Annotated in this window: 118 protein-coding genes, 1 tRNA gene and 1 pseudogene (2 of these 120 cut by a window edge); 61 read left to right on the forward strand and 59 right to left on the reverse strand. The window is 68.8% G+C overall.

The annotated features are described in order from the left end of the window. Positions 1-628 carry the 5' portion of an AI-2E family transporter gene (locus B3D50_RS13790; RefSeq protein ID WP_286952041.1) on the reverse strand. The gene continues 542 nt to the left of window position 1, outside the view, so the window shows 628 of its 1,170 coding nt (coding positions 1-628); the start codon lies at positions 626-628; its stop codon lies off the left edge, out of view. Between the two features lie 116 nt (positions 629-744). Here B3D50_RS13790 and B3D50_RS13795 point away from each other — a divergent pair, with 116 nt between their 5' ends. Then, positions 745-2,259 (forward strand): helicase HerA-like domain-containing protein, encoded by a 1,515-nt coding sequence (locus tag B3D50_RS13795; protein WP_286952043.1) that lies wholly within the window; start codon positions 745-747, stop codon positions 2,257-2,259. A gap of 4 nt (positions 2,260-2,263) precedes the next feature. Here the strand turns inward: B3D50_RS13795 and B3D50_RS13800 are convergent, their stop codons facing one another. Next, entirely contained in the window at positions 2,264-3,994 is a 1,731-nt protein-coding gene (locus tag B3D50_RS13800; RefSeq protein ID WP_286952045.1) for an amidohydrolase, read from the reverse strand. 162 nt (positions 3,995-4,156) lie between these two features. Here B3D50_RS13800 and B3D50_RS13805 point away from each other — a divergent pair, with 162 nt between their 5' ends. Continuing rightward, the gene (locus B3D50_RS13805) at positions 4,157-4,516 is read left to right on the forward strand and encodes a DUF3060 domain-containing protein (RefSeq protein WP_286952047.1); all 360 of its coding nucleotides are present in this window, start codon (positions 4,157-4,159) and stop codon (positions 4,514-4,516) included. A 17-nt stretch (positions 4,517-4,533) separates the two neighbouring features. On the opposite strand, the gene B3D50_RS13810 is transcribed toward B3D50_RS13805, so the two are convergent. Beyond that, positions 4,534-5,676 (reverse strand): MltA domain-containing protein, encoded by a 1,143-nt coding sequence (locus B3D50_RS13810; RefSeq protein WP_286952049.1) that lies wholly within the window; start codon positions 5,674-5,676, stop codon positions 4,534-4,536. Beyond that, positions 5,676-6,293: a TIM44-related membrane protein TimA gene (timA, locus tag B3D50_RS13815; protein ID WP_003166542.1), complete on the reverse strand. Its 618-nt coding sequence runs from the start codon at positions 6,291-6,293 to the stop codon at positions 5,676-5,678. Before timA ends, B3D50_RS13810 begins: the two co-directional genes overlap by 1 nt. 253 nt (positions 6,294-6,546) lie before the next feature. On the opposite strand from timA, the gene secB reads away from it, so the two are divergent. Both secB and B3D50_RS13825 read left to right on the forward strand, forming a co-directional pair. Further along, the gene (gene secB / locus B3D50_RS13820) at positions 6,547-7,074 is read left to right on the forward strand and encodes a protein-export chaperone SecB (protein WP_003166543.1); all 528 of its coding nucleotides are present in this window, start codon (positions 6,547-6,549) and stop codon (positions 7,072-7,074) included. A 106-nt stretch (positions 7,075-7,180) separates the two neighbouring features. Next, positions 7,181-7,522 carry a putative quinol monooxygenase gene (locus B3D50_RS13825; RefSeq protein WP_286952052.1) on the forward strand — a complete coding sequence of 114 codons (342 nt, stop codon included), beginning with the start codon at positions 7,181-7,183 and terminating at the stop codon, positions 7,520-7,522. On the opposite strand, the gene dnaQ is transcribed toward B3D50_RS13825, so the two are convergent. The 6 genes and pseudogenes from dnaQ to B3D50_RS13855 form a co-directional block, all read right to left on the reverse strand. Continuing rightward, positions 7,480-8,205, reverse strand: a complete 726-nt coding sequence (gene dnaQ, locus B3D50_RS13830; RefSeq protein WP_286952053.1) for a DNA polymerase III subunit epsilon — start codon at positions 8,203-8,205, stop codon at positions 7,480-7,482. The genes B3D50_RS13825 and dnaQ overlap by 43 nt on opposite strands. A 38-nt stretch (positions 8,206-8,243) precedes the next feature. Beyond that, positions 8,244-9,080, reverse strand: coding sequence for an aminoglycoside phosphotransferase family protein (locus B3D50_RS13835; protein ID WP_414632916.1), 837 nt, complete (start codon positions 9,078-9,080; stop codon positions 8,244-8,246). Further along, positions 9,060-9,647, reverse strand: a pseudogene (coaE, locus tag B3D50_RS13840) (dephospho-CoA kinase); the annotation flags it as partial. The gene B3D50_RS13835 and the pseudogene coaE, both read right to left, overlap by 21 nt. Continuing rightward, complete coding sequence (locus B3D50_RS13845) at positions 9,644-10,483, reverse strand: shikimate dehydrogenase family protein (RefSeq protein WP_286952055.1); 840 nt, start codon at positions 10,481-10,483, stop codon at positions 9,644-9,646. The gene B3D50_RS13845 and the pseudogene coaE, both read right to left, overlap by 4 nt. Then, positions 10,480-11,079, reverse strand: a complete 600-nt coding sequence (locus B3D50_RS13850) for a Maf family protein (RefSeq protein ID WP_286952057.1) — start codon at positions 11,077-11,079, stop codon at positions 10,480-10,482. Before B3D50_RS13850 ends, B3D50_RS13845 begins: the two co-directional genes overlap by 4 nt. Continuing rightward, positions 11,076-11,945 (reverse strand): pyruvate, water dikinase regulatory protein, encoded by an 870-nt coding sequence (locus tag B3D50_RS13855; protein ID WP_286952058.1) that lies wholly within the window; start codon positions 11,943-11,945, stop codon positions 11,076-11,078. Before B3D50_RS13855 ends, B3D50_RS13850 begins: the two co-directional genes overlap by 4 nt. A 484-nt stretch (positions 11,946-12,429) precedes the next feature. On the opposite strand from B3D50_RS13855, the gene hemE reads away from it, so the two are divergent. The 11 genes from hemE to B3D50_RS13910 all read left to right on the forward strand — a co-directional run bounded on the left by hemE (position 12,430) and on the right by B3D50_RS13910 (position 23,201). Continuing rightward, a complete protein-coding gene (gene hemE / locus B3D50_RS13860) occupies positions 12,430-13,464 on the forward strand; it encodes a uroporphyrinogen decarboxylase (protein ID WP_286952060.1) in 1,035 nt (344 codons plus the stop codon). Next, positions 13,461-14,540, forward strand: a complete 1,080-nt coding sequence (hemH, locus tag B3D50_RS13865; protein WP_286952062.1) for a ferrochelatase — start codon at positions 13,461-13,463, stop codon at positions 14,538-14,540. The genes hemE and hemH overlap by 4 nt, the downstream gene beginning before the upstream one ends. Positions 14,541-14,550: 10 nt before the next feature. Further along, a complete protein-coding gene (locus B3D50_RS13870) occupies positions 14,551-15,018 on the forward strand; it encodes a CopD family protein (protein WP_003166551.1) in 468 nt (155 codons plus the stop codon). Positions 15,019-15,270: 252 nt separating this feature from the next. After that, positions 15,271-16,767: a transcription termination factor Rho gene (gene rho / locus B3D50_RS13875; protein ID WP_312162479.1), complete on the forward strand. Its 1,497-nt coding sequence runs from the start codon at positions 15,271-15,273 to the stop codon at positions 16,765-16,767. Positions 16,768-16,840: 73 nt separating this feature from the next. Next, positions 16,841-17,080, forward strand: a complete 240-nt coding sequence (locus tag B3D50_RS13880) for a DUF6489 family protein (protein WP_003166554.1) — start codon at positions 16,841-16,843, stop codon at positions 17,078-17,080. A gap of 10 nt (positions 17,081-17,090) precedes the next feature. Then, a complete protein-coding gene (mnmE, locus tag B3D50_RS13885) occupies positions 17,091-18,404 on the forward strand; it encodes a tRNA uridine-5-carboxymethylaminomethyl(34) synthesis GTPase MnmE (protein ID WP_286952066.1) in 1,314 nt (437 codons plus the stop codon). A gap of 64 nt (positions 18,405-18,468) precedes the next feature. Further along, positions 18,469-20,382 (forward strand): tRNA uridine-5-carboxymethylaminomethyl(34) synthesis enzyme MnmG, encoded by a 1,914-nt coding sequence (gene mnmG / locus B3D50_RS13890; RefSeq protein ID WP_286952068.1) that lies wholly within the window; start codon positions 18,469-18,471, stop codon positions 20,380-20,382. Next, positions 20,382-21,002: a 16S rRNA (guanine(527)-N(7))-methyltransferase RsmG gene (rsmG, locus tag B3D50_RS13895; protein ID WP_286952070.1), complete on the forward strand. Its 621-nt coding sequence runs from the start codon at positions 20,382-20,384 to the stop codon at positions 21,000-21,002. Before mnmG ends, rsmG begins: the two co-directional genes overlap by 1 nt. 19 nt (positions 21,003-21,021) lie before the next feature. Further along, positions 21,022-21,828 (forward strand): ParA family protein, encoded by an 807-nt coding sequence (locus B3D50_RS13900; RefSeq protein ID WP_046652686.1) that lies wholly within the window; start codon positions 21,022-21,024, stop codon positions 21,826-21,828. A 30-nt stretch (positions 21,829-21,858) separates the two neighbouring features. After that, positions 21,859-22,746 (forward strand): ParB/RepB/Spo0J family partition protein, encoded by an 888-nt coding sequence (locus B3D50_RS13905; protein WP_286952072.1) that lies wholly within the window; start codon positions 21,859-21,861, stop codon positions 22,744-22,746. A gap of 266 nt (positions 22,747-23,012) precedes the next feature. Then, the gene (locus B3D50_RS13910; RefSeq protein ID WP_286952074.1) at positions 23,013-23,201 is read left to right on the forward strand and encodes a hypothetical protein; all 189 of its coding nucleotides are present in this window, start codon (positions 23,013-23,015) and stop codon (positions 23,199-23,201) included. A 28-nt stretch (positions 23,202-23,229) separates the two neighbouring features. Here the strand turns inward: B3D50_RS13910 and holA are convergent, their stop codons facing one another. From holA to B3D50_RS13930, 4 genes are all read right to left on the reverse strand, one after another. Then, on the reverse strand, positions 23,230-24,282 hold the full coding sequence (gene holA / locus B3D50_RS13915) for a DNA polymerase III subunit delta (protein ID WP_286952076.1): 1,053 nt from the start codon (positions 24,280-24,282) through the stop codon (positions 23,230-23,232). A 10-nt stretch (positions 24,283-24,292) separates the two neighbouring features. Then, entirely contained in the window at positions 24,293-24,778 is a 486-nt protein-coding gene (gene lptE / locus B3D50_RS13920; RefSeq protein WP_286952078.1) for an LPS assembly lipoprotein LptE, read from the reverse strand. Further along, positions 24,778-27,372 (reverse strand): leucine--tRNA ligase, encoded by a 2,595-nt coding sequence (gene leuS / locus B3D50_RS13925; protein ID WP_286952080.1) that lies wholly within the window; start codon positions 27,370-27,372, stop codon positions 24,778-24,780. The genes lptE and leuS overlap by 1 nt, the downstream gene beginning before the upstream one ends. 87 nt (positions 27,373-27,459) lie before the next feature. Continuing rightward, a complete protein-coding gene (locus tag B3D50_RS13930; protein WP_003166564.1) occupies positions 27,460-27,909 on the reverse strand; it encodes a DUF3576 domain-containing protein in 450 nt (149 codons plus the stop codon). A 348-nt stretch (positions 27,910-28,257) separates the two neighbouring features. On the opposite strand from B3D50_RS13930, the gene B3D50_RS13935 reads away from it, so the two are divergent. Then, positions 28,258-28,659, forward strand: coding sequence for an NtrZ family periplasmic regulatory protein (locus B3D50_RS13935; protein ID WP_046652691.1), 402 nt, complete (start codon positions 28,258-28,260; stop codon positions 28,657-28,659). A gap of 15 nt (positions 28,660-28,674) precedes the next feature. On the opposite strand, the gene B3D50_RS13940 is transcribed toward B3D50_RS13935, so the two are convergent. After that, positions 28,675-29,337, reverse strand: coding sequence for a thiamine phosphate synthase (locus B3D50_RS13940; RefSeq protein ID WP_286952315.1), 663 nt, complete (start codon positions 29,335-29,337; stop codon positions 28,675-28,677). On the opposite strand from B3D50_RS13940, the gene B3D50_RS13945 reads away from it, so the two are divergent. From B3D50_RS13945 to B3D50_RS13960, 4 genes are all read left to right on the forward strand, one after another. Further along, positions 29,336-30,046, forward strand: a complete 711-nt coding sequence (locus tag B3D50_RS13945) for a YggS family pyridoxal phosphate-dependent enzyme (protein ID WP_286952083.1) — start codon at positions 29,336-29,338, stop codon at positions 30,044-30,046. The genes B3D50_RS13940 and B3D50_RS13945 overlap by 2 nt on opposite strands. A gap of 62 nt (positions 30,047-30,108) precedes the next feature. Beyond that, the gene (locus B3D50_RS13950) at positions 30,109-30,795 is read left to right on the forward strand and encodes a response regulator transcription factor (protein WP_003166566.1); all 687 of its coding nucleotides are present in this window, start codon (positions 30,109-30,111) and stop codon (positions 30,793-30,795) included. A gap of 7 nt (positions 30,796-30,802) precedes the next feature. Further along, positions 30,803-31,744, forward strand: coding sequence for a transcriptional regulator GcvA (gcvA, locus tag B3D50_RS13955; RefSeq protein WP_286952085.1), 942 nt, complete (start codon positions 30,803-30,805; stop codon positions 31,742-31,744). A 95-nt stretch (positions 31,745-31,839) separates the two neighbouring features. Next, a complete protein-coding gene (locus tag B3D50_RS13960) occupies positions 31,840-31,962 on the forward strand; it encodes a hypothetical protein (protein ID WP_046652694.1) in 123 nt (40 codons plus the stop codon). Positions 31,963-31,969: 7 nt separating this feature from the next. On the opposite strand, the gene B3D50_RS13965 is transcribed toward B3D50_RS13960, so the two are convergent. Continuing rightward, complete coding sequence (locus B3D50_RS13965) at positions 31,970-32,878, reverse strand: hypothetical protein (protein ID WP_286952088.1); 909 nt, start codon at positions 32,876-32,878, stop codon at positions 31,970-31,972. Between the two features lie 88 nt (positions 32,879-32,966). On the opposite strand from B3D50_RS13965, the gene B3D50_RS13970 reads away from it, so the two are divergent. Further along, positions 32,967-34,373, forward strand: a complete 1,407-nt coding sequence (locus B3D50_RS13970; RefSeq protein WP_286952317.1) for an SLC13 family permease — start codon at positions 32,967-32,969, stop codon at positions 34,371-34,373. On the opposite strand, the gene B3D50_RS13975 is transcribed toward B3D50_RS13970, so the two are convergent. The 4 genes from B3D50_RS13975 to B3D50_RS13990 all read right to left on the reverse strand — a co-directional run bounded on the left by B3D50_RS13975 (position 34,370) and on the right by B3D50_RS13990 (position 39,264). Further along, the gene (locus B3D50_RS13975) at positions 34,370-34,834 is read right to left on the reverse strand and encodes a GNAT family N-acetyltransferase (RefSeq protein ID WP_286952090.1); all 465 of its coding nucleotides are present in this window, start codon (positions 34,832-34,834) and stop codon (positions 34,370-34,372) included. The genes B3D50_RS13970 and B3D50_RS13975 overlap by 4 nt on opposite strands. Continuing rightward, positions 34,831-35,628, reverse strand: a complete 798-nt coding sequence (xth, locus tag B3D50_RS13980; RefSeq protein WP_286952092.1) for an exodeoxyribonuclease III — start codon at positions 35,626-35,628, stop codon at positions 34,831-34,833. Before xth ends, B3D50_RS13975 begins: the two co-directional genes overlap by 4 nt. Positions 35,629-35,859: 231 nt before the next feature. Further along, positions 35,860-36,501, reverse strand: a complete 642-nt coding sequence (locus B3D50_RS13985) for a LolA family protein (RefSeq protein WP_003166570.1) — start codon at positions 36,499-36,501, stop codon at positions 35,860-35,862. 297 nt (positions 36,502-36,798) lie between these two features. Then, entirely contained in the window at positions 36,799-39,264 is a 2,466-nt protein-coding gene (locus B3D50_RS13990; protein ID WP_286952094.1) for an FtsK/SpoIIIE family DNA translocase, read from the reverse strand. Between the two features lie 175 nt (positions 39,265-39,439). Between B3D50_RS13990 and B3D50_RS13995 the strand changes: the two genes are divergently transcribed. Next, positions 39,440-40,693 carry a UbiH/UbiF/VisC/COQ6 family ubiquinone biosynthesis hydroxylase gene (locus B3D50_RS13995; RefSeq protein ID WP_286952096.1) on the forward strand — a complete coding sequence of 418 codons (1,254 nt, stop codon included), beginning with the start codon at positions 39,440-39,442 and terminating at the stop codon, positions 40,691-40,693. A gap of 15 nt (positions 40,694-40,708) precedes the next feature. Here the strand turns inward: B3D50_RS13995 and B3D50_RS14000 are convergent, their stop codons facing one another. The 8 genes from B3D50_RS14000 to B3D50_RS14035 form a co-directional block, all read right to left on the reverse strand. Next, positions 40,709-40,900, reverse strand: coding sequence for a hypothetical protein (locus B3D50_RS14000; protein WP_003166572.1), 192 nt, complete (start codon positions 40,898-40,900; stop codon positions 40,709-40,711). Further along, positions 40,897-41,097, reverse strand: coding sequence for a hypothetical protein (locus B3D50_RS14005; RefSeq protein WP_128719211.1), 201 nt, complete (start codon positions 41,095-41,097; stop codon positions 40,897-40,899). The genes B3D50_RS14000 and B3D50_RS14005 overlap by 4 nt, the downstream gene beginning before the upstream one ends. Beyond that, entirely contained in the window at positions 41,097-41,240 is a 144-nt protein-coding gene (locus B3D50_RS14010) for a hypothetical protein (protein WP_286952099.1), read from the reverse strand. Before B3D50_RS14010 ends, B3D50_RS14005 begins: the two co-directional genes overlap by 1 nt. 89 nt (positions 41,241-41,329) lie before the next feature. After that, the gene (locus tag B3D50_RS14015) at positions 41,330-41,524 is read right to left on the reverse strand and encodes a Trm112 family protein (RefSeq protein WP_003166576.1); all 195 of its coding nucleotides are present in this window, start codon (positions 41,522-41,524) and stop codon (positions 41,330-41,332) included. A gap of 147 nt (positions 41,525-41,671) precedes the next feature. Continuing rightward, positions 41,672-42,331: an LON peptidase substrate-binding domain-containing protein gene (locus B3D50_RS14020; protein ID WP_128114703.1), complete on the reverse strand. Its 660-nt coding sequence runs from the start codon at positions 42,329-42,331 to the stop codon at positions 41,672-41,674. A gap of 10 nt (positions 42,332-42,341) precedes the next feature. Next, the gene (gene trxA, locus B3D50_RS14025; protein ID WP_003166579.1) at positions 42,342-43,241 is read right to left on the reverse strand and encodes a thioredoxin; all 900 of its coding nucleotides are present in this window, start codon (positions 43,239-43,241) and stop codon (positions 42,342-42,344) included. Positions 43,242-43,506: 265 nt separating this feature from the next. Continuing rightward, complete coding sequence (locus tag B3D50_RS14030) at positions 43,507-45,273, reverse strand: hypothetical protein (protein ID WP_286952103.1); 1,767 nt, start codon at positions 45,271-45,273, stop codon at positions 43,507-43,509. A 235-nt stretch (positions 45,274-45,508) separates the two neighbouring features. Continuing rightward, complete coding sequence (locus B3D50_RS14035) at positions 45,509-46,156, reverse strand: hypothetical protein (RefSeq protein ID WP_286952104.1); 648 nt, start codon at positions 46,154-46,156, stop codon at positions 45,509-45,511. Positions 46,157-46,852: 696 nt separating this feature from the next. Here B3D50_RS14035 and B3D50_RS14040 point away from each other — a divergent pair. After that, positions 46,853-47,434, forward strand: coding sequence for a hypothetical protein (locus B3D50_RS14040; RefSeq protein ID WP_286952106.1), 582 nt, complete (start codon positions 46,853-46,855; stop codon positions 47,432-47,434). Positions 47,435-47,476: 42 nt separating this feature from the next. On the opposite strand, the gene B3D50_RS14045 is transcribed toward B3D50_RS14040, so the two are convergent. Beyond that, on the reverse strand, positions 47,477-48,022 hold the full coding sequence (locus B3D50_RS14045; RefSeq protein ID WP_286952108.1) for a prolyl-tRNA synthetase associated domain-containing protein: 546 nt from the start codon (positions 48,020-48,022) through the stop codon (positions 47,477-47,479). A gap of 91 nt (positions 48,023-48,113) precedes the next feature. Here B3D50_RS14045 and B3D50_RS14050 point away from each other — a divergent pair, with 91 nt between their 5' ends. Beyond that, complete coding sequence (locus tag B3D50_RS14050) at positions 48,114-48,854, forward strand: DUF6065 family protein (protein ID WP_286952109.1); 741 nt, start codon at positions 48,114-48,116, stop codon at positions 48,852-48,854. Between the two features lie 147 nt (positions 48,855-49,001). On the opposite strand, the gene B3D50_RS14055 is transcribed toward B3D50_RS14050, so the two are convergent. From B3D50_RS14055 to B3D50_RS14070, 4 genes are all read right to left on the reverse strand, one after another. Next, positions 49,002-49,553 carry a CC0125/CC1285 family lipoprotein gene (locus tag B3D50_RS14055; protein WP_269296438.1) on the reverse strand — a complete coding sequence of 184 codons (552 nt, stop codon included), beginning with the start codon at positions 49,551-49,553 and terminating at the stop codon, positions 49,002-49,004. Positions 49,554-49,641: 88 nt separating this feature from the next. Next, on the reverse strand, positions 49,642-50,274 hold the full coding sequence (locus tag B3D50_RS14060) for a LysE family translocator (protein WP_286952112.1): 633 nt from the start codon (positions 50,272-50,274) through the stop codon (positions 49,642-49,644). 75 nt (positions 50,275-50,349) lie between these two features. Then, positions 50,350-50,883 (reverse strand): hypothetical protein, encoded by a 534-nt coding sequence (locus B3D50_RS14065; protein ID WP_286952114.1) that lies wholly within the window; start codon positions 50,881-50,883, stop codon positions 50,350-50,352. Between the two features lie 96 nt (positions 50,884-50,979). Beyond that, positions 50,980-51,450 (reverse strand): translation initiation factor IF-2, encoded by a 471-nt coding sequence (locus B3D50_RS14070; RefSeq protein WP_286952116.1) that lies wholly within the window; start codon positions 51,448-51,450, stop codon positions 50,980-50,982. A gap of 117 nt (positions 51,451-51,567) precedes the next feature. Between B3D50_RS14070 and B3D50_RS14075 the strand changes: the two genes are divergently transcribed. Next, positions 51,568-52,896, forward strand: coding sequence for a PQQ-dependent sugar dehydrogenase (locus tag B3D50_RS14075; protein WP_286952118.1), 1,329 nt, complete (start codon positions 51,568-51,570; stop codon positions 52,894-52,896). Between the two features lie 18 nt (positions 52,897-52,914). Here the strand turns inward: B3D50_RS14075 and B3D50_RS14080 are convergent, their stop codons facing one another. Continuing rightward, positions 52,915-54,144: an argininosuccinate synthase gene (locus tag B3D50_RS14080; protein WP_286952120.1), complete on the reverse strand. Its 1,230-nt coding sequence runs from the start codon at positions 54,142-54,144 to the stop codon at positions 52,915-52,917. A gap of 192 nt (positions 54,145-54,336) precedes the next feature. Continuing rightward, entirely contained in the window at positions 54,337-55,536 is a 1,200-nt protein-coding gene (gene metK / locus B3D50_RS14085; protein ID WP_286952122.1) for a methionine adenosyltransferase, read from the reverse strand. A gap of 241 nt (positions 55,537-55,777) precedes the next feature. Between metK and B3D50_RS14090 the strand changes: the two genes are divergently transcribed. Together B3D50_RS14090 and B3D50_RS14095 are read left to right on the forward strand one after the other, a co-directional pair. After that, complete coding sequence (locus tag B3D50_RS14090; protein ID WP_286952123.1) at positions 55,778-57,040, forward strand: Glu/Leu/Phe/Val family dehydrogenase; 1,263 nt, start codon at positions 55,778-55,780, stop codon at positions 57,038-57,040. A 106-nt stretch (positions 57,041-57,146) separates the two neighbouring features. Next, a complete protein-coding gene (locus tag B3D50_RS14095; protein WP_286952124.1) occupies positions 57,147-57,371 on the forward strand; it encodes an oxidoreductase in 225 nt (74 codons plus the stop codon). A gap of 64 nt (positions 57,372-57,435) precedes the next feature. Here the strand turns inward: B3D50_RS14095 and B3D50_RS14100 are convergent. From B3D50_RS14100 to hemC, 3 genes are all read right to left on the reverse strand, one after another. Further along, positions 57,436-57,511, reverse strand: a tRNA-Thr gene (locus tag B3D50_RS14100). Positions 57,512-57,558: 47 nt separating this feature from the next. Then, entirely contained in the window at positions 57,559-58,266 is a 708-nt protein-coding gene (locus B3D50_RS14105) for a uroporphyrinogen-III synthase (RefSeq protein WP_286952126.1), read from the reverse strand. Between the two features lie 4 nt (positions 58,267-58,270). Then, complete coding sequence (gene hemC, locus B3D50_RS14110; protein ID WP_286952128.1) at positions 58,271-59,215, reverse strand: hydroxymethylbilane synthase; 945 nt, start codon at positions 59,213-59,215, stop codon at positions 58,271-58,273. A 53-nt stretch (positions 59,216-59,268) separates the two neighbouring features. Here hemC and tsaD point away from each other — a divergent pair, with 53 nt between their 5' ends. The 3 genes from tsaD to B3D50_RS14125 are packed head-to-tail and all read left to right on the forward strand — an operon-like array spanning position 59,269 to position 61,829. Beyond that, on the forward strand, positions 59,269-60,399 hold the full coding sequence (gene tsaD, locus B3D50_RS14115; protein ID WP_286952318.1) for a tRNA (adenosine(37)-N6)-threonylcarbamoyltransferase complex transferase subunit TsaD: 1,131 nt from the start codon (positions 59,269-59,271) through the stop codon (positions 60,397-60,399). Positions 60,400-60,441: 42 nt separating this feature from the next. After that, a complete protein-coding gene (locus B3D50_RS14120) occupies positions 60,442-61,440 on the forward strand; it encodes an NAD(P)H-dependent glycerol-3-phosphate dehydrogenase (RefSeq protein WP_269296427.1) in 999 nt (332 codons plus the stop codon). Beyond that, positions 61,440-61,829 (forward strand): Rieske (2Fe-2S) protein, encoded by a 390-nt coding sequence (locus B3D50_RS14125; protein ID WP_286952132.1) that lies wholly within the window; start codon positions 61,440-61,442, stop codon positions 61,827-61,829. Before B3D50_RS14120 ends, B3D50_RS14125 begins: the two co-directional genes overlap by 1 nt. Positions 61,830-61,851: 22 nt before the next feature. Here B3D50_RS14125 and B3D50_RS14130 read toward each other — a convergent pair whose 3' ends face one another. The 6 genes from B3D50_RS14130 to B3D50_RS14155 form a co-directional block, all read right to left on the reverse strand. After that, a complete protein-coding gene (locus tag B3D50_RS14130; RefSeq protein WP_286952134.1) occupies positions 61,852-62,010 on the reverse strand; it encodes a hypothetical protein in 159 nt (52 codons plus the stop codon). A gap of 72 nt (positions 62,011-62,082) precedes the next feature. Beyond that, on the reverse strand, positions 62,083-62,556 hold the full coding sequence (locus B3D50_RS14135) for a phasin family protein (protein WP_286952136.1): 474 nt from the start codon (positions 62,554-62,556) through the stop codon (positions 62,083-62,085). A gap of 20 nt (positions 62,557-62,576) precedes the next feature. Continuing rightward, positions 62,577-63,356, reverse strand: coding sequence for a creatininase family protein (locus tag B3D50_RS14140; RefSeq protein WP_087141914.1), 780 nt, complete (start codon positions 63,354-63,356; stop codon positions 62,577-62,579). An 86-nt stretch (positions 63,357-63,442) separates the two neighbouring features. Next, a complete protein-coding gene (locus B3D50_RS14145; RefSeq protein WP_286952138.1) occupies positions 63,443-64,042 on the reverse strand; it encodes a TetR/AcrR family transcriptional regulator in 600 nt (199 codons plus the stop codon). Next, positions 64,042-65,634: a DHA2 family efflux MFS transporter permease subunit gene (locus B3D50_RS14150; RefSeq protein ID WP_286952140.1), complete on the reverse strand. Its 1,593-nt coding sequence runs from the start codon at positions 65,632-65,634 to the stop codon at positions 64,042-64,044. Before B3D50_RS14150 ends, B3D50_RS14145 begins: the two co-directional genes overlap by 1 nt. Continuing rightward, positions 65,631-66,752: an HlyD family secretion protein gene (locus B3D50_RS14155; protein ID WP_286952142.1), complete on the reverse strand. Its 1,122-nt coding sequence runs from the start codon at positions 66,750-66,752 to the stop codon at positions 65,631-65,633. Before B3D50_RS14155 ends, B3D50_RS14150 begins: the two co-directional genes overlap by 4 nt. Before the next feature lie 137 nt (positions 66,753-66,889). On the opposite strand from B3D50_RS14155, the gene nth reads away from it, so the two are divergent. Then, complete coding sequence (nth, locus tag B3D50_RS14160; RefSeq protein ID WP_286952144.1) at positions 66,890-67,654, forward strand: endonuclease III; 765 nt, start codon at positions 66,890-66,892, stop codon at positions 67,652-67,654. A 2-nt stretch (positions 67,655-67,656) separates the two neighbouring features. Here nth and B3D50_RS14165 read toward each other — a convergent pair whose 3' ends face one another. Next, entirely contained in the window at positions 67,657-68,547 is an 891-nt protein-coding gene (locus B3D50_RS14165) for an ATP-grasp domain-containing protein (protein WP_286952146.1), read from the reverse strand. A 148-nt stretch (positions 68,548-68,695) separates the two neighbouring features. On the opposite strand from B3D50_RS14165, the gene B3D50_RS14170 reads away from it, so the two are divergent. The 5 genes from B3D50_RS14170 (at position 68,696) to B3D50_RS14190 (ending at position 71,544) form a co-directional block, all read left to right on the forward strand. Continuing rightward, positions 68,696-69,730 (forward strand): adenosine kinase, encoded by a 1,035-nt coding sequence (locus B3D50_RS14170; RefSeq protein ID WP_286952148.1) that lies wholly within the window; start codon positions 68,696-68,698, stop codon positions 69,728-69,730. 69 nt (positions 69,731-69,799) lie between these two features. Next, complete coding sequence (gene ccmC, locus B3D50_RS14175; protein WP_003166604.1) at positions 69,800-70,519, forward strand: heme ABC transporter permease CcmC; 720 nt, start codon at positions 69,800-69,802, stop codon at positions 70,517-70,519. 12 nt (positions 70,520-70,531) lie between these two features. Continuing rightward, the gene (gene ccmD, locus B3D50_RS14180; protein WP_269296416.1) at positions 70,532-70,684 is read left to right on the forward strand and encodes a heme exporter protein CcmD; all 153 of its coding nucleotides are present in this window, start codon (positions 70,532-70,534) and stop codon (positions 70,682-70,684) included. Further along, positions 70,681-71,244, forward strand: a complete 564-nt coding sequence (locus tag B3D50_RS14185) for a DsbE family thiol:disulfide interchange protein (RefSeq protein WP_286952151.1) — start codon at positions 70,681-70,683, stop codon at positions 71,242-71,244. The genes ccmD and B3D50_RS14185 overlap by 4 nt, the downstream gene beginning before the upstream one ends. Before the next feature lie 69 nt (positions 71,245-71,313). Beyond that, positions 71,314-71,544, forward strand: coding sequence for a hypothetical protein (locus tag B3D50_RS14190; protein WP_269296414.1), 231 nt, complete (start codon positions 71,314-71,316; stop codon positions 71,542-71,544). 51 nt (positions 71,545-71,595) lie between these two features. On the opposite strand, the gene B3D50_RS14195 is transcribed toward B3D50_RS14190, so the two are convergent. From B3D50_RS14195 to ftsY, 3 genes are all read right to left on the reverse strand, one after another. Then, the gene (locus B3D50_RS14195; RefSeq protein WP_286952153.1) at positions 71,596-72,258 is read right to left on the reverse strand and encodes a MarR family winged helix-turn-helix transcriptional regulator; all 663 of its coding nucleotides are present in this window, start codon (positions 72,256-72,258) and stop codon (positions 71,596-71,598) included. Positions 72,259-72,527: 269 nt separating this feature from the next. Continuing rightward, on the reverse strand, positions 72,528-73,172 hold the full coding sequence (locus B3D50_RS14200) for an inner membrane-spanning protein YciB (RefSeq protein ID WP_286952155.1): 645 nt from the start codon (positions 73,170-73,172) through the stop codon (positions 72,528-72,530). 5 nt (positions 73,173-73,177) lie between these two features. Next, positions 73,178-74,113 carry a signal recognition particle-docking protein FtsY gene (gene ftsY, locus B3D50_RS14205; RefSeq protein WP_286952157.1) on the reverse strand — a complete coding sequence of 312 codons (936 nt, stop codon included), beginning with the start codon at positions 74,111-74,113 and terminating at the stop codon, positions 73,178-73,180. 177 nt (positions 74,114-74,290) lie between these two features. On the opposite strand from ftsY, the gene B3D50_RS14210 reads away from it, so the two are divergent. The 3 genes from B3D50_RS14210 to B3D50_RS14220 all read left to right on the forward strand — a co-directional run bounded on the left by B3D50_RS14210 (position 74,291) and on the right by B3D50_RS14220 (position 77,401). After that, the gene (locus tag B3D50_RS14210; protein WP_286952159.1) at positions 74,291-76,339 is read left to right on the forward strand and encodes an NAD(+) synthase; all 2,049 of its coding nucleotides are present in this window, start codon (positions 74,291-74,293) and stop codon (positions 76,337-76,339) included. Between the two features lie 171 nt (positions 76,340-76,510). Then, positions 76,511-77,113 carry a DUF4168 domain-containing protein gene (locus B3D50_RS14215; protein WP_286952161.1) on the forward strand — a complete coding sequence of 201 codons (603 nt, stop codon included), beginning with the start codon at positions 76,511-76,513 and terminating at the stop codon, positions 77,111-77,113. A gap of 63 nt (positions 77,114-77,176) precedes the next feature. After that, a complete protein-coding gene (locus B3D50_RS14220; protein ID WP_003166615.1) occupies positions 77,177-77,401 on the forward strand; it encodes an alkylphosphonate utilization protein in 225 nt (74 codons plus the stop codon). A 49-nt stretch (positions 77,402-77,450) separates the two neighbouring features. Here the strand turns inward: B3D50_RS14220 and B3D50_RS14225 are convergent, their stop codons facing one another. The 3 genes from B3D50_RS14225 to B3D50_RS14235 all read right to left on the reverse strand — a co-directional run bounded on the left by B3D50_RS14225 (position 77,451) and on the right by B3D50_RS14235 (position 80,022). Beyond that, the gene (locus B3D50_RS14225) at positions 77,451-78,344 is read right to left on the reverse strand and encodes an alpha/beta fold hydrolase (protein WP_286952163.1); all 894 of its coding nucleotides are present in this window, start codon (positions 78,342-78,344) and stop codon (positions 77,451-77,453) included. A gap of 62 nt (positions 78,345-78,406) precedes the next feature. Then, positions 78,407-78,916 carry a D-glycero-alpha-D-manno-heptose-1,7-bisphosphate 7-phosphatase gene (locus B3D50_RS14230; protein WP_269296407.1) on the reverse strand — a complete coding sequence of 170 codons (510 nt, stop codon included), beginning with the start codon at positions 78,914-78,916 and terminating at the stop codon, positions 78,407-78,409. Then, complete coding sequence (locus tag B3D50_RS14235; protein WP_269296406.1) at positions 78,913-80,022, reverse strand: AGE family epimerase/isomerase; 1,110 nt, start codon at positions 80,020-80,022, stop codon at positions 78,913-78,915. The genes B3D50_RS14230 and B3D50_RS14235 overlap by 4 nt, the downstream gene beginning before the upstream one ends. A 200-nt stretch (positions 80,023-80,222) precedes the next feature. Here B3D50_RS14235 and B3D50_RS14240 point away from each other — a divergent pair, with 200 nt between their 5' ends. Next, positions 80,223-81,383: a DegT/DnrJ/EryC1/StrS family aminotransferase gene (locus tag B3D50_RS14240; protein ID WP_286952166.1), complete on the forward strand. Its 1,161-nt coding sequence runs from the start codon at positions 80,223-80,225 to the stop codon at positions 81,381-81,383. A gap of 5 nt (positions 81,384-81,388) precedes the next feature. Next, complete coding sequence (locus B3D50_RS14245; RefSeq protein WP_128114678.1) at positions 81,389-82,321, forward strand: Gfo/Idh/MocA family protein; 933 nt, start codon at positions 81,389-81,391, stop codon at positions 82,319-82,321. Positions 82,322-82,373: 52 nt separating this feature from the next. Here B3D50_RS14245 and B3D50_RS14250 read toward each other — a convergent pair whose 3' ends face one another. Both B3D50_RS14250 and B3D50_RS14255 read right to left on the reverse strand, forming a co-directional pair. Continuing rightward, on the reverse strand, positions 82,374-82,829 hold the full coding sequence (locus B3D50_RS14250; RefSeq protein ID WP_286952170.1) for a MaoC family dehydratase: 456 nt from the start codon (positions 82,827-82,829) through the stop codon (positions 82,374-82,376). 54 nt (positions 82,830-82,883) lie between these two features. Beyond that, entirely contained in the window at positions 82,884-83,858 is a 975-nt protein-coding gene (locus B3D50_RS14255; protein ID WP_286952172.1) for a threonine ammonia-lyase, read from the reverse strand. Between the two features lie 57 nt (positions 83,859-83,915). Here B3D50_RS14255 and glpK point away from each other — a divergent pair, with 57 nt between their 5' ends. The 4 genes from glpK (at position 83,916) to B3D50_RS14275 (ending at position 87,921) form a co-directional block, all read left to right on the forward strand. Continuing rightward, on the forward strand, positions 83,916-85,454 hold the full coding sequence (glpK, locus tag B3D50_RS14260; protein ID WP_286952173.1) for a glycerol kinase GlpK: 1,539 nt from the start codon (positions 83,916-83,918) through the stop codon (positions 85,452-85,454). After that, entirely contained in the window at positions 85,451-86,539 is a 1,089-nt protein-coding gene (locus tag B3D50_RS14265) for a phosphotransferase family protein (RefSeq protein WP_286952175.1), read from the forward strand. The genes glpK and B3D50_RS14265 overlap by 4 nt, the downstream gene beginning before the upstream one ends. A gap of 88 nt (positions 86,540-86,627) precedes the next feature. Beyond that, positions 86,628-87,104: an Rrf2 family transcriptional regulator gene (locus B3D50_RS14270; RefSeq protein WP_003166623.1), complete on the forward strand. Its 477-nt coding sequence runs from the start codon at positions 86,628-86,630 to the stop codon at positions 87,102-87,104. 10 nt (positions 87,105-87,114) lie between these two features. Further along, positions 87,115-87,921, forward strand: a complete 807-nt coding sequence (locus tag B3D50_RS14275; protein ID WP_286952176.1) for an SDR family NAD(P)-dependent oxidoreductase — start codon at positions 87,115-87,117, stop codon at positions 87,919-87,921. 5 nt (positions 87,922-87,926) lie between these two features. Here B3D50_RS14275 and B3D50_RS14280 read toward each other — a convergent pair whose 3' ends face one another. Beyond that, the gene (locus B3D50_RS14280; protein WP_286952178.1) at positions 87,927-88,625 is read right to left on the reverse strand and encodes a MarC family protein; all 699 of its coding nucleotides are present in this window, start codon (positions 88,623-88,625) and stop codon (positions 87,927-87,929) included. A 98-nt stretch (positions 88,626-88,723) separates the two neighbouring features. Between B3D50_RS14280 and pyrF the strand changes: the two genes are divergently transcribed. After that, positions 88,724-89,446 carry an orotidine-5'-phosphate decarboxylase gene (gene pyrF, locus B3D50_RS14285; protein ID WP_286952180.1) on the forward strand — a complete coding sequence of 241 codons (723 nt, stop codon included), beginning with the start codon at positions 88,724-88,726 and terminating at the stop codon, positions 89,444-89,446. A gap of 82 nt (positions 89,447-89,528) precedes the next feature. On the opposite strand, the gene B3D50_RS14290 is transcribed toward pyrF, so the two are convergent. After that, a complete protein-coding gene (locus tag B3D50_RS14290; RefSeq protein ID WP_286952182.1) occupies positions 89,529-90,347 on the reverse strand; it encodes a hypothetical protein in 819 nt (272 codons plus the stop codon). Positions 90,348-90,555: 208 nt separating this feature from the next. Beyond that, positions 90,556-90,810 (reverse strand): DUF1674 domain-containing protein, encoded by a 255-nt coding sequence (locus B3D50_RS14295; RefSeq protein WP_286952184.1) that lies wholly within the window; start codon positions 90,808-90,810, stop codon positions 90,556-90,558. Positions 90,811-90,907: 97 nt separating this feature from the next. Between B3D50_RS14295 and htpX the strand changes: the two genes are divergently transcribed. The 6 genes from htpX to infB all read left to right on the forward strand — a co-directional run bounded on the left by htpX (position 90,908) and on the right by infB (position 99,089). Then, positions 90,908-91,909 (forward strand): zinc metalloprotease HtpX, encoded by a 1,002-nt coding sequence (gene htpX / locus B3D50_RS14300; RefSeq protein WP_286952186.1) that lies wholly within the window; start codon positions 90,908-90,910, stop codon positions 91,907-91,909. A 173-nt stretch (positions 91,910-92,082) separates the two neighbouring features. After that, positions 92,083-92,814 (forward strand): tRNA (guanosine(46)-N7)-methyltransferase TrmB, encoded by a 732-nt coding sequence (gene trmB / locus B3D50_RS14305; RefSeq protein WP_286952187.1) that lies wholly within the window; start codon positions 92,083-92,085, stop codon positions 92,812-92,814. Between the two features lie 151 nt (positions 92,815-92,965). Beyond that, positions 92,966-93,562, forward strand: coding sequence for a ribosome maturation factor RimP (gene rimP / locus B3D50_RS14310; protein ID WP_286952189.1), 597 nt, complete (start codon positions 92,966-92,968; stop codon positions 93,560-93,562). After that, positions 93,562-95,298 (forward strand): transcription termination factor NusA, encoded by a 1,737-nt coding sequence (gene nusA, locus B3D50_RS14315; protein WP_046652764.1) that lies wholly within the window; start codon positions 93,562-93,564, stop codon positions 95,296-95,298. Before rimP ends, nusA begins: the two co-directional genes overlap by 1 nt. A gap of 18 nt (positions 95,299-95,316) precedes the next feature. Beyond that, positions 95,317-95,991 (forward strand): RNA-binding protein, encoded by a 675-nt coding sequence (locus B3D50_RS14320; RefSeq protein ID WP_046652765.1) that lies wholly within the window; start codon positions 95,317-95,319, stop codon positions 95,989-95,991. A 110-nt stretch (positions 95,992-96,101) separates the two neighbouring features. Then, positions 96,102-99,089 carry a translation initiation factor IF-2 gene (gene infB / locus B3D50_RS14325; RefSeq protein WP_286952193.1) on the forward strand — a complete coding sequence of 996 codons (2,988 nt, stop codon included), beginning with the start codon at positions 96,102-96,104 and terminating at the stop codon, positions 99,087-99,089. Between the two features lie 90 nt (positions 99,090-99,179). On the opposite strand, the gene B3D50_RS14330 is transcribed toward infB, so the two are convergent. Continuing rightward, positions 99,180-99,926, reverse strand: coding sequence for an SAM-dependent methyltransferase (locus tag B3D50_RS14330; RefSeq protein ID WP_138142163.1), 747 nt, complete (start codon positions 99,924-99,926; stop codon positions 99,180-99,182). A 141-nt stretch (positions 99,927-100,067) separates the two neighbouring features. On the opposite strand from B3D50_RS14330, the gene B3D50_RS14335 reads away from it, so the two are divergent. The 6 genes from B3D50_RS14335 (at position 100,068) to pnp (ending at position 105,654) form a co-directional block, all read left to right on the forward strand. After that, positions 100,068-100,598, forward strand: a complete 531-nt coding sequence (locus tag B3D50_RS14335) for a hypothetical protein (protein WP_269296389.1) — start codon at positions 100,068-100,070, stop codon at positions 100,596-100,598. Positions 100,599-100,609: 11 nt separating this feature from the next. Further along, on the forward strand, positions 100,610-101,314 hold the full coding sequence (locus tag B3D50_RS14340; RefSeq protein ID WP_286952196.1) for a DUF2459 domain-containing protein: 705 nt from the start codon (positions 100,610-100,612) through the stop codon (positions 101,312-101,314). Positions 101,315-101,380: 66 nt separating this feature from the next. Further along, complete coding sequence (gene rbfA, locus B3D50_RS14345; protein ID WP_286952198.1) at positions 101,381-101,872, forward strand: 30S ribosome-binding factor RbfA; 492 nt, start codon at positions 101,381-101,383, stop codon at positions 101,870-101,872. 4 nt (positions 101,873-101,876) lie between these two features. Beyond that, positions 101,877-102,809 carry a tRNA pseudouridine(55) synthase TruB gene (gene truB / locus B3D50_RS14350; protein ID WP_286952200.1) on the forward strand — a complete coding sequence of 311 codons (933 nt, stop codon included), beginning with the start codon at positions 101,877-101,879 and terminating at the stop codon, positions 102,807-102,809. Between the two features lie 90 nt (positions 102,810-102,899). After that, the gene (gene rpsO, locus B3D50_RS14355; protein WP_003166644.1) at positions 102,900-103,169 is read left to right on the forward strand and encodes a 30S ribosomal protein S15; all 270 of its coding nucleotides are present in this window, start codon (positions 102,900-102,902) and stop codon (positions 103,167-103,169) included. Positions 103,170-103,425: 256 nt separating this feature from the next. After that, positions 103,426-105,654 carry a polyribonucleotide nucleotidyltransferase gene (gene pnp, locus B3D50_RS14360; RefSeq protein WP_286952203.1) on the forward strand — a complete coding sequence of 743 codons (2,229 nt, stop codon included), beginning with the start codon at positions 103,426-103,428 and terminating at the stop codon, positions 105,652-105,654. Between the two features lie 138 nt (positions 105,655-105,792). On the opposite strand, the gene B3D50_RS14365 is transcribed toward pnp, so the two are convergent. Beyond that, positions 105,793-106,167, reverse strand: coding sequence for a hypothetical protein (locus tag B3D50_RS14365; RefSeq protein WP_269296384.1), 375 nt, complete (start codon positions 106,165-106,167; stop codon positions 105,793-105,795). A gap of 66 nt (positions 106,168-106,233) precedes the next feature. Then, complete coding sequence (gene rph, locus B3D50_RS14370) at positions 106,234-106,959, reverse strand: ribonuclease PH (RefSeq protein ID WP_040346471.1); 726 nt, start codon at positions 106,957-106,959, stop codon at positions 106,234-106,236. A 44-nt stretch (positions 106,960-107,003) separates the two neighbouring features. On the opposite strand from rph, the gene B3D50_RS14375 reads away from it, so the two are divergent. The 3 genes in view from B3D50_RS14375 to grpE are tightly spaced (each overlapping or abutting the next) and all read left to right on the forward strand, a layout consistent with a single transcriptional unit that may run on beyond the window. Continuing rightward, entirely contained in the window at positions 107,004-107,558 is a 555-nt protein-coding gene (locus B3D50_RS14375; protein WP_269296383.1) for a GNAT family N-acetyltransferase, read from the forward strand. Beyond that, on the forward strand, positions 107,555-108,649 hold the full coding sequence (gene hrcA / locus B3D50_RS14380) for a heat-inducible transcriptional repressor HrcA (protein ID WP_269296382.1): 1,095 nt from the start codon (positions 107,555-107,557) through the stop codon (positions 108,647-108,649). Before B3D50_RS14375 ends, hrcA begins: the two co-directional genes overlap by 4 nt. After that, a protein-coding gene (gene grpE / locus B3D50_RS14385; RefSeq protein WP_269296381.1) for a nucleotide exchange factor GrpE crosses the window boundary here: on the forward strand, positions 108,646-108,690 show its 5' portion. The gene runs 582 nt beyond the window's last position; the window shows 45 of its 627 coding nt (coding positions 1-45); the start codon lies at positions 108,646-108,648; its stop codon lies off the right edge, out of view. Before hrcA ends, grpE begins: the two co-directional genes overlap by 4 nt.

The following is a 108,690-nucleotide window of genomic DNA, read 5'->3' on the forward strand; positions in this document are numbered from 1 at the left end:
CAGTCACGGCCTGGACCCACAGATAGCCCTCGACCCCGCCGCGCACACGTTCAAACACCTCCAGCGCTTCCTGGCGCGGGCCGCGCTCGGGGAACATGCCGACCATCTTCTTGCGGAACCCCGCCTGCGAGGCCAGCAGGAAGCCCAGGTAGATCATGACGAAGAAGGCGCCGGTGGCCGCGCCCTGCACCTGGAAGGCCGTCGTGGTCAGCCAGCCGCGCATGTCGATGCCGGCGATCATGTCGTGCAGGGTCGGCGGATCGCTGATCCCGACCAGGGCCGAGACGTCGCGGCTGATCTGGTCGATGCGCGGGCCGATGCTGCCCGCCACGCCCGAGGCGTCGGTGAAGAAACCCGCCGCCCCGTCGACGATGATCCAGATCGAGGCCAGGAAGCCCAGCACCACCACGATCAGGGCCGCCGCCCCCGCGAAGCGCGACGGGATCGGCGTGCGTCGCTCGATGGCGCGCTTCACCCCGTCGATCATGATCATCAGGAAGACGGCCATGGCCAGAGGCGTCAGGATGTCCCTGAGCCAGTAGAGGGCCGCCCCCGCCGCCACGACGGCGATCAGCACCACCGCATTCGTGGCCGGGGAGGAATGACTGACGGTGATGGGAAGCTTCATGGCGGAAGTGTCGTCGTGGCCGGGAACGGCGTCAATCGCTGTAAACCGCGGCGGTTCCGCCTTGCGGCGACGGCGCGGTCGATTAAGCATGGCGGGGCACGCAGGAGACCCGCTTCATGACCGACGCCCCCGCCCTGTTTCTCGGCCAGTCCTTCGAGGGCGCGGCCGAGCGCCTATTGCTGAACCGGGCCAATCGCCACGGCGTCGTCGCCGGCGCCACCGGCACAGGCAAGACTGTCACCCTGCAGATCATGGCCCAGGGCTTTTCCGAAGCGGGCGTCCCGGTCTTCTGCGCCGATGTGAAGGGCGACCTGTCAGGCATCAGTCAGGGCGGCGGCGTCGAGAAGTTCGCCGAGCGTGCGGGCAAGATGGGTCTGACCTTGAACGGCAAGTCGGCCCCGGTCGTCTTCTGGGATCTGTACGGTCAGAAGGGCCACCCCATCCGCGCCACCGTGTCCGACGTCGGTCCTGTGCTGCTGGCCCGGATGCTGGAGCTGAACGACGTGCAGGAGGGGGTGCTGACCGTCGCCTTCCACGTCGCCGACAAGGAAGGTCTGCTGCTGCTGGACCTGGAGGATCTGCGCGCCCTGCTGGCCTATGTCGGCGAGAACGCCCAGACCATCGGCCGCGAGGTCGGCAACGTCTCGCCCACCTCCATCGCCGCCATCCAGCGCGCCCTGCTTCAGCTTGAACAGCAGGGCGGCAAGGCCTTCTTCGGCGAACCGGCCCTGCGTCTGGAAGACATGATGCGCACCGCCCTGGACGGCCGGGGGCAGGTGAACGTGCTGGACGCCACCCGGCTGATGAACAGCCCGCGCCTGTACGCCGCCTTCCTGCTGTGGCTGCTGTCCGAGCTGTTCGAGCAACTGCCCGAGATCGGCGACCCGGAGAAGCCGCGCCTGGTCTTCTTCTTCGACGAGGCTCACCTGCTGTTCAACGACGCGCCCAAGGGCCTGCTGGAAAAGGTCGAGCAGGTCGTTCGCCTGATCCGCTCCAAGGGCGTCGGCGTCTATTTCGTCACCCAGAACCCGGCCGACATTCCCGACAGCGTCCTGGCCCAGCTGGGCAACCGGGTGCAGCACGCGTTGCGCGCCTATACCCCCGCCGAACAGAAGGGCCTGCGCGCCGCCGCCCAGAGCTTCCGCACCAATCCCGCCTTCGACACGGCCGAGGCCATTCAGGCCCTGGGGGTGGGCGAGGCCCTGGTGTCGACGCTCGATGAAAAGGGCGCGCCGACCGTGGTGGCCCAGACCAAGATCCGTCCGCCGGATTCGCGCCTCGGCCCGGCCACCGAGGCCGAACGCGCCGCCACCATGGCCGCAAGCCCCGTGCGCGGCGTCTATGACACGGCGGTCAACCGCGAGTCGGCCGAAGAAGTGCTGAACGCCCGCCGCGCCCAGGCCGAGCGCATCGAAGCCGAAACGGCCGCGGCGGCGGCCGAAGCCAAGGCGGCGGAAAAGGCGGCGCGTTCGGCTCCGGCGCCGCGCGCGCCGGCCTCGCCCCGCCCGCGCGCCTCGTCCAACCGGCAGACGCCGATGGAGGCCCTGACCAAGTCGGTGCTGCGCACCGCCGGCTCGACCATCACCCGCGAACTGCTGCGCGGCGTGCTGGGCAGCCTGAAGAAGCGCTAAGGCCTCAACCCAGCTCGACCGGACGGCCGTCCTTATAGACGTCCGTGACCTTGATCCCGGCCAGACGGTCGGGATCGACGGTCACGGGGTCCGCATCCAGCAGGACCATGTCCGCCAGCTTGCCGGACGTCAGCGAGCCCTTGCGGTCGTCCTCATAGTGCTGCCAGGCGGCCCACAGGGTCATGGCCTTCAGGGCGACCTCGACCGGCACGCGCTCGTCCGGCCCCAGGATGTCGCCCGAGCGGGTGCGGCGGGTGACCGTGGCCGACAGCACCCGCAGGGCGTCGGGATTGGCCACCGGGGCGTCGTGGTGGCTGGTGAAGCGCATCCCGCACCGCCACGCCGAGCCGCACGGCGAGATGAACTCAGCCCGACGCGGCCCCAGCACGGAATCGCGGTGCCAGTCGCCCCAGTAGAAGGTGTGCATGGGGAAGAAGGAGGGCACGATTCCCAAGGCCTTCACCTCGTCCAGCTGGTCCATCCGCGTCGTCTGGCCGTGGATCAGCACCGGGCGCCGGTCGCGGGCGCCATGCTTGCGGCTGGCTTCGCGCACGGCGGCGATCATCAGGTCGATGGCGGCGTCGCCGTTGGCGTGGACTTCAATCTGCCAGTCGTTGGCGAAGGCCAGGTCCACGGCGTCCAGGGCCTGCTGCTCCGTCACCGCCGGATAGCCGCGCCAGGAGGCGGGCTGACCTTCGGGCGGGACGAAATAGGGCTGGGACAGCCAGGCCGTCTTGGCCTGGGGCGAGCCGTCCAGCGTCAGCTTGACCCCGCCGATGCGGAACCGGCCCTGATAGCTCCGCCGATACAGGGGCGTGGCCATGACGTCGGTCGAGGTCAGGATGTCGGGGAAGGACAGGATGTCGATGGGCAGGGCGTCCGCCTCGGCCAGTCCCGCCACCATGCGGCAGGTGTCGGTGGAGGACCGCCCGTCCTGGGCGGTGGTGTATCCGAAACGGGCGTAGTAGCGCGCGCCCTCGACGATCATCTGGCGGTTGGCTTCGGCGTCCAGTCGGGTGAACAGGGCGCCCATGACGGCGAACAGGGCCGTCTCCTCCAGTACGCCATCGGGCTCGCGCGAGCCGTCCTTGCGTCGGAACACGCCGCCGGGCGGATCCGCCGTATCCGTCCCGACGCCCGCCGCGGCCAGGGCTGCGCCGTTGGCCGCGCCCAGATGCCCCGACTGGTGCAGGAACAGCACCGGCACGGCCTCGGATATGGCGTCCAGCTCGTCCCGCGTGGGGTGGCGTCGTTCCTTCAGCTGGGAGTCGTCGTAGCCGAAGCCGATGACCAGGCCGGTGTCGCGCACCAGCGCCTCGTGCCGGTTCATCCAGTCGCGCGTGATCCGCTGCAGGGCGGCGATGTCGTTCCCTTGGCCGTCCGGCGCAGGCAGGAGGTTGGCGTAGCGCGCCTGCAGCCCGACCATGGAGACGTGCCCGTGCGGATCGAAGAAGCCCGGCAGCAGGGTCCGCCCGTCAAGATCCACCAGGCGCGCGCCTCGCCCCGCCGCCGCGCGCACCGCGTCCAGGGCGCCGACCGCCAGGATGGTCTGCCCGCGCACCGCCACGGCCTCGGCCGACGGCTGCGCATCGTCCATGGTGCGGATCGGACCGCCGTGGAAGACCGTCGTCGTCGCCGCGCGGGCCTGGACGGCGCCCGCCGACATCAGACCGCTGGCGGCGGCGCCGGCCATAAACAGCCGCCGGTCCAGATAGCTCCAGGCCCCCTTCGGCATAACCGTTTCTCCCTGTTCGAAAGGCAAAGCCAGAACCCGCCTTCGCGTCAGACGGTTCCGCCATTGGAAATCCGGCGATCTGTAAAGCGGCCTGAGGCCAGGAACCAATGCCTGAGGCGGACATTCATCACGGTTTCAAGCTAGGCCATACCGAACCTCCCCATGTTGTTCACGCCGCTCGCCTCTCTCGCCCTCATGGCCCTCGCCCCCTTGCCTGCCCAGGTCGGCAGCGTTGATCTGAGCCCTGACCTGATCGAAATCGCCGGCGAGGGTCACAAGCGGACCATTCCCTGCCAGGGCCGCCGCGTCGAAATCCAGGGGACCAATCACGACATCACCCTGACGGGCGTATGCGCGGGCCTGGAGCTGACGGGCGTAGACAACAAGGTCTCCATCACCCTGACGCCTGACGCGGTTCTGGAGGTTTCGGGCGCGGGACAGGTCGTGCGCTGGCGCTCCTCGGGCCAGCCGCGTCAGATCGTAGACGGCATCGACAATACGGTTACGCGCGTCCGAGACTGACGCGAACGGCGGCTGATCTAACCGCGCGGGATCAGCCGCCACATGCGCAAGGGGTGGCGCACCGCGCCCGCCTCATGTCCCGCGGCGTCGCCGCGCCCGATATAGAGATCCGCGCGCACCGGTCCGCGAATGGCCGAGCCGGTGTCCAGCGTCATGACCAGGCCGCGATAGCTGGCGCGGGCGCCTCGCAGATTGCCGCCGTCCGCCTCGATCCAGGCCGCCTCGCCGTAGGTCCAGCGTGAGGGATCGACCGCCACCGAGCGTCGCGCGGGCAGGGGCACGCCCGCCGCGCCGGTCGCCTCATTGCCGTCGTCGGCGCTGGTGGTGAAGAAGATGTAGCGCGGGTTCAGCGCCATCACGCGCCGCGCCTCAGGCCCGCGATGGGCCGCCAGCCAGCCGCGGATGGCCTCGCCCGAGGTTCCGTCTCTCGGCAGCAGGCCTTCCTCGGCCATCGGTCGGGCGATGCCGACGAACCTGGCGCCGTTGTCGGCGGCGTAGGCGGCGCGCAAGCGGGCGCCGTCAGGGAAGATCAGAGTTCCCGAACCCTGAATCTGCAGGAAGAACAAGTCTTCGGCCTTCATCCAGGCCAGGGCCGTGGACTGGGCCGATCCCGCCTCGATGGCGGCGCGATCGCCCACGCTGGACAGATTGGCCGGGCGGCTGAGAACCGGAGCGTCGAACTCGGCGTCAGGCGTGCGACGGGCCGGATACTCGGGCGCGAAATAGGCGGTCAGCAGGCCGCGCCCGCCGTCGTCGGTGCGGACTTCGGTCGCCGTGAAGCGGCTTTCAAGGAAGGCGCGGGCGTCGCTGGGATTGGCGCGGCCGGCCAGGGCGCGGGCGTCGCGGCAGGTCTCGACAGCGATGCGCGACGGGCCGCAACCGGCGGCGTAGGCGCGCAGGGCCGCCAGATGGTCCTCCTCGGCCCAGCCGGGCAGTGAGGCCAGATTGAGGTCTCCGGCGACAGGCGGAACCGGCGGCGACACCGGCGGCGGCAGGGGGACAGGACCAGGCGTCGGCGGAACCGGACGCGGCGTCGAGGCGCAGGCCGCCGCCAGCAGGGTCAGGGCCAGAACGCCGGACAGGCCGCCCAGCCGCCCAAGCGGAGCCGTAAGGAGACGGGCCGCGCCCGTCTGATCGAGGGGCGCGGACCGTGCGATCATCAGGCGGTCGCCGGCTCGACGCGGGCCAGGGCCCAGTTGGGGTCCGAGGCGCCCAGGCGGCGCTCGAAGGTCCATATCTCGGCGGTGCGGCGCTCTTCGGTGACGGTCTCGCCGCCCGAGGGCGTCAGCGAGCCGCGCACCTCGGCCAGGAAGCGCACCTTGGCCAGGGCGCGGTCGCCCTCGGTCGTGGCCAGCTCCAGATCGGCGCGCGGGGCATGGACCAGTTCGACGCTCTCGGCGTCGCCGCGCGCCTCTCGCGCCGCGATCCCGGCCTCGAACGATCCCATGACCTTGTCGGTCAGCAGCGGACGCAGGGCGTCGCGGTCGCCCTTGGCGTAGGCGCGGACGATGGTCTCATAGGCCTGACGCGCGCCTTCCAGGAAACGGTGCGGGTCGAAGTTCGGATCGCGCGTCTTCAAGCCTGCGATGGCGGCCGTCAGCGCGGGGTCGACAACGGGGCCGCGCGCGGCTTCAGGCGCGCCGGCAGGGGCTGCGGGGACCGGAACGGGCTTGGGATTGTCCTCGGGCTGACGGCCGACCTTCTTGCCCAGCACATTATAGAGTTGGAACAGCAGAACCGCCGCGATGACGGCGAAGATCACGATCTGAAAGGTCACCGGCACGGTGGGTTCCTCGACTAGTCAGGCCTCATCTTCCCGACAGGGAAGCGCCTCGGGTTTCTCCCCAAAGGCGAAAGGGCAGCTCATACAACGTGATTAGGGGTCGATCCGGGCGGGCGCAAGGCGAAGCGAGAGGCGAACGCGGGTCTCGGCGTTGCGACACAGGGTCTCGCCATGCTACCGCCGCCCCCTCAGACCCGCCTCCAGGGGGAGCGGGACGCCTCATTCCTATAAGACGGTTTCCAGACTCATGACCGACGCCACGCCGCCCGCCGACGCCAATGGCCAGACGCACGATCAAGCCCAGCCTCAGGGCGGCCAGCCGCAAGGCCCCGGGTTCCGCATCCTGGCCCAGTATGTCCGCGACCTGTCGTTCGAGAACCCCAAGGCGCCGGACAGCCTGCGCATCGACGGCAAGCCCGCCATCGACATGGGCGTCGAGATGAACGCCCAGGGCCGCCCGGACGGCCTGTTCGAAGTCGACCTGAAGCTGTCGATCAAAGCCACGGCCGACGACAAGACCCCGGTGTTTCACGTGGAACTGCTCTACGGCGGCCTGTTCGCCCTGCAGGGCGTCCAGCCGCAGGACATCGAGCCCCTGCTGTTGATCGAGTGCCCGCGCTACCTCTTCCCCTTCGCGCGCCAGGTCATCGCCCAGGCGACCTCGGACGGCGGCTTCTATCCGCCCTTCATGGTCGATCCGATCGACTTCGCCGCCATCTACGTCGCTCGCCAACAGCAGATCGCCGGCGCTCCGGCCGAAACCGGCCAGGCTTGATTTAGGTCGCTAACGCGAGGCGCGCGGCGCCTCGCTGCTTGAGCGACTATCCATGGGAGAGAGGGGCGTCTGGTCGGACGCCCCTTTTTCTTGCGCAGGAGGGCCGATGCTCAAGGTCATCGCCGAGGACTTCATCAAACCCGAGCATGTCGAGACTGTACGGCCCCTCTATGCCGAACTGGTGCGGCTGACGCGGCAGGAGCCCTTGTGCCGCGCCTATGACCTGTTCGAGGATCCCAAACAGCCCGGCCATTTCATCTTCATCGAGGAATGGCCTGACCAGGCCGCGCTCGACGCCCACTGCGCCAGCGAACATTTCCAACGCCTGGTCCCCCAGATCGACGCCCATCAGATCCGGCCCGGAACCTACATCCTGATGACCCCCGTCCCGACGGACGCGCCGGTTCAGGCGGCTTCTTCAGCCTCGGTCTCGACCGTCACTCCGTAGCCCGCCCACAGGCTGAAGTACTTGATCGTCTCCTTAAGGAAGGCGAGGTGGGCGGCCTCTTCCTCGGCCGTGACGAAAGAGGGCAGGGGACGCGGCCGGGCGCCGTAGGCGACGCGCTCCGCCGTCTCGGCTACGCCGCCGCGCGTCGAGGTCAGGTCCAGCGCGCGCTCCTTGCCGCCGCGCAGCTCCAGATAGACCTCGGCCAGCAGACGGGCGTCGATCAGGGCGCCGTGCAAGGTGCGCTCGACCAGGCTGATCTTGTAGCGTTTGCACAAGGCGTCCAGCGAATTGGCCATGCCCGGAAACCGCTTCTGGGCCAGGGCCAGGGTGTCGATCCAACGATCCTGCGTCGGCGGGGTGCGGCCGATGCGGCCGATCTCGAAATCGATGAAGTTGCGGTCGAAGTTGGCGTTATGCGCGATCAGGGGCGCATCGCCCAGAAACTCCATCAGGTCATCGACGACCTCATGAAACTTGGGCGCGTCCTTCACCTTGTCGTCGGTGATGCCATGCACCTTGATGGCGTCCGGCGGGATCAGCCGCTCGGGGTTGATGAAGCGGTGAAAAGTCCGCCCCGTCGGCAGCAGATCCTCGATTTCGATGCAGCCCACTTCGATCAGCCGGTCGCCCGTCTTGGGATCGAAGCCGGTGGTTTCAGTGTCGAGAACGATTTCGCGGGCCATGCCCCTTAATGCCGGGGTTCGGCCCTCAGCGAAAGGGTTCAGCCCTCCAAGGCGCGACGGATCGCCCGCGCGACCGCCAGGCTGCGTTCCGCCTCCTCGTGGTTCTCGTCCTCCAGATGCCAGGCGGCGGCGAGGCAGGCGTGGCAGAAGCCCCAGGCCATGACGGCCTTGGCGGGCCGCCCGACCGCCGGCCCCAGGGCTTCGGCCAGGCGCCGCGCCCGTGCGGGATCGGTCCGGAGATCCTGCCGCTCCAGCGGATTGTAGAGCAGATTGGCCGCGTCATAGGCCGGATCGCCCAGGACGCCGTGCGGATCGATCGCCAGCCAGCCGCGCGGGCCGTGCAGGATGTTGTCGTGATGAAGGTCGCCGTGCAGCGGCCGGATCGGCGCTCCCTCGGCCATCAGGCCCGCCGCCATGGCCGCCGCCTCGCCAAACAGCCCGCCCTGTCTCGCCGCCTCAAGCCCTAGGGCGGCGAAGCGGTCCGCCATGGTCTGAAGACCTTCGGCCGGGCGATCCGAAGGCGCATGGAGCGCGCGCAGCACGTCGGCGGCGATGCGGGTCGCGGCCTCGTCGCCCTCCGTCTCCAGCACGGCGGACAGAGGGCGGTCGCCGGCGTCCTCCAGCCATTGCCAGGGGCCCTGGGCGCCGAGCAGACGGATCGCGCCCGACCCGTCGCGCCAGCGCAGCCAGGCCACGGCATGGGGCGCATCCGGCGCCGCTTGCGGGCTCAAGCGCTTGAGCACGCTGGTGCGGCCGTCGGGCGCGATGGCCCGCCAGGCCGTTCCGCCCACGCCTTCGGCCAGCAGTTCCAGACGGCCCAGGCCCCAGGCGGAAGGCGGCGCGGGCTTCCAGTTGGGTTCGAGAACCTTCGCCACGACCGCCCGCACCTGGTCGCGCGCGGCCTCCAGACCATGTCCGGTATCGATCAGGAAGTCGGCGCGGGCGCGCTTTTCCGCATCGGGCGTCTGGCGCGCCAGGATGGCGTCGAACCGCTCGCGCGTCATGCCGGGGCGGGCCAGAACGCGCTGGGCCTGAATCTCGGCGTCGGCCGTGACCACCGCCACGGCGTTGACGAAGGCGTCGCCCCCCGTCTCGAACAGCAGGGGGATGTCGACGACCGCCAGACGCGCCCCGCCTTCCGCCGCCGCCTTCAGCGCTTCGGCGCGGTCAGCCGCGACCAAGGGGTGGACGATGGCCTCCAGCCGCTGGAAGGCGTCCTCGTCGCGGCCCAGGGCCTCGGCCAGGCGCAGGCGGTCGACCGCGCCGTCCACGACCACGCCGGGGAAGGCCTGCGCCAGCGGCGCGACCGCCGCGCCGCCGGGGCCATAGAGGCGATGAACGGCGGCGTCGGCGTCCCACACCACAGCGCCCTCGTCGGCGAACATCCGGGCGGTCGTCGACTTGCCCATGCCGATCGAGCCGGTCAGGCCCAGGACGATCATGCCGTCTCTCCCAGATGGTTCAGCAGGATGGCGCGCAGGTCCAGCGTCGGCGGCGGGCGGCGGAAGATGGCCTCGAACGACGGCGCCGCCTGGCCGATCAGCATGGCCAGCCCGTCCACCGTCGTCAGCCCTCGCGCGCGAGCCGCCGCCAGCAGGGGCGTGACCACGGGCTTGTAGGTCATGTCCATGACCACGGCCGAAGGCTTCAGCGCCGCCAGCGTGATATCGGGCGCGACGCTCAGGGCGTTGATGACCAGATCGGCGCCCTCCAGCACGTTCGCATCCGGGGCCACCGACACCGCCGGACCGAGATCATCGGCCAGGGCCTCGGCCCGTTCCCGCGTGCGGTTGAGAATGGACAGGGCCGCGCCCGCCTCAATCAGCGCGCCCGCGCCGGCCCGCGCCGCGCCGCCCGCGCCCAGCATGACGACGGTGGCGCCGTTCAGCTTCAGCTTCGGCGCCTGTTCGGCCAGGGCATAGAGCACGCCCGCGCCGTCGGCGCTGTCCGCCCGCACCCGCCCGTCCGCGAAGACCAGGATGTTGGCCGATCCCGTCATCTGCGCCGCCGCCGCAGCCTCGTCCGCCAGGGCGAAGGCCTGCTCCTTGAACGGCGCCGTGACGTTGACCCCGGCGATCAGCCCCGCGCGCCCCGCCGCGACCAGGGCCTCGAACCCGGCGGCGTCCCTCGGCGCAAAGGCGACGTAGGCGCCGTCGACGCCGCCGGCCTCCAGCCAGGCGTTGTGGATCACCGGGCTGAGCGAATGGCTAACGGGATTGCCGACGATCCCGCCCAGCAGGGCGGCGCCCGTGATGCGGCCGACTGACGATCCGCTCATGACGCGATCACGCCCGCGCGTCGCAATTCGGCCAGGACAGGCCACAGCGGCAGGCCCAGGACGGTGAAGTAGTCTCCCTCGACCGCCTCGAACAATTGCGAGCCCAGCCCCTCCAGCCGATAGGAGCCGACGCAGGCCAGCAAGCCCTCGCCTTCCGTCGCCAGATAGGCGTCGAGGAAGGCGTCGGAAAAATCGCGCATCTTCATCTCGACCGTATCCGCGCCGGACCAGACCACCTGGCCGTTGCGGGCCAGGGCGGCGCCGGAATGCAGTTGGTGCGAGCGGCCGCGCATGGCGCTAAGGCGTTCGCGCGCAGCCTGAAGCGTCGGCGCCTTGGACACCAGTCCTCCCTCGAACGACAGGGTCTGATCCGCGCCCAGCACCCAGGCGTCGGCGTCATGGCGCGACACCGCCAGCGCCTTGGCCCGCGCCAGCTCGACCGCCAGCTCGACCGGATCGACGCCCGGCGTCTTCAGGGCGTCCTCATCCACGTCGGCGACTTGGACGGCGAAGGGCACGCCGGCGTCGGTCAGCATGGCGCGGCGCGCGGCGCTCTTGGAGGCCAGGATCAGGCGTTCGCCGTCGGTCGTCGTCACATCGGGGCTCCCAGCTTGCGGCCGCGCCGCTCGCTCAACAGGTTAATGATGGCGGCCGCCGTCTCTTCGACCGAGCGACGGGTCACGTCGATGGTCGGCCAGCCGCGCCGTTCGAAGGCGCGGCGCGCCTTGATGGTTTCCTCGCGCACGGCGTCATGGTCGACATAAGCCGAGGCGTGGCCCGCGTTCAGCCCATCCAGCCGGTTGCGGCGGATCTGGACCAGGCGATCGGGCGAGACGGTCAGGCCAACGACCAGCGGCTTCTTCAACTCTGTCAGCCGCTCGCCATCCTCCTGGCCGGGAACCAGGGGCACGTTCGCGGCGCGAATGCCCCGGTGCGCCAGATAGATGCAGGTCGGGGTCTTGGAGGTCCGGCTGACCCCGCACAACACCACATCGGCCTGCTCCAGCTGCTCCAGCGTGCCCTGGCCGTCGTCGTGGGCGATGGCGTAGTCGAGGGCGCCCATGCGGTTGAAATAACCCGTGTCCAGGGCGTGCTGCGCCCCGACCCGCGCCGAGACGTCCGCGCCCAAATAGCGCGACAGGGCGCCGACCAGCGGATCCAGCGCCCCGATCTGCGGCATCTGCAGCTGGCGACAGCCTTCCTCGAGCTGTTCGCGCAATTCGCGGTCGACCAGGGTGTGCAGCACCACGCCGGGCGCGGCCGCCACCTCTTCCAGCACCCGGTCCATCTGCTTGGTCGAGCGCACCAGGGCGTAGATGTGCTCGATGGGAATGACGCCGTCGAAGCGGGCGACGACAGCCTTGGCCATGGCGTTCAGCGTCTCGCCGGTCGAGTCCGACACCAGGTGGACGTGGAAATAGGTGGCCAGGCGCGAAGCGCCGATCGGTCGGGCGGGGCTCATGAGATCGGCGTCTCCTTCCAGGCGGCGGTCGGATCATCCCCGCGCCCTGTTGAAAAGCCGGGGCGCCGTTCGTGAAAGACCGGGCGCCGAATCCTCTAGCAAGCCTGGCCGCCGGTCGCGAGCGGGGATCGCGGGCGCCGTTGTGATGATCGGCGCCGGAGTCGTCCGCCTGGGCGCCGAGGATTCATCCCGTGCTGGGGGCAGGACATTTTGTCCAACAACGGCGCCTGCGGATTCACCCACAACGGCGCCCAGAGGCAAGCCAGAGTCTGACGGGCGTTTCACGGCTTATCCCCATGACTCACACCCCGCCTTGTAAACGCCTGGGTTTCCACGCCGCGATCAGGGGACAAGCGGGGGTCGAACCGGGACTGCCCGCAGTTATCCCCGCGCTCCCCGGCCCTGCTTCCACCTACCAATTCTTTCAATTCTTAAATCTGAATAGGGATTGAGGCTTGGGGGTGTGCATCCTAAAGCCCGAAGCATGAGCACGCCCCTTCTGATCCAGGCTCTCCAGGGCCGAACCCTATCCCGCCCGCCCGTGTGGTTCATGCGTCAAGCCGGGCGCTACCTGCCGGAATACCGCGCGCTGCGAGCCAAGGCGCCGGACTTCATCGCCTTCTGCCTGAATCCGGAAATGGCGGCGGAAGCGACCCTGCAGCCGATGCGCCGGTTCGGCTTCGACGCCGCCATCGTCTTCGCCGACATCCTGCTGATCCCCGGCGCCCTGGGCCAGAAGGTGTGGTTCGAGGCGGGGGAAGGGCCGCGTCTCGGCGCTCTGCCGTCAGTGCAGTCCATGGCCGACAGGGCTCAGCAGGCTGGAGAGGCCCTTAAGGCCGTGGGCCAGACGCTCAGCCTCGTGCGCGCGGAACTGGAGCCTGAACGCGCCCTGATCGGCTTTGCCGGGGCGCCGTGGACGGTCGCAACCTATATGCTGGACGGCGAAGCGCGCACCATCGGCAAGGGCGAGCGCGCCGCCGCCCGCACCTACGCCTATACCAACCCCGAGCTGGTAACGGGTCTGCTGGACGTGCTGGTGGAGTCCACCGCCCACTATCTGAAGATGCAGCAGGACGCCGGCGCCCAGGTGCTGAAGATCTTCGAGAGTTGGGCCGAGGGCCTGCCTGACGATCTGTTCGAGACGCTGGTGTTGAAGCCGCACCAGAAGCTGGTGGCCCGCGTTCGTGAACTGGGCGTCACCGTGCCGTTGATCGGCTTCCCGAGAGGCTCGGCGGCGCTGGCCGAACGCTACGCCCGCGAATGCGACGTGCAGGGCGTGGCGCTGGACACCGCCTGTCCGCTGGACATCGGCCGGCGGGTTCAGGCGATCAAGCCTATTCAGGGCGCGCTGGATCCCTTGTTGCTGCGGGCGGGCGGCGACGCCCTGGATCGCCGCGTCGATCAGCTGATGGAGGCCTGGGGGCAGGGCCCGTGGATCTTCAACCTGGGCCATGGCATCCTGCCGGACGTGCCGATCGCTCACGTCGAGCAGGTGTTGAAGCGGATCGGCGCCCAATGAGCCGGACCGCCACACCCCCTGAGGGACGACCCAACCGGCGCGTGGCGGTCGTCCTGACCAATCTGGGCGGTCCTGATCGTCCCGAAGCGGTCAAACCCTTCCTGTTCAACCTGTTCAACGACCCGGCCATCATCGGCCTGCCGGGGCTGTTCCGCACGCCGCTGGCGAAGTTGATCTCCAGCCGTCGCGAGACCTCGGCCCAGGCCAACTACGCCCTGATGGGCGGCGGCTCGCCCCTGCTGCCCGAGACGCAGAAGCAGGCCGAGGCCCTGTCGCGCGCCCTGGCGGACGCTTCGCCGGGCGACGACAGCCGGGTCTTCATCGCCATGCGGTACTGGCATCCGCTGACCGAAGAGACGGCGGCGGCGGTCAAGGCCTTCCAGCCCGACCAGATCGTCCTTCTGCCCCTCTATCCGCAGTTCTCGACCACCACGACGGCCTCGTCGCTGAAGAAGTGGACCGAGTGCTACGACGGACCGGGCGAGACTCACGTCGTGTGCTGCTATCCGGACGCCGAGGGCCTGATCGAGGCCCAGGCCCGTCTGATCCGGCAAACGCTGGACAAGGCTGAAGGCAGACCGGTGCGCGTGCTGTTTTCGGCGCACGGCATTCCGGAAAAGCTGGTCGCAGCCGGCGATCCCTATCAGGCCCAGGTCGAGGCGACCGTGGCCGCTGTCGTCGAGCACATGGGCCTGACCGACTGGGCCATCTGTTATCAGAGCCGGGTCGGACCGCTGAAATGGCTGGGGCCGGCCACGCCGGACGCCATCGAACAGGCGGCCAAGGACGGCGTGGGCGCCGTCGTCGTGCCCATCGTCTTCGTCTCCGAGCATATCGAGACCCTGGTCGAGCTGGACATGGAATATGGCGAGCTGGCGCATAAGGTCGGTTGCGCGCCCTATCTGCGAGCGCCGACGGTCAGCGCGGATCCGATCTTCATCACCGCCCTGGCCGATGCGGTCGGACGGGCGCTGGAGACGCCGGGGACCGCGCCGCAGGGCGCCTCGCAGGGGGGACCATGCGCCCACTTGAAAGCCTGCCCATCTGGCTGTTCAAAGAGCTCAAGGGCGGCCTGAGGGGAGCGACATGGACTATTACAACCTGGCCCGCGGGCTGCACATTCTGGCGGTGATCGCCTGGATGGCCGGCATGCTCTTCCTGCCGCGTCTGTTCGCCTATGACGCCGAGCAGAACGCCAAGCCCGAGCCCCTGCGCGGCGAGATGCAGGCCCTGCTGCGCGTCTGGCAGACGCGGTTGCTGCGCATCATCATCAACCCGGCGATGATCCTGGCCTTCGTCTTCGGCGGCTGGCTGCTGTGGCTGCGCAGCGGCGACGGCGCCGACTGGTCCTTCGCGCATCAGCCGTGGATGATGACCAAGCTGATCGGCGTCTTCTTGCTGGCGGCCTGGCACGGCTTCCTGGCGGGGCAGCGCAAGAAGATCGCGGCGGGAACGTCGAAATATTCGGGTCGCTTCTGGCGCATGACCAATGAGATTCCCTTCGTCCTGGCCATCATCATGGTGCTGTCGGTGACGATGGAATGGAGTTTCTAGGGCCCCTAGCGCGGGCGACGCGGTCGCCCGCTGTTTGAGGGCCCTTGACCGGCACGGGTCTTTCGTGGTTCCGCTGCGGTGAACCGTGCGGCCGATCCGTGGCAGCGCGGTCCCTCTCTTTTCGCGACGCCTGCCGGTTCGAACCTGCGGGAGATCGTCGCCCTCCCTCCCAGCCCCTGAGGCTGAAGCCATCGACGACCTTCTGCTCCTGGGCGCCCTGCGGTGTCCGGGTGCGCGAACGAGCACGCCATCATGACCGATACGCCTGAGACGCCGGAAACCGAAGTCACTGAAAACACGGTGGAAACGCCTGTTGAGCGGCCGCGCCGCACCCTGAGCCTAGGGGGCAGCCGTGGGGCGGCGCCGGTCGAGGAAGCCGCGCCCGAAGAACCCGTCGCGCCTGTCGTTGAAGACGACGACCACGGCGTGGACACGACGGCCGAGGAGGATGACGAGGACGATGACGGCGAGCCCATTGTCCCTAACGGCCGCATCACCCTGCAGGAACTGAACGAGAAGACGCCGGAAGACCTGGTCGCCTTCGCCGAAGGCCTGGACATCGAGAACGCCGGCAACCTGCGCAAGCAGGATCTGCTGTTCGCCATCCTCAAGACCTTGGCCGACGAAGAGGTCGAAATCATCGCCTCCGGCGTGCTGGAGATCCTGCCGGACGGCTTCGGCTTCCTGCGCAGCCCTGACGCCAACTATCTGCCCGGCCCGGACGACGTCTATGTCTCGCCGTCGCAGATCCGCCGCTTCGGCCTGCGCTCGGGCGACACGGTGCACGGCGCCGTGCGCGGTCCGCGCGAGGGCGAGCGCTACTTCGCCCTGCTCAAGGTCGATACGATCAACTTCGAAGATCCGGAGATGGTCAAGACCAAGGTTCTGTTCGACAACCTGACGCCGCTCTATCCGGAAGAGCGGCTGCACATGGAAATCCAGGATCCGACGCTGAAGGATCGCTCGGGCCGGGTCATCGACATCGTCGCCCCGCTCGGCAAGGGCCAGCGCTGCCTGATCGTCGCCCCGCCGCGCGTGGGTAAGACGGTGATGCTGCAGAACATCGCCAAGTCGATCGAGCGCAACCATCCGGAAGTCTTCCTGATCGTCCTGCTGATCGACGAACGTCCGGAAGAAGTCACCGACATGCAGCGCACGGTGAAGGGCGAGGTCGTCGCCTCGACCTTCGACGAGCCCGCCACTCGTCACGTCGCCGTGGCCGAAATGGTGATCGAAAAGGCCAAGCGCCTGGTCGAGCACAAGAAGGACGTGGTGATCCTACTGGACTCCATCACCCGTCTGGGCCGCGCCTACAACGCCACCGTCCCGTCGTCGGGCAAGGTGCTGACCGGCGGCGTCGACGCCAACGCTCTGCAACGTCCCAAGCGCTTCTTCGGCGCCGCGCGTAATGTGGAGCAGGGCGGTTCGCTGACCATCATCGCCACGGCCCTGATCGACACCGGCAGCCGCATGGACGAGGTGATCTTCGAAGAGTTCAAGGGCACCGGCAACTCGGAAATCGTCCTGGACCGCAAGGTCGCCGACAAGCGCATCTTCCCGGCCATCGACGTGCTCAAGTCCGGCACCCGCAAGGAAGACCTCATCACGCCGAAGGACCAGCTGGCCAAGACCTATGTTCTGCGCCGCATCCTCAACCCGATGGGTCCCCAGGACGCGATCGAGTTCCTGCTCGACAAGCTGCGCCAGTCGAAGAACAACTCGGACTTCTTCCAGTCGATGAACACCTGATACTGGCCCTAGCGCCGCCCGCGCGGCGGGCGGCTGCTTGAGGGCTGTTTCACGTGAAACACGCGAGGGCGTCATGAAGCTGAACATCGAGATCGACTGCACCCCGGCCGAGGCCCGGGCCTTTCTGGGCCTGCCGGACGTGACGCCGCTCAACGATCATCTGGTCGCCGAGATGCAGAAACGCATGGACGCCAACATGGCCGCGATGCAGCCCGATGAACTGATGAAGACCTGGACCAGCTTCGGCGTTCAGGCCCAGGACCAGTTCCGCCGCCTGATGGAAGCCGCCGTCACGGGCGCGGCAAAACCTTGAGCCTGACGGCGTGAGCGACACCATCTTCGCCCTCGCCACTCCGCCGGGGCGGGGGGCCATCGCGGTGCTGCGCCTATCGGGTCCGGCCACGGAAACGACGCTGACGGCGCTGGGGGCTGGGGGACTGACGCCACGCCTGGCCTCGGTGCGCAGTTTGCGCCAAGAGGGCCGTCTGATCGACGAGGCTCTGGTGCTGCGATTCGTGGCTCCGCGCTCCTATACGGGCGAGGACTCGGCCGAACTGCATCTGCATGGCGGTCGCGCCGTGGTGGAGGCGGCCAGCACCGCCCTGATCGCCCTGGGCCTGCGCCCTGCCGAGCCGGGCGAATTTACCCGACGGGCCTTCCAGAACGGCCGCATGGATCTGGCCCAGGCCGAGGCCGTCGCCGACCTGATCGACGCGGAAACGGACGCCCAAAAGACCCAGGCTCTGGGCCAGCTCGACGGCGCGCTGTCGGCGGCCTACGCCGGTTTCCGCCGCGATCTGCTGAAGGCCCTGTCCCTGGTTGAGGCCGAGATCGACTTCCCCGACGAGGAAGTGCCCGACAATCTGGCGCGCACCGCCGGGCCGATTCTGGATGCCCTGGCCGCCGACCTGCGCGCGGCCCTGGCCGATTCCGATCGCGGCCGACGGGTGCGCGAGGGTTATCGCATCGTCCTGATCGGCGAGACGAATGCGGGCAAGTCTTCCCTGTTCAACGCCCTGGTGGCGCGGGAGGCGGCCATCGTCACCCCGATCGCCGGGACGACGCGCGACGTGTTGGACGCGGACATCATGATCGGCGGCTACGCCGTCACCTTGTCGGACACGGCGGGTCTGCGCGATAGCGACGATCCGGTCGAGGCGGAGGGCATCCGTCGCGCCCGCCTGCGCGCTGAGGGCGCCGACCTGCGTCTATGGGTTCGTTCGCCCTCTACCGAAGGCGATACGGATCCGGCTTTCGGCTTCATCCGTTCCTCGGACCTTCAGGTGTTGAACAAGTCCGACCTGGGCGCCGTGGCGACATCGCCCGATCTCGAAGCCTTGAGCGTCAGCACGACGACGGGGCAGGGGCTGTCTGAACTGCATGACTGGATCGCGGCTCGCCTGGCCCGCGACCTGTCCGGCGCCGACTTCCCGGCCGTGACGCGTGAGCGCCATCGTCGTCGCCTGGCGGAAGCTCTGACCGCGGTTGAGGCAGGGCGTCGTGCGCTCGATCTGGCGCCGGAGATGGCGGGCGATGATCTGCGCCGCGCCGCCGACGCCCTGGCCCGCGTCACCGGGGCCATCGGGGTGGAGGACATTCTGGGCGAGGTCTTCTCCTCCTTCTGCATCGGCAAGTAGGGCCCGGCTTTCGCCTGTTTCACGTGAAACAACGGTTCTCGAGCCGGTGGCGATTTCGGCTCGAATGGACTATGTGGACGCCATGAGTTCGACCCCCGATCATACCTTCGATGTCGTCGTTATCGGCGGCGGCCACGCCGGATGCGAAGCCGCGACGGCCGCCGCGCGCGCGGGCGCCCGCACCCTGCTTCTGACCCAGAAACTGGAGACCATCGGCGAGATGAGCTGCAACCCGGCCATCGGCGGCCTGGGCAAGGGTCATCTGGTGCGCGAGATCGACGCTCTGGACGGCGTCATGGGGCGTCTGGCGGACGTGTCCGGCATCCAGTTCCGCATGTTGAATCGCTCCAAGGGCGCCGCCGTGCGCGGTCCGCGCAGCCAGATCGACCGTCGCCTGTATCGCGAGGCCATGCAGGCCGAGCTGGCCGACTATCCGAACCTGACCCTGATGGCGGGCACGGCCGAGGGCCTGATCCTGAACGGCGAGCGGGTGGTCGGCGTGACGACAGGGGCAGGGGAGACGATCCGCGCTGGCGCCGTGGTGCTGACGACCGGCACCTTCCTTAACGGCGTCATCCATCGCGGCGATCTGCGCATTCCAGCGGGCCGATATGGCGAAGACCCCTCGACGGGGCTGGCGGGCGATCTGCACGCGGCCGACCTGATGATGGGGCGGCTGAAGACCGGCACTCCCGCGCGCCTGGACGGTCGAACCATCGCCTGGGATCGGCTGGAGATGCAGGCGGCCGACGATCAGCCCGCGCCCTTCAGCTTCCTGACGGACCGCATCGAGGTGCCGCAGATCGCCTGCGGCGTCACCCACACGACGGAAGAGACGCATCGCATCATCGCAGAGAATCTGGGCGAGAGCGCCGTCTATGGCGGACGCCTGTCGGGGCGCGGTCCGCGTTACTGCCCCTCGATCGAGGACAAGGTGGTGCGTTTCGCAGACAAGACCAGCCACCAGGTCTTTCTGGAGCCGGAAGGGCTGGATGACCCCAGCGTCTATCCGAACGGCATATCGACCTCGGTGTCGGACGCGACCCAGCTGGCCTTCCTTCACACCATGCCGGGGCTGGAGAAGGTCGAGGTCTTCCGCTTCGGCTACGCCATCGAGTACGACTATGTCGATCCGCGCGAACTGACCCCGGCGCTGGAGGTCAAGAAGCGCCCCGGCCTCTACCTCGCGGGCCAGATCAACGGCACGACCGGCTATGAAGAGGCGGGAGCCCAAGGGCTGATCGCGGGTCTTAACGCGGCTCGCGCCGCCGCCGGTTCCGACCCGCTGATCCTCGGCCGGGATCAGGCCTATATCGGGGTGATGATCGACGACCTGGTGACGCGCGGCGTCACCGAACCCTATCGCATGTTCACCAGTCGCGCCGAATATCGACTGACGCTGCGGGCGGATAACGCCGACCAGCGCCTGACGCCGATCGGCATCGAGGCCGGGATCGTCAGCGCCGAGCGCGCCAGGGTATGGCTGGATAAGGCTGACCGGTTAGACCGGGCGAACCATGTTTCACGTGAAACACAGTTCACGCCCAAGGAGGCGGGGGCTCTGGGCATCACCGTCAATGCGGATGGGCAACGCCGCTCGATCCGCGATTTGCTGGCCTTCCCCAACGTGTCGCTGGATCAGTTTGTTTCGGTCCGGCCCGAGATCGCTGACTGGCCCGCCGCCGTGCGCGAGCAGGTGGAGATCGACGCCGTCTACGCCGGTTATCTGGACCGTCAGGCCCAGGACGCCGAGGCTCTGGGGCGGGAGGAGGGGCTGTCCTTGCCTGCTGATCTCGACTACGCGGCCATCGGCGCCCTGTCGAATGAGGTGCGTGAGAAGCTGGCCATGATCCGACCTCTGACTCTGGGCCAGGCCGGGCGGATCGAAGGGATGACGCCGGGCGCCCTGACGGCGCTGCTGGCGCATGTGAAAAAGGCCAAGGGTGTGGAAGCCGATCTTGCGGCGGTCGTCGCCTGATGTCGGACGCCATTCAGACCTTCCGCGCCCAGACGGGCGCCAGCGACGCCAACATCGCCGATCTGCAAGCCTTTCTCGCCATGCTGACCGAGGCTAATGAGGTGATGAACCTGGTCGGGCCGGATACTATTCCCGACTTTTGGAACCGCCATGCCTGGGACAGCGCGCAGCTGTTGAACTTGGCGCCGGAGGCCAAGACCTGGGCTGATCTGGGGGCGGGGGCGGGCTTTCCCGGCGTGGTCCTGGCGATTCTGCTGAAGGGCCGCCCGGGCGCCCATGTCTGGCTGATCGACAGCCTGGGCAAGCGGTGTCGTTTCCTTCAGACCATCGTCGATGCGCTGGATCTGCCCGCCACGGTCGTCAACGGGCGAGCTGAGGAGCAGACGATTTCCGTCGACGTCGTCACCGCGCGCGCAGTGGCGGCGATGGACAAGCTGCTGGGTTATGCACAGCCCTACTTCCAACGCGGTGCAAAAGGCCTGTTTCTCAAGGGAGAGAAGGCCGAGGCTGAGTTGAAAGAGGCCCGCCGGGTCTGGCAGTTTGAAGCTGAGCTTACGGTCTCGCGCAGCGATCCGCGCGGCCGCATCGTTTCACTGGGGAGCCTTCGCCGTGTCCGTTGAGTCCGTAAAGCAGCCCCGCGTGCATGAAACCCGCGTCCTGGCGGTCTCCAACCAGAAAGGCGGGGTGGGCAAGACCACGACCGCCATCAACCTGGGCACCGCCTTGGCGGCGATCGGGGAGAAGGTGCTGATCGTCGACATGGACCCGCAGGGCAATGCCTCCACGGGTCTGGGTGTTCCACGTGAAACACGGCGGGTGACGATCTATGACGTCATCGTCGACGGCCGTCCGGTAGACGAGGCCGCCATTGAGACCGCGGTGCCGGGGCTGTTCATCGTCGCCGCCGACGCCGACATGTCGGGCGTCGAGATCGAGCTGAGCCAGGCGGATCGCCGGTCCTATCGCCTGCGCGACGCCCTGGCGAAGCAGGGGGGCAATGGTCATGCCCGGTTTGACTATGTGCTGATCGACTGCCCGCCGTCGCTGAATCTTCTGACGCTGAACGCCATGGCGGCGGCCGACGCCGTCCTGGTGCCGCTGCAGTGCGAGTTCTTCGCTCTGGAGGGCCTGACCCAGTTGATGCGGACCATCGACATGGTGCGCCAGAGCCTGAATCCGGCGTTGGAGATTCAGGGGCTGGTCCTGACCATGTATGACCGCCGCAACGCCCTGTCGGGTCAGGTGGCGGCCGATGTGCGCGCCCATTTCGGCGACAAGGTCTATGACAGTGTGATTCCTCGCAACGTCCGGGTGTCCGAGGCGCCGTCCTTCGGCAAGCCGGCGCTCATCTATGATCTGAAATGTGCGGGCAGCCAGGCCTATCTGAAGCTGGCCCGTGAACTGGTGGCGCGCGAGCGTCAGCGCCGTCAGGCCCTGGCCGCCTGACCTAACTTGTAAAGCAACGGAAACAGCATCTTGTCCGAACGTCAGCGTGGTCTGGGCCGGGGTCTCTCGGCGCTTCTGGGAGAAAACGCGCAGGAGCCTGTCGCCGTCGACGCGACCGGCCCGGCGCCGGCTGGCGTGCAGCGGGCGCCGATCGAGGCGCTGAAGCCAAACCCGGACCAGCCGCGCAAGATCTTCGCCAAGACGGATCTGGACGAGCTGACGGCCTCCATCCGTGACAAGGGCGTGCTGCAGCCCATTCTGGTGCGGTCGCAACCGGGCGAGCAGGGCGTCTGGCAGATCATCGCCGGCGAGCGCCGCTGGCGCGCCGCCCAGGCCGCCCGCCTGACCCAGGTGCCGATCGTCGTGCGCGAGATGGACGACATCGAGGTGCTGGAAGTCGGCGTCATCGAAAACGTCCAGCGCGCCGACCTGAACCCGATGGAAGAGGCCAACGCCTATGCTGTCCTGATGGAGCGCTTCGGCCGCACCCAGGACGCTTTGGCCGGGGTGGTGGGCAAGAGCCGCAGCCATGTCGCCAACACCTTGCGCCTGCTGCAACTGCCCGAGGCGGTGCGCGAGCATGTGGTGCGGGGCGATCTGTCGGCCGGCCACGCCCGGGCCTTGATCACGGCGCCGAATGCCGAGGAACTGGCGACCGAGGTCATCGCCAAGGGGCTGAACGTCCGTCAGACTGAGGCCTTGGCGCGTCGCGCGGCGGAAGGCCCGAAAACACTCAAGGCCAGGCCGGTCATGAGCGGCGAGGGCGCGGCCGATATCGCGGCCCTGGAGCAGGATCTGTCCGACGCGCTTGGCCTGAAGGTCTCGCTGTCCGACAAGGGCGGCAAGGGCGAGATCACCGTCAAATACGGCACTTTGGAACAGCTCGACGACCTTTGCCGACGCCTGATGCGGGGCTGACGCCCAATAACGAAAAAGCCCGTCCAGGAACGAGCCGGGACGGGCAAGTCGGGGATGAGAGCGAGTGCTGACACGACAGCAGGTGATGACGCGCATGACTCGATCGATGATCGAGGACCGATCAACGCCATAGAAATCCACTATATACGTTTATGTCAATACAGCTCGTTTGGCGTATTGGTCAGGGCTTGGGGACGTCTAAGCGGAAAGAGCGGCGCAGGGCCTTGAAGGGCTTGTTTTTCGCGCAGGGCTGCTAGGATCGGCTCATGAACGAAATTTCCAAGAAATCGAGCGCTGCTGAGGCGCTCAAGCGTGCGCTGGCCGCGAAGAAGACGGCTCAACAGGATGGCGGCTTCGTCGGCATTGATGGAGCTCGCAAGGCAGAGCGGTCGATGCAACGTCAGGCGGCGGCCTTGAACAAGCCCGCCTTCCGTCGCGCCTCCAAGCGAGGCTGAGGGACGCCGCCGCCGTCTCGTGCGCGCCTTAAAGCCCCATGCGCTTGGCGCGAGCGGCGATCTCCAGCAGCAGGCGTTCGGCGATCAGGGCTTCGGGCATGCCTGTGGTCTTGGTCATGACGTCGGCGGTGTTGATGCTGTCCTGCACTTCGTCGAGCAGTTCGAGCCGCCAGGCGCGCGATTGGCGCAGCATTTCCGCTTCCTGTTTCCAGAACACGCCGGCGGCCTTGGCGGCCTCCTTGGCGCCCGCGCCGTTGGCTTGCAGGACATTGATCCGGCGCAGTTTTCCGAGATGAAGCGAGGCCATGCGTACGGCCATGACGGCGCTTTCGCCTTCGGCCAGGGCGCGGCGCAGACCCGCCTGGGCGGGGCCGGGGCGGCCGCCGAAGGCCTGCAAGGCGGCGTCTGACAGGGAGGCGTCGGGCTCGACCCCCAGGTGGGCGTCCAGCTCCTCGACGTCGATGGTGCGGCCGGAGCCGGGGCCGATGTAGAGGATCAGCCGCTCGATCTCCTGACGCATCAGGCCGCGTTCGCGGGGCAGGCGGGCGACGAAGCGGTCCAGGGCGTCGGAAGACAGGCCCACCTTGTCGACGCCCAGGGCCTCGCGTGTCATGCGGGCGACATCGCCGACCTCGTCTTCATAGCAGGCGATGGCGACCGCGCCCTGGGCCTTTTCGGCGGCCTTGCGCAGGGCGGATTCGCGCCCCAGCGCCCCGGCCTCGATCACCAACATGGCGTCCGGGTTGTAGGCACCCTCGGCGTGGGCGGTCAGGGCGGCGGCCACGGCCTTGTCCACGCCTGCCTTGCCGTCCGACAGCCGGATGCGCACCAGGCGCCGCCCGCCGATCATGCTGAGCGCCGTCAGCGCCTCCTCCAGTCGCACGGCGTCGCCGTCGATGTCGGCTTCGGTCAACAGGGTGACGTTGAAGGGGTCGTTGAGGTCCGGCGTGATCGTGCGGCACAGCGTCAGGGCGCGCTCGGTCACGCCCGAACGGTCCTTGCCGTGGATGACGGCGGCGCGGACGCCTGCGTCCGGCGCCTTCAGGAAGCGGTCGACGTCGGGCCGCTTGGACAGGATCATGCGAAGGCCTTCAGATCCCCGCCAGGACGCGCATCATGTCCAGGCGGATCAGACGGGCCAGGTCGGCGGCGGCCCGGTCCTCGCCGTCCTGCTGGGCGGCGATGGCGGCGTAGGGCTGATCCGCGGCGGCGTAGGTGACGGTCGTCGTCTGCACGCCCTTGATCGTCTCGCCGCCTGCGACGGGGGTCAGGGCCCAGGCGGCCTTGACCGTCAGCTCATAGCGGCTGGCGGTGTCGTCGATGCGGCGGCCCAGAGGGCGGCGGCTCTGCTCGATCTCGGTCGTCAGGCGATAGAGGGGGGCCTGGCCGCCGCCGTCGCGGCCGAAGGCGTCCTCCAGCTGCTCGCGCAGGCGATAGCCCAACCGGTCGTCCGGCGTGGTCACGGCGATGCGCGACAGGCCGCCGCTGACGCCGGTCTCGCCGTACATGGGCGTGAAGCCGCAGGCCGACAGCAGGCTTGCGCCCGCCACGACGCCGAGCAGGGCCAGGCGGCGCATCAGCCGGCCACCAGATTGACGATACGGTCGGGCACCACGATCACCTTGCGAACGCTGAGGTTGTTGGCGGCAAGGTAGGCCTGAACCGTCGGATTGGCGAGGGCGGCGGCCTCGACCGTCGCATTGTCCGATCCGCGCGGCAGGACGACTTCGCCGCGACGTTTGCCGCCGATCTGCACGGGCAGGGTGACCTGGTCCTCGGCGGCCAGGGCCGGGTCATAGACGGGCCAGGGCGCGTCCAGCACCATGCCAGCCTCGCCCAGCCGGGTCCAGCATTCCTCGGCCAGGTGCGGGGTGAAGGGCGCCATCAGCCGCGCCAGGGCGGCCAGGGCGGTCTTCTTCGCCTCGGCGCCCGCCTTGTCGTGTTGGCGGATGGTCGCCAGGAAGGCGTAGAGCTTGGCCACGGCCGAGTTGAAGCGGAAATGCTCGACGCCCTCGCTGACGGCCTTGATGGCCTTGTGCGTCTCGCGGATCAGGGCGGAGTCCGCATCGGGGTTCGCGGGCGCGGCGGCGTCGAAGCCGTCGAACTCGCCCCAGACGCGCTGGACGAAGCGGGCGGCGCCTTCGACGCCCCCGGTCGACCACTGGATGTCGCGCTCAGGCGGGCTGTCGGACAGGATGAACAGGCGTCCGGCGTCCACGCCATGGGCGGTGATGATGTCCTGGGGCGCGACCACGTTCTTTTTGGACTTCGACATCTTTTCGATGTCGCCGATCGTTACCGGGGCGCCGGTGGACAGGCGGGTGGCGACACGCTGGCCGTCCACCGTCTCGATGCGGACGTCCGACGGCTCGACCCAGCGCGGCTTTCCGCTGTCTTCATGGCCGTCGAAATAGGTCTCGTGAACCACCATGCCTTGCGTGAACAGGCCCGCGAACGGCTCCTTCACGTCCATCAGCCCGGCGTCCGACAGGGCGCGGGTGATGAAGCGGGCGTAGAGCAGGTGCAGGACCGCGTGCTCGACGCCGCCGATGTATTGGTCCACCGGCAGCCATTTGGCGGCGGCGGCTTTGTTGATCGGCTCGGCCGCCTTGGGGTCGGCGAAGCGGGCGAAATACCACGAGCTGTCGACGAAGGTGTCCAGCGTGTCCGTCTCGCGCCGGGCGGCGGCGCCGCATGACGGACAGTTGACGTGTTTCCAGGTCGGATGGCGGTCCAGCGGATTGCCGGGCACGTCGAAGGTGACGTCCTTGGGCAGTTCGACCGGCAGCTGGTCGGCGGGCACCGGCACGACGCCGCAGGCCTCGCAGTGGATGACCGGGATGGGGCAGCCCCAGTAGCGCTGGCGGCTGACGCCCCAGTCGCGCAGGCGATAGATGGTCGCGCCTTCGCCCGTTCCGGCGGCTTCGATCCGGCGGATGGCCTCGGCCTTGGCGGTCTCGATGTCCAGACCGTTCAGGAAATCGGAATGGAAGATGGAGCCGGGGCCGGTATAGGCCTCGTCCGCCACGGCGAAGTCGTCGCCCGCGCCCTCGGGGCGGACGACCGGGATCACCGGCAGATCGTATTTGCGGGCGAAATCCAGATCGCGCTGGTCATGCGCCGGGCAGGCGAAGATGGCGCCCGTTCCGTAGTCGGACAGAATGAAGTTGGCGATCCAGACCGAAACCTCGGCGCCGGTGAAGGGATGGACGACCTTCAGCCCCGTGTCCCAGCCGATCTTTTCGGCCTGTTCGATGTCGGCCTGGCTGGCGCCGCCCTTGCGGCATTCGGCGACGAAGGCGGCGACCTTGGGGTCGGCCTCGGCCAGCTGCTTCGAGATCGGATGATCGGAGGCCAGACCCATGAAGCTGGCGCCGAACAGGGTGTCCGGGCGGGTGGTGTAGATCTCCAGCCCATCGTCGAACCCAGCCGGGGCGGAGCCCGCCCAGGCCCATTTCATCTGCAGGCCCTTGGACCGGCCGATCCAGTTTTCCTGCATCAGGCGGACCTTCTCGGGCCAGCGGCCTTGCAGCTCGGCCAGACCGTCGATCAGATCATCCGCATACTGAGTAATGCGCAGGAACCACTGGTTCAGCTTGCGCTTCTCGACCACGGCGCCCGAACGCCAGCCGCGCCCGTCGATGACCTGCTCATTGGCCAGGACGGTGTTGTCGACCGGATCCCAGTTGACCACGCCGTCCTTGCGATAGACCAGGCCGCGCTTGAACAGCTCCAGGAACCAGGCCTGCTGCTTGCCGTAGTAGTCGGGGTCGCAGGTGGCGAACTCGCGGCTCCAGTCCAGCGACAGGCCCAGCAGCTTCAGCTGGTCGCGCATCGCAGCGATGTTGGACCAGGTCCAGTCACCGGGATGGACGCCGCGTTCCATGGCCGCGTTCTCGGCCGGCATGCCGAAGGCGTCCCAGCCCATCGGGTGCAGGACGTCGAACCCTTGCGCCCGTTTGTGACGCGCCACCACGTCGCCCATCACATAGTTGCGAGCGTGGCCCATGTGGATGTTGCCCGACGGATAGGGGAACATCTCCAGAACGTAGTATTTCGGACGGCCGGTGTCGGCGTTGGACACCGAGAAGGCGTCGGCCGCAGCCCATCGGGCCTGCTGGCGGGGTTCGGCGGTCTTGGGCTCGTAACGAGACGGGCTGGGGCGGGCCACGGCGTATCCTGAGGCGGCGCCTCAGGCGCGAAGCTTGAGGCGGGCCTGAGGACGCGTTGAAGACGAAAGGTGAGGGGCGGCCGGTCTTTAGCGACGGGCCGCGTTGGCGAGGTTGAGCTGGCGCGCCTTGGTCAGGATGGCGTTCTCCAGATCGGTTTCGGTCTGGGCCGCGACCGGGGCGGAGACCCAGGCGCCGGCGGCGTCCTTGACTTCCTTGGTGACGGCGACGTTCAGGGCGTCGGCGCGCAGGCGGCGATCCAGGATGAAGACGGTCGCCTTGAAGCGCTCGTTCGGCGCCTGCGGATTGACGTACCAGTCATAGTTGACCACGCCGCCCCACGGATCGGCGCTGGTCAGGGGCATAAAGGACAGGGTGTCCAGGGTGGCGCGCCACAGATAGGCGTTCACGCCGATGCCCAGCTGGGCCTCCATGGTGGGCGCCTTGGCCTTAGAGCCGCCGAACGGCAGGCTGGAGCAGCCCCCGAGCAGCAGGCCCGAGGCGATCAGGGCGACCGCAGCGCCGCGAACAAGAGCCATTCCGTGATCTCCGTGAAAGGGTTTGACGGCGCGTGAGGGAACGTCGCCTGACGACGCCCACGCACGTTCGCGTCAGCAACGCTCTATAACACGGCGAAAAGGGGCGATGACAAGGCGATCTGGCATCAGACTCGACCGATAGAGGCCTCGGTCTGGCCCTTCTGCGTGACAAGGGCGCCACAGCCTGCGCCGGAGTCGCCTGGAACCTGTACCATGGGGCCACGTTCCGTTGACCGTAGGAATGCAGTCCATATCTTATCCCCAGATCAGACGCGGCTCGTTCAGGCGCGTTCTGAGGTCGTCAACGAGGATCGCCGCAGAAAACGAGCGGTCCATAGGGTGGGTGAAATGCGTTTCGTCGCCGTCATCGCTGCAAGCGTGGGCGCCCTGGCTTTGGCCGGGGCGGCGACCGACGCCGCTGCGCAGACGCGCGGCCGCGCCCCTGCCGTCAGCCTGACCGACATCGCCGCTCAGTCGCCCAGCACCCCGACCGCCGCCCAGCGCCGCGGCCTGCGCTGGAACGAGAACGGCCGCTGGGGCCTGAACTTCAACCTGAACCAGCCCGTCGGCCGCGAAGCCGACTGGGGCGACGTCGAGGCCGGGGCCTATTACCGCCTCAGCCCTCGCCTGCGCGTCGGCGCCGCCGCCAACCTGGCCTCGCCGGAAGTCGATCCGGCCCGTGCGCCCGAAAGCGCCGCTGATCGCCGCGCCGCCCCGCGCGTGCGCCTCGAGACCATCTTCAAATTCTGATCCTGAGCGCCTCTCTCAGCGAGAGGTGAACGCTGTCTGGATCGCCTCCACGCCCGCCAGCCCGCACGCGCCTGATTCGCTGAGGGCTTGCGCGTTGCGCGCCGTGACGCCGCCCAGGGCGTAGGCCGGGCAGGGGGCCAGGGCCGCTAGGGCGGAGAACCGCTCCACGCCCAACGCGGGCTTGGCCGCTGAAGCGCCGCCCGCCGGGAAGACCGGCGACAGCACCAGGGCGTGCAGGTCGCGCGCGCCGCGCACCGCCGCTTCCGAATGCGCCGCGCCGGTCAGCAGCCAGTCCGGCCGCCGTCCCGACAGGGCATAGGCCGACGGCAGGGCGCGCTCGGGCAGGTGTACGCCGTCGGCCTCCACCCGCTCGGCCAGGGCGGCGTCCAGCCCGACCAGCAGCAGCACGCCCGCCGCCCGCGTCGCCTCGCGCAGACGAAGCCCGGTTTCGACGGCGTCGGCGGCGCCGAAGGCGCGGTACACGACCCCCGCGCCCGCAGGCAGGCGCGCCGCTGTCTCCCACGGCCGGGGCGTCCGCGTTGGATCGGTGAAGAACAGCAGGGGCGGCAGGGGGCGCGGGCTGACAGGCACCGCTGCGAGGGCTACAGACTGCGACAGGGCCTGGGCGGCCGCCCATAGGGTGCGCGCGTCCTCGGCCATGAGTTCGGACAGGGTCATGACAGCCACTACGCCCGCTTTCGCCGTTTCGTCCATCGCCGACCGCTTCGCCGAGGTGCGCCGCCGCATCCATGACGCGGCGCTGGCGGCGGGCCGCGACCCCGCCTCGGTGGCGCTGACGGCGGTGTCCAAGACGCAGGGCGACGCCGCCCTCGACGCCGCCCTGGCGGCCGGCCAGCGGGTGTTCGGCGAGAACCGGGTGCAGGAGGCCAAGGCCCACTGGGATGAGCGTCGCGCCGCCCTGCCGGACCTGGAGCTGCGCCTGATCGGCCCCCTGCAGACCAATAAGGCGCAAGACGCGGTCGAACTGTTCGACGTCATCGAGACTCTGGATCGCGAACGCCTCGCCGCCGCCCTGGCCGCCGCCGCGCGCAAGACGGGTCGTCGTCCCCGCGTCCTGGTTCAGGTCAATACGGGCGCCGAGCCGCAGAAGGCGGGCGTGCTGCCGGAAAACGCCGACGCCCTGATCGCCGCCGCGCGCGAGGTTCACGGCCTGACGGTCGAGGGGCTGATGTGCATTCCTCCGGCTGACGAAGACCCCGCGCCGCACTTCGCCCTGCTGGCCGCGATCGCCGCGCGCAACGGCCTCTCGGTCCTGTCGATGGGCATGAGCGGCGACTATCTGACGGCGATCGAGGCGGGCGCGACCCATGTTCGGGTGGGTTCGGCCCTGTTCGGGGAACGAAATATGGTCCCTGCGACCTCTTAGGACGCAATATCGCGCCCGGCGCCCTTGGCGTTCGGCTCAAGCCTCGCCATTCTAAAGAGACCATGCGCACGCCCAAGACCATTCTGATCATCGATGACGACAACGACCTGCGCGAGGCCTTGGCCGAGCAGTTGGCGCTTCATGAGGAATTCCGCCCGGCCCAGGCCGCGACGGCGACCGACGGCGTGCGCCAGGCCAAGGAGGCGCGGGCTGACCTGATCCTGCTCGACGTCGACCTGCCCGACATGGACGGCCGCGAGGCCTGTCGCCTGATCCGCAAGGCGGGGGTCTCCACCCCGGTCATCATGCTGACTGCGCAGTCGTCGGATTCGGACGCCATCCTGGGCCTCGACTCCGGCGCCAACGACTATGTGACCAAGCCTTTCCGGTTCGCGGTCCTGCTGGCGCGCATCCGCGCCCACCTGCGCAGCCACGAACAGTCCGAGGACGCCGTCTTCCAGGTCGGCCCCTATGAGTTCCGTCCGGCCTCCAAGCTGATGGTCGACGACAAGGGCAAGAAGGTCCGGCTGACCGAGAAGGAAACCAACATCCTCAAGTACCTCTATCGCGCCGGGGCCAAGCCGGTGTCGCGCGAAGAGCTGCTGACCGAGGTCTGGGGCTACAACGCCGGGGTCACCACCCACACCCTGGAAACCCACATCTATCGCCTGCGTCAGAAGATCGAGGTCGAGCCGGGCCAGGCCCGTCTGCTGCTGACTGACGCCGGCGGCTATCGCCTCCAGCCCTGACATCCAGATGAGCGAGCGTCGCCCGACCCCGCCGCTGGTGGCGCTTCGGGCGTTCGACGCAGCGGCCCGCCTCGGCAGCTTCCGCGAGGCGGCCGAGGAACTGGGCGTCACCCCCGGCGCCGTCAGCCGCCATGTGAAGGCGCTGGAGATGCGCCTGGGCCTGCGCCTGTTCGATCGTTTCAACCGTTCGGTGCGCCTGACCGCCGACGGCAAGCGCCTGGCCCAAGGCGTGGCCGACGCATTCGAGCGGCTGGAAAGCGCGCTGGAGGCCGTGCGGCCGGGCCGCTCGCGCCAGCTGCGCATCACCGCCCTGCCGTCGCTGGCCAGCAAATGGCTGTCGCCGCGACTGCATCGCTTCAGCGAGGAAAATCCGGATCTCGACCTGATCGTCTTCGCCGAGGACCGCATCGCCGACCTGTCGAACGGCGAGGCCGACGTGGCCCTGCGCTACGGAGAAGGCCCCTATCCGGGGCAGGTGGCGCGGCGGCTGGTCAATGAGCGGCTGATTCCGGTCTGCGCCCCGTCCTTCGCCGCCGCGCGGCGCTTGAACCAGCCGTCCGACCTGCTGGACGTGGTGCTGATCCACGAGACCTGGCACGACATGCCCTACGCCGACCGCATGGGCTGGAAGGCCTGGTTCGAGAGCGCCGGGGTCGATGATCCGCGGGTGAGCCACCTGCGCGGCCCCCATTTCAGCCACAGCCATCTGGCGCTGGAGGCGGCCCTGTCGGGACGCGGCGTGGCGCTGACCTCGGCGCCCCTGGCGGCGGACGACCTGCGCGAGGGGCGGCTGATCCAGCCGGTCGATCACGCCCTGACCAACGACCTGGCCTATTGGGCGGTGGTCCTGCCCGAACGGGCGGACGAACCCAAGCTGCGGCGCTTCCTCAACTGGATCGTGGCGGAATCGCGGCTGGATGAGGACGCGGATGCGGATCGGGTGATCTGAGATCACCCGACGCGGCCTAACCGTGGTTTGTCCCGTACAGTCGCGCCGCCTATCTTGAGACCGTTCGGAACTCCCCCGCCGAAAGGAACCAAGTCATGAAACTCGTGCATCCCCGCGCCTCGAGCTTCTCGTTCGAAGGCGTCGTCGTCTTCACCGGCAGCGTCACCCTGATCCTGATGGGCGTGCTGGCCGGGGCCAAGCTGCTGGGCGCAGCCTGAGCTTAAATCAACGCGGGCGCCATTCGCTGAGAAGGGCGCCCGTGGCCCCATCCTCGAAGGCCAGCCGGTCCAGCCGCAGCGCGGCGATGCAGACCGGACGGCTTTCGGCGTCCTTCTGGACGCAGTGGACGGCCTTGCCGTCCGCGAAGGCGGTCAGCCGCCCTTCCAGCCGCAGCGCATAGCCGCCCGGCGCCGGCGTCGGCGCGACGCCCTTCTCCCCCCGAATGACATGGACATAGGCCTGGCCCTGACGACGGCCCAGGCGCGATCCGCCCGTTTCAAACACGGCGGCCAGCCCTGCGGTGCGTTCGGGCTGGACGATTGGCGGCGCCGCGACGTCGTCAACGGCCTTGGCCTCAGTCGTCTTGTCCTCGGCGGGCGTCTTGATCGCCGTTTGAGCCGGCGAAGGCGCGAGTTCCGGGGCGGGGGCGGCCAGAGCCGCTGACGCCGGACAGGCGTCCAGGCCGCTCCACGGCCGGGCGATCCAGAAACCTTCGACCGCTTCCCATTTGTCGACCGCCCCCTCGCGGGTCGCTGGGACCAGGGCTGACGCGCCCAGGTCTTCCGGCGTGATCGTCAGGGTCAGGCTTCCGTCGGCATTGCGAACGAGGCGGGGCAGGCCGCCGGCTTCGCTGGCGACGGTCGCCTCGCCGCCGCAGCCGAAAGGCAGGCGCACCGACACCGTTCGGCCGGTCAGGGCGGCGTCGCGCGTCTGGCCGTCGGCCAGGGCGGTTCCGGCCTCGGTCAGGGCGGCCAGAAGGGCGGCGCGGTTCAGGGTGGAATCGAGCACGACCGTCGGCGGCGGGGCCGGATCCGCAGGGGCGGCCGGTTCCGGCGGCCGCTGGCACCAGGTCAGAAGCGGCAAGGCCGCCGCCAGGGCGAGCGGCGCGGCCAGACGGGTCGTTGTGATCGACATGGAACCAGCCTAACACGAGAAACGCTGATTGGCGCCCCGGCCCGTGATCGCGGTCGAGGCTGGGCTGAAAAAAGGGGGTCTTGCGCGGGTGACGCTGGACCAGATCATCGCTCTCATCGTTTTGATCGCCGTGGTCGGGGTGATGATCCACGGGCGGATGCGTTCGGACGTGGTGGCGCTCAGCGGGGCGGCGGCCCTGCTGCTGTTCGGCGTGGTCCGCCCGGTCGAGGTGCAGAGCGCTTTCGCCAGCCCGGCGGTCATCGCCTTGGCCGGGCTGTTCGTCATCGCCTACGCCATCGAACTGTCGGGTCTGCTGGGCCTGATGATCCGCAAGGCGACGGCGCTGTGCCGGCGTTTCGGCGCGACGGGCATCTGGGTGGTGATCGGCCTGTGCGGCTCGGTCGGCGGCTTTCTGAACAATACGCCGGTGGTGGTGCTGGCCGCGCCCGTCGTGCGCGACATGGCCAAGTCGCTGAAGCTGTCGCCCAAGCGGTTCCTGATGCCGCTCAGCCATGTGACGGTGATGGGCGGCCTGCTGACCCTGATCGGCACCTCGACCAATCTGCTGGTCAACGACATGGCGCGCAACGCGGGCCAGCCGGTGTTCAGCCTGTTCGAGATCACGCCTGTGGGTTTGATCATCGCCCTGGTCGGCGGGCTGTGGCTCTATGTCTTCGGCGCGCGCCAATTGGGCCGCTCGGCGACGGCTGAGGAAGAAGCTGAAGCTGAACGGGAGCGCCTCGCTGCGGAAGCGCAGGCGGTCAAGGGAGCGCGTCGGTGGCGTCTGCCCTTCTCCCTGCCGTCGCTGGTCCGGCTCGGCGAAAGCCGCAACCAGCGCGACGGCACCGGCGACGCCCACCTGGGCGACGTTGATCTCTATTCTTCAGCAGACCGCCCGTTGCAGTGGAAGCGGGCGCTGATCGCCCTGGCGGTCTTCGTCCTGGTGGTGGCGGCGGCGGGCCTGGGAATCGCGCCCATAGCGGCGGCGGCCTTCGCCGGGGCGGTGGCCCTGATCCTGCTGGGCGTGCTGACGCCGGAAGAGGCCTATTCGGGTCTCAAGCCGGACATCCTGCTGTTGATCGCCGGCATGGTTGTGGTCGGCACCGCCATCGAAGTGACGGGACTGGCGGCGCAAGGCGCGGGCCTGCTGATCGAGGTGATCCGTCCGTTCGGGCCGCTGGGCGCCCTGATCGTGCTGTACGGCGTGACCCTGTTCGCGACCGAGCTTTTGTCCAACGCCACGGTGGCCGTGCTGGTGACGCCGATCGCGGTCGCCCTGGCCGAGAGCCTGGGGGTCGATCCGCGCCCCTTCCTGGTGGCGGTGATGATGGCCGCCTCGGCCGCCTTCGCCACGCCCTTCGGCTATCAGACCAACGTCCTCGTCTATCAGATGGGCGGCTACAGCTACATGGACTTCGTCCGCGTCGGCACGCCGCTGAACCTGATCACCTGGGCGGCGGCCATGGTCGCCATCCCGATCTTCTTCCCCTTCTAGGGGCGGGGCGCCTCGAACAGGGCCATCCCGTCCGCATCCGCCTCGGTGATGCAGCGCCAGCCCTGGGCGGTGAAGAAGCGTCGCGCGCCGGGATTGTCGGGCATCACATAGGCCAGACGGCGAGGGCGCTGGGCGAGGGCCTCATGCGCTGTGACGGCATCCAGCGCCCGCTGCGCCAGCCCCTGGCGTCGCCGGGCCGGATCGACGGCGATGTCGGTGACGACCCAGGCGTCCCGTTCGGGATCGGGCGCCACGCCGACGACGGCGGCCAGCATCTCGTCCTGCAGATAGCTGAACTGCCGTCCTTCCTGATCCGCCAGGACAAAGGCCAGCCAGTCCTCGTCCATCGGCCCCAGATGCTCGTCCAGTTCCGCATCGGCGTACCAGGCGCGATAGGTCGCAAAGTCCGTCGCCTCGAACAGGCGCAGACGCTCGCGGGACGCAGACTTGCATCGGCTCAAACGTCGAGATCCATCACGACCGGGGCGTGGTCGCTGGGGCGTTCCCATTCGCGCACCGTGTCGAGGATGCGGGCGCTGCCCTTGACCACGGCGGGCGTCAGGCCGGGCGAGGTCCACAGGTGGTCGAGGCGCAGCCCCCGGTTCGACTTGCGGAAATCCTTGGCGCGATAGCTCCACCAACTGGCCAGTTTGACTGGGTCGGGGATCTGGTCGCGCACCACATCGGCGAAGCCGCCTGCGTCCTGAAGCCGGTACAGGGTCTCGACCTCGCCGGGGGTGTGGCTGACCACCTTGGACATGAAGCGGTGGTTCCAGACGTCGTTCTCGCCCGGCGCGATATTGAAGTCTCCGGCCAGGACCAGAGGCCGCTGGCGGTCGCGGGTCTTCATCTCGGCGGTCAGCCGCTCATAGAAGTCCATCTTGTGATCGAACTTGGGGTTCAGCGCCCGGTCCGGCAGGTCGCCGCCCGCCGGGATGTAGAAGTTCTGAACCTCCACGCCCTCGACCACGGCCGAGACGCAGCGGGCGTGGCCCTCGCGGCAGACGTCCAGCTTGGGGCTGTCGACGATGGGCAGGCGGCTGGCGATGGCCACCCCGTGCCAGCCCTTCTGGCCGCCGACCCGCAGGTAGGGCAGGCCCATGTCGATGAAGGCCTGACGCGGGAACTGGTCCTCGGTGCATTTGATCTCCTGCAGGCACAGGACGTCCGGGGCGTTCTCGGCGACGAAACGGGCGACCTGATCGATGCGCAGGCGGACCGAGTTGATGTTCCAGGTGACGATGCGAAGGCTCATGCCAGCGGGCTTAGCAGCTTGGCGGGGCGGGGTCTAAGCCGGTTGTCGCGCGCATTAAAAAAGCGCCCGGAGCGAAGTCCGGGCGCATGAAGTTCGTCTCTCTCGCCGCCAGGCGGGGATGAATCCGTGGCGGGCGGGACGGCCGCCGCCGTCCTGTGCCCAAAGTGTCACGCCCGGCGAAAAAGGTCAAACTGTCACAAATTCGCCCTGCTTCTTTTTCTGGGCGGCGGATCAGTTGCGGCGATTGCGACGCGTCGGGTCGCGCAGCTGGAACAGGCTGGCGGCCAGGCCCGGCGCCGGTTGCAGCGTGGTCAGCTGAACCCGCGTGCGCGAGCCTTGCGCGTCGGTGATGGTCCATTCCTGCAGCCGCACGGGCGAGCCGGCGAAAGCCAGGATGACCGAGCCTTCATTGGGACGGCGCGCGTCGCGGGCGGTGATGGCGAAGGCGCCGGAGTCCATGCGCGTGATCCGGTCGATCTTCACGCCCTGATCCAGCCGGACCTCGCGCGCCAGGAAGGTGGACAGCGGCGTCTGGCCCAGCGGCGCTTGGCGGAAGACGTTCAGGCGCGGATCCCAGCGGCTGACGTTGTTGCCGTCGGCGACGACCAGCAGGCCTTCCGGCTCGGTGTATTCGAACCGCATCTTGCCGGGGCGCTGCAGATAATAGCGGCCGGTGCGGCGCTGATTGTTCGGCCCGGTCTCGACAAACGTCCCTTGGGCCGTGGTCATGGCGGTCAGATAGGTCTGGGCCTGACGCAAGACGGCTTGGTCGTCGGCCGACAGCCCGGCCTGCGCCAGGACGGCGGCGGGGGCGGCGGCGAGCGCGACCAGGGCGGCGGAGCCGAGGCCGAAGGCGCGGCGGGAAATGCTCATGTCTTTTCTTCTCCCGTTCTGAACGGTTTTCGACCCGGTGAGGGTGGGGGCTTCATCCGGCAGGCTGATGACGCCAGCCTGACCATATTCCGGCGCTCCGATGAAGCGGTGTTCATTGTTTTAGCGTCCTAGCGCTCGCGACGCGGTCGCTCGCTGCTTGAGGACGTGAGGCGTTTAAGCGTCGACTGAACCGCAGGGTTCCTTGGCGTGCGCTCGTGATCGGCGCTGAAGCAGCGAGCCGCTGCGCGGCGAGCGATAGCGGCCGGCGGCAAAGCCGCCGCCTCGGCGCAGCCGAGACTACATAGGGGGCGGCCCGGCCAGCACTTCGCGCTTGCCGGCGTGGTTGGCGGGGCTGACGACGCCTTCCTGCTCCATACGTTCGATCAGGGTGGCGGCGCGGTTGTAGCCGATCTGCAGACGGCGCTGGACGTAGGAGGTCGAGGCCTTGCGGTCGCGCGTGACCACGGCCACGGCGCGGTCATACAGGTCGTCGCCGGTGCCGCCGCCTTCATCGCCATAGGCGCCGTCGCCGTCTCCGTCCGGCTCATCGGTGATCAGATCGAGGTATTCCGGCTCGGCCTGGGCTTTCAGGTGTTTGCAGACGTCCTCGACCTCCTGGTCGCCGACGAAGGGGCCGTGCAGGCGGGTGATGCGTCCGCCGCCGGCCATGTAGAGCATGTCGCCCTGACCCAGCAGCTGCTCGCCGCCCTGTTCGCCCAGGATGGTGCGGCTGTCGATCTTCGACGTGACCTGGAAGGAGATCCGGGTCGGGAAGTTGGCCTTGATGGTGCCGGTGATGACGTCGACCGACGGGCGCTGCGTCGCCATGATCAGGTGGATGCCCGCCGCGCGCGCCATCTGGGCCAGACGCTGCACGGCGCCTTCCACATCCTTGCCCGCGACCAGCATCAGGTCGGCCATCTCGTCCATGACCACGACCAGATAGGGCATGGGCTCGGGCCGGATCTTCTCGCTCTCGTAAACCGGGCGGCCCTGCTCGTCGAAGCCGGTCTGGACGGTGCGTTCGAAATGCTCGCCCTTTTCCTGGGCCTCGCGGGCGCGCTCGTTGTAGCTGGCGACGTTGCGGACGCCGAGCTTGGACATCCGGCGATAGCGGTCCTCCATCTCGCGCACGGTCCACTTCAGGGCCACGACCGCCTTCTTGGGATCGGTCACGACCGGCGCCAGCAGGTGCGGAATGCCGTCATAGACCGACAGTTCGAGCATCTTGGGGTCGATCATGATGAAGCGGCACTCGGCGGGCGAGTGGCGATACAGGATCGACAGGATCATGGCGTTGACCCCGACGGACTTGCCCGAGCCGGTGGTGCCCGCGATCAGCAGGTGGGGCATCCGCGCCAGATCGGCCACATAGGGCTCGCCGCCGATGGTTTCGCCCAGCGCCAGCGGCAGCAGATGGCTCTTCTTGTCGTATTCGCCCGACGCCAGCAGGTCGCGCAGGAAGACGGTCTCGCGCTTGGCGTTGGGCAGTTCGATGCCGATGGCGTTGCGGCCCTGAACCACGCTGATGCGGCAGGCGCGGGCCGACATGGAGCGGGCGATGTCGTCGGCCAGGGCCACGACGCGGCCGTGCTTCACGCCGGGCGCGGGCACCAGCTCATACAGGGTGACGACGGGGCCGGGGCGGATCTGGTCGATCTGGCCGCGCACGCCGAACTCCTGAAGCACGCCCTCCAGCATCTTGGCGTTGGCCTTCAGCGATTCCTCGTCGACGGCGCCGCCGCGCTGGGCGGGCTTGGCCAGAATGCCCAGCGGCGGCAGTTCGAAGCCGCCTTCGCCCGCGAAATCGAAAGCCTGCTGATCGGCGTCGTTGCGGACGGGCTTGGGCGCCTTGACCGCGGCCACCTTGGGCTCGGCCGGGCGGCTGGGGCGGGCTGAGGGCGGGGCGATGGGGGCGGGGGTCGCGTCCTCCCATGGCGGGGTGTAGGCGTCGGGCGCGTCAGCGTCCGCATCATCATAAGCGTCGACGGCGGGAGCTGGAGCCGCCTGGGCGGTTGAGGCGAGCGGGCCGTCGGCCTCCATGTCGTCGGCCTCGGGCAGGCGATGACGCGGCTTGCGGGCCGGGGCGGCGGCCTCGGCGACGGCGCGCGGGGCCTTGGCCGGTCGGGCGGTGCGGGCCTCGGCGCCCTTCTGGGCGGCCCAGCCGGCGGTGTCGGTGAAGTCGCGCAGGCGCAGGCCCACGGTGTAGGCCAGGCTCCACAGCGCCAGCGCCAGGAACAGCAGGCCCAGGATGATGCGCGCGCCGGGGACCTTCAGCGCGCCCAGGCCGTCGGCGGCCAGGCCGGTGACGGCGTCGCCCCACAGCCCGCCCAGGCCCGCCGCCAGCGGCCATCTGGCAGGCGCCGCCGGGGCCGACAGGGCCGCCGACAGCAGCAGCACGCCCGCGACGGCGCAGAAGATCTTGAACGGCGTCGGCTGCAGCCGGTGCTGCAGGGCGTCGCCGATCGCCACCGCCAATCCGAAGGCGATCAGCAGCAGGACGGCGGGCCAGGCCGCCAGCCCCAGCGACTGCATGATCAGATCGGCGAAGGTCGCGCCCGCCCCGCCCAGCCAGTTGGTCGGCGCCTGCGCCGATGCGGCGTTCCAGCTGGGATCCGCCGGATTCCACGAGATCAGGGCCACCAGCAGAAGGGCGGCCAGCATGGCCTGCAGCACCCCCCTGAACCGCACGGCGAAGGGCGCCGCCCAGACGATGCGGACGGTGCTCCAGACGCGTTGGCCGAGCGCGAGGGCGACGGACATGAAGGCGGACCCCCAGAAATGGAACTGAAAGCGAGACTCCGCCCCTTAGTGCCTCGCATAAGGTTAAAGCGGCATTTACCAGCCCGGTCTTTGCGAGCGGGGATGAGCCCTTATGTCCCATCAGGCAGGCGGGCTTGTGGTGGCGTGACGCGCGATAGGGGCCTAGAACGACAGCATGAGCGGATCGGACGACTACGACATCATCATCGCCGGCGCTGGGCTGGTCGGGGCGACCTTTGCGCTCGCGGCGGCGCAGGGCGGCCTGCGCCCCGTCATGGTGGACCCCCAGCCGTTCACCGCCCAGCTGGCGCCGACCTTCGACGGGCGGGCGACGGCCGTCTCCTACGCCAACTTCCGGATGTTGAAGGCTCTGGGACTGGGCGAGGCGCTGGAGCCGCACGCCTGCCGTATGGACCGCATTCTGGTGACGGACGGCCGCCGCCCCGGCGCCGCAAGCCGCAAGCCCTCGGCCTCCTATATCCGCTTCGATGCGGACGAGATCGGCGATCGCAACGGCGGCGAACCGCTGGGCTATATGGTCGAGAACCGCCGCCTTCGCGCGGCCCTGGCCGAGCTGGTCAAGGCTCAGGGGCTGGAGGTCCGCGCCCCCGCCGCCGTGGCCGATGTGGCCGTCGGGCCGGGTCGGGCGACGGTGACGCTGAAGGACGGATCGACCCTGTCGGCGCCGCTTGTGATCGGGGCCGAGGGCCGCAACTCGACCGTGCGCCGCGCGGCGGGCATCGACGTCTTCGGCTGGACCTATCAGCAGAGCGGCGTGGTCTGCACGGTCCGCATGGAGAAGCCGCACGGCAACGTCGCCCATGAGTATTTCCTGCCGGACGGCCCGTTCGCCATCCTGCCGCTGACAGAGAACCGGGCCAATCTGGTCTGGACCGAAAGCACCCGTCGGGGCGAGGCCCTGCGCTCGGCCTCGGACGAGGCTTTCCACGCCCATCTGACGCGGCGGTTCGGCGACTTCCTGGGCGAGCTGACGATCGAGGGGCCGCGCTTCGTCTATCCCCTGTCGCTGCAGTTGGCCGAGGGGCTGACCGCGCCGCGCATGGCCATCATCGGCGACGCCGCCCACGGGGTGCACCCGGTGGCGGGGCAGGGGCTGAACATGGGGCTGAAGGATGTCGCCGCCCTGTCCGAGGTGCTGACCGAGGCCGCGCGCATCGGCGAGGACATCGGTTCGGAACTGGTGTTGGAGCGCTACGCCCGCTGGCGCCGGTTCGACAACGCTGCCCTGGCGGCGGGCTTTGACGGCTTCGTGCGCCTGTTCTCCAACGACATCGCCCCGGTGCGGCTGGCCCGCGATCTGGGCATGGCGGCGGTCAATCGGATCGCGCCGTTGCGCCGGGCCTTCATGCACGAGGCGGGCGGGGCGACGGGGGATCTGCCCCGCCTGCTGCGCGGCGAGAGTTTGTAAGAGGGGCTGCTCGGCTCAGTCGTGGGCGTGGAGCAGCACGTCGGCGTCGTCACGGCGGTCGGCCTCTTCCACCGCACAGCGCAGGGCCGAGGCCCGGTTCTGGAACAGGCCGAAGAAGAGCCCGTCCGAGGAGGTCAGGCGCCAGACGCGGCCCAGGCGGCGAATCTCGAACAGGACGGGTCGGGCCTTGGCGCGGGCGGCGGTCATGAGCGGGGCTCGGTCTGGAGCAGGCCGTCAGCCTGACGCTGCAGCTGGCGGGCGATGCGCGCGGCGGCCTCGCGGTCCTTGAAGGGGCGGGTGGCGCAGCCGTCCAGGGTGACGCACCAGCCGCCGTCGCGGGCGACGACGCCATAGGCGCGCGGGCGGTGAGGGGCGGCGGGGCGCCCGTCGGGATAGCCGCTCATCATCGCGGGCGGCTCCCGTTGCGGGGCGTGCAGCCGAGATAGAGGGCCAACACGGTCTGGACCATGCGCCAGACGCCGGGTGCGGCGGGCTCGGGCGGGGTTGGGCGGCTCAGCGACTGGTTCAGCAGGGCGCGGCGGCTCATGGGGGGCTCCTTCATGAGACGAAGAAACACCCGACGGCCATAAGGGCGCGATGAGGAAAGCGGGGCGCCGCCTAAGCGCGGCGTAAGGTTTAGTCCAGCGGACGGGCGTCTTCGGCCAGCATGATCGGCACGCCGTCGCGGATAGGGAAGGCCAGCTTGGCGCCCGCCGAAACCAGCTCGTTGCGCTCGCGGTCATAGGTCAGGCGGCCGCGCGTGACCGGGCAGACCAGCACCTCCAGCAGGCGGGGATCGACCGAGACGGGGGTGTTGAAGGCGTCGCTCATGATTTTAAGTGCCCTATCGCTCGCGCCGCGGGCGCTCGCTGCTTGAGGAAGTTTGCGCCCTATCGCTCGCCGCGCGGCGGCTCGCTGCTTGAGGGCGCTGGGCGCCCGTGTCTGGGTTGCGCTTTTATCTTTGGATGCGATCGGACGCTACTGCATCGCCGGACCCGGCTCGTCGTCGTCGGGGGCGACGGCTTCGATGCGCAGGAGGGCGGTCAGGGCCGCTTCGCGCTCGGTCAGGGTCAGGGCCTCCAGCAGGGCCTGTTTCTCGGGCGGATCAAAAGGGAGGGCCATGGCCAGGCTGTTGACCAGGGCCTCCTGAGGCGCGGCGCGGGCCGTGTCCCAGTCGATGTCCATGCCGCGTCCCGCCAGATAGGGCGCCAGGGCCGAGAGGAAGGGCTCGCGGTCGAAATCCTCGGTCGGGTCCGGGGCGCGCAGGTCCGCCTCATAGGGCAGGAAGTCGACACGCGCCTGGCGATAGGGGGTGCGGACCTGCATCTCGGTCGCCACGGCGAAGCGGCACACCCCGGTCAGGGTGATCAGATAGCGCCCGTCCGAGGTCTCGGCGAAGCTGGTGATCCGCCCGGCGCAGCCGACGCGGGTCAGGGGCGGGCGCAGGCCCGCGGGGCCGACCGGCTGGATCAGGCCGATCATCCGGTCGCCCGCCATGGCGTCGTCCACCATGTTCAGATAGCGCGGCTCAAAGATGTTCAGCGGCAGCTGGCCCCGCGCCAGGAGGATGGAGCCCGGCAGGGGAAACACCGGGATCACCTGGGGAAGTTCGCTGGCCTTGACGTAGCCCTGAGCCATGATCGCGCCGTTAGGAGAACAGGATGGAGGACAGGCGCCGTCGTCCGTCGCGGGCGACTTCGCTGTTGGGGCCGGCGGCCTCGAACACTGTCAGCAGCTGCTTGCGCGCGGCCTGGTCGTTCCACTCGCGTTCGGCCTGGACGATGGTCAGCAGGTGGTCGACCGCCCCCTTCAGATCGCCCGCCGAGGCCAGGGCCTGGGCCAGGTCGAAGCGGGCCTCGTGGTCGTTCTTGTTCGCCGCCAGCCGGGCCTCCAGCTCGGCGGTCGCGCCGGTCGGGGCGGCCGAGGCCAGAGACAGCTGGGCGCGTACGGCCTGAACCGTCGGCTCGGTGGAATCGGCCGGGGCCATGGCGATGGTCTGGGCCGCCTGTTCGGCGTCGCCCTCGACCAGATAGACGCGGGCCATGCCGGCGATGGCCTTCTGGTTGTCGGGCTCCATCGTCAGGACGTGGGCGAAGGCCTGGGCGGCGCCGCCCAGATCGTTGAGACCCAGCGACTCCTCGCCCAGCGACAGCAGTTGCTCGACGTCGGTGTTGACGCCTTCTCCGCCGGTCAGCTTGTCGATGAAGGCCTTGATCTGGCTGTCGGGGATGGCGCCCTGGAAGCCGTCGACCGGCTGGCCGTTGACGAAGGCGTAGACGGTCGGGATCGACTGCACCCGCAGCTGGCCCGCATAGGCCGGGTTGGCGTCGACGTCGATCTTGACCATCTTCACCGCCCCCTTGGCGGCGCGCACGGCCTTCTCCAGCGCGGGGCCCAGCGTCCGGCACGGGCCGCACCAGGTCGCCCAGAAGTCGACGATGACCGGCTGATGCTTCGAGGCCTCGATCACGTCGGTCATGAAGGAGGCGTCCGTGCCGTCCTTGATCAGGTCGGGCGGGGTGGTCAGGGACGGGTCGGCGAAGGTCATGGTCGGGTCCGCATGGGAGTCGAAGGAAGGTAACGGATCAGATGGCGTCGGGATGCCTCGCCATCAAGCCGAAAGCGCGCCTTGCCGCAGGCGAAGGCGAGCAGAGCGGAAAAAACAGAGTCCAATTCGTCTGAATCGTCTGAAATCTTCTCCTTCGGCCGGAGTGGATGGCGCACCAGAGTCCTTCTCCCCCAAGGGGAGAAGGAAGAGGAGGGCGCTTCGTCATGCCGTAGCAGGCCGGTGCGTCAGAACGGGGCGTAGCGCCCTACAGCCGGTCCATCCGCAGCCAGCGGGCGTCGCCCAGCCAGGCGGTCTTGAGGGCCTGGTCGGCGGCGGCGGCTTCGGTGGCGCGGCCCTGGGCCGCCTCGGCGCGGGCCAGGCCGTAGAGGGCCCAGCCGTTGTTCGGCGTCTGGGCCAGGGCCAGGCGGAAGGCGTCGGCGGCCAGGTCCGGGCGCCCGGCCTGATACAGGGCCGCGCCCAGCGACTGATGCACCGGATAGTACCAGAAGGCGGGCTCCATATAGGGCAGGGCGGCCTCCAGATCGGCGGCGCGGCGATAATGCTCCGTCGCCTCGGCGGGACGGCCGCGCGCCATGGCCATGCGCCCGTAGGCCACGGCCTCGGCCAGGGCCAGAAGATCGGGCGCGGGCACGCCCTGGGCGACCATGTCGGCCAAGGCGGGGGAGGCCTTCAGCGCGTTCAGCGCCGCCATTTCGCGGTCGAAGCTTCTCTGGTCGCGCAACCGGGCGTGGGCGACGGCGCGGGCGTAATGGCGCATGGCGGCGGCGTAGGGCAGGCGGGCGTCGGGCGCGGGCGCGGCCAGGACGGCGCGCGGTTCGGCGAACTGGGCCAGGGCCTGATAGGGGGCGGCGTCGATGACCTGGACCCAGGCGATGCGGGCCGAGGTCGCCGGGTCCAGCACGGTGCGCAGGCGGCGCGCCTCGCGCAGGGCCGTCTCCATGTCGCCGGCCATCTGGGCCGAGGCGACGATGAAGTGGATGTTGTGCGGATAGTAGCCGTAGCGGACCAGGCTCTCGTCATTGGTGTCGCGGATGAAGGCCTCGTCTGCGCGCGCCGCCGCGAGGTTCAGGCGCATGGCCTCGGCGTAGCGGCCGCGCCGCAGATAGATGTGGCCGGGCATGTGCACCAGATGGCCCGCGCTGGCGGGGCGAGAGACGGTCAGGCGGTCGGCCGCCGCCTCGGCCCGCGCGGGATCGGCGGCCTCCATCAGGTGGATATAGAGATGGGCCGCCTGCGGATGGTCGGGGCTGCGGTCCAGAACCGTCTCGATCAGGCGGATCGCCTCGCTGGTGCGGCCGATCGGGATGCGCTGGTCCGCCTCCCAATAGTTCCAGGGCGTGGTGTCCATCGCCGCCTCGGCGGCCAGGACGGCGACGTCGTCATTGTCGGGAAAGCGGCGCGCGGCGACCAGCATGGCGTCGGCGTAGGCGGCGTCCAGGGCGGGGCGGTCGGCCGCCGGATCGTCGGAGTAGCGCAGGCCCAGGGCGTCGATCAGCGCCTGCTCGTGCGGCGCGGCCCCGGCGCTCAGGACCAGGGCGCGGTTCAGGGCCTTCAGCGCCGCCGCCCGGTCGCGTTCGTCCATCGGCGCGTTGATGTTGGGGCCCAGGGCCATGGCCTCGCCCCACCAGCAGGCGGCGCAGGCGGGATCGCGGCTCTGCGCCTCGCGGAAGGAGCGCACCGCCCCGGCGTGGTTGAAGCCGTAGGCCAGGGTCAGCCCCTGGCTGAAATAGGCCTGGGCGCCGGCGTCGTCGGTCGTCGCCTTGAACGGCGAGGTCGTCAGGTCGGGATAGAGGGGAATGGGCTCGGCCTGACTGGCGGGCGCGGCGACGGCCGAGGCGACCAGCAGGCTGCGGGCCAGGGCGCCGCCGCTGGAACCCGGTCCGCAGACGCCGCCGAACAGGCGCTCGAGGCGCAGCGCCGTTGCGGCGTCGGACGCGGGGAGGGCGGTCATCGGTCCGGCCAGAACCAGACCCGCTCCGCCCACGGCGAAGGCTTTCCAGAACAGTCTCATGCACCGTCCCCTTTCAGGGCCTGACGCGATGAACGTCCGCCGCACAGGCGCGCGTGATGAAGTCGAGAACGGCGATATTACGCCTTGGCGCGCCCCTTAGACAGGGCGATTCCGGGAAACGGGACTTTCCTGGGCGGGCGGCTCACAGGCGGAAGCGGTTGGGGTCTGCAGAGGGTGGAAAGCGGACTCAAAGCATTGGTCTCGCCAAAGGCAAAACTATTGGAAACAACGACTATTATGATGGCGAAACTAATTCTGGATATCGCTCCCTCATAGAGAACTCGATCTTGTCCCAATTTGTCGCAGCATCGGAATTTACGGGAGGAAAGCTCAGCTCCACACTTGAGAGAAGCTCTGTAAAATAATTTATACTTCGTAAAATATTTTTATCATCGGTTGATAGTCTAGCAACATAAGTAGCTACTTGGCCGGTTGGCTCCTCAGCTTCGGTAAAGACCCAGAAGTTGATCATCCCATCCGGGGCTCGCGTAACGCAGCTGAATGTTGGTCGATTCCCTATCTTCAGCGAAACAAGGCGATTTTCTAGATCTGGAGCAGAGAAATCAGGCCGACATAAATAAGGCCACTGATTAGGAATTGAGCTCACATCATACCAAATACTCATGCTGCCTGCGTACGGAGAATCCACTTCGTCGCTGGTGCAAGATTTTGGGTTTGGCGAAAGGCTGGCCGAGAAACCATTAAACACATACCCCATACTCATTGTTTTACAGACTTTTAGGCCATCGGGAAATTTGACCTTCAAACCTTCCGCAGGCCGCGCAGTGCTCTCCCAGGGACGGACGGTGAAGTCGCATCCAGCCAAGCTGAGGCAGAGAGCGATCCCCAAAGGGGTAAGCAGGTAATCTGGGGCGAGTCGCATGGACATCTTAAGAGCAAGAATGGCGGGGCGAAGATGCAAGCACGATTATATCGAACATTTCACCTTAGCTTGAAAGCTAGGTTTCCAACGTCCGCAATGGGTCGTGAACCGAAGTTCGCTTAAGGGTGGGGAGCGGTTATCAATCTGCTAGTTTCGTCGTCGCTTTGGGGGAGCCGGATGGAAAGACGCATCGCTACTGTAGGCAAGGCCTCGGCAGTCACCGCTTCGCTGCTATTAATCGTGACAATGGTCGGAATAGCTCTCCCTGTTCCGGGGCAGAGAATGGATGGTCCCTTGGGGGCAGATTGCATGCTCATGGCGCAGGCGTTGCGCAGCACGCCTCCTCCTTATCGCGTGATCGGTTCAGATCGTGCCTGTGACTGGCGGGGCTTGGGGTTCCCACATGCCGTGGCATACGAACAACTTGCTCCTGGGACGGAGAGCGGGGGCAGCACAGTCGAAGCCCCGAGATACAGCCTTGGTGGTTTTAAAGCTGAGGTCGGAGTTGGGATGGTTCTGGCGGCGCTTGCCGGGTCAGGCCAGGACTGCACTTTTTACCGCTTCTGGGGCATGTGGCATCGCACAAGGTGCGTGGATACGTGGATAGCATAACGTCGCTAAGCGTCATGAAGCGAAGTTCGCTTAGGGTGGCTTGCGGACGTTGCCTAGAACCCGTCGCAGTGCGACGGTCGTGGCATGTTTGAGGAAGCTCCCAAAGCACGCGCCGACATGACAAGCGGCACAGTCTACGCGGTCACCGGGGAAGGGGGCTGGACCTACTACGGCCAGGTTACGCCCGATAAGAGGATCGGCTTTTTTCGCTTTCGGAGTCGGGAAACTGCGGAAGTCGCAGAGGTGCTAGCTGCTCCGGCGATGACGGTAATAACCGTGGGTGTGCAGAGCATCACAGCCGCATTGCGCTCCGGGCTATGGAAAAAGCTGGGCCGCTTCGCCATTGCGCCCGCTGTTGCTGAACCTCGCCCATCTGTTCAATGGCCCGTCGGCACGCTCACGGTGACTGTTTGGACGGCCAAAGGCACTTGGGACACAAGGGTAGAAGACCCAGCTATTCAGGACATGGAGATCATGGCTGGTTGGGATGCCGAGCACCATGTGGCACCTCGCCTGACGGCGGATTTTGGCGAGGAAAAAGCGCCATGGCATGTCGGGGGGCCGATATGGCGGCAGCGACTGATTAAACAAGAAATGGCTTCCCGTTTTCCAGACCAGCCATGGCATGCCCTAGCGCAGGACTGGGTGCCTCCTAAGGTCTCCTAAGAGTCGCTTCCAGACATAGCCTACAGCCTGAGAAGTCGCCGTTCAGTCCAGCGCGTCGAAGTCCACTACGATCGGCTCGCGGTCCAGCAGTGCTAGGACGCGGCGGAAGCTGTTCTGGCTCAGGGCGGTGGTCGCCGTATTGGCCAGGGGGTGGAAGTTGACGACAGCGGCCTCCCACAGGCGGCGGTCCAGCACGAAGGTCACACGGCGGTCTGCATCGTTGATCAGGCCCAGGGCCGTGACCGAGCCGGGGCGCACGCCGAGCGTCTCCCACAGCAGGGTCTCATTGCCGAAGGACAGGCGGTCCGAGCCCATGGCGCGATGGGCGCGCTTCAGGTCGATGACCGTGTCCTGGGCGGCCGAGATCAGCCACAGGCGGCCCTTCTTGTCCTTGAGGAACAGGTTCTTGGTGTGCAGGCCCGGCAGGGCGGCCTTGAGGTCCAGCCCTTCCTCGACGCGGAAGACGGCGGGGTGGTCGTGGGTGGTCTGTTCGATCCCGTGCTCGGCCATCCAGGCCAGCAGGCGGGCGCGGTCGTACGCGGGCTCGTGCAGGACGTCGGAGGCGGGATCGGCGGCGATGGCGGTCATCTCGGTCTTGTCGGGCGGGCGGCGAGGGCGATAGGGGAGGAAGCCGACCCTCGGGGTCGCCGCCTTATTCGTCAAGCTTGGGAGCCGCGTCTTGGAACTGGAATGCTATCCGATGAATGCGCGTCCGTGCGACCTGGTGCCGGGCCGCCAGTCGCGCAACTGGATGGACGCCTTCGCCAGCCGTCACCCCTATCGCTGTCTGCCGCTGACTATGGCCAACACCACGGGGTGGGAGATCCTGTGCCCCTTCGGCTTCACGGCCGAGTGGAACGGCGGGCCGTCGCAGACCGACATCAAGATCACGCCGGACCGGCCGCAGCCCGATCTTGACCACTTCGTCACTTCGCACTTCTCGCGCGGGGTGCTGACCATGCACCCGCAGTATCTGTTCCGCACGCCGCCGGGCTGGGGGCTGATCGCCCAGGGCTCGCCCAACCACGTCAAGGACGGCATCCAGCCGCTGAGCGGCCTGATCGAGACGGACTGGCTGCCCTTCCCCTTCACCATGAACTGGATCTTCACGCGGCCGGGGCGGATCAAGTTCGAGAAGGGCGAGCCCTTCTGCTTCATCCTGCCCGTCGAGCATCGCAAGGTGGAGCAGTTCGAGCCGGTGATCCGCTCGCTGGAGTCCAATCCTGGCATGAAGGGGCAGTTCGAGGCCTGGAACCGATCGCGCACCGATTTCAACACCCGCCTCGCCTCGGGCGACCCCGACGCGGCCAAGGAGGCGTGGCAGCGCTTCTACTTCAAGGGCGAGGTGCCCGAGGCCCTGGGCACGGCCCCGGCGACCCACGCGAACAAGCGCCGCCTGAAGAACCCGCGCATCGGCTGAGGCCCAGCGCCTGATGCAGCAACGCCCGCCTCCGTCGCCGGAAGCGGGCGTTGTCATGTCTGGCGCCTCTCGCTGCTTGAGCGACGCAGCTGGCAGCAAGGGCCGCTCAAGCAGCGAGCCGCCGCGCGGCGAGCGTTAGCGGCCTGCTTAATACGTGGGACGCATCACGCGCGGGCCGAGGTTGTTGATGACCTCGCGGGCGTCGAAGGCGTTGACGTCGCCGGCCGGCTTGGGACCGCGGCCCATGACGATCTCGGCCGTGGCCTCATAGCGGTCGACCTGGCGGATGTCGCGGTCCCGGCCCCAGTAGGGATCCCAGGTGCTCCAGTAGCCGCGCTGGTAGAAGCGCCAGGACGGACCCCAATAGGGGCCGTAGCGGTCGTAGTAGAAGGGATCCGGCGTCGTGTAGAACCGGGTGTCGCGGTCCGTGGCGCGGGTCACGGTGGCGAACCAGTCGTAGCCGTTCTCGACCGTCAGTTCGGCCGAGCGCAGCAGCAGGGACATCTCGACCTGGTCGCGCGAGGTGACCGAGTTGCCCGAGAAGCTGACGGCGTAGCGGTTGGACTCCAGGCGCTGCTCGGCATAGCCGCCCTGACCCTTCGAGCCGACCGGCTGATAGGGGGTGGCCGTCGCACAGGCGCCCAGGGCGAGCGCGCCCGCCAGGGCGATCAGCACCGGGGTTTTGCGAAGCTTGATCATGGAAGTTTCTCCTTGAGCGTTCATTGAACGCCCGTCGGTCTGAACGAGGGGTGAATGGTCAAGTTCCCGATCGCCCGTTCCGGACGGATCACAGACGCGAGACGATGAGGACGGCGGCGAGGAGCAGAAGGCATCCGACCACAATGCCGAAACCCTTGCGGAAACGCGGCGCGGTCATCTGTCGCGCCAGGGCCGCCCCGCCCAGGCCGTAGGCGCACATCGACAGGCCGTCCATGCCGACGGTGGTCACGGCGAACAGGGCCAGTTGGGGCGCCAGCGGACGGTTGATGTCGAGAAAGGGCGGCAGGACGGCGGTGAAGAACAGGATGGCCTTGGGGTTGGCGATCTGGACCATGAAGCCGTCGACCAGGGCGCTGCGCCCGCGCTTGACCTCGATGTGCGAAGGCTCGGCGGCCGTGGCGAAGGCCCCTCTCAGGGCCTTGATCCCCAGCCAGGCGACATAAAGGGCGCCCAGGACGGCGATGACGCGGAAGACCTGGGGGAAGGCGATCACGAGGGCGCCCAGGCCCAGGGCGGCGGCCCCGAACCACACCAGGGTGGCGGTATTCATACCCAGGACGGCGGTCAGGGCGGCGGCCTTGCCCTTCTCCATCCCCGTGGCGACGGCGAAGATGTTGGCGGGGCCGGGCGTCACCGCCATCACGGCCATGACGCCGAGAAACGCCAGATACAGATGCGGGTCGACAGGTAGCGTGGCCATAAGGCCCTTTCGGGCGCATGCGAGCTCAGGTCAAGCCGGGTCTGAACCCAGGCCGTTCAACCCAAGCCGTTCAACTCAGGCGGGGCAGGGGACCGCGCCGTCGGAGTCCAGCGGCGCCGCCAGGGCGGTCTCTTCCAGCGCGTCCAGGGCCAGGTCGAAGCCGTACTGAGCCACCAGGCCGTAGGTGACCATCTGTTCGGGGTCGATCTGCGCCCAGGCCCCGTTGGTCGTCAGGCCGTGAATCGCGGGCTCGGCCTCGGCCATGGCTTCGCGGACGATGGCCTCGACGTCGATCTCGGCCAGGGCCGCTTCGGCGATCTGACCGGCCTGGCGCGTGGCCTCGGCGGTGAAGTCGACGACGTGGGGCTGATAGTCGGACCACAGGGCGGCGACGCGCAGGCCCTTCTGGGTTTCGGTCAGGTCGGGGTCGGCCTGGATGCGCTCGGCGCGAGCGCCGAACTCCTGCATCTTCTGCTCGAAGACGGCGGCGGCGGATTCAAGGCGGGTCTCGGCGGGGGTCTTCCGCTCTTCGGCCACGGCGGTCGAGATCGGCAGCAGGGCCAGGGCGGCGGCCAGGGAGAGCGAGGCGAGGGGGAGGGCGCGGGTCATGACGAAGCTCCTTCGGCGGACGCCGCGCAGGGTCCGCCGAAGGAGGGATCGGCTCAAGTGAAATCGCGGTAAGGCGCGATCTCGCGATCAGGCGCCTTAGTCGACGGCGGGCGGAGCCGGCGGGGCGGCCAGGGCGGCGTCGATCGCCGTGCGGATCTGAGCGGGCAGGCCCCGCAGTTGAGCCGAGGCGGCGTCAGCGGCGGCCAGAATTTCCGTCTTCTTCTCAGCGTTCTCGGGCTTTTCGGCTATCTGGCGCAGGAAGGCGCCGTACTCGTCGGCGAAGGCGACGAACTTGGGCTCGTATTGAGTCAGGACCGCGTCGGTGCGGGCCTTCTTGGTCGCGCCGTCCAGGCTGGCGTCGCCCATGATCGTCTCGAGTTCTGCGCCCATGCGTTCGGCTTCGACGTTGAAGGCTTCACCTTTGGCCGCGAAGGCGGCTTCCTCGGGCGAGGGGGCGGGCTGGGCGGTGATCGCCGGTGCGGGCGGCGGCGGATCCTGAACGGCGGCGAAGGCGGGGGCGGCGAACAGGGTGAGCGCCGCGGCGGCGGCGAGGGGAAGAAGGTTCAACGGAGAACTCCGGCTGGCGACGGCCGAAGCCGTCAAGAAGGATACGCCGGACGATCGACCGGAGATGGTTGCAGGTTGGCCTTGCCACCGGGCGAGCGCAAGCGTCAGCATGGAGGAATGAAACCGACCCTGCGCGCCGCCTCCGTCTTCTCCGTCGTCCTCGCCTCAGCCCTGGCGTTGACGGCTTGCCTGGCGCCGGGCGACGCCCGCGCTCAGGCGGGGGCGCGGACCTATGCGGTCCAGGGCGACTGCGACGGACGCCCGGCGACCGGGGTGCGGATGGCGTCGGGCTCTTGCCTCGGGCTGGTGTGGCAGGGGGCGGGCCAGGAGGGGCCGCGGATGCCGCGCGGCCTGATGCCGCTGGAGGGCGGCGACTGGCTGGTCACGGATCTGGGCGCCTGGGAGGCGGGCAAGGGGGCGGTGTGGCGGCTGTCCTTTGCGGCCGACGGCGCGGCGCGCTGGCGACGGCTGGCGAGCGGCCTGTCTATGCCGCACACGGTCAAGCGCGGACCGGACGGGCGCATCTATGTGTCCGAGATGAACCGCATCCTGACGCTGGACCCCGATGCGGCCGATGCGCAGGGCAGCGTCCGCACCGTCATCGGCGACCTGCCGGACAACCGGCTGCACGACAACCGCCACCCGCTGTCCAGTTTCGTCTTCGACGGGAACGGCGACCTGCTGGTCAATGTGGGGGCGCCCAGCGACCGCTGCCTCGACGCGATGGGCAAGCCGAAGGCGGATGCGCGCGGCGCCTGCGTCGAGGATGCGGCGACGGCGCAGGTGCGGCGCCATGCCTATCTGGGGAACGGCCGCTGGGCGGAAGAAAGCACCGTCTTCGCCAGCGGGCTGAGGAACTCCATCGCCCTGGTGCGCCATGCGTCGGGGACGGTGCTTCAGGCCGAGAACTCGGTCGACCTGGACACGCCGAACCACCCCTATGACGAGGTGAACGTCCTGACCCAGGGGCGTCATTACGGTTGGCCCTATTGCGTCGATCTGGCCACGCCCCTGCCGGGCTGGCCTGTGCGTCAGGCGCGCTGCAATGAGCGCGAACGGCCGATCGCCCTGCTGCCGCCGCACGCCGCGCCGCTGGACCTGATCTATTACGACGGGGCGATGTTCCCTGAGCTGCAGGGGCGGCTGCTGATGACCTGGCACGGCTTCCGCCGTGCGGCCGGACGCATCGTGGCGGTCGAGACGGACGGGCAGGGGCGGCCCCTGACCGACATCGGCGGGCGTTACGCCGTCTATCCGCGCGGGGCGCTGTCCTACCCCGCCGGGGCGCCCAGCGTGAACGGCAAGGTGCTGACGCCGGGCTGGGATAAGGTCGCCGGGCGCCATCCGCGCGGCTCGCCGGTGACCATGGCGACGGCGCCGGACGGCTCCATCTGGGTCACGGATGACAGAAGCCGGGCGATTCTGAGAATCGCCCGGCCCCGGTAGGCTTGTGTCAGAGGCGGCTTAGCCCTCGCGGCCGTCCCGCTTGGCCAGGACGCGCAGGCGCAGGGCGTTCAGCTTGATGAAGCCCTCGGCGTCCTTGTGGTCATAGGCCTGGACGCCTTCCTCGAAGGTCACCAGATCCTGGTCGTACAGGCTGTTGGGGCTTTCGCGGCCGATGATGGTGACGTTGCCCTTGTAGAGCTTCACGCGGACCACGCCCGAAACCTTCTCTTGGCTCTTGTCGATGGCGGCCTGCAGCATCTCGCGCTCGGGGCTGAACCAGAAGCCGTTGTAGATGAGCGAGGCGTATTTCGGCATCAGCTCATCCTTCAGGTGCATGGCGCCGCGATCGAGCGTGATCGACTCCATGCCGCGGTGGGCGGCCAGCAGGATGGTCCCGCCGGGGGTCTCATAGACGCCGCGCGACTTCATGCCGATGAAGCGGTTCTCGACCAGGTCCAGACGGCCGATCCCGTTGTCGTGGCCCAGCTGGTTCAACTTGGTCAGCAGGGCGGCGGGCGACAGGGTCTCGCCGTCGATGGCGACCGGATCGCCCTTTTCATAGGCGATGGTGATGACGGTCGGCGTGTCCGGGGCGGCTTCGGGCGAGATGGTGCGCTGGTGCACGAATTCGGGCGCCTCGACAGCCGGGTCTTCCAGCACCTTGCCCTCGGACGAGGAGTGCAGAAGGTTGGCGTCGACCGAGAAGGGGGCCTCGCCGCGCTTGTCCTTGGAGATCGGGATCTGGTGCTTCTCGGCGAAGTCCAGCAGGGCCTCGCGGGACTTGAAGTCCCACTCGCGCCAGGGGGCGATCACGCGGATATCGGGTTCCAGGGCGTAGTAGCCCAGCTCGAAGCGGACCTGGTCGTTACCCTTGCCGGTGGCTCCGTGACAGACGGCGTCGGCGCCGACCTGACGCGCGATCTCGATCTGGCGCTTGGAGATCAGCGGGCGGGCGATCGAGGTGCCCAGCAGATACTGGCCCTCATAGACGGTGTTGGCGCGGAACATCGGGAAGACGAAGTCGCGCACGAACTCCTCGCGCAGATCGTCGATGAAGATGTTCTCGGGCTTGATGCCCAGCTTCAGCGCCTTCTCCTTGGCGGGGGCGAGCTCTTCGCCCTGGCCCAGGTCGGCGGTGAAGGTCACGACCTCGGCGCCGTACTCCTCCTGCAGCCACTTCAGGATGATCGACGTGTCCAGCCCGCCCGAATAGGCGAGGACGACTTTCTTGGGGGCGGGCTTGCTCATCGGTCGGGGAATCCTTTCAGGAGACGCAAGGGTCAGGGGACGCTTGGGGGAGGCGTTCGGCGCGCTTAAAGGACCAGACGCGCCGCGATGCAAGCGCGGGATTGGGGCGCGGGTCGGCCAATGCGTCGAGGGCGCCGCGAACTGATCCGCGACGCCCCCGTTTCAGGCTGGATTTTCAGCCGCTTAGAGGTCTCAGGCGGCCAGGGCCTTGAGGGCGTCGACCAGGTCGGTCTTTTCCCAGGAGAAGCCGCCGTCGGCGTCCGGCGCGCGGCCGAAATGGCCGTAGGCGGCGCTGCGGCGATAGATGGGCTTGTTCAGCCCCAGGTGCTCGCGGATGGCGCGCGGCGAGGCGCCGCCGATCAGCTTGGGCAGTTCGCGTTCCAGCACCGCCTCGTCGATCTTGCCCGTGCCGTGCAGGTCGACGTGGACCGACAGGGGCTTGGACACGCCGATGGCGTAGCTGATCTGGATGGTGCAGCGGTCGGCCAGGCCCGCGGCGACGACATTCTTGGCCAGGTAGCGGCAGGCGTAGGCGGCCGAGCGGTCGACCTTGGTCGGATCCTTGCCCGAGAAGGCGCCGCCGCCGTGCGGGGCCGCGCCGCCGTAGGTGTCGACGATGATCTTGCGCCCGGTCAGGCCGGCGTCGCCGTCCGGGCCGCCGATGACGAAGGTGCCGGTCGGGTTGATGTGCCAGTCGGTGTCGGCGGTGATGAAGCCCTGCGGCAGCACCTTCTCGACATAGGGCTTCACGATGGCCGCCACCTGATCCTGGCTCAGATTGGCCTTGTGCTGGGTCGAGACGACGATGGAGGTCGCGCGCACCGGGAGGCCGTCTTCGTAGTGCAGCGTCACCTGGCTCTTGGCGTCAGGCTCAAGGCCCGGCTCCCTGCCCGAATGGCGGGCCTCGGCCAGGGCTTTCAGAATGTTGTGGCTGTAGGCCAGGGTGGCCGGCATCAGCTCGGGCGTCTCGTTCGAGGCGTAGCCGAACATGATGCCCTGGTCGCCTGCGCCCTCGTCCTTGTCCTCGCCGGCGTCGACGCCCTGGGCGATGTGGGCCGATTGCGGGTGCAGGTTGTTCTCGAAGCGGAAGGTCTCCCAGTGGAAGCCGTCCTGCTCATAGCCGATGTCGCGCACCACGCCGCGCACCGTATCCTCGATTTCCTGTTCGACGCCGGGAGCCCAGTTGCCTTCCGTGTCCATGATGCCCTTGCCGCGGATCTCGCCGGCCAGCACCACCAGATTGGTCGTCGTCAGGGTTTCACAGGCCACCCGCGCTTCGGGATCCTTGGACAGGAACAGGTCGACGACGGCGTCGGAAATCTGATCCGCAACCTTGTCGGGATGGCCTTCCGAGACGCTCTCGGAGGTGAAGAGGAACGACGAACGGGCCAAGGCAGGCTCCTGCGAGACGATGAAGCCGCCAGACATATAAAGATATGCTTATACGTGCAAGGCGGCTTCTGCGGTCGGGATTCTGATCATGCGCGGCGCGCTGCTGCTCATCGTGTTTTGCAGGCGCGTTCTGAATTCTTGCGTTGCAGCATTCGATGTGGCAGCAAAATCCCCCTCCGCTACGAACTTGCATAAATTTCGTTCTTTGGCGCTGTCTTTAGTCTAGCCATTTGGAAAATTAATGCCCAGCCCGAACATCCTTGACGCGGCCCTGACCCGTCTCGACGAAGCCGCCCGGCATGTGCAGATCGACAGCGACGTGCTGGAGAAGCTGAAGTATCCGCGCGAGACGATGAAGGTTCGCCTGCTGATCCGCATGGACGACGGGTCGCGCAAATCCTTCCTGGCCTGGCGCTGCCGCTACGACGACACGCGCGGCCCGACCAAGGGTGGCATCCGCTTCCACCCCGACTCCACCGCCGAGGAGGTCGAGACCCTGGCCTTCTGGATGACGGTGAAGTGCGCCGTGGCCAACCTGCCCTACGGCGGCGGCAAGGGGGCGGTGCAGGTCGACCCCAAGGCCCTGTCCAAGGCCGAACTGGAGCGGCTGTCGCGCGCCTATGTCCAGGCCTTCGCGGGCATCATCGGCCCGGACCGCGACATCCCGGCGCCGGACGTCTATACCAACGCCATGATCATGGGTTGGATGGCCGATGAGTACGCCTCCATCCAGGGGCAGGCCGCGCCCGCCGTCATCACCGGCAAGCCGATTGCGCTGGGCGGCTCGGTCGGGCGCGAGGACGCCACGGCGCGCGGCGGCTTCTACCTGACCTGTCACCTGACCGAACGGCTGGGCCTGCCGACGGAGGGACTGCGCGTGGCGGTTCAGGGCTTCGGCAATGCGGGCCAGCATGCGGCGCGTCTGTTCCGGAGCATCGGGGCGAAGATCGTCGCCGTGTCGGACTCGGGCGGCGCGGTCCACGCCGCCGCCGGGCTGGACCTGGACTCCCTGCTGGCGGCCAAGGCGGCGCGCCGGTCGGTGGTTCAGGCCGAACACGGCGGCGAGGTCATTGCGGCGGACGAGTTGATCGGCGTCGACTGCGACGTCCTGGCCCCCTCGGCCATGGAGGACATGATCCACGACGGCAACGCCGCCTCGGTGCGGGCGAAGGTCGTGCTGGAGCTGGCCAACGGCCCGATCACGCCTGAGGGTGACCGCATCCTGGCCGACAAGGGCGTGGTGGTCCTGCCTGACATCCTGGCCAATGCGGGCGGGGTGACGGTGTCCTATTTCGAATGGGTCCAGAACCGTCAGGGCTATTACTGGACGCTGGACGAGGTGCAGTCGCGCCTCAAGACCATCATCGAGACCGAGGGCGACGCCGTCTGGTCCATCGCCGAGGACAAGGGCGTCACCCTGCGCACGGCGGCCTATATCCACGCGCTGGGCCGTCTGGCCGCCGCCATCGAGGCCCACGGCACCCAGCAGTTCTTCGCCAGCTAGGCCGTCTGGGCTCTTCTTTCGACTTCTCCAAAGCGTCGCAATTCCAACCGCTTCCCTGTCATCAACCTTGGGCAAAGGGGCGGCGACCGAGGTCGGGAGCGCGCCCATGGACGTCTTCTATTGTCTGATCCACACGCCCGAGGCGATCACGCCCGAGCTGTGCGTCCTGCCGGGCGCCACCGAGGTCGAGGCCGTGCGCGGCCTGACGGCGGTCGCGCGCGACTGGCCGCGCCTAGAGCGCATCGACCTCTATCGCGGCAACCACGAGGTCCGCAGCTTCGCCCCGTCCGATCTCGCTCCGGTCCGGCCCCTCCGCGCCCTGGCCGCCTGACGTTCGAGCGCGCGGATGCGCCGCCCAAGGCGTGGGTGCGATTCTGACGGGCGAAGAGAAAAGGTGGTGCCGCTTAGGTGACTCGAACACCTGACCCCCTCATTACGAATGAGGTGCTCTACCAGCTGAGCTAAAGCGGCCCCAGCGTCGTTCGCGCATGGAGGCGCGAGCGAGCGAGGAGGGCTCTTTATACGGGAGCGGTGGGCTTGCCAAGAGCCGATAGCATCGCCGGTTCATCAGGGGCGGCGGCGATGCGGATTTCGGCGAAATCGAAGGGGCGCAGGGGCGAGGCGGCGGCTTCGGAGATGCAGATGGCGATGCGGCCGGATGCGGCGGGGCGGGGCAGATCGGCCGCCAGGATTGTAGCAAGCGCGCGGGCGGCGCGGGGGGAATGGAGCATGACCGCGTCGAAGGGTTCGGGCGCGGGCGCGTGGGTCTCGAAGGCGGCGTAGACGGGCAGGCGCTGGACCGGGCGGTCCGGCAGCAGGGCGGGCAGGTCGCCCGCCGGTTCGCGCGCGCCGGGGGCGAGCAGGGGGCCGGCCGGGGCTTCGGCGGCGATCAGGCGGGCCAGGGCGTGGATGTCGCCGGCGGCGGAGCGGACGTGGGCGAAGCCGGCGGCGCGGGCGGCCTCAGCCGTGGCGTCGCCGACGGCGAAGGCGGGGTGATGACGGAAACGCGGGATCAGGGGGGCGAAGGCCTCGACGCCGTTGGGGCTGGTCAGGGCGAGGGCGGCGACGGCGGCCGGATCAGGCGCGGCGTGGAGGGCCTCGGGCAGGGGCGCAAGCGTCAGCAGGGGCGCGATGATCGGGGTGAAGCCCAGCGCCGTCAGCCGGTCCGCCGTGCGGGCGGCGCCCGGCTCGGCGCGCGTGACCCAGACGCGGCGGATCGGCGCCATGGCCCTAGAGCGCGATCTTCTGGTCGCCGGCGACGGCCTGGACCTGACCGCCGAGGTCGAGACCGAGGGCGCGGGCGGCGGCGTGGTCAACGTTTGCGGCGATGTCGCCGGAGCGGGTCCAGCGGCCCGAGCCGTCGGGGCTGAGCATTTCGGTGCTGAGATGCAGGCGGCCGTCCGTGATGTGGGCGTAGGCGCCGATGGCGGTGCGGCAGGAGCCTTCCAGCGCGGCCATGGCCCCCCGCTCGGCGGCGACGGCGAGGGCGGTGGGGGCGTGGTTGAGGGCGCGGGTCCAGGCGGCGTCGACGTCGCCCTCACGCGTCTGCAGGGCCAGGGCGCCCTGACCCGGCGCGGGCAAGAAGGCGTCCAGCGGCAGGCGCTGGCGGATGACTTCGCCCAGGCCGAGGCGGTTGAGGCCCGAACAGGCCAGCAGGATAGCGTCGAAGTCGCCGTCGCGCAGACGCTTCAGCCGGGTGTCGACGTTGCCGCGCAGCATCTCGATGTTCAGGTCGGGACGCAGGGCCAGCGCCTGCGCTTGACGACGCAGGGAGGCGGTGCCGAAGCGGGCGCCCTGCGGCAGGGCGGCGAAGGTGGCGTAATGGTCGCTGATGAAGGCGTCGCGGGGATCTTCGCGCTCGGGCACGGCGGCGATGGCCAGGCCGGGCGGCTGTTCGGCGGGGACGTCCTTCATCGAGTGGACGGCGACGTCGACGCGGCCGTCGAGCAGGGCTTCCTCGATCTCCTTGGTGAAGAGGGCCTTACCGCCGATTTCCAGCAGGCGGCGGTCCTGGATGCGGTCGCCGGTGGTGACGATCTCGACCAGGGGGACCAGGGTTTCGACCTCGGCATCGGGCACGCCTAGGGCGCGGCCGATGGCGCGCTGCATCATGCCGGACTGGGCCAGGGCCAGGCGCGAACGTCGGGTGCCGATGCGCAGGAGAGGTTGAGTCACGTCGAGACGCCGTTGCGAAAGGGGGGGCGGGTCGCTAACTCCGCCCAATGAAGATGGACGCGGACTATAGCAGGGCGGCGGACGGGGCAACCGAACGCGGGTCGGACGGTTTGACCGTGCTGGGCCTGGAGACCAGCTGCGACGAGACCGCCGCTTCGGTGGTGCGTCTGTCGGCGGCGGGCGCCGAAGTGCTGTCCAGCGTCATTCACAGCCAGATCGACGACCATGCGGCCTATGGCGGGGTGGTGCCGGAAATCGCCGCCCGCAGCCATGTGGAGATGATCGACGGCGTGACGCGCCGGGCCATGAACGAGGCCGGGCTGGACTGGAGCGCGCTGGACGGCGTGGCGGCGACGGCGGGGCCGGGCCTGGTCGGCGGGGTCATGGTGGGCCTGTCCTACGGCAAGGCGGCGGCGCTGGCGCGGGGCTTGCCGCTGATCGCGGTCAACCATCTGGAAGGCCATGCGGTGTCGGCGCGGCTGGGGGCGGAGACGACCTATCCCTTCCTGCTGCTGCTGGTGTCGGGCGGGCATTGCCAGCTCTTGGAAGTGCGCGGCATCGGCGACATGAGCCGGCTGGGCACGACCATCGACGACGCGGCGGGAGAGGCCTTCGACAAGATCGCCAAGGCCATGGGGCTGGGCTATCCGGGCGGGCCGGCGCTGGAGAAGCTGGCGGCGTCAGGCGACGGGTCGCGCTTTGATCTGCCGAGGGCGCTGCTGGGGCGCAAGGATTGCGACTTCTCCTTCTCGGGGCTGAAGACGGCGGCGTCGCGTCTGGCCCAGACCTGCGAGACGGAACAGGACCGGGCTGATCTGGCCGATGCGGTGCAGAAGGCGATCGCGCGCCAACTGGCCGAACGCTCCGAGCGGGCGATGAAGGATTACGCCGAGGCGCATGAACACCGCCTGTTCGTGGTGGCCGGGGGCGTGGCGGCGAACAAGACGATCCGGCGGACGCTGGAGGATCTGGCGATGAAGCACGGCTTCGCCTTCCTGGCGCCGCCGATGGCCTATTGCACCGACAATGCGGCGATGATCGCCCTGGCGGGGGCGGAGCGGCTGGAAAAAGGGCTGACGTCGGACATCGATGTCGCCGCCCGGCCGCGATGGCCTCTGGACGAGACGCGCGCGAGCGTTGATCCTGTGCACAAGAAAACGGGCCGCAAGGGCGCCAAGGCTTAAAGCGGCTTGGCTCTCGGCGGGGGTCGGGGGACCGGAGAAGACATGGAATTCCATACGGCAGGCGTAATTGGCGGCGGCGCCTGGGGCACGGCTCTGGCGCAGAGCGCGGCGGCGGCGGGTCTGGCCGTCATTCTGCAGGCGCGCGAGCCCGAGGTGATCGAGAGCATCCGCACGCGGCGGGTCAACGAAGCCTTCCTGCCGGGGGTCGAGCTGGATTCGGCCATCAACGTCACCTCGGACCTGGCTGACCTGGCCGACTGCGACCTGATCCTGGCCGTACCGCCCGCCCAGCACATGCGGGCGACGCTGACGGCCTTTGCGCCCTACGCCCGTCCGGGCCTGCCGATCATCCTGTGCTCCAAGGGCATTGAGCGCGGCTCCCTGAAGCTGATGACCGACGTGCTGGCCGAGACGATTCCCTCGGCGACGGCCGCCGTGCTGTCGGGGCCGAGCTTCGCCGCCGAGGTGGCGCGGGGCCTGCCCAGCGCCGTGACCCTGGCCTGCGCCGATGCGGCGATGGCCGAGGCGCTGGCGGGCGCCCTGTCGGGGCCGGTCTTCCGCCCCTATTACGCCGACGACCTGATCGGGGCCGAGACGGGCGGGGCGCTGAAGAACGTGCTGGCCATCGCCTGCGGCATTGTCGAGGGCCGCGAACTGGGCCGCAGCGCCCACGCCGCCGTCATCACCCGCGGTTTCGCCGAGATCGTCCGCGTCGCCACGGCGCTAGGCGGCAAGGCCGAGACGGTGGCGGGCCTGTGCGGCCTGGGCGACCTGGTGCTGACCTGCTCCAGCCCGCAATCGCGCAACATGAGCTTGGGCCTGGCCCTGGGGCAGGGCCTCAGCGTCGAGCAGGCGCTGGAAGGCAAGCGCTCGGTGGCCGAGGGCTATGAGAGCGCGCCGGCCGTGCGCGAGCTGACGCGCAAGCTGGGCGTCGACACGCCGATCTGCGAGGCGACGGCGGCGGTGCTGGCGGGCGAACTGACGGTGGATCAGGCGATCGAGAGCCTGATGAGCCGTCCGCTGAAGCCCGAGCGCGAATAGTGACCGAAGAGGGTCCGGCGGCCGAAACCCAGGAGCGCAAGCGGGTCTGGAAGACGCCGCCGAACGTGGCCCTGTGTCTGGAGGCGGACATCGCCGATCCCGGATCGCGCGGCTTCGTGCTGCAGATCGGCGAAGCCTTCTTCCACGGCTTCGTGGTGAAGAAGGACGGTCAGGTCGCGGGCTGGGTGGATCGCTGCCCCCACGCGGGCTTTCCCATCGCGGTGGAGCTGGACCGCTATCTGACGCCGGACGGTTCGCTGATCCTGTGCGGCTGGCACGGGGCGGCGTTCGAACCCCTGTCGGGGGCCTGCGTCGCCGGACCCTGCGCGGGCGGCAAACTGACGCCCTGGCCGGTCGAGGCGCGGGACGGGGTCATACGCACGGCGTGAGGGCAGAAGGGACGCTAGAGCCCTATTCCTTCGGCACCAGTTTGGGATCCTTGGTGAAGGCTTCGTCGACCTCTTGCTCGGTGATCCGCTTGGAGGGGTCGCCCGGCTGGTTGAGGTTCTGCTCCTCGGTGCCGTCGCCCATCATGCCGGGGTGGGGGTCTTTGGGGTCTTTCTCAGCCATGGTGATTTCCTCCGCATGGATGCAAAGGCAATCCGGCGACAGCGCCGGGCGTTCCATCACGCCCGCGCGAGGTTAGCGCTTCAGGCGTCGCGCATTGGCTGTGGCCGTGGCGTGGACGGGGGCCAGGGCGCGCCCCTGCGCTTTCAGCGCCGCGCCGTAGAAGGACCAGCCGTCGCTCATCGCCCGGCTCCAGGCGCCCATGGCCCAGTCGGTCTGGGCGGCGGCGAAGGCCAGGGGCGTGTCGGCGCGGGCCAGTTTGGCCAGGCAGTCGGCGGCCTCGGCCCCCTCGCGCGCGGCCAGGCGTCCGGCGCGCTCGGCCAGGTCCAGCGCGCCGGTATAGGCGGCCCCGGCCGAGGCCGTCATGGCCTCGACCTTTTCCACGCCCATGCGGCTCAGCTCGGCGTGGTCGGCGCGCAGGGGGTCGGCCAGGGCCTCGCCCATGATCTCGAACCGCCGCGTGATGACGGCGGCCGAGGCCTGGGCCAGTTCCTGACCGGCCTGGGCGTTTCGCAGGGCGTTGCGGGCCGTCTTCTGCATGGGGCTCATGCAGCGACCCTGGGCTGGTTTCAGGCGACCGGCAAGACTTCTTGCGCGAAGTCGGTCAGGTCGCGGATCAGGGCCGGAACGGCGGCGTCGATGATGCGCTGGCCCTTTTCCGGGGTCGCCTGCGCCGGGTCCGAGCCGATGCGGCCGTCGGGGAAGCGGGCGCGATAGTCGTTGGCGTCGCGGATCGGGCCGAAGGGGGCGATCTTCGGCTCATAGGCGGCGGTCTTGATCCGGTCGGGATAGCCCGCCTGGGTCACGGCGATCTCGGACGGGGTGGCGTGGCTGCCGTGGCCGGTGGGGAAGATGTCCTCGCACAGCTTCTGCACGCCCGGCAGATCCCACCAGTTGCGCAGCTTCAGCACGAAGGGCGGTCGCTCGGCCCAGGGTTCGGGCGTGAAGGACCAGTCGGCGTAGATCTCGGCGAAGGCGGCCTCGATGGTGGCGACGTTGCCGCCGTGGCCGTTCAGGAAATAGATGCGCTCGAAGCCGTGGCGCGTCAGCGACGACACCCAGTCGGCGATCGCCGCCATGAAGGTCGACGGGCGCAGGGTGATGGTGCCGGGAAACGCCAGGTGGTGCTGGGCCATGCCGATGTTGAAGGTCGGCGTGACCACCAGGCTGTCGTCGCCCTTCTCCGCCGCGTGGGCGATGATCTCGGGGCACAGCCAGTCGGTGCCCAGCAGGCCCGTCGGCCCGTGCTGTTCGTTCGAGCCGATCGGCACGATCACCGTCTTGGACAGAAGGGCGCCGGACTTCAGGCGCTCGTCGATCTCGGGCCAGGACGACAGGTGGATCAGCATGGGAAGGACTCCGACGGGCGGGAGGTGAGGGGACTGAGGGCGGCTTTACGCTGATCCGCCTTCAGGGCCAACTTGGGCGCGAACGCCTATTGCGGCGCGAAGGCGCGGACGAAGCGCCGGGCGGCCTCGCGGGCGCGGGCGGGGATGTCGTCGATCGCGGGGTGGGGCAGGCCCAGCACCGAGCGCAGATGGCCGTGGCCCAGGACCATGCCGGTGAACATCTCGGCGGCGGCGACGGGATCGGGCGCGGACAGGCGGCCCAGGCGGTCCTGCTCCTCCAGCCAGACGGCCAGACGGCGCAGGTTCTGGCCGGGGCCGGCGTCATAGACGACGCGCGCCAGTTCGGGCGCCTCGGGCGAGGCCAGGGCCAGACCGCGCAGGGCGACGCCGCGCCCCTCGATGCAGATGCGGCGGATCAGGGTCTCGGCCACGCTTGCCAGGGCGGTCTCGACGTCCATGTCCGAGGCGAGGGGGGCCAGGGTCTCTTCCGAGCGCTGGGCCGCCAGGTCGCGGGCGATGTCCGTCTTGGTCGGATAGCGGTTGTAGAGGGTCTGTTTGGACACGCCCGCGCGCCGGGCGACCTCGGCCATGGAGACCTTGGCGCCCTTCTCCATGAACAGTTCGGCGGCGGCGCGCAGGATGGCGCGGCTCTTGTGTTCGTCGATCTGACCGAGGGCGCGGGGCATCAGTGGGCGTCCGAAGGAGCGGCGGAGGGATTGGGCTTGGCCGGTTTGGACAGCAGGGTCAGGAAACCGGCGCAGGCGCAGCCGATGGCTAATAGGGCGAAGGCGTCGCCGAAGGCCAGCGTGGTCGCCTGTTTCTGTAACAGGCCGTAGATCGCCTTCATCGCCGAGGCCTGGGGGTCGATGGAGCCGGCGAAGCGCACGGCCATGCCCGCCATCATGTCGCGCACCCCCTGATGGGTCTGGTCGATGGCGCTGGTCAGCTCGACCATGTGCAGGGCGGTGTTCTGGGTCAGGGAGGTGTTGAGGATGGCCAGGCCGAAGGCGCCGCCGACGTTTCGGCTGAGGTTCACCAGGCCCGAGGCGTTCTTGACCATGTGCGGCGGCAAGGTGGCCATCGTCACCTGCTGCGAGGCGATCATGGCCAGCATGACGCCGGCCCCGCGCATGGCCTGGACCCCGGCGAACTCCCAGAAGCCCCACTGATCCGTCACGATGCGGGCGTCCCACATGCCCCAGGCGGCCATCATGAAGCCCACGAACATCAGGATGCGCGCATCCACCGCCCGCACCAGCCGCCCGGCGATGGGGCCTGTGGCGAACATGGCCAGGCCGGAGACGATCATGGTGGTGCCGACCTCGGCCGCCGAATAGTCGCGCACCCGGCCCAGGAACAGCGGCAGCAGGAAGGTGCCGCCGAACAGGGCCGCGCCGACGATGAAGGTCATCAGCACCCCGACCACGAAGTTGCGGTTGCCGAAGGCGCGCAGCTCGACGATCGGGTTGCGGTAGCTGAGCGAGCGCCAGACGAAGGCCGGGCCGCAGACGGCGGCGACGACGCTGAGCAGCAGGATCATGTCGTCGGCGAACCAGTCCTCCTTGGCGCCCTCCTCCAGCACGAATTGCAGGCTCATCAGGAAGGCGGCCATCAGGGCCAGGCCCAGCCAGTCGAAGCCCTTGGACAGGCTGGGGTCGCCCTTGTCGAAATGGGCGTAGCGCCCGACCAGGAACAGGACGATCGCGCCGGGAAAGACGTTGATGAAGAACAGCCAGCGCCAGCTGAGCCATTCCGTCAGATGGCCCCCCAGCGTCGGGCCGACGGTGGGGGCCAGCGTTACGATCAGGCCCATGATGACGCTGGCCGTCACGCGCCGCTCGGGCGGGAAGGCGGTGAAGGCCACGGCGAAGACGGTCGGGATCATGGCCCCGCCGACGAAGCCCTGGAGCGCGCGGAAGACGATCATCATCTCGATCGACGACGACAGGCCCACGGCCACGCTCATCACCAGGAAGCCGAGACAGGAAGCCAGGAACACCTTCTGCGTGCCCCACAGCCGCGACAGGTATCCCGACAGAGGGATCATCACGACCTCGGGGATCAGATAGGCGGTCTGGATCCAGCTGATCTCATCGGCCGAGGCGCCGACCCCGGCCTGGATCTGCGGCAGGGAGGCGGCGACGATCTGGATGTCCAGAATGGCCATGAACTGGCCGATGACCATGCCGGCGAAGCCGAGCAGCAGCACGGTCCAGTTGATCTCGGGCTGGGCGGCGGGGGCCGGGGCCGCTGCTGTCGGGGCCGCCGTCTGGCTCACCGGCCGGAGCTCGGATTGGCGGCCTGGGCCCGCGCCGTCTCGCCCATGTGGGCTTCGGCGAAGGCAGGCCCGCCCCGGCTCTTCAGGTCGACCTTGACCTCGACCGACAGGCCGGGCCGCAGGACGATCGGCTGGCCCGAGGCGTCGCGCTGGACGACAATGCGGACGGGCACGCGCTGGGTGATCTTGGTGAAGTTGCCGGTGGCGTTCTCGACCGGGATCAGGGCGAACTCGGACCCGGTGGCCGGGGCGAAGCTGTCGATACGGCCTTGCAGCGACCGGCCGGGGAAGGCGTCGGCCTTGATCTCGACCGCCTGGCCCAGACGCATCCGCCCGACCTGGGTCTCCTTGAAGTTGGCGACGACATAGGTGTCTTGAAGCGGCACCACGGACATCAGCTGGCCGCCCGCCTGCACCACCTGACCGACGCGCACGCCGCGCGCGCCGACGACGCCGGCCACAGGGGCGCGGATCACGGTGCGGTCCAGCGTCAGCTGCGCCTGATCGACCAGGGCGCGGGCCTGCTCGACGGCGGCGACGCTCTGCTGGCGGGACGAGCCGAGGACGGCGGCGGTGCGCTGTTCGGCGGTCAGGGCGGCCTGGGCCTGGGCGACCGAGGCGCGGGCGGTCTCGGCGGCGGCGCGCTGGGTCTCGATGCGCTGCTGCGACACCCAGCCCTGATCGGCCAGCTTGCCGTAACGGTCGACCTCGGCGCGGGCCAGGTTCGCCTGGGCCTGGGCCTGGGTCACGGCGGCGGCGCGGGCGGCGATCGTGGCCTGCTCCTGTTCGGCGCGGGCGTCGACATTGGCGACGGCGGCGGTCAAGGCCGCCAGATTGGCCTGAGCCTGGGCCAGGGCGGCGCGGGCGTCGGCGTCGTCCAGCCGGACCAGCACCTGGCCGGCCTCGACGCGCTGGTTGTCCTTGACCAGGACTTCGACCACCTCGCCGCCGATGCGCGGGCTGACGGCCACGGTGTCGGCCTGGACGAAGGCGTTGTCGGTGCCTTCCCAGCGCTGCTTGCCCTGCCACCAGACCACGCCGCCGATAATCAGGCCCAGGCCGACGACGCCGGCGACGATCAGGGGCAGGCGCTTCTTGAGCGGGGCGGGGAGGGCCATGGGGGAGACAGCTCGCTTGGATTTCACGCGTAAAATGGACGGCGCTGTCCAGAATACAAGGCGTGGCTGCGATTTTTTGTCGCAGTGTCGCGAGCGCGCGACATTGACGCCGGGCGCGGGGAAGGCGAAGCGGGGGCATGGCTCCGTTGAAATCCGCCTCCCGCCAGAAGAAGGCCGTTCAGAAGGCCGGGCTGACCCCGCCGCCGGGCAAGCGTTCGCGCCAGCCGAAGAAGGCCCCCGTCGGCGTCGTCATCAGCTGGCCGCCGGATGAGGACCGGGTGGAGGAGATCTTCGTCCGCCTGTCAGGCGTCATGCCCGATCCGAAGACCGAGCTGGACTTCGTCAATCCCTACACCCTGGTGGTGGCCGTCGCCCTGTCGGCCCAGGCGACCGACGTGGGGGTCAACAAGGCGACCAAGGCTCTGTTCGCCGTCGCCGACACGCCGCAGAAGATGCTGGCCCTGGGCGAGGAGGGGCTGATCCCCCTGATCGCCTCCATCGGCCTCTATCGCACCAAGGCGAAGAACGTCATCGCCGCCGCCCGGATGCTGGTCGAGAAGCACGGCGGCGAGGTTCCGCTGAACCGCGCCGACCTGCAGGCCCTGCCTGGCGTCGGGCGCAAGACCGCCAGCGTGGTGCTGAATGAACTGGGGATCGAGCCGGCCATCGCGGTGGACACCCACGTCTTCCGCGTCTCGCACCGACTGGGCCTGGCCAATGCGGCGACGCCGGACAAGGTGGAAGTCCAGCTGCACCAGGTGGTGCCCGAGGCCTGGCTGCCCAAGGCGCACCACTGGCTGATCCTGCACGGCCGCTACACCTGCCTGGCGCAGCGGCCGAAGTGCAGCGCCTGCGTGATCTCGGACCTGTGCCCGTCGCGGGCCAGCTTCATGGGCGTGTAGGCCTAGCGCTCCAGCCGCGCCCGCACCGCCTGACCGAAGCGGGCGCCGGCTTCAGGCGCGGCGGCCAGGTAGAAGTCCGGCTCGATCAGTTCGGCCTCCATCAGCACCCAGTCGCCATCGTCGTCCTTGGTCATGTCGATGCGGGCGTAGAGCAGGTCTTCGTCGATGGCGGCCAGGGTGCGTTCGGCCAGATCGAGCGCGCCCTGGGGCGCGGCCTCCAGCGCCAGGTATTGTCCGCCGTACTGGGTCTGGATGCGGAACTCGCCCGCCGCGCCGGGGCGCTTGTTCACGACGTGGCTCAGTTCGCCGCCGAAATAGAGCAGGGAGGTCTCGCCCTCGGTCTCGATGGCCTTGAGATAGGGCTGGATCATCGTTCCGCCGACGGGGGCGTCGGCCAGGGCCGCGTCCAGCAGGTCGCCCGCCGCCACCCGCAGGGTGCGCCAGGCGCCGCCCGAGACTGTGGGCTTGACGATCAGGGTCTCGGCGCCCGTGGCGGCGAAGGCGGCTTCCAGAACCGCAGCGTCGACGTGGTCGGCGAAGATCGTCTCGGGCACGGCGACGCCTTTTTCCGCCAGGCGGGCCAGGTAGCGTTTGTCGGCGTTCCAGCGCAGGGTCGCGGCCGGATTGGCCAGGGGCGCGCCCGCCTCGGCCCAGGTCGTGCAGGCCTGGACCCAGCGGTCGTGATCCTGATGATAGCCCCAGACCAGCAGCGGCAGGACCAGGGGGAAGTCCGTCAGGGCGCGAGCGTTCTCGACGTGATCGGTCCAGGGCGTCGGCCGCGCCGTGATCCCCGCCGTCGCCAGCGCCTCGCCCAGCCGGTCCAGCACGCCGGGCCACAGGGTCGAATAGGTGGGGTCGGCCGGATCGGGGGTCAGGACGGCGACGTCGGTCATGGGCGCGGCTCCGCATGGCCCGGCAGGGCGGTGTGCAACAGGTCCATCGGCTTTAGGCCGCCGCCTGATCGGCGTGAAGGGCCGCTTTTCGTACGACGGCGGGGCCGGCGCTCTGGCGCGCGGCGGTCTCGCCCGCTATGGGGCGCAAATGACCCAAGTCCTGCCCCCCTTCGCCCACAACGCCCGTTTCGACGTCTGCGCCCTGGGCAACGCCATCGTCGACGTCCTGGCGCCGTGCGATGCGGCCTTCCTGGAGGCCAAGGGCCTGATCCCCGGCTCGATGCAACTGGTCGACGAGGATCAGAGCGCGGCCCTGTATGACGCCATGGCGGCGGGGGTCGAGGCCTCGGGCGGTTCGGCGGGCAACACCGTGGCGGGCGTCGGCTCGTTCGGCGGGCGCGCCGCCTATATCGGGAAGGTGGCCAAGGACACCCTGGGCGAGGTCTTCAGCCACGACATCCGCGCCGTCGGCGTCCACTTCGACACCCCCGTGCTGGAAGACGGCGCGGGCAAGGGCTTCGGCACCGGCCGCTGCCTGATCAACGTCACGCCGGACGGCCAGCGCACCATGTGCACCTTCCTGGGCGCCGCCAACCAGCTGACCACGGCCGACGTCGACGCGGGCGTGATCGGCGACAGCGCCATCGTCTATCTGGAAGGCTATCTGTTCGATCCGGCCCCGGCCCGCGCGGCTTTCGAGGCCGCCGCCGCCGCCGCCCATGCGGCGGGCCGCAAGGTCGCCATCACCCTGTCGGACAGCTTCGTGGTCCACCGCTGGCGCGCCGAACTGCTGGCCTTCATCGAGAGCTCGGCCGACATCGTCCTGGCCAATGAGGCCGAGCTGCACGCCCTGTTCGAGACCGAGGACTTCGACCACGCCGCCGCCCACCTGGGCCGCATCGTCGAGGTGGCGGCCGTGACGCGCGGCGCCGCCGGTTCGGTGCTGTTCCGCGGCGGAGAGCGGGTCGAGGTCGCCGCCTATCCGGTCGAGAAGGTCGTCGACACCACGGGCGCCGGGGATCAGTACGCGGCGGGCGTTCTGCTGGGCCTGTCGCGCGGCCTGTCCCTGGCCGAGGCCGGGGCGTTGGGTTCGCTGGCCGCGTCGGAAGTCATCGCCCACTGGGGCCCGCGTCCGATGGTCGGGCTGAAGGATCTGGCGGCGCAGCACGGCCTGAGCCTCTAAGAGCCGCGACAAAGGGTCGGACGCCGCGCCCGCTTGCCGTGGGGCGCTGGGCCGCGTAATCGGCGGGCCATGTTCGGCCTCGCCAATCCCGACCGCTTCATGCGCTTCACCGGCCCCCTGGTTCCGGTGCTGTGGATCTGCGCGCTCGGCCTGCTGCTGCTCGGGACTTGGTTCAGCTTCGCCGCGCCGGGCGACTATCAGCAAGGCGACACCGTCCGCATCATGTTCATCCACGTTCCGGCCGCCAGCCTGGGCCTGATGGCCTATGGGGCGCTGGGCGTGTCCAGCTTCTTCGCCCTGGTGTTCCGCCATCCGCTGGCCGATGCGGCGGCGCGGGCGGCCGCCGTGCCGGGCGCGGCCTTCACGGCCCTGGCCCTGGTCACCGGCTCCCTGTGGGGCCAGCCCATGTGGGGGACGTGGTGGGTGTGGGACGCGCGCCTGACCAGCGTGCTGGTGCTGTTCCTCTTCTACCTCGGCTACATGGCCCTGCGCGCCTCGATCGACGATGAGGCCAAGGCGGCGCGGGCGGCGGCGGTGCTGGGTCTGGTCGGCCTGATCAATCTGCCGATCGTCAAGTTCTCGGTCGACTGGTGGAACACCCTGCATCAGCCCGCGTCGCTGCTGCGGTCGGGCGGGACCAGCGTGGATCCGGTCTTCCTGCCCGCCCTGCTGACCATGATGGCGGCCTATGCCGTGTTGTTCGGGGCGATCTGGCTGACGTCGATCCGCACCGAGGTCCGTCGCCGTCGTGTTCTGACCCTTCGCGCCCGCGCGGCGCTGGAAGCCTGATGGAGGCGCTTCGTGCTTGATCTGGACATGAGCCCCTACGGCGCCTTCGTATGGCCCGCCTGGGGGATCAGCGCCGTGGTGCTGGCCGCCCTGTCGGCCCGCGCCCTGATCGCCGCCCGCCGCTGGAAGCGCGAGCTGGCCCGGCTGGAGGATGCGCGCAAATGAAACGCTGGCTGGCCCTTTTGCCCATCGTCGTCCTGGCGGCGCTGGGGATCTTCCTGATGACGCAGATGGACCGGATGGCGGGCGATCCCGCCGCGGGTCCGACCTATAAGCCGGACGCTCTGGTCGGCCAGCCGATCCCGGAGACGACGGTCCTGCCCATCCTGGCGGACGGCAAGGCCAGCGACGACCTGCTGGATCTGAAGACGGCGGGGGTCGGCAAGCCGATGATCGTCAACGTCTTCGCCAGCTGGTGCGCGCCGTGCCGTCTGGAGCATCCGCATCTGATGACGCTGAAGGAGCAGGGGATCGCCGTGGTCGGCGTGGCCTATAAGGACGATCCCGTCGCCACCGACGCCTTCCTGGAAGAGCTGGGCGATCCCTATCGCCTGGTGCTGGTCGACCGCGAGGGACGCGCCGGGCTGGACCTGGGCGTGTCGGGCGTGCCCGAGAGCTTCGCCGTCGACGCCTATGGGACCATCGTCGCCAAGTCCTCGGGGCCGATCCTGACCGACGCCGATCTGAAGACGCTGACCGACGCCCTGAACGCTCCGGCGCGTTGAGGCGATCGCCCGAAACAGGGTGAATCGCGCATTAACCATATCTAGACGAAGCGCGGGCATCTTCATGCCATGTCCGCGATTTCGTCCGAGCGGCCGGCCTTTCCGCCCCAGGCGGGCGGTGCGGCCCACGCCCTGAGAACGGCCCAGTCGGCCTTCTTCCGCCAGGCCATGGGGCTGGCGGCGCCGATTGCGGCCGAAGAGACGGCGCGTCCGGTTGCGGCGGCTGCTGCGCCGGTCGAACAGGCGGCGCCGACGTCGCGCCTGCAACGCCCCGGCTCCCTGCTCGACATTCGGGTTTAGGGCGCAGCCTCAATACCCCGCTCATCCCGGCGGACGCCAGAAGGGAAGGACTTAGCCTTCAGCCGCGCCCTTGAGCGGGACCACGACGGCGTCGGCGACGTCGTTGGTCTGTGCTTGCTCCACGAACGGCTCGCCCTTTTTCTTCTTCTTGCCGCGGCCGTCGGTCTTGCCGTCGCCCTTGCGCGCGGCTTTCTCCGCCTTCTTGGCGTCCTTGGCGGCCTTCTTCGCCGCCTTGATGTCGGCGCGGGCCTGTTCGGGTGCGGCGTCGGCGGCGTCGGACAGGCTGCACAAAAGATCTAGGAAGCTGTCGCGCTTGGACTTGGGCAGCAGGCCCATGATCCGCTTGTCGGCGGCCTCGACGCGCGGGCGCGCGGCCAGCAGGGCGGCCTCGCCCTCGGGCGACAGGCGCACGGCCTTGGCGCGCGCGTCCAGCGTCGAGCGTTCGCGCTCCAGCAGGCCCTTGGTCGTCATCCGCGCCACCAGGTCGGCCAGGGTCGAGCGGTCGATGCCGGTGGCCTTGACCAGGTCGGTCTGAGTCAGGCCCGAGCGGGCGGCCACGGCCTCAAGCACGGCGAACTGGCGCTGGGTCAGGCCGTCCGGCCCCGCTTCCTCGGCGTAGATGTCCAGCGCCAGCTGCAACGCGCGGTGCATCAGATGGCTGGGCGATTCCGCCAGCCCGCCCTTGATCTTCGCCTGCTTGCCCGACTTGATCATCGTCTTCGTCCCCGAACAGCCCGATACCGGCCGTGGCCGGATGATGCTGCAACAGCTAACAGCCCGGCTTAACGCTTTGACGACGTTAAGGCTGACGGTTTGAAGACATTTAAGCGGGCCTACCGCGCGTTCGCGCTGCTTGAGGCCTTTGTTTGGCGGGCCTACCGGGCTTCGCCCTACTTGAGGCCGGGAATGGATGATCGAGTCCCTCTATGCCTCCGTCATCCTCGGGTTTGACCCGAGGATGACGAAAGCTGTCGGGGCGACCGTCAGAGGCCCGTGTCGGGGGAGACGGGGCCGCGTTCCTCGTCCTTGGTCATGTTCTTCAGGATCAGCGGCACCTGCGACAGGCCGAAGATGGAGGCCGCGATCCACAGCACGCCGCGGAAGGCCGTCCAGACGCCGTTGGGATCGGGCGTCCCCAGGTTCAGGGCCGACCAGATGGCGGTGACGGCGGTCGGGCTGCGGAACACCTCATTGACGATAGCGACGGCCAGGAAGTAGAGGCCGTAGCGGAAGGTCAGCTTGCGCCAGGCCTCGTCCGTCACCTTGATGGCCGAGCCCAGCAGGGCCTTGAACGGGTATTTCTTCAGCGGCAGCGAGCCCAGCAGGACGGCGGCCAGCAGGCCGTTCTGCACCGTCAGCTTCAGCTTCACGAACAGGTCGTCGTCGGTGACGATGGTCATGATCCCGAACACCAGGGCGAAGCCGCCGGTGATCAGGGGCATGGGCGCCAGGCGCCGCTCCAGGATGAAGCCCACCGCCAGGGCGATCATCGAGGCGATGACCAGCACCCAGGTCGCCTTGATCATGTCGCGGGTGATGAAATAGGCGGCCATGAAGGCGACCAGGGCGCCGAAGTCGACGGCCTGACGAATCCACTGCGGGCGCTTGGTTTCGGTCGCTTCACTCATACGCTTCAGTCCTCAAGCCCGACCAGGGATCGGGAAAACGCGCGGGCGTCGAAAGGTTGCAGATCCTCGACCCCTTCGCCGACGCCGATCAGCTTGATCGGGGCGTCCGAGGCCTGGGCCACGGGCACCAGGACGCCGCCGCGCGCGGTGCCGTCCAGCTTGGTCATCACCACGCCCGAGACATAGGCGGTGCGGCCGAAGATCTTTTCCTGCTCCAGGGCGTTGCGGCCGACGGTGGCGTCCAGCACCAGCAGGGTTTCGTGCGGGGCGTCGGGGTCGACCTTCTTCAGCACGCGCACGATCTTCAGCAGTTCGTCCATCAGGGTGGACTTGTTCTGCAGCCGCCCGGCCGTGTCGATCAGCACGACGTCGAAGCCTTCTTCCTTGGCCTTGGCGAAGGCGTCGAAGGCGAGCCCCGCGGCGTCGGCGCCGTCGCGGCGGCTTTCGAAATGGGCGCCCGCGCGGTCGGCCCAGACCTTGAGCTGTTCGCGGGCGGCGGCGCGGAAGGTGTCGCCGGCGACGATCATCACCTTGGCGCCCTTGGCCGTCAGGTCCGAGGCGATCTTGCCCAGGGTCGTGGTCTTGCCTGAGCCGTTCACGCCCACGAACAGAACGACATAGGGCTTGGGCCCCGACAGCGGATCGAACGTCGCCTGACGCGGCGTCAGTTCAGCGGCCACGGCCTCGGCCAGGGCCTCCTTGATCTCACGCTCGTCGGAGGTCTTGCCGAAGCGTAAGGCGCGGAATCGCTCGACGATGCGGGCCGAGGCGGCGGGGCCGAGATCGCTCTCGATCAGATGCTCTTCCAGCCGCTCCAGCGCCTCCTCGGAGAGGGGCTCCTTGACGAAGGTCGAGACGACCTGATCGGTCATCTGTTTCGAAGACCGGGACAGGCCTTCGCTCAGCCGCTGGAACCAGCCTTTTTTGGGCGTATCGCTCATGACGTGAGCCTTAGCCGACAGCGGTTCGCAGGTCACTACAAACCGCTCATCCCGGCCGACGCCGGGAGCCAGTGCTTTGGCTTCGCGACGCAACCCTATATTGATCGGGAAGGCCGCAAGGTCTGTGCCTATGGCTCTCACTGGCTCCCGGCGTCGGCCGGGATGAGCGGAAAATAGATGGCGAAGTCTGAGACGCATTCCTTCCACGCCCCGCGCAGCCACGGCTTCGTGCGCGTCGCCGCCGCGACCCCGGTGGTCCATGTCGCCGACCCTGCCGCCAACGCCGAGGAACACGAACGGCTGATCCGTCAGGCGGGCGAGGCGGGCGCAGACCTGCTGGTCTTCCCCGAACTGTCGTTGAGCGCCTACGCTATCGACGACCTGCATATGCAGGCGGCCCTGCTGGAAGAAGTCGAACGCCAGATCGCGCATCTGGTCGAGGTGGCGGATGAGGCGGGCGTCATCGCCGTGATCGGCGCGCCGATCCGCAACGGCGACGCCCTGTTCAACTGCGCCGTGGTGCTGGGCGGGGGCGAGGTTCTGGGCGTGGTTCCCAAGACCTATCTGCCCAACTACCGCGAATATTATGAGAAGCGCTGGTTCGCGCCCGCCGCCAGCCGCAGCGAGGACGCTGTCGTCCTGAACGGTACGAGCGTCGATTTCGCGCCGGGCCTGATTTTTGAGGCGACGAACCGTCCGGGCTTCGTCTTCGCGGTCGAGATCTGCGAGGACTTCTGGGCGCCCCAGCCGCCCTCGACGCGGGCGGCGCTCGCGGGGGCGCGCATCCTGTGCAACCTGTCGGCCTCCAACATCGTCATCGGCAAGGCGGACGAGCGCGCCTTGCTGTGCGCCAGCCAGTCGGCCCGCACCCTGTCGGCCTATGTCTTCGCCGCCTCGGGCTGGGGCGAGAGCACGACGGACCTGGCCTGGGACGGTCAGGCGACCATTCATGAACTGGGGGCGCGGCTGGCCGAGGGCGAGCGTTTCGCCCTGCACAGCCATCTGACGATCGCCGACGTGGACGTGGACCGCATCGGTCTGGACCGCCTGCGCAACGGCACCTTCGCCGACTGCGCGCGGCTGGAGGGCGAGGCTGCGACGGTGGTTCCGTTCGAGGCGGGGGAGGGGCCGACCGGCGCCCTGATCCGGCCGCTGGACCGCTTCCCCTTCGTGCCGGACGACGCCGCGCGTCTGGATCAGGACTGCTTCGAGGCCTTCAACATTCAGGTCCAGGGCCTGATGCGGCGGATGACGGCGACGGGGTCGAAGGCCCTGGTGATCGGCGTTTCGGGCGGGCTGGATTCGACCCAGGCCCTGCTGGTCGCCTGTCGCGCCTTTGATCGGCTGGAGCTGCCGCGCACCGGCATTCTGGCCTTCACCATGCCGGGGTTCGCGACCTCGGACGGCACCAAATCCAACGCCTGGGCGCTGATGAAGGCGCTGGGGGTGACGGGGGCCGAGATCGATATTCGCCCCGCCGCCGAACAGATGCTGCGCGACATCGGCCATCCATTCTCGAATGGCGAGCCGGTGCATGACATCACCTTCGAGAACGTCCAGGCGGGCCTGCGCACTGACTATCTGTTTCGTCTGGCCAATCAGAACCACGGCTTCGTGCCGGGCACCGGCGACTTGTCGGAACTGGCTCTGGGCTGGTGCACCTATGGCGTCGGCGACCACATGAGCCACTACAACGTCAACAGCGGGGTGGCGAAGACCCTGATCCAGCACCTGATCCGCTGGGTGGCCGAGCGCGGCCTGGTCGGCGAGGCGGCGGTTCCGACGCTGCACGCCATCCTGGCCACCGAAATCTCGCCCGAACTGGTGCCGGCAGGCGCCGACGGGGCGATCCAGTCGACGCAGAGTATTGTCGGCCCCTATGCGCTGAACGACTTCTTCCTGTTCTACATCAGCCGCTTCGGCCTGAAGCCGTCCAAGGTCGCCTATCTGGCGCATCAGGCCTGGGGCGATGCGGCGACGGGAAGCTGGCCGGTCGGCCTGCCGCAGGGCGAGCGCGTCGCCTATGACCTGGCGACCATCAAGGGGTGGTTGCGGAAGTTCCTGATCCGCTTCTTCCAGACCAGCCAGTTCAAGCGCTCGGCCGTGCCGAACGGGCCGAAGGTGGTCACGGGCGGGTCGCTGTCGCCGCGCGGCGACTGGCGGGCGCCGTCGGATTCCTCGGCGCGGGTCTGGCTGGACGAACTGGACGCCAATACGCCGGACTGATGCGCGCGGGGGTTGAAACGACCCGCCTGGGGTTTACCCGCCTGCACGGCGCGGGTTAGCGTTTTCTTCTCCCCGCCCTCTGTGAGCCTGACACACCCGGTCGTGCGGGAGAGCCCGGATCTGTCCGGGTCAGCCTTGGGCTGAGCGTTCGGGGCTGAAGAAGGATACGTCATGCGTTTTGCAACGGCCGCCGCCCCGACCGCCATTCTGGCCGCCCTGTTCCTGACCGCTGCGCCCGCCCTGGCGCAGGACGCCGCTCCGGCCCCCGCTGCCGCCGCAGCGGCAGACGGTGAACCGACCGACGCGGAACTGACCCAGTTCGCTGCCGCCATGAAGACGGTCCAGAGCGTGGCCGCGACCGTCCAGAACGGAACACCCACCGAGGACCAGCAGGCCCAGATGTCGGCCGCCGTCCAGAACTCCGGTCTGGCCATCGAACGCTTCAACGCCATTTCGGCCGCCGTTTCGGCTGATCCGGTGCTGCAGGCCCGCGCGGCTGTGGCGGGCGCGACGCCGTCCGCGCCCGGCTCGGTCGGGGCCGGCGTCACGGACGCCGAAGCCGGTCAGTTCGCCGCCGCCATGGGCGAGATCTCGGGCATCGCGCGCGCCCTGAACGGCGCCCAGCCGAACGCGGAACAGCAGGCCCAGATGGCCGCCGCCATCCAGAACTCGGGCCTTGAGGTCGAGCGCTTCAACGCCATTTCCGCCGCTACGGCCCAGGACGAGCATCTTCAGGCGCGCATCGCCCTTGCCCAGGCGCGTCAGGGGGAATAGGCCAGTTGAAACGAGGGCCGTCGCTGATGCGGCGGCCCTTCTTCCATTCAGACAGGACTGATCATGAGCGACGACGTCACCAAGGACTCCAACGGCAACCTTCTGTCGGACGGCGACAGCGTGACCCTGATCAAGGATCTGAAGGTCAAGGGCTCGGGCGGGGTGACGCTGAAGCGCGGCACTCTGGTCAAGAACATCCGCCTGACCGGCGACCCCGATGAAATCGAAGCCAATGTCGAGAAGGTGCGCGGCCTGGTCCTGCGCACGGAGTTCGTGAAGAAGGCATAATTTAGGGGGCCTACCGCGCTTCGCGCTACTTGAGGCCCAGCAGGCTGACTCAGCCCACCTCCGCCAGAAACTCGAAGATGGCCGCGCGCGCCTCGGGCTCGTCCAGCATGGGGGCGTGGCCGACGCCCGGAACCTCGACATAGGCCATGGCGGGGGCGGCCTTCTTCATCTTGTCGGCGATGGCGGGGCTGAGCAGGTCGGACGTTCCGCCGCGCACCAGCAGGGTCGGCTTCTTCCGCGCCAGCGCCCGGAACGCGGGCCACAGGTTGGGAACCAGGGCCTTGGACCCCGCCGCCTTGATCGGCGCGGAGATATCCGGGTCATAGTCCAGCACCGGCGCGCCCTCGGTCCCCTCGCGGAAGACGCGGCGGGCGAAGGCGGCCCAGTCGGCGTCCGTATAGTCGGGGAAGGCCGCCTCATTGATGCGCCGGGCGTAGGCCATGGCGTCGTCCCAGCTCTCGATCACGACGGGCTGGCCGGTATAGGCGGCGATGCGGGCCAGACCTTCGGTCGCGACCTCGGGGCCGACGTCGTTGAGGATGGCGGCGGCGATGGCCTTGGGCTTGGTGGCCGTCAGCGCCAGGGTGATCAGCCCGCCCATGGAGGTGCCGAGGAAGACCGCCTTCTCGATCCCTGCCTGCTCCATCAGGGCCACGACGTCCTTCGCATAGACGTCCGGCGTATAGGTCATGGGGTCGGGCGCACGATCCGACCGGCCGCGCCCGCGCACGTCGATCGCCAGGACGCGGCGGCCGCTGTGGGCGATCAGACCGGCGATGACGCCGAAATCAGCGCTGTTGCGCGTCAGGCCGTGGATGGCGATGACCGGCAGGCGCGCCGGCCCCTCGGCCGGGGCATAGTCGCGCGCGTAGAGGTTCAATCCGTCCGGCGAGGTCCAGCGCCGCTCGACGTAGCGGTCGGCCAGCGGGGTGGTCATCGGCATGGATCGTCTCCGAACAGCAGTTCCGTTCGAGCGACGTTAATTCATCGATTGCGGAATAGCGATCAGGCGAGCGGCAGATCGCGGATGAATTGATCGAGATCGCCCTCGGTGAAGCGGTGGCCCGCCACGCCCGCGCGTCGCGCCGCCTCCATGTCGGACGGCTGGTCGCCGATCATCAACGAGCTGGAGAGGTCGAGGTCGTGCTCGGCGGCGGCCCTCAACAACATGCCGGGATTGGGCTTGCGGTCGGGGTGGTCGGGATGGCGATAGCGTTCGTCCGTCGCTTCAGAATGGAAGGGACAGGCGTAGACGGCGTCGATGCGTCCGCCGCCCTCGGCCAGCCGCGCGACCAGCCGGCGGTTGAAGTCGTGCATGGTCTCTTCGCTGAACATGCCGCGCGCCACGCCCGACTGGTTGGTGACGATGACGGTGACGTAGCCCGCCGCGTTCAGCCGCTTCACCGCCTCCGCCGCGCCGGGGATCAGCACCAGTTGATCGGGCCGGTGCGGATAGCCGCTGTCGATGATCAGCACGCCGTCGCGGTCGAGGAAGGCGGCGGGGCGCTGGGTCATGCGGGCTCCGTCAGCAGGGCCGAGAAGGCAGTCATCAGATGATAGAGGCTCGAGGCGGGAACGGCGGCGTCCAGTGGTCGTCCCTCGGCGTCAAAGGCGTCGATCCACAGGCCGGGCGTCTCTGTCGCCAGATGGGTCTCGAACAGGCGATCGATCAGCCTCGCCGCCCTGAGGTGTTCGCCGCGCGCATGCAGGACGCGCAGAAGCTCGGTTTGGGCCCACAGGCGTACGCCGCCGTCGCGGACCTGGCCGATCCGGTTGATCTCGCGCACGGCCAAGCCATCCGCGCGGACTCCGCAGGTCAGGGCGCTGGTGTAGAGGGCGCGCGCGGCGGAGCTCAGGTCCGGCAAGCCGAGGCGCGCGGCTTCGTCCAGCAGCCAGACCCATTCCATGTGGTGCCCCGGCTCGATGCACTGGCCTTCTGAGCCGGGGCGCGGGCTCCAGTCGGCCTCGTAGAACTCGCCCAGCATCAGATGCTCGCGGTCGAAGAAGCGCCGGTTGAACAGGTCCAGCACCGAGCGCGCCGCCGCCTCGAAGGCCTGATCTGGCGCTGTCGCCTGCCAGGCCAGCAGGGCCTCCAGCATGTGCATGTGCGGGTTCTGGCGGCGCGGCAAAACCGGGGGCAGGGCCTCTTGCCAGCCGCTGTGGACCGGGTCGGTCATCTGCGCCTGGATGGCCGCCAGCGTCTCCAGCGCCAGGGGCCGGGCTCGTTCGTCCTTCAGCACGCGGTGCGCGGCGGCCAGGGCGAACAGGACGAAGGCCAGGTCATAGAGGTCGGGCGTGGCGTCGATCACGACCCCTGCATCGTCCGTGGCGCGCGTCCACAGGCCGTCGTCCCGGCGGTTGTTGCGGATCAGGGCGTCCAGCGCGGCGCGGGCGACGGGTTCGCCCTCGGCCCAGCCCAGCGCGACGGCTTGGATGAAGACATAGGTCTGTCGTGCTTGCACGCGGGTGCGGCGGGGGACGCCTGTGACGGGCCGCCCGTCGAAGTCCAGCTTCTCGAAGAAGCGGCCATCGCCGTCGATGCCCGCCGCCGCCCACAGCGGCAGGGCCTGGCCGAACAGCCAGTCATGGACCCGGTTCCTGGCGGCGGCGTCGAAGCTCATGGCTCCGGCTTAGGCGGCGCTCTCGCCTTTGCCAAGCCGCCCTTTCGTTGCATCGCGCAACGCGAAGTGACTCCGGGGGGTTTGTTCAGCACCCCGCCGCTTTGCTAGGACGCAGGCTGACACAGACGACCCGCCTTCGCGTCCGCGCCCCGGAAGACGATTCCCCGCTGCGCCGGCCCCATCGAGAGAGCGACATCGCAATGACCATTCCCTTCATCGACCTTCAGGCCCAGCGTCTGCGTCTCGGCGGCAAGATCGAGGCCGCCGTTCAGGAGGCCGTCGTCGGCGGTGCCTGGGTCATGGGCCCGCAGGTGCGCCAGTTCGAGGCCGACCTGGCCGCCTTCGGCAAGGCCAAGCACGCCTTAGGCTGCGCCAACGGCACCGACGCCCTGGCCCTGCCGCTGATGGCCTGGGAGATCGGGCGCGGCGACGCCGTCTTCGTCCCCAGCTTCACCTTCGCCGCCACCGCCGAGGTCGTGCCGTGGTTCGACGCCGAGCCGGTCTTCGTCGATGTGGACGAGAACGCCTACAACATGGACCCGGCGGCGCTGGAGCGCGCCATCGAGGGCGTCAAGGCCGAGGGCCGCCTGACCCCGCGCGTGGTCATCGCCGTCGACCTGTTCGGCCAGCCCGCCGACTATCCGGCCATCAAGGCCGTCTGTGACAAACATGGCCTGAAGCTGATCTCGGACTCGGCGCAGGGCTTCGGCTGCACCATCGACGGCGCGCACCCGTTGAAATGGGCCGATGTGACCACCACTAGCTTCTTTCCGGCCAAGCCGCTGGGCTGCTACGGCGACGGCGGGGCGGTGTTGACCAATGACGACGAACTGGCCCAGCTGATGGATTCCATCCGCGTCCACGGCAAGGCGGTCGGCGTCGATCTGAAGGACCGGGCCTTCGACCACGACCCCAAATATCTGAATATGCGCATCGGCCTGAACAGCCGTCTGGACACCATTCAGGCCGCCGTCCTGATCGAAAAGCTGAAGGTCTTCGCTCAGGAGATCGAGTGGCGCAACGCCGCCGCCGCCCGCTACAACGAGGGCCTTCGCCCCCACGTCGCCAAGGTTCCGGACGTTCCAGCGGGCAATGTCTCCAACTGGGCGCAGTACACGGTCGAGCATCCCGACCGCGACGCCCTGGCCGCACACCTGAAGGAACAGGGCGTGCCGACGGCGGTCTATTATCCGATCCCGCTGCACCTTCAGCCCGCCTATGAGCACTATCCGCGCGGCGCGGGCGGCTTGCCCGTCACCGAGCGGCTGAAGGATGTGGTGATCAGCCTGCCGATGCACGCTGATCTGGACGCGGCGACGCAGGACCGCATCATCGCCGCCGTCGCCAGCTTCAAGGCTTGATCCGCATGACCATCCATCAGACCCCCCTCAAGATCGGCGTCGCCGGCGCCGGCGTCATGGGCCGCAACCACGCCCGCGTCCTGGCCGAACTGCGCGACGTCGAGCTGACGACCGTCTTTGATCCCGATGCCGTGACGGCCGAGGGCGTGGCCGCCGCCTATGGGGCGACCGCCGTGACGACCGCCGAGGCCTTCGTCGCCGCCGGTCTGGACGCCGCGGTCATCGCCACGCCGAACCGCTATCACGCCGAACTGGGCGTGGCCCTGTTGAACGCCGGGGTTCATGTACTGGTCGAGAAGCCGATCGCGGCCACGGTGGCCGACGCCCAGGCCATGATCGACGCGGCCAGGGCCAATGACCGCGTGCTGATGGTCGGTCATGTCGAGCGCTTCAACCCGGCGGTCGAGACGGTCAAGCGCGCCATCGACGGCGACGAGATCATCTCCATCCAGATCACCCGCGTCGGCCCCTTCCCGCCGCGCATGGGCGAGGTCGGGGTGGTCATTGACCTGGCGGTGCACGACATCGACATCATCCGCCACCTGACGGGGTCGGAGATGACCGAGGTCCAGTCGCTGCTGGGCCACACCCACGCCTCGCGCGAGGACTCGGCCTTGCTGCAGTTCCGCATGGACAATGGGGTGATCGCCCACATCACCACCAACTGGGTCACGCCTTACAAGACCCGCGTCCTGCAGGTGGCGACCAAGAACCGCTTCATCGTCGCCGACCTGATCACCCGTCAGGTGACGGAATTCTTCGGCCAGCAGCCGGACGGCTCATACTCCACGCGGATGCTGAACGCTTGGCCCGCCGAGCCGCTCAAGAAGGAGCACGAGGCCTTCATCCACGCCATCCGCACCGGCGAGACGGCGGCGGTCAGCGGCGAGGATGGCCTGCGCAATCTGGAAGTGGCGCTGAGGTGCCTGGGCGAATAGGCGCCCATGAATTTCCGCTCACCCCGGCGCTCGCCGGGATGAGCGGGAGGCCCTAGGCCTTCACCACCTGCATCGTCAGCCATTCGGCGATCAGGGCGGGCTTGTCGCCGCCGTCAATCTCGACGGTCAGTTCGTGCTTCAGCAGCCAGCGGCCGTCGCCCTTGTCCTCGGCCGACAGCAGCTTGAAGCGGCCGCGCACGCGCGATCCCGACGGCGCCGGGGCGAGGAAGCGCAGGCGGTCGAAGCCGTAGTTCACCCCCATGACCAGATCATCCAGCGGGGGGATCGCATCCATGCTCATGGCCGAGGCGAGGCTGAGGGTCAGGAAGCCGTGCGCAATGGTCCCGCCGAAGGGCGTCGCCTTGGCGCGCTCGGGATCGACGTGGACGAACTGCTCGTCCTCGGTCAGACCGGCGAAGGCGTCGATGCGCGCCTGATCCAGCGTGAACCAGCGGCTGACGCCGACCTCCTGTCCGATCAGGGATTGAAGTTCGCTGGCCTTGGTCATGTGACGCCCTCCCATTTGCGCCAGCCTTGCGCGCGGAGGGGGCGGAGGCAAGGCCTACCCTTCGAACCGTCCCTCGATGATTTCGCTGAACAGGCCGGGGTCGACGTTGCCGCCCGACAGGACGATGCCGGTGGTCAGCCCCTTCGCCTCGACCTTGCCCGCCAGCAGGGCCGCCAGCGACACGGCGCCGCCCGGCTCGATGACCAGCTTCAGCCAGCGGAAGGCGAAGCGCATGGCCTCGGCGACCTCGGCGTCGGTGACGGTCGCGGCGCCCGCCAGACGCCGGTTGATCGGCCACGTCAGTTCGCCCGGAATAGGCGCCATCAGGGCGTCGCAGATGGACGGCTCCCCCTGCGGATGGGCGGTGCGGGCGCCCGCCTCCAGCGAGCGGCGGGTGTCGTCGAAGGCGTCGGGTTCGACCACGATGACGCGAGCGTCGGGGCTCTGTTCGGCCATGACCAGATTGATCCCGGCGATCAGCCCGCCGCCCGAGGCGCCGCACAGCAGCTGATCCATCGGCACGCCGGCCTGCTCCAGCATCTCCAGCCCGACCGTGCCCTGACCCTCGATGATGAAGGGATCGTCGAACGGCGGGACCAGCACTGAGCCGCGCTCGCCCGCGATCCCGGCGCCGATGGCCTCGCGGCTCTCGGTCCATCGGTCGTAGAAGCGCACCTCGCCGCCGAAGGCGCGCACGCCCTCGACCTTCACCGTCGGGCTGTCGGACGGCATGACGATGACGGCGGGCGCGCCGACAGCCTTGGCCGCCGCCGCCACCCCCTGCGCGTGGTTGCCGGAGGAATAGGCCACGACGCCGCGCGCCTTCTCTTCCTCGCCCAGGCGGCTGACGCGGTTGTAGGCGCCGCGGAATTTGAAGGCGCCCGCGACCTGAAAGGTCTCGGCCTTCATCAGGACGCGCCCGCCGACAGCCTCGTTCAGGGCCGGGTGCTCGATCAGCGGCGTGCGGACGGCGGCGGGTGCGATCTGGCGGGCGGCGTCGACGACGCCTTGGAAACTGGGCGTATGCATGGCTTCCCTCTTACGTCGCGGCGCAGGCTCTGCATAACTCACATCATGCAAGCAAATATGATCCTCGCCATCGACCAGGGCACGACCTCGACGCGGGCGATCGCGTTTGAGGTCTCGCCGCCTCAAGCAGGGCAAGGCCCGATAGGCGACAAGAATGAAGGCGGGGCCTTTCATGCGGTCGCCGTCAGCCAGATCGAGCTGGTGCAGCATTTCCCGCAGTCGGGCTGGGTCGAGCATGACGCGGCCGAGATCTGGCGCGCGACGCTGCAGACCTGTCGCGAGGTGGTCAGGAAGGCGGGCGGCGTCGGCCGTTTCGCCGCCATCGGCATCACCAACCAGCGCGAGACCTCGGTGATCTGGGACGCGGCGACGGGCGAGCCCCTGCACCGCGCCATCGTCTGGCAGGACCGGCGCACGGCCGAGGCGACGGGCAAGCTGGCGGCGGCAGGGCATGAAGCGGCGGTTCAGGCGGCGACGGGCCTGATCCTCGACCCCTATTTCTCGGCGTCGAAATACGCCTGGCTGCTGGACGCCGTGCCCGGCGCGCGCGAACGGGCGGCGCGGGGCGAGGTCAAGCTGGGCACCATCGACGCCTGGCTGATCTGGAAGCTGACGGGCGGAAACAGCCACGTCACCGACGCCACCAACGCCAGCCGCACCAGCCTCATGGACCTGACGACGCGCACATGGCGCCCGGACCTCTGCGACCTGTTCGGCGTGCCGATGGAGGCCCTGCCGGAAATCCGCGACTGCGACGCCCTGCTGGGGAACGCCGATCCGTCCCTGCTGGGGCGCGCCCTGCCCATTCACGGCTCGGCGGGGGACCAGCACGCGGCGCTGGTCGGGCATGGGGCGCTGACGGCGGGGGACGCCAAGATCACCTATGGCACGGGCGCCTTTCTGGTGGCCAATGTCGGGGCGGCGCCTGTGGCCTCGACCTCGCGCCTGCTGGGCACGCTGGGCTATGCGGCGGGCGGCGAGGCGGCCTATGCGCTGGAGGGGTCCATCTTCTCGGCCGGATCGGCGATCCAGTGGCTGCGCGACGGGCTGAAGGTGCTGTCGGACTCGCGCCAGTCCGAGGCGATGGCCCAGACGCTGAAGGACAACGCCGGGGTCTATCTGGTCCCCGGTTTCACCGGCCTGGGCGCGCCGTGGTGGGAGCCGGAAGCGCGCGGAACCGTCGTCGGCCTGACCCGCGACAGCGGCCCGGCGCACATGGTCCGCGCCGCGTTGGAGAGCCTGGCCTATCAGACCCGCGACCTGCTGGACGCGTTGACCAAGGACGGCGCGCCGCCGCTGAAACGGCTCAAGGTCGACGGCGGCGTCACCGCCAACGCCTTCGCCATGCAGTTCATCGCCGACATCTGCGAGGTCGAGGTCGAACGTCCCGCCTTTCAGGAAATGACGGCCATGGGGGCGGCGCGGCTGGCGGCCTATGGCGTGGGTTTGACTGAGGCCCTTTGGACCGCCCCGGCCGAGGCGCCCGCCGTCTGGACCCCGCGCATGGGGGCCGATGAGCGGGCGCGGCTGCTGAGGGGCTGGCGCGGCGCGGTCAGGGCCGCCATCATCGCCGCCCAGCCGGAGGAGGGGGAATGACCGAGGCCATGGACGCTCAGACATTGGACGCTCAGGCGGCTTTCTCCGGCACGCGCGAGGTGGACGACCGCCATCGGCTGGACGAGGCGGCGCTGGACGCCTGGCTGGCGGCGAACGTCGAGGGCTACGCCGGGCCGCTGACCATCCGCCAGTTCAAGGGCGGCCAGTCCAACCCGACCTATGAGCTGACCACGCCGGGCCGGACCTATGTGCTGCGCCGCAAGCCGCCGGGCGCGCTGCTGGCCAGCGCCCACGCGGTGGATCGGGAGTTCGCGGTGATCTCGGCCTTGCACGTCCAGGGTTTTCCTGTCGCGCGACCCTATGCTCTGTGTGCGGACGATGGCGTCATCGGCTCCATCTTCTACGTCATGGAGAAGGTCGAGGGGCGCATCTTCTGGGACTTGAAGCTGCCCGGCCTGACCCCGCCGGAGCGCCGCGCCGTCTATGACGCCCAGGTCGATACGCTGGCGGCCCTGCACCGACTGGAACCCGACGCCGTCGGCCTGGCGGACTACGGCAAGGCGGGGAATTATTTCGCCCGCCAGGTGGGGCGCTGGAGCAAGCAGTATCGCGCTTCCGAGATCGCACCGATCGCGGCCATGGACCGGCTGATCGCCTTCCTGCCCGACAGCCTGCCGCCCGAGGGACCGACGCGGATCGTGCATGGGGATTTCCGGCTCGACAATCTGATCCTCGATCCGGCCGAGGCGAAGGTGCGGGCGGTGCTGGACTGGGAGCTGTCGACCTTGGGCGACCCGATGGCGGACTTCTCCTATTTGCTGATCGCCTGGGTCATTCCCGCGTCCCTGCGCAACGGCCTGGCGGGGGCGGACCTGAAGGCGCTGGGCATTCCTTCGGTCGAGGAGACGGTCGAACGCTATGCGCAGAAGACAGGCACGGCGGCGCCGGAGAACCTGGACTGGCTGTTCGCTTATAATCTGTTCCGGTTGGCGGCCATCTGTCAGGGCATCGCCGGACGGGTGCGCGACGGCACCGCCGCCAGCGCCCATGCGAAGGCGATGGCGGGCCAAGTCGGCCCGCTTTCGGATGCGGCCTGGGGCTTTGCGCGCAGGGCCGGGGCCTAGCGGAGCCATATGGAAACAGTTTTTGTTACTGATCGATTTGTGAAACGCTCACGGAAGGCCTACCTTCCTATCAGGAGCATGAACCCTGATGTCTGACAGCCAACGTTTTCCCGTCGCCGCCCACGCCCTGGCCTATCTGGCCCACAAGGGCGCCTATGCGGCGACCGAGGCCGAGCCGAGCGCCGTCCTGGCGGCCTCGGTGCCGACCAACCCGGTGGTGATCCGCCGGGTCACGGCCTTGCTGGCCAAGGCGGGCTTGATCGCCACGCGCCCCGGCGCGTCGGGCGGATCGTGGCTGCTGCGGCGGCCCGAGGATATTCGCCTGGATGAGGTGCTGAAGGCCGTGAACGGCTGCGCCCAGTTGGGTTCGCCGCCCGCCGGCGCCAAGGGCTGCCCGGTCGGCGAGCATATTCCTCGCCAGGTGGCCAAGGCCCTGACGGCGGCGGATCAGGCGGCGGGCGCGGCCCTGTCGAAGATCACCATCGCCGACCTGCTGGCCGAAGATTCCGAGGTGCTGCGTCCGTTCGCGCCGCATCCGTGCTGCCCCAACGCCGACGCGGCCTGACGAGGCGTCTTTGGGGGAGGGGCGTCGCACCGTTCTGATCACCGGGGCTTCGGCGGGCATCGGCGCCGCCCTGGCGCGCGTCTGCGCGGCGCGAGGCCATGACCTGATCCTGACCGCCCGGCGCGAAGGGCCGCTTCAGGCCCTGGCCGAGGAGCTGGCCGCCGCCCACGGCGTCGCCGCGAGCGTCGTCGTCGCCGATCTGGCCGAGCCGGAGGCGCCTGCGCGTCTGGTCGAGGCGATCGCGGCGCGGGGCTTGAGCGTCGACGGCCTGATCAACAATGCGGGCTTCAGCCGCACGACGGGCTTCCTGGCGACCGATCCGGCCGATCACGCCGCCATGATCCGCGTCATGCTGAGCGCGCCGGTCGAGCTGTCGCGCCTAGTGTTGCCCGGCATGGTCGCGCGCGGCTGGGGCCGGGTGCTGAACGTGGCCTCCCTGGCCGGGCAGATGCCGGCGACCGGCGGCGACACCCTGTACGGTCCGATCAAGAGCTTCCTGATCAAGGCGTCGCAGGGGTTGTGGCTGGAGACGCAAGGGACCGGCGTGCACGTCACCGCCCTGTGCCCCGGCTACACCTATACCGAGTTCCATGACGTCAACGGCTCACGCGATCAGGTCTCGGCCGCCTATCCCAAGTGGATGTGGATGGACGCCGACCGCGTGGCCCGCATCGGCTGGGACGCGGTCGAGGCCAACCGGCCGCGCGTGACGCCGGGCGTCGCCAACAATGTGCTGGCGGCGCTGGGCGGGCTGCTGCCCGACGCTCTGGCGCTGAAGATGGTCGGCGGCCACGCCAGACGGCTGGACCGCCTCTAGAGCTTTTAGTGCCCGCCGGAGGGGTAGGGGGTGGTGACGCCCGCGCTGAACATGCCCGGCAGGGCTTCGCCCAGACCCATCAGGATGAACTGGATCGCCAGGGCGCACAGGATCAGGCCCAGCACCCGCACCACGATGGCCATGCCCACGTCGCCCAGCAGGCGGCTGATCGGGCCGGTGGCGGCGAAGCACATGAAGGTGACGACGCAGGCGGCGACCATGGCGGTCAGCGACGCGGCCGTGCCCGCCGCGCCCAGCTTTTGCGCCTCGCCCGCCTGGATGATGATGGCCGAGATGGCGCCCGGTCCGATCATCAGGGGAATGGCGAAGGGCACGATCAGACGCTTGAACCGGCGCTTGGCGTAGCCGCGCACGTCCTGGGCGTCGGTCGCGGCGTCGGCGTCGGCGAAGATCTTGAGGAAGTCCTCGCGCGCCATGTCCAGACCCAGCAGCAGCAGCAGGATGCCGCCCGCGATGCGGAAGGCGGCCAGCGAAATGCCGAAGAACTGCAGCAGGCCCAGGCCCGTGAAGAAGAAGAAGCCGAGGAAGACCGCCGCGAAGGCGCAGATCATGGCCGAGACGGTGATGCGCTGGCGCAGAGAGGCGCCCGCCGTCGCCGCCGCGAAGATCGGTACATTGCCGATCGGGTCCAGCAGGGCGAACAGCGCCACGAACAGGTTGACCCCCAGATCGACCGCGTTCATTGCTTGCCCCCGCCTTAGAAAACCCGCCGCGCGACCGCGACCCCTTGTCTCACCTATCGGGGCATCCGCGCGCGCCTGCAAGCCGCCGAGAGCCGGAAATGTCAGCAGACCGTCCCAATCGCCTCTTCGACCCGCGCGTCATCTGCGCCCTGGACGTGCCGACGACCGATGAGGCGCGCGCCCTGGTCGAACGGATCGGCGATGCGGTCGGCTTCTACAAGGTCGGGCTGCAGCTGTTCGCCTCGGACGGCATGGGGCTGGCGCGCGAGCTGAAGGCGTCGGGCGCCCAGGTGTTTCTGGACTGGAAGCTGCACGATATCGGCGCGACGGTGGAGAAGGCGACGGCGGTGCTGGCGAACGCGGGCTGCGACCTGCTGACCGTCCACGCCCGGGCCCAGGTGATGGCGGCGGCGGCGCGCGGCGCGGCGGGCTCGGATCTGAAGATCCTGGGCGTCACCGTCCTGACCAGCCTGACGGACGACGATCTGAAGGCGGACGACCACAGCCTGTCGGCGGCCGAACTGGTGGAGCGGCGGGTGCGTCAGGCGCTGGAGGCGGGCATCCACGGCGTCGTCTCCAGCCCGCATGAGGCGGGCCGGGCGCGTGAGATCGCCGTGGCGGCGGGGCGTGAGGACTTCCTGATCGTGACGCCGGGCGTACGGCCCGCAGGCGCGGCCATGGACGATCAGGCGCGCGCCGCGACCCCGGCCAGCGCCCTGCAATCGGGGGCGACCCATCTGGTCATCGGCCGTCCGATCACCGCCGTCGCCGATCCGCGCGCGGCGGCCCAGGCGATCACCCAGGAGATCGCCCTGGTCTGAGGCCTATGGGCTTGATCCGTAAGCGGTCTGCTTCACGTGAAACAAGAAAGGGCAGCGTCGGCGGACGCCGCCCTTTTTCGTATCAGCCGCGTTCGCCGCGTTCCTGGCGGTAGGGCCGCTCGGTCGGAGACGGCGGCGCCGGCGGGGCGGGCGGCACGGCGTAATAGCCCTGGTCGAAGTTCACGACCGGCGGGGCGGTTTCGACGCGCGGCGGCTCGACGTAGACGTTGGGGCGCGCCACCTCGACTTGGGCCGGGGCGACGCGCACATCGGCGGCGGCCACATGGACCGGCGGCGGCGCCACGTGGACGCGGGCCGGTTCGACGTAGACCGGGGCCGGCTGCACATAGACCGGCGGCGATTCCACATAGACGGGCGGTTGCGAGACATAGACCGGCGGCTGGCTGACGTAGACCGGCTCCGAACGGTAGTAGACGGGCTGGGGCGGCGGGCCGCAACGGCCGCAGTCCTGGCCGTATCCGCCTTGATAATAGCCCTGCTGGGAGTATCCGCCGCCGCTGTACTGGCCGCCGTAGCCGCCATAGCCGTAACGCGCCCAGGGGTAGCGGCCGTAGCCGTCGACGGGATAGCCGAAGGGCATGGAGCGGGTGACGCCGGAATAGCCGTAGCCGCCGTGCTGGATCGGCGGCTGCGACGGAGCGATCACGACCGGCGGACGAACTCCGGCGCCGCCGTAGCCGTAGCCATAGCCGTAGCTTTCGATCGGGCCGTAGCCGCCCTGCCAGCCGGTGTCGCTGTACCAGGTCTGGGCGCGGGTCTGGACCACGGGACCGCGGGCATAGCCTGCGGCGGCGTTGTATCGGGCGCCGGCCTGATGAGCCTCGGCCGCACCGGCGGTAAGGATCGCCGCGCCTGCGGCGGCGTAGAATAGAGCCTTCATGGCTGCGCTCCTTGTTTCGGCCGCAAAGGTTAATGCGGATCTCGCCGGAGCGTTCACTATTCTCCCGTCAAGGGAACCGGGAGGCCGCATCGGCGGGAGGCATGAGGCGTCCAGGCCGCCTTCGCCCAGGCAGCGAGCTGCTGCGCGACGAGCGTTAGCGTCCTTACCAGCTCAAGCAGCGAGCCGCCGCGCGGGGAGCGCTAGCGTCCTAAAAGTCCACCGCCAGACCCTTCTTCTCCCAGTCGCCGAAACGGGTCGGTTCCGGCCCCTTGCGGCCGCCGACCTCGTTCGGAAGCGCGGCGGCCTCCTCGGCGGCGCGGCGTTCGGCGGCCTCCAGCAGGGCGCGGCGGGCGACCTCGTTCAGGGGGCGCTCGGGCGTGGCGTGGGGCACGTCGGCGTTGAAGGCTTCCTCTGGGAAAGGTTCGGACGGATGTTCAGTCGGGGGGGTGGGCTGTTCGGTCACAGGTCGCCTGCCTTGAGAGCGGGGATACTGGGGCTCAAATAGACGTTCCGGCTGAACACGCCACCCCTTGCAGTCCGACAGCGCGACCGAAGCCCGTATGAACCATCTGAAGACATTCGCCCTGCTGGCCGTGATGACCGCCCTGTTCATGGGGATCGGCTATCTGATCGGCGGCGCGACCGGCATGGCGATCGCCCTGGTCGCGGCGGCGGGCATGAACCTGTTTTCCTATTGGAATGCGGACAAGATCGTCCTGAAGATGTACCGCGCCCAGCCGGTGGACGAGACCCACCCCAACGCGGTGGTGCGCGCCTATGTCGCCGATGTGAAGCAGATGGCCGGCGACGCGGGCCTGCCCCTGCCCAACATCACCATCATTCCGAACGATCAGCCGAACGCCTTCGCCACGGGACGCAATCCCCAAAACGCGGCGGTGGCGGCGACGACGGGCCTGCTGGACATGCTGACGCGCGAAGAGATTCGCGGCGTCATGGCGCACGAGCTGGCCCATGTGAAGAACCGCGACACCCTGACCATGACGGTCACGGCGACGGTGGCGGGCGCCATCGCCATGCTGGCCAACTTCGCCCTGTTCTTCGGCGGCGGCGATGATCGCGAACGGCCTGGCGGCATGATGGGGACCATCGCCCTGATGCTGCTGGCGCCGATGGCGGCGGGTCTGGTGCAGATGGCCATCAGCCGCACTCGCGAATACGAGGCCGATCGCGTCGGCGCCGAGATCGCTGACGACCCGCAGGCCCTGGCCTCGGCCCTGCAGAAGATCGAGGCCTATGCGCGCGGGGCGGTCAACGCCCCGGCCGAGCGCAATCCCGCCACGGCCCATATGTTCATCATCAATCCGCTGAACGGGAAGGGGGCGGACAATCTGTTCTCGACCCACCCGGCCACCGGCAATCGTGTCCGCGCCCTGATGGAGCTCGGCGCGAAAATGGGCATGGGCGGGCGCGTGCGTCCGGCGGCGGCCTTCGTGGCGCCTGCGCCTGTCGCCTCCAGCGCGTCCGCCGCGCCGGTCCGGGGGACCAGCGTGCCGACGACCGACGACGCGCCCGCCACGCCGCCACGCGGCCCCTGGGGTTGAGCTTTCGGCAGGCAAGGGGCTTTGCGTGGGCGGGCTTAAGCCGCTAGAGCGAAATCGGTTCAGTTGGACGAGTGTCCAACTGAACACAGATATTCGCTCCAAGCATAATTCTGGACCATTGTTCTGGGTTCAGTCGATTTCGACTGAACCGAAAATGGTCTAGAGCGCGCGCCATGACCGACGAGACCGACCCCAAACCGTCCGACGCCGACCGCCCCGAATGGGCCAAGGCGCATGGCCCGTTGCGCTCCTTCGGACGCATCAAGTCGCGACCGATCAAGGCGAAGCAGGCGGCCCTGTTCGACACTCTGATGCCGCGCATCGCCGTACCGGACCCGGCCAAGGGACCGATCGACCCTCAAGCCCTGATGCCCGGCGCGAAAGCGGCCTGGCTGGAGATCGGCTTCGGCGGCGGCGAGCATCTGGCGGCCCAGGCGGCGCGTCATCCCGAGGCGGTGATGATCGGCTGCGAGCCTTTCCTGAACGGCGTCGCCTCGGCCCTGCGTCACGTCGAGGAGGGCGGGCTGGAGAACGTGCGCCTGCACGCCGACGACGCCCGCGCGGTGATGGCGGCCCTGCCGGACGCCTCGCTGGACCGGGTGATGATCCTGTTCCCCGACCCCTGGCACAAGGCGCGCCACAACAAGCGCCGCTTCCTGCAGGACGAGACGGCGGTCGAGATCGCCCGCCTGCTGAAGCCGGGCGGCCGCGTGCGTTTCGTCACCGACTGGCTGGACTACGCCGACTGGGCGCTGGAGCGGCTGGCGCGCACGCCGGGCCTGACGCGCCGGGAGACGGGCGCCGACTGGTTCGCCGCGCCCGAAGATCACGTCGTCACCCGCTATGAGGAAAAGAAGCTGGGCGACACCGATCCGATCTTCCTGGAGTTCGAAAAGCAGGGCTGAACGACGGGCGTTTGGGGGAATGGGACGGCGGGGGCTGACACGGCCCCCGCTTTCGCTTATATGACCGCTCACATCGTTAGACCGACGTCCAACGGCGTCGTATCAAGCGGCGGCCCGGACGGACCGTCGCTTTTGTTTTTGGAGTAGCCGCTTGCGGGCCAAGACCGCCGAAGACCGTGCTCTGCTGGAGCTGATCGACCCCGTGGCCGAGAGCCTGGGGCTGGCGGTCGTGCGCGTGCGCCTGATGGGCGGGACGGTGCGTCGCCGTCTGCAGATCATGGCCGAGCGCCAGTCCGACCACGACATCTCGGTCGAGGAGTGCGCCCGTATGTCGCGCGCCGTGTCCGAGGTGCTGGACGCCGCCGATCCGATCTCGGGCGAATATCTGCTGGAAGTCTCGTCGCCCGGCATCGACCGGCCGCTGACGCGCCTGATCGACTTCGACCTGTTCGAAGGGCTGGAGGCCCGCCTCGAGACCGACCGCATGGTCGAGGGCCGCAAGCGCTTCAAGGGCATCGTGGCCGGGACCGAGGGCGAGAACATCGCCATCGATCTGGACGGCGAGGACGAGACCGCCCTGATCCCCTTCGCCTGGCTGGCCGACGCCAAGCTGGTGCTGACCGACGAACTGCTGAAACGCGGCGCGGCCCTGCGCGCGGCGCGCGGCGAACCTGAAGACGACGGCCTGCCGGAAGGCGGGCCCGACGCTGAACAATCTAACTCCGACTCCACTAAGGACGACGCCTGATGGCCGTGACCGGAATCTCCGCCAACCGTCTGGAACTGCTCTCCATCGCCGACGCCGTCGCGCGCGAGAAGAACATCGACCGGGAGATCGTCATCGAGGCGATCGAGGAAGCGATCCAGAAGGGCGCCAAGTCGCGCTATGGCGCGCACCACGACATCCGCGCCCAGATCGACCACAAGACCGGCGAGCTGAGCCTGACCCGTCACGTCACCATCGTCGCCGACGACTGGCAGCCGGAAGACGAGCTGGAAGAGTTCAACGACAGCGCCATGGTGCGCCTGCGCGACGCGCTGAAGCGCGACGCCGAGGCCGAGGTCGGCAAGGAATACGTCGAGATCCTGCCGCCGTTCGAGTTCGGCCGCGTCCAGACGCAGATGGCTCGCCAGGTCGTGACCGGAAAGGTCCGCGAGGCCGAGCGCGCCAACCAGTACGAAGAGTTCAAGGATCGCGTCGGCGAGATCGTCAACGGCACGGTCAAGCGCGTCGAATACGGCAACACCATCGTCGATCTGGGTCGCGGCGAAGGCATCATGCGCCGCGACCAGTCGATCCCGCGCGAGGTGTTCAACGTCGGCGACCGCGTCCGCACCTACATCTACGACGTGCGCCCGGAGGCCAAGGGCCCGCAGGTCATGCTGTCGCGCGCCCACCCCGGCTTCATGGCCAAGCTGTTCGCCCAGGAAGTGCCGGAAGTCTACGACGGCGTGATCGAGATCCGCGCCGCCGCCCGCGACGCCGGTTCGCGCGCCAAGATGGCCGTCCTGTCGAACGACAGCTCGATCGACCCCGTCGGCGCCTGCGTCGGCATGCGCGGCTCGCGCGTTCAGGCGGTCGTCGCCGAACTGCAGGGCGAAAAGATCGACATCATCCAGTGGAACGAGGACGAGCCGACCTTCATCGTCAACGCCCTGGCCCCGGCCGAAGTGGCCAAGGTGGTGCTGGACGAAGAAGCCGACCGCGTTGAAGTCGTGGTGCCGGACGAGCAGCTGTCGCTGGCCATCGGCCGTCGCGGCCAGAACGTCCGCCTGGCCTCGCAGCTGACCGGCTGGCAGATCGACATCATCACCGAGTCCCAGGACTCCGAGCGTCGCCAGCGCGAGTTCGCCGAGCGCACCGCCTTGTTCCAGGAAGCCCTGGACGTGGACGAGACGATCGCCCAGCTGCTGGTCACCGAAGGCTTCGCCACGGTCGAGGATCTGGCCTTCGTCGAGGCTTATGAAATCTCCGAGATCGAAGGCTTCGACGAGGACACGGCCGAAGAGCTGCAGACCCGCGCCCGCGAACACCTGGACCGTCAGGCCGCCGAGCTGGACGCCAAGCGCGTGGCTCTGGGCGTCGAAGACGGCGTGCTGGACGTGCCGGGCGTGACCGCCGCCATCGCCGTCGCCCTGGGCGAAGGCGGGGTGAAGACGGTCGAGGATTTGGCCGACCTGGCCACCGATGAAATCCGCGGCGGCTATGAAGTGCGCGGCGGCGAGCGCGTGAAGGTTCCGGGCGTGCTGGAAAGCTTCAATCTGAGCCAGGAAGACGCCGAAATGCTGATCCTGCAGGCGCGCGTGGCCGCCGGCTGGATCGACGCTTCGGAGCTGCCTCAGCCGGAATACGTCGAGGAAGAGACGCTGGAAGGCGACGTCGAGTTCGACGGCGAAGTCCAGGAAGAAGCCCCGGCCGACGACGTCGACGCTGATGCAGAGGCCGCTTCCGGCGACCTCGACGATCAGTCCCGCGACATGTGATGGGAGCCGCAGCCGTCCATGAGGTCGTCCGAGACGTTGATCGATAGGGATCGTCAGGACCTGGCGTCGCGCCAGGCCCTCGATGAATCTCGCCTGATCCGTTTCGTGGCGGCCCCGGACGGGGCGGTGGCGCCCGATCTGGGGCGCAAGCTTCCGGGGCGCGGCCTGTGGGTCGCGGCCGATCGCGCCTCGCTTGAGGCCGCGATCAAGAAGAACTTGTTCGCGCGGGCGGCCAAGGCGCCGTTGAAGCCCGCCGCGGACCTGCCTGATGTGGTCGAAAGCCTGCTGGTTCGGCGCTGCCTGGACCAGCTGGGTCTTGCCCGGCGCGAAGGCGTGCTTATCTCTGGGTTCGAGAAATGCGCTGCGGCGATCCGCAGCGGCCGCGCCGCTTGGCTGATCGAAGCCGCCGACGGCTCGGCCGATGGGCGCGGCAAGCTTCTGGCCCTCTCCAGACACGCCTCGCCCGCCCCTGAAATCTGCGGGGCTTTCAGCGCGGACGATTTGAGTTTGGCCCTTGGGCTGGAAAATGCGATACACGCCGTCCTGCTGCAAGGCGGGCGGGCCGATCGCTGGACCATGGAGGTTCAGCGGCTGGCGGGATTTCGACCTCTCTGTCCCCAGAGCTGGAACCGGGCGGGGCCCGAACACGGCGCAGAGGACGACCGGAGCGCGGCTCCGGAAGGAGAGCCTTAGGGTTTGAGCGGCTGCGGGCCTGTTTCCGAAACAACGGAGGCGGGGCCGCATTCTGCTATGGGTGATTGAGAGACGAAGGCGGAATTCTCCGCCCTGAGTAAAGCGACCGGATGAGCGACGAAAACAACAATTCCAACGACGGCAAGACTCCTGCCAACACGCCTTCGCAAACGGGGCCGCGCGCGCCGTTGAGCCTGAAGCCGCGTGCGGCGGGTTCGGTCTCGACCGGCACGGTGAAACAGAGCTTCAGCCACGGCCGTTCCAAGACCGTCGTCGTCGAGACCAAGCGCCGCGCTGGCCCGCAGGGCGGGCATCAGCGTCCGCAGGGCTTCGACGTCGCGCGTCCGCGCCCCGAAGGAGGCGCGCCGCGTTCGGCCGCGCCGCGTCAACCGGCCGGCGGCGCCCTGTCGCCCGAGGAACAGGAGGCGCGTCGCCGCGCCATCGCCCTGGCCACGCAACAGGCCGCCGAGCGCGAACGCAAGGCGGTAGCCGCCAAGGCCGCCGCCGAGGCCGCCGAGCGCCAACAGGCCGCCGCCGTCGAGGCCGCCGCCGCCAAGGCCGCTGCTGAAGCCGCCGCCGCTAAGGCCGCCGCTGAGGCCGCCCGCGTGGAGGCCGCCAAGCTGAGCGCTGTGGCGCCGGCCCCCGCTGCGGCCAAGCCGGTCGCGCCGAAGGTCGAAGCGCCCAAGGTCGAGGCTCCGAAGGTCGAAGCCAGGCCTGAGCCGGCCAAGCCCGCGGCTCCGGCTGCGCCCAAGCGCCCGGCCGTCAACTTCGGCCAGCGCGCGCCCAAGATCCCGACCGGCCGCGCGCCGCTGGAGCGGCCCGCCTTCGGCGGCCGTTCGGCTCGCGAACAGGCCATGGGCGACGGCGAGCGTCCGCAGGCCCGTGAACAATCGCCGCGCGAAGGCGGCCGCGAGGGCGCCGAGCGTCCTGCGCGTCCGGCCCAGACCGTCCGCTATTCGGCGCTGAACCCGCGCCCGGCCCCCGGCGCCCGCACCGGCGCGCCCGGCGCCTCGCGTCCCGGCGCCCGTCCGGCCCCGAACCAGCCTCCGGCGCAACCCGAAGTGGCGCGTCCCAGCCGCGCCGGCGGCGGCTTCGCCCGTCCGGCGACCGGCCGCGAGGAGGATCGCGACAAGCGTTTCGCCGACAACGCGCCCGGCAAGGCCGTCAGCCGCACGCGCGGCGAGCCCAAGCGCCGCGAAGGCCGCCTGACCATCCATTCGGTGGCGGGAGGCGACGAGGACGCCGTCGAGCGCATGCGCTCGCTGGCCTCGGTGCGCCGCGCTCGCGAACGCGAGAAGGAAAAGCGCCGCGGCGGCTCGACCGAGACGCCGAACCGTCCGCGTGAAGTGGTCATCCCCGACACCATCACCGTCGGCGAACTGGCCAACCGCATGGCCGTGCGCGGCGTCGACATCATCAAATTCCTGATGCGTCAGGGCCTGATGATGAAGATCAACGACGTGATCGATTCCGACACCGCCGAACTGGTGGCCGAGGAATACGGCATGGCCGTCAAGCGCGTGTCCGAATCCGACGTTGAAGAAGGCTTCATCGCCGACGCCGACGACGCCGATGCGGGCGAGATCCGCGCCCCGGTCGTGGCCATCATGGGCCACGTCGACCACGGCAAGACCTCGCTTCTGGACGCGCTGCGCACCACGGACGTGGCGGGCGGCGAAGCCGGCGGCATCACCCAGCACATCGGCGCCTATCAGGTGCGCCTGGCTGACGGTCAGCGCATCACCTTCCTGGACACGCCGGGCCACGCGGCCTTCTCGGCGATGCGGGCGCGCGGCGCCAACGTCACCGACATCGTCGTCCTGGTCGTGGCGGCCGACGACGGCGTCATGCCGCAGACGGTCGAGGCCATCCAGCACGCCAAGGCGGCGGGTTCGCCGATCATCGTGGCGGTCAACAAGATCGACAAGCCGGACGCCAATTCGCAGAAGATCGTCAACGAGCTGCTTCAGTATGAAGTCATCTCCGAGAGCCTGGGCGGCGACACTCAGATCATCGAGCTGTCGGCTAAGGAGAAGATCAACCTCAACGGTCTGACCGACGCCATCCTGCTGCAGGCCGAGGTCATGGACCTGCGCGCCAACGCCGACCGTTCGGCCGAGGGCGTGGTCATCGAGGCCAAGCTGGACAAGGGCCGCGGCCCGGTCGCGACCGTCCTGGTCAAGCGCGGCACGCTGAAGCGCGGCGACATCGTCGTGGCCGGTTCGGCCTGGGGCAAGGTTCGCGCCCTGCTGAACGAGCGCAACGAGCAGCTGCCTGAAGCCGGTCCGTCGGTTCCGGTCGAGATTCTCGGCCTGGACGAGGCGCCGTCGCCGGGCGACGTCTTCGCCGTGGTGGAATCCGAGGCCCGCGCCCGCGAACTGACGGAATACCGTCAGCGCGTGAAGCGCGAGAAGACCCAGGTCTCGGGCGGCTCGCTGTCGCTGGTCGACATGATGTCCAAGCTGCAGTCCAAGAAGGTCAATGAACTGCCGGTCCTCATCAAGGCCGACGTTCAGGGCACGGCCGAAGCCATCGTCGGCTCGCTGGACAAGATGGGCAACGACGAGGTCCGCGCCCGCACCGTCTATTCGGGCGCCGGCGGCATCACCGAGAGCGACGTCAACCTGGCCAAATCGGCCGGGGCGCCGATCCTGGGCTTCAACGTCCGCGCCTCGAAACAGGCGCGCGACCTGGCCGAGCGTGAAGGCGTCGAGATCCGCTACTACTCGATCATCTACGACCTGCTGGACGACATTAAGGGCGTGCTCTCGGGCATGCTGGCGCCGCTCCAGCGCGAAACCTTCCTGGGCAACGCCAAGGTGCTGCAGACCTTCGACATCACCAAGGTCGGCCGGGTCGCGGGCTGCCGCGTCACCGAGGGCGTGGTCCGCAAGGGCGCGCGCGTCCGCATCATCCGCGACGACGTGGTGGTGCTGGAGCTGGGCGTGCTCAACACGCTCAAGCGCTTCAAGGACGAGGTCAACGAAGTGCCTTCGGGTCAGGAGTGCGGCATGCAGTTCGCCGGCTTCCAGGACATCAAGGAAGGCGACTACATCGAGTGCTTCACCGTCGAAGAGATCAAGCGCACCCTGGACTAGGACGCTTGAGCCTCACGGCCTGAAACATGAAGGGCGCGGTTTCCACGGAAGCCGCGCCCTTTGTCTTTGGCGATGAGCGGGTGAGTGAGGTCACGCCTCGACGGCGGACTTCAGCGCGCCATCCGCGAAGGTCAGGGTGAAGCGCTGAACCGGCGTCGCGTCGTTCGCCTGAAGCTCAATCTCCAACCTTTCTCCGCACAGTTCGGCGCCGAGCAGGTCGACCTCAATCTCCCCCAGCCAGGCGCGGCCCGTGACCTGCTGATAGGTTTGCTCCAGCTCCAACCGGCACGGCGTTCCATCGGCGCCCGTCCAGCTCCATTGACCTGCGACCGAGGCCGGAACCGTCCATTTGTAGATGTAGCCGTCGGCGACCTTGATCCGCTCGTCGGCCTGCCAATCGCCCATGTCGAAGGCGTGGGAGACGATGCGGGCGCCGGGCTTCAGCTGGCTGAGCAGGCGCGGGCGCAGCTGCACATTGATGGACTGGAGCAGATAGAGGCTGACCACGGTGGCCTCGCGGACATCGACGCTGAACAGGTCTTCCTCGCGGAAGTCGACCATGTGTTCGACCCCGGCCCAGCCGGCGAACTCCATGGCGTCGGCGATCCGCAGGGGGTCGACGTCGACGCCGACGCCGCGCGCGTCGCGATCGCGGGCGGCGGCGATGACGATGCGTCCGTCGCCGCAGCCGAGGTCGTACAGACGATCATTGGGGCCGACCCCCGCCAGACTCAGCATGGCCTCGACTGTGTCCTCCTCGGTCGGCACGAAGGGCACGGCGAGGTAGTGATCCGGATCCTGGGCGTAGTTGTCGATGTCGAAGGGGTCTGTGAACACGGTCTTGGGTCATGTAGCGCGGGGAGGGGGCAATCATGGCGGATCGACCGCCGTCTTTCCACTCGATGGGCTTCATCTGAAGCCCGCTTGGCCTTAGGGTTCGGCTCTATCGCGTCGGGGGGCGCTAATGAATGGGCCGCCATGCCTCGTCCTGACCTGTCTCTGCTGCTGATCGTCGCCGGCCTGGGCGCCCTGGCGACGCCGGCGATGGCCGACACCCGGTTCCTGTCCTTCGACGCGCGCGACCGCGCCACCCAGGCCCTGACGCGCGGGGTGACGCTGGAGGTCGAGCGCGGCTGGTTCGGCGCGACCTCGGTGAGAAACCTGTTCTCCTCGACCTCGCGCGGGTCGGCTCGGTTCCAGCGCGGCGGGCCGGACCAGGTGCGACGCGTCCTGCCGCAGGGGGCGGCGGACGGCGGGGTCTACAGCATCACGACCGACGGCGACGGTCGCGCCCTGTCGCGCGCCCTGTGCCCCGGCTCGGACGAGGCCTTTATCGTCGTGGGGCGGGTGCGCGCCGGCCATCCCCTGACGATCGAGACGGTCGGGCGCTGGGCCGACGGCCAGTTCCGTCACTGCGTCACCCTGAACTACGACTACCGCGGCGAATGGGCGACGATGCAGGGCTCTTCGCCCGCCCGCGACGTCCCTGCCGCCTTCGGGACCAACTAGGCGGCGCGGAGGTGCTGATCCGCTGGAGCCTCGCTGTCCTGATCGGCCTGCTGGCCGGGGTATGGACGGCGCAGCGGCCGGGCGATCCTGCATTGTTTCCCGCCGCATCGTCGGAGACGGCGATCGTCGTCCATCTGCTCGACAACGGCTTTCACACCGACCTGGCCGTGCCGCGCGCGGCGCTGGCGGCGGGCGACGACGCCCTGGCGCGGGCGGTGCGGGCCCTGCCGCCGGGCGACTGGGTGCGGATCGGCTGGGGCGACTCCGTCTTCTATGTCGAACAGGGGGCGATCAGCGGCCGCCTGCCCGACGGGGCGCGGGCCTTCTTCAAGCCTGGCGGCAATCCTTCGGTGCTCATGCTGGACCCCGATCCGGCCGATCCGGCGCTGTTCGCCGAGCCGGGGCGGGCGACGCTGCGCCTGTCGCCCCAGGGCTTTGCCGCCCTGCGCGCGCGGGTGGCGAATTCGCTGCGGCTGGATGAAGGCGGGCAGGTGGTGGTTTCGGCGCAGAGGGACGGCGACGACGCCGTCTTCTACGCCAGCGGCGAGACCTTCTGGGTCGGGCATCTGTGCAATCACTGGACGGCCGAGGTGCTGAACGCGGGCGGCTTGCCCATGCCCATGGCCCGCAGCCTGACCTCGGGCGCGGTGATGCGGGCGGCCCGGCAGGCGGAACAGGGTGCGGCGGAACTGGACTTGAGCGGCGCAGGCGACTAGACCCCGCCCCTTCGCGTTTCAGAGCCGGCGTCCGATCCCCGGCGGCGCGAGCAGGAGAAGCCCACGATGGCCCGCAAGCAACACACCCGCAACGCCAGCGGCCCGCTGGGGCCGTCGCAGCGCCAGCTGCGCGCCGGCGAACTGATCCGCCACGCCCTGGTCGATGTAATGCGCGAGCACGAGATTCATGACGAGGCCCTGGTCGGCGTCTCCGTCACCGTGACCGAGGTGCGGATGAGCCCGGACCTGCGCCACGCCACCTGTTTCGTCGAGCCGCTGGGTGCGGGCGTCGAGGCGGCCGAGACGGCCGGGCAGGAGAGCGCTATCATCAAGGCGCTGAACGAACACGCCAAATTCCTGCGCGGTCAGCTGGGCCGCCGCATCGACATGAAGTTCACGCCGGACCTGAAATTCCGCCACGACGAGAGCTTCGACACGGCCAGCCACATGGACCGCCTGTTCAACGATCCGCGCGTGCGCGCCGATATCGAACACGCTGACGATGAGGATGACGGGCCTCAAGCAGCGCAAGGCGCGGAAGGCCCAGAGAAAGACTGATCCCATGGCGCGACGCAAGCGGGGCGACATCGTCAACGGCTGGGTGTGTCTGGACAAGCCCTATGAGATGGGCTCGACCGAGGCGGTGACGAAGATCCGTCGCCTGTTCAACGCCCAGAAGGCGGGCCATGCGGGCACGCTGGACCCGCTGGCCTCGGGCATTCTGCCCATTGCGCTTGGCGAGGCGACAAAGACCGTGCCCTTCATGATGGAGGCGCAGAAGGTCTATCGCTTCACCATCCACTGGGGCATTTCGACCGACAGCATCGACCGCGAGGGGGAGATCATCGCCCGCTCGGACGTGCGCCCCTCGGTCGAGGCTGTGAAGGCCGCCCTGCCGTCCTTCGTCGGCGAGATCGACCAGACGCCGCCGGCCTTCTCGGCCGTAAGGGTCAATGGCGAGCGCGCCTATGATCTGGCGCGGGCGGGGGTCGAGGTCGAACTTCAGTCCCGCCGCGTGACCATTCATGAGGCGGCGGTGACGGCCGCGCCGGACGCCGATCACGTCGAGATCACGATGCGGACGGGCAAGGGCGTCTATGTCCGATCGCTGGCGCGCGACCTGGCGATCATGCTGGGCGCCGAGGGCCATGTCTCGGACCTGCGACGCGAGCGGGTGGGGCCGTTCTCGGTCGACAACGCCGTAACGCTGGATTTTCTGGAAGACTTGGCGCATAAGGGCGCCGCCTTTGAGGGCTTGCTGCCCGTTTCGACCGCTCTGGACGACATCCCGGAGTTGGCCGTGACGGATCAGGACGCCCTCTCTCTGAGGCAGGGACGGCCGATCGTTCTGCTCCCCCGACAGATTGAAACGCTCAAGGCCCGGCTTACCGCCGGCTCGCGGCTGGTTTCGGTCTTCGAGGGCGGAACCCTGGTCGCGCTCGGCAATCTCAGGGCCGGTCGGCTTGAACCCGATCGTGTTTTCAACCTCCCCTGACGCAGACATCCCCGTCTGCCGACAGGCACTCCAACGCCCTCAAACAGCGAGCCTCCGCGAGGCGAGCGATAGGGCAAGAAAGGACTCTCGATGTCGATTACGGCTCAACGTAAAGCTGAAGTCATCGCCGACAATGCTCGCTCGACGGGCGACACCGGTTCGGCGGAAGTCCAGGTCGCGATCCTGACGGAACGCATCGCCAACCTGACCGAGCACTTCAAGACCCACAAGAAGGACAACCACTCGCGTCGTGGCCTGCTGAAGCAGGTTTCGCAGCGTCGTCGCCTTCTGGACCACCTGAACAAGACCGACAGCGCCCGCTATCAGGCGCTGATCGCCAAGCTGGGCCTGCGTCGTTAAGGCGCCCCGCTTGCGGATCGGATAATTCCACGAGGCGCGGGCGGACACGTCCGCGCCTCGTTCCGCTATTAGAAGTAGGCTTCCCGCGCGCCGCGGGTCTTACCGGCGCAACCGACGCGAGGGCCTGAAATCCGGTCCTCAATCACCCGTCCGGCCGCGATGACGCGGCCTGGCTCATGGGGACCGCAGGACTGAACGGCCTGCCGCTCCGCACACCCCCGACGGGAATACGCCCGCGGGAGACGAAAGACGAAACATGTTCGATATCAAACGCAAGACGATCGAGTGGGCCGGACGCCCCTTGACCCTCGAGACGGGCCGCATCGCCCGTCAGGCCGACGGCGCCGTGCTGGCGACCTACGGCGAGACCGTGGTCCTGGCCACCGTCGTCTACGGCCGTCAGCCCAAGCCGGGCCTGGATTTCTTCCCCCTGACGGTCAACTACCAGGAAAAGACCTTTGCGGCCGGCAAGATTCCGGGCGGCTACTTCAAGCGTGAAGGCCGTCCGACCGAGAAGGAGACCCTGGTCTCCCGCCTGATCGACCGCCCGATCCGCCCCCTGTTCGTCAAGGGCTTCAAGAACGAGACCCAGGTCATCGTCACCGTGCTGCAGCACGACCTTGAGAACGATCCCGACATCCTGGGCATGGTCGCCGCCTCGGCCGCTCTGACCATTTCGGGCGTGCCCTTCATGGGCCCGATCGGCGCCGCGCGCGTCGGCATGATCGACGGCGAGTTGGTGCTGAACCCGGCCATCGACCAGATGGGCGAAAGCGCCCTGGACCTGGTCGTCGCGGGCACGCAGGACGCCCTGATGATGGTCGAATCCGAAGCCAAGGAGCTGTCGGAAGAGAAGATGCTCGAGGCCCTGATGTTCGCGCACGCGGGCATGCAGCCGGTCATCGACGCCATCATCGACCTGGCCGAGCACGCCGCCAAGGAGCCGTTCGACTTCCAGGCCGAAGACCACTCGGACGTGGTCGCCTCGATCAAGGCGCTGGTCGGCGAAGAGATCAAGGCCGCCTACGCCCACCCGGGCAAGTATGACCGCCGCTCGGGCGTCGACGCCGCCAAGAAGAAGGCCGCCGAGGCCCTGGTGAAGACCGACGAGAAGCCGGAAGGCGTCGACTCGTCGAAGTTCTCGGCCGCGTTCAAGGAATGCGAAGCCGACGTCCTGCGTCGCGACATCATCGAGAACAGCCACCGCGTCGACGGCCGCGCCCTGGACAAGGTCCGCGCCATCGTCTCGGAAGTCGGCGTCCTGCCGCGCACCCACGGCTCGTCGCTGTTCACGCGCGGCGAAACCCAGGCCCTGGTCGTCGCCACCCTGGGCACCGGCGAGGACGAGCAGTACATCGACAGCCTGACGGGGACGTACAAAGAGTCCTTCCTGCTGCACTACAACTTCCCGCCCTATTCGGTCGGTGAAGCGGGCCGCATGGGCTCGCCGGGCCGTCGCGAAATCGGCCACGGCAAGCTGGCCTGGCGCGCCATCCGCCCGATGCTGCCGTCGAAGGAAGACTTCCCCTACACCATCCGTCTGGTGTCGGAGATCACCGAGTCCAACGGCTCGTCCTCGATGGCCACGGTCTGCGGTTCGTCGCTGGCCCTGATGGACGCCGGCGTGCCGCTGGCCCGTCCGGTCTCGGGCATCGCCATGGGTCTGATCCTGGAGCCGTCGGGCGAGTTCGCCATCCTGTCCGACATCCTGGGCGATGAAGATCACCTGGGCGACATGGACTTCAAGGTCGCGGGCACCTCGGAAGGCATCACCAGCCTTCAGATGGACATCAAGGTCGCCGGTATCACCAAGGAGATCATGCAGCAGGCCCTGACTCAGGCTTCGGCCGGCCGTCTGCATATCCTCGACGAAATGTCGAAGGCGATGGAAGCCCCGCGCGCCGAACTGGGCGAGTTCGCGCCCAAGATCGAATCCATCAAGATCGCGGTCGACAAGATCCGTGAAGTGATCGGTTCGGGCGGCAAGGTCATCCGCGAAATCGTCGAGAAGACTGGCGCCAAGGTCGACATCGGCGACGACGGCACCATCAAGATCGCCGCCAACGAGCAAGAGAAGATCGAAGCCGCCAAGGCCTGGATCCAGTCCATCGCTTCAGAGCCGGAAGTCGGCACCATCTACACCGGCAAGGTCGTGAAGGTCGTCGACTTCGGCGCCTTCGTGAACTTCTTCGGCGCCAAGGACGGCCTGGTCCACGTGTCCCAGATCGCCCTGGAGCGCGTCGCCAACCCGGCCGACGTCCTGTCGGAAGGCCAGGAGGTCAAGGTCAAGTTCCTGGGCTTCGACGATCGCGGCAAGACCAAGCTGTCGATGAAGGTCGTCGATCAGGAAACCGGCGAGGACATCACCGACAAGATCAACGCCGAGCGCGCTGAACGCGGCGAAGCCCCGCTGTCGGAAGACACCGGCGGCCGTCCCAAGGGCGACCGTAACGGCGGCGACCGCGGCCGTCGCCGTCGCGACTAAGCCTCGGCGTCATCGCTGAACTGAAGAAGGCCCCGGCGGAGCGATCCGCCGGGGTCTTTTTTGTGCGCTATCGCTCGCGACGCGGTCGCTCTCTGTTTGAGCGCAGTTTTTCATAAACCCTCTCCCGGCGGGAGAGGGTCATTGGACACACTCTTTCGGCGGAGTTTCGCCGTCGCGGGTCCACATTGCGCAGGAACGATCGATCTCGCCCTGGATCAGGTCGCAGGGGTTGGAGGCGTGGCAGGGCGGGCGGGTCGCGGGGCTGACGGCGATGCAGCGCTGGACCAGGCGGGCGGCGGCGGCTTCGCCCAAGGTCTCAAGGCACGGGCGTTCGTCGATCAGAACCCGTTGTGGCGCCATGTCCGGGCCTTCGGGCAGGCGGGCCTCGGGCTCGCGGGCGGGGGAAGGCGCAGGCGTCGGGACCGGCGCGGAGGCCGCCGGCTCCGGGCGCGGCTGGCAGGCGGCGAGCAGGCCGCCGAGGATCAGGCAGGCCAGAAGAGACGGTCGGGTCATGCGGGGCTCCGGATCGGGGTTCGCCTATGCAACGACGATGGTCCCGATCCGGCTCCGCGAAAAGCCTTATCGGCGGGCGGCCTCGACGGCGGCGCGCTGCAGGGCGAACAGTTCGGTGCAGCCGATTTCGGCCAGTTCGAACAGGCGGTCGAACTCGGCCCGGCTGAAGCCGCGCTTCTCGCCGGTGGCCTGGATTTCGACGATCTGGCCCGCGCCGGTCAGGACGAAGTTGCTGTCGGCCTCGGCGGTGGAGTCTTCCTCATAGTCGAGGTCCAGCACCGGCAGGTCGTTGAACACGCCGCAGGACACGGCCGCCACCTGATCCAGGATCGGATCGGTCGTCAGCACGCCCTCGTCCTTGAGGTAGTTGAGCGCCGAAGCCATCGCCACCCAGGCGCCGGTGATGGAGGCAGTGCGCGTGCCGCCGTCGGCCTGGATCACGTCGCAGTCGATCAGCACCTGACGCTCGCCCAGCGCCTTGAGGTCGACCACGGCGCGAAGGGAGCGGCCGATCAGGCGCTGGATTTCCTGGGTGCGGCCCGACTGCTTGCCGGCGGCGGCTTCGCGGCGACCGCGCGTGTGGGTGGCGCGCGGCAGCATGCCGTATTCGGCCGTGACCCAGCCCTGGCCGGTGTTGCGCATCCAGCCCGGCACCTTCTCCTCGATCGAGGCCGTCACCAGCACCTTGGTGTGACCGAAGGACACCAGGCACGAGCCCTCGGCGTAGCGGTTGACGCCGGTTTCCAGCGTGACGGTGCGGAGTTGTTCGGGGGTGCGTTCGGACGGGCGCATGGGAATTCCTTGGAAGCGGGATGGCGCGTGCTTATCCTGAAACCATGAGCCTGTCCCGTCCTGACCTGTCTGTTGTGCGTCTTCGCCCGGCCGTGGCCGCCGATGCTGCGATACTGGCGCGCTGGGATGAAGCGCCGCATGTCATCGCCTGCCTGACCGACGACCCCGACCAATACGAGGCCGCCGACTGGGACGAGGAGCTGGCTGCGCAGTCCGACGTCTTCCGCTACTTCATCGCCGAGGTCGACGGCCGTCCGATCGGGGCCATGTTGGATATCGACCCGGCGGGCGAGCCCAATGGCTATTGGGGCGAGATCGAGCCGAACCTGCGCGCCCTCGACATCTGGATCGGCGAGGCCGACGCCCTGAACCGGGGCTATGGCGCGCAGATGATGACCCAGGCGCTGGACGCCTGTTTCGCCCGGCCTCAGGTCGAGGCCGTGGTGATCGATCCGCTCAACTCCAATACGCAGGCGCATCGTTTCTATCAGCGTCTGGGCTTCCGGCCGGAGGGGCGGCGCGTTTTCAACGGGACGGACGACTGTCTGGTCCATCGCCTGACCCGTGCGGACTGGGCGGCGCGGAGGATGGCGGCATGAGCCTGCTGCATCCCTCGCCCGGTCTGGCGACGCTGGACGCGCGGGCGCGCGACATCTTTCGGCGGGTGGTCGAGACCTATCTGGAGACGGGCGAGCCGGTGGGGTCGCACACCCTGTCGCGCGCCGGGCTGGACCTGTCGCCCGCCTCGATCCGCAACACCATGCAGGCGTTGACGCAGGCGGGGCTGCTGGCCTCGCCGCATACATCGGCCGGGCGGGCGCCGACCCATGCGGGCCTGCGGTTGTTCGTGGACGGCCTCTTGGAGGTCGGCGACATCGGTCAGGAGGAACGGCGCGAGATCGACGCCCGGCTAGCCGTGCTGGGCGCCAAGGGCGGCGGTCGCAATGTCGAGGAGGCCTTGGATGCGGCCTCGTCCCTGCTGTCGGGTCTGGCGGGCGGGGCGGGCATCGTCGCCAGCCCGGTGCGCGAGGCCGGGGTGCGCCATGTCGAGTTCGTGGCTCTGGGCGGCGGGCAGGCGCTGGCCGTGCTGGTGGCTGACGACGGGGTGGTCGAGAACCGGCTGATGAACCTGGCGCCGGGCGTGACGCCTTCGACCCTGCAGGAGGCGTCGAACTTTCTCAGCGCCCGGCTGAAGGGCCGTCCGCTGGCCGAGGCCCGGCATGAAATGAAGGCCGAGATGGAGGCCGCCCGGCGTGATCTGGACGTCGCCGCCGCCCGCCTGGTCGAGGATGGGCTGGCCGCCTGGAGCGGCGGAGGGGGCGGTGCGGGCCATGACCGCAACCTGATCGTGCGCGGGCGCGGCAATCTGTTGCAGGACGCCCGCGCGGCCGAGGATCTGGAGCGGGTGCGCGTCCTGTTCGACGATCTGGAGCAGAAGGAGCAGCTGATCGGCCTGCTGGACGACGTCGGCGCGGCCCAGGGGGTGCGCATCTATATCGGCGCGGAAACGCGACTCTTTTCGCTTTCGGGTTCCGCCGTGATCGCGGCGCCCTATATGTCGGGCCGGCAGCGGGTGCTGGGCGCCATCGGCGTCATTGGGCCCGCGCGGTTGAACTACGCCCGTGTCATCCCGTTGGTGGACTATACCGCCCGGGTGCTGGGCCGGATTCTGGACGGACAAGAGACGTGAACGACATCAACGACGAGACCCGGGATCAACTCGAGCAGGAC

The sequence above is a fragment of the Brevundimonas sp. UBA7507 genome (genome assembly GCF_002478355.1).
Lineage (GTDB): Bacteria > Pseudomonadota > Alphaproteobacteria > Caulobacterales > Caulobacteraceae > Brevundimonas > Brevundimonas diminuta_D.

What these genes read in the sequence shown, in the direction of transcription:
- B3D50_RS13795 (WP_286952043.1), top strand. Translation starts at nt 745, where the DNA reads ATGACCGACGCCCCCGCCCTGTTTCTCGGCCAGTCCTTCGAGGGCGCG.
- B3D50_RS13800 (WP_286952045.1), bottom strand. Translation starts at nt 3,994, where the DNA reads ATGCCGAAGGGGGCCTGGAGCTATCTGGACCGGCGGCTGTTTATGGCC.
- B3D50_RS13805 (WP_286952047.1), top strand. Translation starts at nt 4,157, where the DNA reads ATGTTGTTCACGCCGCTCGCCTCTCTCGCCCTCATGGCCCTCGCCCCC.
- B3D50_RS13810 (WP_286952049.1), bottom strand. Translation starts at nt 5,676, where the DNA reads ATGATCGCACGGTCCGCGCCCCTCGATCAGACGGGCGCGGCCCGTCTC.
- secB (WP_003166543.1), top strand. Translation starts at nt 6,547, where the DNA reads ATGACCGACGCCACGCCGCCCGCCGACGCCAATGGCCAGACGCACGAT.
- B3D50_RS13825 (WP_286952052.1), top strand. Translation starts at nt 7,181, where the DNA reads ATGCTCAAGGTCATCGCCGAGGACTTCATCAAACCCGAGCATGTCGAG.
- dnaQ (WP_286952053.1), bottom strand. Translation starts at nt 8,205, where the DNA reads ATGGCCCGCGAAATCGTTCTCGACACTGAAACCACCGGCTTCGATCCC.
- B3D50_RS13845 (WP_286952055.1), bottom strand. Translation starts at nt 10,483, where the DNA reads ATGAGCGGATCGTCAGTCGGCCGCATCACGGGCGCCGCCCTGCTGGGC.
- B3D50_RS13855 (WP_286952058.1), bottom strand. Translation starts at nt 11,945, where the DNA reads ATGAGCCCCGCCCGACCGATCGGCGCTTCGCGCCTGGCCACCTATTTC.
- hemE (WP_286952060.1), top strand. Translation starts at nt 12,430, where the DNA reads ATGAGCACGCCCCTTCTGATCCAGGCTCTCCAGGGCCGAACCCTATCC.
- hemH (WP_286952062.1), top strand. Translation starts at nt 13,461, where the DNA reads ATGAGCCGGACCGCCACACCCCCTGAGGGACGACCCAACCGGCGCGTG.
- B3D50_RS13870 (WP_003166551.1), top strand. Translation starts at nt 14,551, where the DNA reads ATGGACTATTACAACCTGGCCCGCGGGCTGCACATTCTGGCGGTGATC.
- rho (WP_312162479.1), top strand. Translation starts at nt 15,271, where the DNA reads ATGACCGATACGCCTGAGACGCCGGAAACCGAAGTCACTGAAAACACG.
- B3D50_RS13880 (WP_003166554.1), top strand. Translation starts at nt 16,841, where the DNA reads ATGAAGCTGAACATCGAGATCGACTGCACCCCGGCCGAGGCCCGGGCC.
- mnmG (WP_286952068.1), top strand. Translation starts at nt 18,469, where the DNA reads ATGGACTATGTGGACGCCATGAGTTCGACCCCCGATCATACCTTCGAT.
- rsmG (WP_286952070.1), top strand. Translation starts at nt 20,382, where the DNA reads ATGTCGGACGCCATTCAGACCTTCCGCGCCCAGACGGGCGCCAGCGAC.
- B3D50_RS13910 (WP_286952074.1), top strand. Translation starts at nt 23,013, where the DNA reads ATGAACGAAATTTCCAAGAAATCGAGCGCTGCTGAGGCGCTCAAGCGT.
- holA (WP_286952076.1), bottom strand. Translation starts at nt 24,282, where the DNA reads ATGATCCTGTCCAAGCGGCCCGACGTCGACCGCTTCCTGAAGGCGCCG.
- lptE (WP_286952078.1), bottom strand. Translation starts at nt 24,778, where the DNA reads ATGCGCCGCCTGGCCCTGCTCGGCGTCGTGGCGGGCGCAAGCCTGCTG.
- B3D50_RS13930 (WP_003166564.1), bottom strand. Translation starts at nt 27,909, where the DNA reads ATGGCTCTTGTTCGCGGCGCTGCGGTCGCCCTGATCGCCTCGGGCCTG.
- B3D50_RS13935 (WP_046652691.1), top strand. Translation starts at nt 28,258, where the DNA reads ATGCGTTTCGTCGCCGTCATCGCTGCAAGCGTGGGCGCCCTGGCTTTG.
- B3D50_RS13945 (WP_286952083.1), top strand. Translation starts at nt 29,336, where the DNA reads ATGACAGCCACTACGCCCGCTTTCGCCGTTTCGTCCATCGCCGACCGC.
- B3D50_RS13940 (WP_286952315.1), bottom strand. Translation starts at nt 29,337, where the DNA reads ATGACCCTGTCCGAACTCATGGCCGAGGACGCGCGCACCCTATGGGCG.
- B3D50_RS13950 (WP_003166566.1), top strand. Translation starts at nt 30,109, where the DNA reads ATGCGCACGCCCAAGACCATTCTGATCATCGATGACGACAACGACCTG.
- gcvA (WP_286952085.1), top strand. Translation starts at nt 30,803, where the DNA reads ATGAGCGAGCGTCGCCCGACCCCGCCGCTGGTGGCGCTTCGGGCGTTC.
- B3D50_RS13960 (WP_046652694.1), top strand. Translation starts at nt 31,840, where the DNA reads ATGAAACTCGTGCATCCCCGCGCCTCGAGCTTCTCGTTCGAAGGCGTC.
- B3D50_RS13965 (WP_286952088.1), bottom strand. Translation starts at nt 32,878, where the DNA reads ATGTCGATCACAACGACCCGTCTGGCCGCGCCGCTCGCCCTGGCGGCG.
- xth (WP_286952092.1), bottom strand. Translation starts at nt 35,628, where the DNA reads ATGAGCCTTCGCATCGTCACCTGGAACATCAACTCGGTCCGCCTGCGC.
- B3D50_RS13985 (WP_003166570.1), bottom strand. Translation starts at nt 36,501, where the DNA reads ATGAGCATTTCCCGCCGCGCCTTCGGCCTCGGCTCCGCCGCCCTGGTC.
- B3D50_RS13990 (WP_286952094.1), bottom strand. Translation starts at nt 39,264, where the DNA reads ATGTCCGTCGCCCTCGCGCTCGGCCAACGCGTCTGGAGCACCGTCCGC.
- B3D50_RS13995 (WP_286952096.1), top strand. Translation starts at nt 39,440, where the DNA reads ATGAGCGGATCGGACGACTACGACATCATCATCGCCGGCGCTGGGCTG.
- B3D50_RS14000 (WP_003166572.1), bottom strand. Translation starts at nt 40,900, where the DNA reads ATGACCGCCGCCCGCGCCAAGGCCCGACCCGTCCTGTTCGAGATTCGC.
- B3D50_RS14005 (WP_128719211.1), bottom strand. Translation starts at nt 41,097, where the DNA reads ATGAGCGGCTATCCCGACGGGCGCCCCGCCGCCCCTCACCGCCCGCGC.
- B3D50_RS14010 (WP_286952099.1), bottom strand. Translation starts at nt 41,240, where the DNA reads ATGAGCCGCCGCGCCCTGCTGAACCAGTCGCTGAGCCGCCCAACCCCG.
- B3D50_RS14015 (WP_003166576.1), bottom strand. Translation starts at nt 41,524, where the DNA reads ATGAGCGACGCCTTCAACACCCCCGTCTCGGTCGATCCCCGCCTGCTG.
- B3D50_RS14020 (WP_128114703.1), bottom strand. Translation starts at nt 42,331, where the DNA reads ATGGCTCAGGGCTACGTCAAGGCCAGCGAACTTCCCCAGGTGATCCCG.
- trxA (WP_003166579.1), bottom strand. Translation starts at nt 43,241, where the DNA reads ATGACCTTCGCCGACCCGTCCCTGACCACCCCGCCCGACCTGATCAAG.
- B3D50_RS14030 (WP_286952103.1), bottom strand. Translation starts at nt 45,273, where the DNA reads ATGAGACTGTTCTGGAAAGCCTTCGCCGTGGGCGGAGCGGGTCTGGTT.
- B3D50_RS14035 (WP_286952104.1), bottom strand. Translation starts at nt 46,156, where the DNA reads ATGCGACTCGCCCCAGATTACCTGCTTACCCCTTTGGGGATCGCTCTC.
- B3D50_RS14040 (WP_286952106.1), top strand. Translation starts at nt 46,853, where the DNA reads ATGTTTGAGGAAGCTCCCAAAGCACGCGCCGACATGACAAGCGGCACA.
- B3D50_RS14045 (WP_286952108.1), bottom strand. Translation starts at nt 48,022, where the DNA reads ATGACCGCCATCGCCGCCGATCCCGCCTCCGACGTCCTGCACGAGCCC.
- B3D50_RS14055 (WP_269296438.1), bottom strand. Translation starts at nt 49,553, where the DNA reads ATGATCAAGCTTCGCAAAACCCCGGTGCTGATCGCCCTGGCGGGCGCG.
- B3D50_RS14060 (WP_286952112.1), bottom strand. Translation starts at nt 50,274, where the DNA reads ATGGCCACGCTACCTGTCGACCCGCATCTGTATCTGGCGTTTCTCGGC.
- B3D50_RS14065 (WP_286952114.1), bottom strand. Translation starts at nt 50,883, where the DNA reads ATGACCCGCGCCCTCCCCCTCGCCTCGCTCTCCCTGGCCGCCGCCCTG.
- B3D50_RS14075 (WP_286952118.1), top strand. Translation starts at nt 51,568, where the DNA reads ATGAAACCGACCCTGCGCGCCGCCTCCGTCTTCTCCGTCGTCCTCGCC.
- B3D50_RS14080 (WP_286952120.1), bottom strand. Translation starts at nt 54,144, where the DNA reads ATGAGCAAGCCCGCCCCCAAGAAAGTCGTCCTCGCCTATTCGGGCGGG.
- B3D50_RS14090 (WP_286952123.1), top strand. Translation starts at nt 55,778, where the DNA reads ATGCCCAGCCCGAACATCCTTGACGCGGCCCTGACCCGTCTCGACGAA.
- B3D50_RS14095 (WP_286952124.1), top strand. Translation starts at nt 57,147, where the DNA reads ATGGACGTCTTCTATTGTCTGATCCACACGCCCGAGGCGATCACGCCC.
- B3D50_RS14105 (WP_286952126.1), bottom strand. Translation starts at nt 58,266, where the DNA reads ATGGCGCCGATCCGCCGCGTCTGGGTCACGCGCGCCGAGCCGGGCGCC.
- tsaD (WP_286952318.1), top strand. Translation starts at nt 59,269, where the DNA reads ATGGACGCGGACTATAGCAGGGCGGCGGACGGGGCAACCGAACGCGGG.
- B3D50_RS14120 (WP_269296427.1), top strand. Translation starts at nt 60,442, where the DNA reads ATGGAATTCCATACGGCAGGCGTAATTGGCGGCGGCGCCTGGGGCACG.
- B3D50_RS14130 (WP_286952134.1), bottom strand. Translation starts at nt 62,010, where the DNA reads ATGGCTGAGAAAGACCCCAAAGACCCCCACCCCGGCATGATGGGCGAC.
- B3D50_RS14135 (WP_286952136.1), bottom strand. Translation starts at nt 62,556, where the DNA reads ATGAGCCCCATGCAGAAGACGGCCCGCAACGCCCTGCGAAACGCCCAG.
- B3D50_RS14140 (WP_087141914.1), bottom strand. Translation starts at nt 63,356, where the DNA reads ATGCTGATCCACCTGTCGTCCTGGCCCGAGATCGACGAGCGCCTGAAG.
- B3D50_RS14145 (WP_286952138.1), bottom strand. Translation starts at nt 64,042, where the DNA reads ATGCCCCGCGCCCTCGGTCAGATCGACGAACACAAGAGCCGCGCCATC.
- B3D50_RS14155 (WP_286952142.1), bottom strand. Translation starts at nt 66,752, where the DNA reads ATGGCCCTCCCCGCCCCGCTCAAGAAGCGCCTGCCCCTGATCGTCGCC.
- nth (WP_286952144.1), top strand. Translation starts at nt 66,890, where the DNA reads ATGGCTCCGTTGAAATCCGCCTCCCGCCAGAAGAAGGCCGTTCAGAAG.
- B3D50_RS14165 (WP_286952146.1), bottom strand. Translation starts at nt 68,547, where the DNA reads ATGACCGACGTCGCCGTCCTGACCCCCGATCCGGCCGACCCCACCTAT.
- B3D50_RS14170 (WP_286952148.1), top strand. Translation starts at nt 68,696, where the DNA reads ATGACCCAAGTCCTGCCCCCCTTCGCCCACAACGCCCGTTTCGACGTC.
- ccmC (WP_003166604.1), top strand. Translation starts at nt 69,800, where the DNA reads ATGTTCGGCCTCGCCAATCCCGACCGCTTCATGCGCTTCACCGGCCCC.
- B3D50_RS14185 (WP_286952151.1), top strand. Translation starts at nt 70,681, where the DNA reads ATGAAACGCTGGCTGGCCCTTTTGCCCATCGTCGTCCTGGCGGCGCTG.
- B3D50_RS14190 (WP_269296414.1), top strand. Translation starts at nt 71,314, where the DNA reads ATGTCCGCGATTTCGTCCGAGCGGCCGGCCTTTCCGCCCCAGGCGGGC.
- B3D50_RS14195 (WP_286952153.1), bottom strand. Translation starts at nt 72,258, where the DNA reads ATGATCAAGTCGGGCAAGCAGGCGAAGATCAAGGGCGGGCTGGCGGAA.
- B3D50_RS14200 (WP_286952155.1), bottom strand. Translation starts at nt 73,172, where the DNA reads ATGAGTGAAGCGACCGAAACCAAGCGCCCGCAGTGGATTCGTCAGGCC.
- ftsY (WP_286952157.1), bottom strand. Translation starts at nt 74,113, where the DNA reads ATGAGCGATACGCCCAAAAAAGGCTGGTTCCAGCGGCTGAGCGAAGGC.
- B3D50_RS14210 (WP_286952159.1), top strand. Translation starts at nt 74,291, where the DNA reads ATGGCGAAGTCTGAGACGCATTCCTTCCACGCCCCGCGCAGCCACGGC.
- B3D50_RS14215 (WP_286952161.1), top strand. Translation starts at nt 76,511, where the DNA reads ATGCGTTTTGCAACGGCCGCCGCCCCGACCGCCATTCTGGCCGCCCTG.
- B3D50_RS14220 (WP_003166615.1), top strand. Translation starts at nt 77,177, where the DNA reads ATGAGCGACGACGTCACCAAGGACTCCAACGGCAACCTTCTGTCGGAC.
- B3D50_RS14225 (WP_286952163.1), bottom strand. Translation starts at nt 78,344, where the DNA reads ATGCCGATGACCACCCCGCTGGCCGACCGCTACGTCGAGCGGCGCTGG.
- B3D50_RS14230 (WP_269296407.1), bottom strand. Translation starts at nt 78,916, where the DNA reads ATGACCCAGCGCCCCGCCGCCTTCCTCGACCGCGACGGCGTGCTGATC.
- B3D50_RS14235 (WP_269296406.1), bottom strand. Translation starts at nt 80,022, where the DNA reads ATGAGCTTCGACGCCGCCGCCAGGAACCGGGTCCATGACTGGCTGTTC.
- B3D50_RS14240 (WP_286952166.1), top strand. Translation starts at nt 80,223, where the DNA reads ATGACCATTCCCTTCATCGACCTTCAGGCCCAGCGTCTGCGTCTCGGC.
- B3D50_RS14245 (WP_128114678.1), top strand. Translation starts at nt 81,389, where the DNA reads ATGACCATCCATCAGACCCCCCTCAAGATCGGCGTCGCCGGCGCCGGC.
- B3D50_RS14250 (WP_286952170.1), bottom strand. Translation starts at nt 82,829, where the DNA reads ATGACCAAGGCCAGCGAACTTCAATCCCTGATCGGACAGGAGGTCGGC.
- B3D50_RS14255 (WP_286952172.1), bottom strand. Translation starts at nt 83,858, where the DNA reads ATGCATACGCCCAGTTTCCAAGGCGTCGTCGACGCCGCCCGCCAGATC.
- glpK (WP_286952173.1), top strand. Translation starts at nt 83,916, where the DNA reads ATGATCCTCGCCATCGACCAGGGCACGACCTCGACGCGGGCGATCGCG.
- B3D50_RS14265 (WP_286952175.1), top strand. Translation starts at nt 85,451, where the DNA reads ATGACCGAGGCCATGGACGCTCAGACATTGGACGCTCAGGCGGCTTTC.
- B3D50_RS14270 (WP_003166623.1), top strand. Translation starts at nt 86,628, where the DNA reads ATGTCTGACAGCCAACGTTTTCCCGTCGCCGCCCACGCCCTGGCCTAT.
- B3D50_RS14280 (WP_286952178.1), bottom strand. Translation starts at nt 88,625, where the DNA reads ATGAACGCGGTCGATCTGGGGGTCAACCTGTTCGTGGCGCTGTTCGCC.
- pyrF (WP_286952180.1), top strand. Translation starts at nt 88,724, where the DNA reads ATGTCAGCAGACCGTCCCAATCGCCTCTTCGACCCGCGCGTCATCTGC.
- B3D50_RS14290 (WP_286952182.1), bottom strand. Translation starts at nt 90,347, where the DNA reads ATGAAGGCTCTATTCTACGCCGCCGCAGGCGCGGCGATCCTTACCGCC.
- htpX (WP_286952186.1), top strand. Translation starts at nt 90,908, where the DNA reads ATGAACCATCTGAAGACATTCGCCCTGCTGGCCGTGATGACCGCCCTG.
- trmB (WP_286952187.1), top strand. Translation starts at nt 92,083, where the DNA reads ATGACCGACGAGACCGACCCCAAACCGTCCGACGCCGACCGCCCCGAA.
- nusA (WP_046652764.1), top strand. Translation starts at nt 93,562, where the DNA reads ATGGCCGTGACCGGAATCTCCGCCAACCGTCTGGAACTGCTCTCCATC.
- B3D50_RS14320 (WP_046652765.1), top strand. Translation starts at nt 95,317, where the DNA reads ATGAGGTCGTCCGAGACGTTGATCGATAGGGATCGTCAGGACCTGGCG.
- infB (WP_286952193.1), top strand. Translation starts at nt 96,102, where the DNA reads ATGAGCGACGAAAACAACAATTCCAACGACGGCAAGACTCCTGCCAAC.
- B3D50_RS14335 (WP_269296389.1), top strand. Translation starts at nt 100,068, where the DNA reads ATGCCTCGTCCTGACCTGTCTCTGCTGCTGATCGTCGCCGGCCTGGGC.
- rbfA (WP_286952198.1), top strand. Translation starts at nt 101,381, where the DNA reads ATGGCCCGCAAGCAACACACCCGCAACGCCAGCGGCCCGCTGGGGCCG.
- truB (WP_286952200.1), top strand. Translation starts at nt 101,877, where the DNA reads ATGGCGCGACGCAAGCGGGGCGACATCGTCAACGGCTGGGTGTGTCTG.
- rpsO (WP_003166644.1), top strand. Translation starts at nt 102,900, where the DNA reads ATGTCGATTACGGCTCAACGTAAAGCTGAAGTCATCGCCGACAATGCT.
- pnp (WP_286952203.1), top strand. Translation starts at nt 103,426, where the DNA reads ATGTTCGATATCAAACGCAAGACGATCGAGTGGGCCGGACGCCCCTTG.
- B3D50_RS14365 (WP_269296384.1), bottom strand. Translation starts at nt 106,167, where the DNA reads ATGACCCGACCGTCTCTTCTGGCCTGCCTGATCCTCGGCGGCCTGCTC.
- rph (WP_040346471.1), bottom strand. Translation starts at nt 106,959, where the DNA reads ATGCGCCCGTCCGAACGCACCCCCGAACAACTCCGCACCGTCACGCTG.
- B3D50_RS14375 (WP_269296383.1), top strand. Translation starts at nt 107,004, where the DNA reads ATGAGCCTGTCCCGTCCTGACCTGTCTGTTGTGCGTCTTCGCCCGGCC.
- hrcA (WP_269296382.1), top strand. Translation starts at nt 107,555, where the DNA reads ATGAGCCTGCTGCATCCCTCGCCCGGTCTGGCGACGCTGGACGCGCGG.